Raw genomic sequence first — 113,950 nt, forward strand, 5'->3', positions numbered from 1 at the left:
CGGCCGGCCGCGAGGCGGCCGGCCTCGAGGCTATCGCCACCGAGACCGGCTCCCGGACAGTTGTTTTCGACGTCACCGAGGAAGGCAACGTGCGGGATGCGCTGGACGGGCTGGACCTGTACGGGGTCGTCAACTGCGCCGGCTTCGGCGGCGAGATCGCCACCCCAATGGACACCGACATCTCCGTGTTCGACAAGGTCATCAGCACCAATGCGCGGGGAGCGTTGCTGGTCACCAAGTACACCTCGCGGTCGATGATCCGGCTGGGTCGCGGCGGTTCGATCGTCAACGTCTCCAGCCAGGCGAGCCTGGTCGCGCTGGCCGGGCACATCTCGTACGGCTCGTCGAAAGCGGCGCTGGACAACATCACCCGGGTGTCCGCGCTCGAGCTGGGCCGGTACGACATCCGGGTGAACAGCGTGAACCCGACCGTGGTGATGACCCCGATGTCGGCCTGGTACTGGGGCCGGGAGGACGTCGGCGGGCCGTTCCTGGACGCCATGCCGCTGCACCGGTGGGCCACCGAGGACGAGATCGCCGCCCCCATCGTGTTCCTGCTCGGCGACGGGGCGTCGATGATCTCCGGCGTCAGCCTGCCCATCGACGGCGGCTTCACCTGCCGCTGAACGACCGGCGGGCGGACAGCAGCGCGGACTGATGGAGAGGGGCGCGGTCATGGCGACCATGCGGGACGTGGCCGCCCGGGCCGGGGTCAGCGCCAAGACCGTGTCCCGGGTGTTCAACCAGGATCCGCATGTCAGTGACGCTACCCGGCAACGGGTTTCGGCCGCGCTGGACGAGCTGAACTACGTGCCCAACGCGATCCCGACCACCCTGCGCAACGGGCGGGCCCCGGTGATCGGGGTGGCCGTGCCGGACATCGTCGACCCGTTCTTCGCCCAGCTGGCCCGGGCCGCCGAGCGGCACGCCGCCCGGCGGGGCATGTCGGTGATCATCGCCAGCCTGGGCAGTGCCGAGCGGGAGCCGGAGGTGGTGCAGGCGATGCTCCGGCAGGCGCTGACCGGCCTGATCATCGCCCCGATCGGCGACGACCATGGGTACCTGCGGGCCTGGGTCGACCGGATCCCGGTGATCTTCGCCGACCGGCCACCGGTGGGCCTGACCGCCGACCTGTTCGTCGCCGACGACCAGCGGGGGGCCCACCTGGCCACCACCCACCTGGCCGACCACGGCCACACCCGGATCGCTTTCCTGGGCGACACTCTCGCTCTGTCGACGACCCGGGACCGGCTCGCCGGGTACCGCCGGGCGATCGACGACGCCGGGCTCGCCCTCGACGAGCGGCTGATCGTGCTGGGGGCGACGGACCGGGCCGGCGCGGCCGGCGCGGTCGCCACGCTGTACCGGCTCGACGACCGGCCCACCGCCCTGTTCTGCACCAACGCGCGCGCCGCCGTCGGGCTCGTCCCGGTGTTGCGGTCCCGGGCCATGGCGGTCACCACCTTCGGCGACTTCCCGCTGGCCGACCTGTTGCGCCCCTCGCTGACCGTCATCGACCAGCATCCGGACCGGATGGGCGAGCTGGCCGCGCAACGCATCTCCGATCGCCTGCACCAGCCACGAGGTCGCTGGCCGCGGCGCACCGTCGTGCCGGTGGAACTGGTCGAGCGTGAGTCGTGCCGGGTCACCACCACCCCGGGCGTCCCGGTGCGCTGACCGTGATTCGCAACTCGTGCCGGCGCACCCCGCCGACCGGCACCAGCGGGGCGCCCGCGCCGGGCCGCGACCGGTCCGGGCCGAACAGCGGTGCACTGGCCGGTTCGATGCCCAGCGCCCAACGGCGGCGGGTCGGCAGCGTCCACTGGTAGGCGTACGGCAGGGTGTCCGCCGACCACGCCAGCTCGACCGACGGGCCGTCCGGCGCGGTGACCAGTACGCGGACCAGGCCGTCCGGGTCGACCAGCGGATCGTGGTGGGCGACGACGGACTCGGTGATCTCGTCCGTCGGCCCGGGCATGGTCGACGGGTCGGGCACCGCCGGGCACGGCTCCCGCTCGACCCGACGGGTGCCCGGCCACCGGATCGTGGTGCCGGGGAGCAGAACCGGGGCCCCCAGGTTCAGGTGGTAGAGCAGCGCCGCCGGGAAGGCCCCCGGGCCGTCGTTGGACAGGTCGTCCACCACCCGCAGGACGGCGGCGCCGTCAGAATCGACACTCGACTCGATCACCCGCTCCACCCGCGCGCTCGGCCCGAAAACAGCGGCGTACTCGATGGTTCCGGCCATTCGGGCGAAGGGCACGCCGTCCCGGACGCCGGCGCACCGCTCCAGCAGGCGGCCCGGGCGGTGGTGGTGGCTGCCGTGCAGCCCGGCCCGGCCGGTGGCCGGGCCGATGTTCTCCGGCCCGCAGGTCACCAGCAGGCCCCCGACGAACCGGTCCAACCAGGCATCGCCGGCGGGCACGTCCAGCGCCCGGTGATCGGCCACCGGCGAGACCCAGGACAGCGGCCAGCCGCCGACGGTGACCCGGCCGATGTCGAACCCGCGGTCCGGGAGCACCTCCAAGTCCAGGCCGCCGGCCACCCGGGCCCGGATCGTCCGTCCATCCGGGCCGTCGTGCTCGGTGACGGCGGCGATCGCGTCGGTCCGGGCCAGCAGCCCCTGGGCCAACAGGTCCGCCGCGCCCGGCGGACGGCCCGGCCGCCGCGGCGACCCGGCCCCGGGCCCGGCCGGTGGGAGGACCGGGGGCAGCGGGAGGGGCATCGGCGGGCCGGGCGAGGCGGTCACGATCGTTCACCGGCCGCGGGCGGGCGGGCCTGCAGCAGCCGGCCGGTGCCGTCCACGGTCCGCTCGGTGCACCCGGCGGGGAGCAGGACGGTGCGGCCGGCCGGCAGCGACACCGGGCCGGCGGGGCCCAGCAGCCGTAGGGGCCCGTCGAGCACCACGAGCACGGCGAACCCGTCACCCAGCTCCGTCGGGCCGGCCACGTCGATGCGCTCCAGCCGGAAGTACTCGTCCGCGGCCGCCGGGAGGCCGGCCGCGGTGTCGTCCGCGCGCACGATCAGGGCGTCGATCTGCGCGGCGGTCCGTCCGGCTCGCTCGACCGCCAGCAGGGCCTTGTCGAAGCCGAGACCCAGGTGTCCGTCCACGGTTCCGTCCAGGTCGAAGTCCCGCCACTCGAGCAGGATCGACAGATCCTCGGGCTCCTGGACCTCGGTGAGCAGCACCCCCGAGCCGATCGCGTGCAGCACCCCGGGTGGCACGTAGACCCGATCGCCCGGGGCCACCGGGACCCGGTGCAGCAGGTCGAGCAGTGTCTCGCTGTCCTGTCGATCGACCAGCTCGCGCAGCTCGGTGAACTCGACGTCGCGCCGCAGGCCCAGGTAGACATCGCCGCCGGTCATGATCGACCACGCCTCGGCCTTGCCGTGCGCCGCACCCAGCTCGGCCAGGGCGAACGCGCCGTCCGGATGGGCGTGCACCGGCAGCCGCTGGCCCGCGTCGAGCAGCTTGACCAGCAGCTTGGTGTCGACGCCGAACCGGTTCAGGTGCGCCTGGCCCAGCCAGTAGCGAGGGTCGGCGGCGATCGCCGCGGCCAGGTCGGTGCCGTCCGGCAGCACGGTGCGGCCGGTCGGGTCCTGCCCCCGCACGCAGGTGGTGGAGCCGACCCAGTCCTCCGGGGTGTTCGGCGGCGCCGCCGGGTCGCGGCGGAAGTCCGAGATCCGGCGGCCGCCGCGGTAGAACCGGTCGCGCGGTTGGTTGGCCGGCAGCACGATCGGGCCGGTGAACCGGTCCCGGCCGGCCGGCACCAGGACCGCCGCCGCGGCCGGCACCCGAGCCACCACCTCGACCGGGGTGGCCGGCCGACCGGCCACCGCGGCCGCCGCCGCGCCGACGGCCACCTGCGCCGCCGCCCGCGGGTCGGCCCCGCCGGCCAGTGCCGTCAGCAACCCGGCGGTGCAGGCGTCGCCGGCGCCGTTGGTGGTCACCACCGCGTCAACCACGGCCGGCGCCTGCCAGAGCGCGGCGCCGCCCCAGCGATCGGCCAGCGGACGCAGCACCCGCCCACCCCGCGCGAGCCGGTCGGCGCCGGCCGCCCGCAGCCGCAGCCCACCGGGGCCGGACGACACCGCGGCGACCCCGACCCCCCAGTCGACCAGGCGATCGGCGAGCGCCTCCACCAGCTCCGGCGTGACCGGCTCGGTGATGGCCAGCGCCGAGACCAGGTCGTCGACGCTGGGCGTGATGACGTCGACCAGCGGCAGCAGCCGGCGCAGGATGCCCGCCCAGTCCAGCCGGCCCGCGGGCGAGGCGGGGTCGACCACGGCCAGGTCGACCGACGTGGTCAGCCCGGCCGACCGGGCCCGCCGCAGCAGCGCGACCAGCTGGGCCGCGTCGTCGGCCAGCAGCCCGGGCAGCAGCGACGGGTACCCGACGTGCAGCAGGTCGGCACTCTTGAGATCACCGTCGAGATCGACCGACTCGGAAGTGAAGTCGTCGTTGACCCCGGTGTGGTGCCAGAACGTGCGGTCGGCCCCCGGCGGCTCGAGGACCAGGCTGTAGGAGGTCCCCCGGCCCGGCCGGACGGTCAGCCGGCTGCGCACGCCGGGCAGCTCGGCGACGGCCCGCACGGCGTAGCGGCCGAGTTCGTCGTCCCCGACCAGCGCGCAGGCCAGGACCGGGGCACCCAGCGCACCGAGCGCCCGCGCGGTGTTGGCGACGCAGCCGCCCAGGCCCAGGGACAGCGGGCCGACCTCGATCAACCGGCCGGGGGTGAGGGCGGCCGAGGGGCCAAGAGTGGGCGTGACGTCGACGCAGATGTGCCCGGCGACAGCGATGGAATGCACGGGGTGGTCCTTCCTCGGCGGTGAGGGTGCCGACCGGCACCTGAAACAACGTTGTTCCGGAGTCTAGACAACGTTGTTTCATTCTGGCTACCCTCTTTTCGGACGGCGCCCCACGACCCAGCGGCGCCCTGAACACCAATCTTGGAGACGACAAAGATGTCCCTGTACCGACTCAACCGGCTGTTCAACCCCACCTCCGGGCGCGCGCTGGACGTCGCGGTCGACCACGGGTTCTTCGGCGAGGCGTCGTTCATCAACGGCATCGAAGACATGCCGGCGGTCGTCCGGACCCTCGTCGAGGTCGGCCCGGACGCGGTCCAGCTGACCATCGGCCAGGCCCGCCACCTGCAGTCCGTGCCCGGCAAGGCCAAGCCGTCACTGGTCCTGCGGACCGACGTCGCGAACGTGTACGGCAACCCGCTCGACGAGCACCTGTTCAGCCACCACGTGCCCTTCGCGATCGAGGAGGCCGTGCGGCTGGACGCGGTGGCCGTCTGCGCCAACCTCATGCAGCTGCCCGGCCATCCGGCCATCCGTGACGCGAACATCCGCTCGATCATGGCGCTGCGCGAGCAGGCCACCCGCTACGGCATGCCGCTGATGGTCGAACCCCTGGTCATGCAGGACAACGCCACGGCCGGCGGCGGCTACATGGTCGACGGCGACACCGCCAAGGTGGTCACCCTGGTCCGCCAGGCGGTCGAGCTCGGCGCCGACCTGATCAAGGCCGATCCGACCACCGACATCGCCGACTACCGCAAGGTCATCGCCGTGGCCGGCGGTATCCCGGTCCTGGTCCGCGGCGGCGGGCGGGTCGACGACCGCACCCTGCTCGAGCGCACGGTGGCCGTCCTGGACGCCGGCGCCAGCGGAATCGTCTACGGCCGCAACATCATTCAGCACCCGTCCCCGGCCGGCATCACCGCCGCACTGATGGCCGTGCTGCACGACGGGCTCGGCGTGGACGCCGCCCTCAAGCTGGTCACGGAGTACAGCAAGTGACCCCGCAGACGGTGAACGTCGCCATCGTCGGCGGCGGGCTGATGGGCCGCGAGATCGCCGCGGCGCTGCAGCGCTGGCCGGCGCTGATCGACCACCCGGTGCGGCCCCGGCTGACCGCGGTGTGTGACGTCAACCCGGCCGCGATGACCTGGTTCGACCAGATCGACACCGTCACCACCACGGTGACCGACTACCGCGACCTGCTGGCCGACCCGTCGATCGACGTGCTGTACGTGGCCGTCCGGCACGATCTGCACGAGCAGATCTACACCGACGTGATCAACGCCGGCAAGGACCTGCTGGCCGAGAAGCCCTTCGGCATCGACGGTGCCGCCGCGCAGGCCATCATGGCCGCGATCGGGGCCCACCCGGAGAGCTTCGTCCGCTGCTCCAGCGAGCTGCCGTTCTTCCCGGGCGCGCAGTGGGCGGCCCGGTACGTGCAGTCGGGCGCGCTCGGCCAGATCATCGAGGCGCGCAACGCGTTCCTGCACTCCAGCGACCAGGACGTGCACAAGGGCATCAACTGGAAGCGGCAGATCGCCACCTGCGGCGAGGCCGGGGTGCTCAACGACCTGGGCATGCACACCTGGCACCTGCCGCTGCGGCTGGGTTGGGCCCCGGAGCAGGTCTACGGGGTGCTGCAGAACATCGTGCCCACCCGCCCCGGCCCGGACGGCACCCCCGTGGCCTGCGACACCTGGGACAACGCCACCCTGCACAGCCGGAGCCGGCACGAGGGCCAGGAGTTCCCGCTGACCACCCAGACCAAGCGCATCGACCCAGGCCAGAAGAACACCTGGATCTTCGAGGCGATCGGGCTGGACGGCGGGGTCCGCTTCACCACCAAGAACCCCAAGTCGGTCGAGGTCTTCGGGGTGCGCGACATCCCGGGCATCGGCCGGGAGCAGGTGTGGCACCAGCTCGACGTCGGCAGCCAGTCCGTCTGGCCGACCGTCACCGGCGGCATCTTCGAGACCGGTTTCAGCGACTCGATCCTGCAGATGTGGGCGGCCTTCCTGGCCGAGCGGGCCGGCGAGCTGGGCGAGCGGTTCGGCTGTGTCCGCCCGGATGAGGCCGCACTGACGCACGACATCTTCCGTGCGGCAATGACTTCGCAGCGCGACGGCGTCGCAGCGCAAGTCCGCTCCACCACCCGGACCGGCTGACCGCCGGTCCCCCGACCGACCGGACGGGCGACCCTCGGGGGGTCGCCCGTCCGGTTGTCGCCATCTGCCGCCCCGTCGCCGTCGCGGCCCGCGGGGCCACTCGATCGACCCCGCACCCGGGGTTCGGAACCGGTCGAAGAAATCCGCATGACACCCGTGACATGGACCGCCCCGATGCTCTACAGTTCATCTCAACGACGAGCGCCCGGCCGGCTGCCAAGCCCGCGCCGAACGCCTCGCAAATGCTCTCCCCCAAGTCTTTTCGGTTCGTCAACCGGCAGCGGTCGCTGCCTCGGCGGATCCACCCTCCCGGGCTCCGGCCCTACTACCCAAAGGCGGTGTAGTCATATGAGTCCGGTGCTCCAGGCCCGCGGACTGTCCCGAAGCTTCGGCAACGTGCAGGCCCTGAACGACTGCGACTTCGACATCGAGCCGGGCGAGGTCGTCGCTCTGATCGGCGACAACGGCGCCGGCAAGTCCACCCTGGTCAAGGCGCTGTCGGGCAACCTGGCCCTGGACACCGGCCAGATCGAGTTCGACGGCCGGCCGGTCACCATCACCTCGCAGCAGCACGCCTCCGAGTTGGGCATCGAGGTCGTCTACCAGGATCTGGCCCTGGCCCCCCATCTGGATCCGGCGCAGAACGTCTTCCTCGGCCGGGAGATCCCGGCCAAGGGCGTCCTGGGCACGTTCGGCTTCATGGACAACCGGGCGATGCGGCGCCAGGCCAAGGCCGGCTTCGACGAGCTCGGGGCCACCATCCGCTCCATGATCGCCCCGGTCGGTTCGATGTCCGGCGGTCAGCGTCAGTGCATCGCCATCGCGCGGGCCGTGACCTGGGCGAACAAGGTCGTCTTCCTGGACGAGCCGACCGCCGCGCTCGGCGTGGTGCAGACCAAGAACGTCCTGGACACCATCAAGCGGGTCCGGGACAAGGGCATCGCCGTGGTGTTCATCTCGCACTCGATGCCGCACGTCCTCCAGGTCTCGGACCGGGTGCAGGTGCTGCGGCTGGGCCGGCGCATCGCGACCTTCCGCGCCGACCAGACCCACGTGGAAGAACTCGTCGGCGCCATGACCGGCGCTCTGGACCAGAAGGACGCGGCATGAGCTCCGTCAAGAACTCCCCGACCACCTCAGCGGCCAAGCCGGCCGTCGACCTGGGCGAGGACAACGGACCGCTGCTCGCCCGCATCTTCAAGCTGCAGTCCGTGTGGATCCTGTGCGTGCTGATCGGCATCTGCCTGATCTTCTCGCTGGCCGCCGGCAGCAAGTTCTTCGCCTGGTCCAACATCGCGACCATCACCCAGAACGTCTCCATCTGGGCCGTTCTCGGGGTCGGCATGACGTTCGTCATCATCACCTCGGGCATCGACCTGTCGATCGGGTCCGTCCTGGTCTTCTCCTCGGTCGTCTCGGCCAAGGTGATGGAGGCCATCGGCGGTGACGGCGTCGGCGTGGCCCTGGCCGGCATCGTCGCCGCGGTGCTCAGCGGCGTCGCCTGGGGCGTCATCAACGGTGTGCTGATCGCCAAGTCCAAGATCCCGCCACTGATCGTCACCCTCGGCACGTTGTCCATCGCCCTGGGCCTGGCCCAGATCATCACCGGTGGTCTGGACATCCGCGCGGTGCCCGACTCGCTGTCCGACACCATCGGCTACGGTCGCGTCCTGGGCATCCCGATGCTCACCCTCATCGCGTTGATCGTACTGATCATCGGCGGGATCGCTTTGCACAAGACGCGTTTCGGTCGCTACACCTACGCCGTCGGGTCCAACGAGGAGGCCGCCCGCCGGGTCGGTGTCAAGGTCAGCCGGCACCTGATCAAGGTCTACGGGATGACCGGCATGCTCGCCGGGTTCGCCGGCCTGCTGTCGCTGGCCCAGTACAGCACCACCACCATCGCCGGCCAGTCGCTGACCAACCTGAACGTGATCGCCGCGGTCGTCATCGGCGGCACCTCGATCTTCGGCGGCGAGGGCTCCATCTTCGGCACCGTCGTCGGCCTGTTCATCCCGGCCGTGTTGCTCTCCGGCTTCACCATCCTCGGGGTCACCCCCTACTGGCAGACGGTCGCCGTCGGTACGGTGCTGATTGCCGCCGTCTACGTCGACCAGTCGCGGCGGTCCGCCGCCTCCCGGGGGGCCAAGTCCGCGCGGCGCAAGGCCAAGCCGGCCGCCGCGGAGCCGGCGACAACACCGGCCAGCGCTTAACTCTCCCGTCCTGTCAGTTCGGCCCCTCGTTTCCCGTCAGCTCGCCCCTCCCTGCTCCGCCGTGCCCGCGCCGCGTCGCACGGTCCGTTCCCCCACCCCACGTCCCGGGTCATCCCGCCGTGAAAGGAAAGCAATGAAGCGTTCCAAGGTCCTCACCACCACCGCGGTCGGCGCGTTCGCCGTCATGCTCGCGGTGACCGGGTGCTCGTCGTCCAAGCCCGATTCGAGCGCCGGCGGCTCGCCCGCCTCCGCCGCGGCGGCCACGGCCAGTGCGGTGACCGGCTCGGTGGCCGCCCCCACCAAGGCGGGCAAGGACTACAACGTCGCCTTCATCCAGGGTGTGGCCGGTGACGAGTTCTACATCACCATGCAGTGCGGCATCGAGGCCGAGGCGGCCAAGCTGGGCGTCACCGTGAACACCCAGGGCGGGCAGAAGTTCGACCCGACCCTGCAGACCCCGATCCTGGACTCGGTGGTGGCCAGCAAGCCCGACGCCATCCTCATCGCGCCGACCGACGTCACCGCCATGCAGAAGCCGCTGGCGAACGCCGCCGCCGCCGGCATCAAGGTCGTGCTGGTGGACACCACCACCGAGGATCCGTCGTTCGCGGTCTCCCAGGTCTCCTCGGACAACCAGGGCGGCGGCGCCGCGGCGTTCACGGCCATCAAGGACAAGAACCCCAAGGGTGGCAAGGTTCTGGTCATCTCGACCGACCCGGGCATCTCCACCGTCGACGCCCGCGTGAAGGGCTTCGAGGACGCGGTCGGCCAGGACTCCTCGTTCCAGTACCTGGGCGTGCAGTACTCGCACAACGATCCGGCCACCGCCGCTCAGCTGGTGACCGCCGCCCTGCAGAAGGACCCCGACATCGTCGGCATCTTCGCCACCAACATCTTCTCCGCCGAGGGCTCGTCCACCGGTGTCAAGCAGGCCGGCAAGAGCGACCAGATGACGATCGTCGGCTTCGACGCCGGACCGAACCAGGTCAAGGCGCTCAAGGACGGCACCGTGCAGGCGCTCGTCGCCCAGCAGCCCGCCACCATCGGCACCGACGGCCTGGACCAGGCCATCGCCTCGCTGGACGGCGGCACCGTGACCCCGAAGATCCAGACCGGCTTCACCATCATCACGCCGGAGAACGTCGACTCCTCCAACGCGGTCTACCAGTCCTCCTGCTGATCGGCTCGTCGCAGTCCCACCGCGGTACTTCGCGAACGGCCCCGGCAGCGTCACACTGCCGGGGCCCTGTGCGGTTGCTGTGGGTGCCGGGCGCCCGCGGCGGGGCGCGCGGCCGGGACCGCGACCGGGCGCGTGCGACCGGGCGCGTGCGACCGGGCGCGTGCGACCGGGCGCGTGCGACCGGGCGCGTGCGACCGGGGCGCGCGACCGGGGCGCGCGACCGGCGCACCACCCGCTCAAGTAGACCGGCCCCGCGCCACTCGCACATCGGCCGGAGCGCGTGCGCTCACCTGGGCCGACCGGCCGCGCCACCGGCGCACCACCGGCCCAAGTAGACCGGCCCCGCGCCACTCGCACATCGGCCGGAGCGGGCGCGCTCACCACGGCCGACCCGGGCGCGCGCCACCGGCGCACCACCGGCCCAAGTAGACCGGCCCCGCGCCACTCGCACATCGGCCGGAGCGGGCGCGCTCACCACGGCCGACCCGGGCGCGCGCCACCGGCGCACCACCCGCTCAAGTAGACCGGCCCCGCGCCACTCGCACATCGGCCGGGGCGCGTGCGCTCACCAGGGCCGACCCGGGCGCGCCACCGGCGCACCACCGGCCCAAGTAGACCGGCCCCGCGCCACTCGCACATCGGCCGGGGCCGAGCCGGCCCACCCGGCCACGACCGGCCGGGCCGACGGCAACGCCCCGGGTCGGATCGACCCGGGGCATCGTGAACGGCGGTGCCGGCCGGCGGTGGGCGCGGGCGGACCGGGGGCGCGTCAGCCGGCCGGGACCACCCGAAATGCGTCCCCGCGGCGGACGAGGGTCAACCGGTCCAGCCCGTCCACGACCAGCTCGGCCCCGGTGAGCTCGGCGGCGGGCGAGGTGCCCAGGACTGCGATCACCCGGCAACCGGCCGCTCGGGCCGAGGCGATCCCCGCGGGCGCGTCCTCGAAGACCAGGCAGCGGGCCGGGTCGACCCCCAGGCGCCGGGCGGCCAGCAGATACGGCTCCGGGTGGGGCTTTCCGTGCTCGACGTCGTCGAAGGTGACCATGATGCCGGGCACCGGCAGGCCGACCGCGCCCAGGCGGGCCGTCGCCAGGTCGCGCACACCGGACGTGACGATGGCCCGCCGGTCGTCCGGCACCGACGAGAAGAACTGGTGCGCACCGGGAATCGGATCGATGAACGGGGCGTCGGCGATTTCCAGCTCGCGGATACGGGCCCGGCCGGCGGCCTGCCGATCGGGTCCGACCAGCGTGCCGACCAGGACATCGGACGGCTGACCGTGGTTCTCCTGGATCAGGCGCGGCTCCGCCCCGAACTCGCGGGCCAACCGATCCCAGCAACGAGCCACCGACGCGGTCGAATCGGCCAGGGTGCCGTCCAGGTCGAACAGCAGCGCATCAACCTCGATCCCGCCGGCCGGCGGGCCCGGCGCGACGCCCATCGGCTCGCCCAGTGCCCGCAGGACGCGGAAAACCTGTTGTGCGGTGGTGAGTTCGGCGTCGATGGGGAGATGATCGACGGCCGGCGGAACGGGTTCGGGCGTGGGCGGGCGGTGGTCGTCCCGATCGGCCGCCCGCTGCACCCGCCGGCGCGCGAAGAGTTGGGCGTCACCCCGGATCCAGACCACCACGGGGTCGGTCGGACCGAGGGCGGCCCGCAGCCGGTCCCAGGCGGCGGCGCCGGCCAGTTCGGCGGTGAAGGGCGCGACCAGCACCGCCGCCCCGGCGGTCGCCGTGACCTCAGCGGCGACGGCCGTCAGGGCGGCGTAGCGTGCGTCCCGGATCGCCGGGCCGTGGGCCGGCGAGAGCCAGTGCTCGGCGAGGGCCGAGGCCGGCAGCCCGTCCAGCAACGGATTGGTCAGGGTGTCCAGGTCCAGCAGCGGCAGCCGCAGCTGAGTAGCCAAAGCCTTTGCCAGGGTGCTCTTCCCGCTACCGGCGGGGCCGGCGACGAGGACGCAGCGCGGCGATGGGGGTTGACATTCAGTCGTCACCCGCTCAGGATAGACCCATCGCGACACGCGTGTCATGCTTCCAGACGACATCGGTGTCATCCCCTTGGACGAGAGGCCTGCCCGTGTCAACGCGCACCCCCCTGGTCGCCGGCATGGACCTGGGCAGCACCGGCCTGAAGCTGCTGGTCCGCGACGCCGACGGCACCGAACTCGTCGTCGAGCAGGTCCCCACCCCCTGGCGGTCCGGCGCCGACGGCACCGCCGACATGCCGGCCGATCGACTGCTGGCCGCCGTGCAGGAGTTGCTGATCGCGGCCGCCGCCCGGCTCGCCCCCGTGACCACCGAGCCCGTCGCCGCGATCGCCATCTCCGGCATGGGCGAGAGCGGGATGCTCATCGACGCCCGTGAGCGGGCGGTCGGACCGGCCTTCGCGTGGTTCGACCCGCGGGGCGCCGCGCAGGTCGCCGCCTTTCCCCGCGTCGTGCGTGAGGAATTCGCCGGCCGGACGGGACTGCCGCTGGGCAGCCAGGTCTCGGCGGCCAAGCTGGCGCTGCTGCGGGACGAGGGCCTGGACCTGCGCGGCCTGCGCTGGCTCAACCTGCCGGAGTTCGTGGCGATGTCGCTGGGCGCCCGGCCGGTGGCCGAGTACTCGCTGGCCTCGCGAACCGGTCTGCTGGACCAGGATTCCGGAGCCGCGTGGGACGAGATGCTCGCCCACCTGGGCGTCACCGACAGCCTGCTGCCGTCGCTGGTGGCGGCCGGCACGGACCTGGGCCGCACCGGGGCCTGGTTGCCGGGGCCGTTCGCCGGGGCCGCGATCACCGTGGCGGGCCACGATCATCTCGTGGCCGCCGAGGCGGCCGGACCGATCCCCCTTGGGCGCTACCACGTCTCGATGGGCACCGCCGAGGTCCTGCTGCGGGTCGTCGACGCACCACTGGGCTTCGATGCGCGGACCCGGCTGGCCGGCGGGCTGATCAACGAGGTCCGGCACATCGTGCCCGGACGGCACGTGTTGGTGGCCGGGGTCAAGACCGGGCTGGTGCTCCGCCGGGCGCTGCAGCTGTGCGGGATCCGCGACCGGGCCGGCCGGGACCGGTTGGACGCGCAGGTGATGGCCCTGCCCTACGCCGGTGCTCTGCCGGCCGGCGGGATCGCCGTCAGCGGCGCGCGCAACGACGACGGGGTGCTGCGGGTGACCGTGCGGACCGATGAGGTCAGCCCGGCCGAACTGTTCGGGGCCGTGCTGCGGCACAGCAACGACGAGATCGCCCGGCTCATCGAGGCGATCGACGCGGAACTGCCGCCGGCCGGTTCCGCACTGCTGACCGGCGGCTGGGCCGACATGGCCGCGGTGCAGCGGGCCCGGGCCGAGGTGCTGCCCCGGCTTGCGATGTCCACCCGCTCGCAGGAGACCGCATTCGGCGCCGCGCGGATCGCGGCCACCCTGCTCGACCCCGCCGCGCAGCACACCGCACCGGATCGGACCGAGCCGGATCACACCGCACCGTCGCACACCGCACCGCCGCACACCGCACCGCCGCACACCGCACCGCAGCACACCGCCCCGACCGACCGGCCGGAGCGGGCGCGGGTCGGCTGACCCGTCGCTACCGGCCCGTCCGGCATCCCCCATCGACCCATCCATCACCTCACCGGAGGAACCCCATGAATTCCCTGACCACCCTGGAACGCCGCGGCATGAGCGCGATCTCGACGCCCGGCGGGCACATGTTGATCGTCGCCGCCGACCAGCGCAATGGTATGAAGGCGGCCATGACCGACGCGCCGGGTGGCGCCACGGGCATCAGCACGGCCGAGCTGGCTCACGCCAAGGCCGACCTGGTCACGTACCTGGCCAACAACGCGCCGGCGATCCTGCTCGATCCCGAAGTGGCGCTGCCCGCGATCGTCGACCAGGGCGTACTGGGCCGCAACACCGCGCTCGTCGTCGGCATGGACGCGTCCGGTTTCGAGACCATCGACGGCCTGCGCTACACCCGGTACGTCGACGGGGTCACCCCGCGCCGGGTCCGCGAGCTGGGCGGCGACGTCGCCAAGATGCTGTTCTACACCCGGCCCGACCGGCAGGGTCCGGATTCCCTGGTCGCCGACCAGATCCGCGAACTGGTCAAGGCCTGCGCCGCCGAGGGGCTGCTGCTGATCGTCGAGCTGCTGACCTACCGGCTCGAGGACGAGTCCGACGAGGACTACCGCGCGGCCTTCGGAACCCTGGTCGCCGACGGCGCCAAGCTGGCCGTCGAATGCGGCTCCAAGGTGCTCAAGCTGCAGTACCCGGGCTCGGCGCAGGCGTGCCAGGCCGTGCACGAGGCCGCCGCCGGCGTGCCCTGGGCCGTGCTGTCGGCCGGGGTGGACCACGAGACGTTCATCGACCAGGTTGCCGTGGCGATGGCCAATGGGGCCAGCGGGGCGATGGCCGGCCGGTCACTGTGGAAGGACAGCCTGTCGATCTCCGCCGAGACCCGGCAGGACTACCTGACCAACCGGGCGCTGCCGCGGCTGCGGGAGCTGAACGCCGTGATCGACGCGGCCAACTGACCATCCCGGCTCCCGGTCGACCAGGACCGGGGGCCGGGGTGCCGAGGCGGAGTCGAAGGGCCACTGGCCTGACCGGCCGCCCTGGGGGCCCATCCGCTCGACTCAGCCGTGGGTGGTGGGTCCCGCCTGGCAGGACAGCCGCTCGACCAGGTGCACCGACACGACCGTCCGACGCCGGTAGCGCCGATCGGGCGCGTCGAGCCGGTCGAAGATCCGCTCGGCGGCCAGTCGGCCGAGCCGGTACGGGTCCTGATCGATGACGGTGACCGCGGGGCTGACCACGTCGGCCATCGGGAAGTCGCCGAACCCAACGAGCGCGAACTCCAGCGGTCGCAGCGCCGGCAGCAGATGCATGGTGCAGCGGGCGTTCGACGAGAAGATCGCGGTCGGCGGGTCGGGCAGCCGGCGCAGCACCTCCAGCGCGTCCCGGGCGCCGGCCCGGTCGTCCACGCCCAGCATCACCAGGTCCGGGTCCTCGGGCAGCCCGGCCCGGGCCAGCGCGGCCCGGTAGCCGGCCAACCGGCCGGCCGCGGTGCGCAGCAGCGGGCGCTCACCCAGCAGCGCGATCCGCCGGTGGCCGTGCTTGATCAGGTGGGTCGTCGCAGTGTCCGCCCCGCCCTCGTCGTCCTCGGTGAACGAGTCCGCGGCCAGCTTGGTCGGCTGCCGGTCGACGAAGACCACCGGCAGCCGGACCGACCAGACCGACAGGTACGACTGGTCGGCGGTGATCGGCGCCAGCACCAGTCCGCTGAGTCCCCGCTTGAGCAGGCCCTCGACCATCGGCCGCTCGATCTCGGGATCCGCTCCGAGACTGATCACCAGCGTGAACATCTCGCGCTCGAAGGCCAACCGCTGGATGGACTGGGTGATCGCGGCGAAGAACGGGTCGACGATGTCGGGCACCGCGATCCCGATCACCGGCGCGCGGCCCGCCCGCAGCGTCGACGGCAGGTCGCTGGGAACGTAGTTCATCTCGCGCAGCGCGGCCTGGACCCGCTCCCTGGTGTCCGGCAGGACGTGCGGGTCGTCGTTGAACACCCGGGACACCGTCTTGACGCTGACCCCGGCGCGGGCGGCGACCTCCCGCATCGTGCTCATCGTGTTCGTCCTTCGGCGCGGTGGTCTGTCGGAGCCGGCGCCCGGCCGACCCCGCGGGCCCCCGGAGGGTACCCGCCGGGCCGTGCCAGACCACGAACCCGAGCCAAGGCCCCCTGGCATCCCGACCATCGGGTGCCAGGGACCGGACAACGGCCCGGGAGCACATCGATCTCGATGAACTGCGCGTCGACGGACGGCGCCGGCCCCCGCTCAGTCGCGATCCGCAGCTTGCGAAGAATGCGACGGCCGATGCTGTCGGGCACTTCGGTGCACCTTCTCGAGTGGGTAGCCAGTCAGGATCTCCCCTGCGGCACTCGAGTTCCACTGCATTGATCCGCTGGTCGTGTCGCCGCGCGCGGAATGAATCCCGATGTCCGGCGACGAGGCATCGGTGCTCAGCGACCATTGCGTGGGCACCCGGTCGTACCCCCAGCTACTCGCTGGTGTGCGGCCGCGATGCGGATGCTGACACCAGCGAATGGACGTCACCGTCCCTGCCACGCCGCAAGCCCGATCGCCCACGCGATCGGGCTTGCGGCTTCCTCGTGCCGGTTCCGGCCCAGGTCCTCGAGGCAGCGCCGCCCTGACCCCTTCTGGGGCCAGGGCGGTGCGCGCCGCATGGTGCAATCGGGTGCAGTCCCCGCTCTCGTCAGCTGCAGCCGCTGGTGGAGCCGCAGCCCTCGCAGAGGTAGCAGGCCCCGGACGGCCGCATCTTCGTGCCACAGGTGAAGCAGAGCGGGGCGTCGGCGGACTTGCCGATGACCAGTTCCAGCAGCTCGGTCGATGACCCGGCCCGGCCGGCGTCCCGGCCCGCGGCCGAGGCCGGCGCCGGGGTGCCGCTCTCCACCGCCGGGCGGATGACCGGCGAGGAATCCACGGTCGTCCGCAGGTTCTCCACCAGGTCCTCGTCCGCGTCGGCGGCGGTGGCCGTCGAGACTTCCGAGCTGCCGTAGCTCGACGACACCTGGGCACGGCGCTCCTCCGCGGAGAAGATGCCCAGCTCGGCCCGCGCGTCCAGCGGCAGGTAGTCAAGCGCGATCCGGCGGAACAGGTAGTCCATCACCGAGGTGGCGATCCGCACGTCCGGATCGTCGGTCATGCCGGCCGGCTCGAACCGCAGGTTGGTGAACTTGGCGACGTACGACTCCAGCGGGATGCCGTACTGCAGGCCCACCGACACCGCGATCGAGAACGCATCCATCACGCCGGCCAGGGTCGAACCCTGCTTGCCCAGCTTGATGAACACCTCACCGAGGCCGTCGTCGGGGTACGACCCGGTGGTCAGGTACCCCTCGGCACCGCCCACGGTGAACGAGACCGTCTGCGACGGACGCTTCTTCGGCAGCCGGCGGCGAACGGGCCCGGTGACGACCGGCGCGGCGACCGCATCGGCACCGGCGCCGGCGCCGGCCGAGACGTCGGCCGACTTCTCGCCGTGGTTCTTGTTCGACGCCGACAGCGGCTGGCCGACCTTGCAGTTGTCCCGGTAGATGGCCAGCGCCTTGAGGCCCATCTTCCAGCCCTGCTGGTAGATCTCGGCGACGTCGGCGACCGTGGCGTGCTCGGGCATGTTGACGGTCTTGGAGATCGCCCCGGAGATGAACGGCTGCGTCGCCGCCATCATCCGCACGTGGCCCATCGGAGCGATCGACCGCTCCCCCATCGCGCAGTCGAAGACGCTGTAGTGCTCGCGCCGCAGACCCGGCGCATCCACCACATGACCGTGCTCGGCGATGTACTCGACGATCGCCTCGATCGACTCCTGCTGGTATCCCAGCGCCTTCAGCGCCCGCGGCACCGTCTGGTTGACGATCTGCATGGACCCGCCGCCGACCAGCTTCTTGAACTTGACCAGCGCGAGATCCGGCTCGATGCCGGTGGTGTCGCAGTCCATCATCAGACCGATGGTGCCGGTCGGGGCGAGCACGCTGGCCTGCGCATTGCGGTAGCCGTTGCGCTCACCGGTGGCCACGGTGTCCTGCCAGACGGTGGTGGCCAGCTTCAGGGTGGCGGAGTCGTTCCGGCCGACCGAGCGGATGTAGTCGTTGGCGGCGGCGTGCTTGCGGATGACCCGCTTGTGCGCGTCGGCGTTGCGGGCGTACCCGTCGTACGGTCCGACGACGCCGGCCAGTTCGGCCGAGCGGCGGTAGGCGACTCCGGTCATCAGCGAGGTGATGGCGGCGGCCAGCGACCGACCACCCTCCGAGTCGTACGCGTGCCCGGTGGCCATCAGCAGCGCACCGAGGTTGGCGTAGCCGATGCCCAACTGCCGGAAGGCGCGGGTGGTCTCGGCAATCGGCTGGGTCGGGAAATCGGCGAAGCAGATGGAGATGTCCATCGCGGTGATGACGAACTCGACCGCCCGCGCGAAGGTCGGCGCGTCGAAGGTGCCGTCGGCCGACAGGAACTTCAGCAGGTTCAGCGAGGCCAGGTTGCACGAGGAGTTGTCCAGGTGCATGTACTCGCTGCACGGGTTGGACGCGGTGATCCGACCCGACTCGGGGCTGGTGTGCCAGTCGTTGATCGTGTCGTCATACTGGATGCCGGGATCCGCGCACTCCCAGGCCGCCTGCGTGATCTTGCCGAAAAGCTCACGCGCATCGATGGTCTCGATGACCTCGCCGGTCTGCCGGGCGCGCAACCCGAAGGCCGCACCCTCGTCGGAGGTGGCCTCGACGGCTCGCATGAACTCGTCCGAGACCCGGATGGAGTTGTTCGCGTTCTGGTACTGCACGGAGATGATGTCGTCGCCGCCCAGGTCCATGTCGAACCCGGCGTCGCGCAGCGCGCGGATCTTGTGCTCCTCGCGCGCCTTGGTCTCGACGAACTCGGCAACGTCGGGGTGGTCGACATCCAGCACGACCATCTTCGCGGCCCGCCGGGTGGCGCCGCCGGACTTGATGGTGCCGGCGGACGCGTCGGCGCCGCGCATGAACGAGACCGGGCCGGAGGCGGTACCGCCCGAGGACAGCAGCTCCTTGGAGGAGCGGATGCGGGACAGGTTCAACCCGGCGCCGGAGCCGCCCTTGAAGATCAGCCCCTCCTCGCGGTACCAGTTCAGGATCGAGTCCATCGTGTCGTCGACCGACAGGATGAAACACGCCGAGACCTGCTGCGGGGACTGGGTGCCGACGTTGAACCAGACCGGGGAGTTGAACGCGAACACCTGGTGCAGGAGCATCCAGGTCAGTTCGTGCTCGAAGACCTGGGTGTCCTGCTCGGTGGCGAAGTAACCGTGTTCGACCCCGGCCCGGGTGTAGGTGGACACCACCCGGTCGATGATCTGCCGCAGGCTCGCCTCCCGAACCGGCGCCCCGACCGCGCCGCGGAAGTACTTGCTGGTCACGATGTTCGTCGCGTTGACCGACCAGAAGTCGGGGAACTCCACGCCGCGCTGCTCGAAGTTGACGGTGCCGTCGCGCCAGTTGGTCATCACGACATCACGGCGCTCCCACGTCACCTCGTCGTACGGATGCACCCCGGCGGTGGTGTACAGCCGCTGCATGGTGAGCCCCTGCCCGGCCGCTCCGGTCGTCGCCGCCTTGGTCTTGCGGGCCTTGGCGGATCCGTTGGTGCCGTTCCCGTTGGCGGACCCGGGTACCCCGATGGTCTCGGTCATGCGCTTCCTTCCCCTGAAGCAAATTTCATGGACAAGTCTGGATAGGCACCTGACTCGGGTCAGGCACCTGCGGGTGGGTCGGGTTCAGTTGACGGCGACCGGCGGCGATCGATCGGGCGACTCTCCCCGATCGGCGCTGCGATCGGCCTGCTGATCGGCACCCTGCCGCATGCTGGCGATCTCGGCGGCGAAGTCGTCGGCCGAGGTGAACGAGCGGTACACCGAGGCGAACCGCAGGTAGGCGACCTCGTCCAAGTCGCGCAACGGACCGAGAATCGCCAGCCCGACCTCCTGGCTGGGTACCTCGGCCTGCCCCGACCCCCGCACCGTCTCCTCGACCCGCTGGGCGAGTTGGGCGATCGCGTCCGGGTCGACCGGCCGACCCTGGCAGGCACGGGTGACGCCGGCGATCACCTTGCTCCGACTGAACGGCTCGGTGACCCCGCTGCGCTTGACCACCGACAGCAGGGCGCCCTCCAGCGTGCTGAACCGACGATTGCACTCCGGACACGCGCGGCGGCGGCGGATCGCCTGACCGTCGTCCACCTCGCGGGAGTCGATGACCCGGGAATCGGGGTGGCGACAGAACGGGCAACGCATGGCGATGACCTCCCGATCTGTCCCCCACCGCGACCCAACCTGGGCACCGAGGTTGTGGATGTGGATGGATGTGTGGACGGCTGTGTGGATGACCGACGTCTGTGGATCGTGATGTGCACACCGCGTGGGCAACCGGCTTGTTCTGTGGACAACTACCCGACGGTGGTGGCACAACCTGTTGATATCTTACATCCATGTAAGTACTAGATGTAGGGGTAGACGCTAGATCCGTCACCACGGATGCGCAAGCCGGCCCCGGCGTGTCGGCCGGCCTCATTCCGCTGATCCCCGATCGGAGGACACCGGCACCCGCATGATCTCGCCGACCCGCACCAGATCACCCGAGACCTGGTTGAGGTGGCGGATCTCGTCGATGACCGCCCGGGGGTCACGGTCGGGGGCGGCCTCGGTCGCGATCGACCAGAGTGTGTCGCCGGGACGCACGGTGACGTCGACCGGCTCCACGGCGCCGGCCGACAGGCCGGCGATCAACCGGGCGGCGAACAGGGCCAGGGCGGCGAGCGCGAGCACCGTCAGGGACAGCCGCGCCCACCGGCCGATCCGGTACCCCTCACGTTCGACGGGCTCGACCACCCGACGGGGCGATGTCGCGCCGGGGGACCATCCCGCCGCGGGGCCGACCCCCGAAGCCAGGCCCTGCCGGCGGCGACGACGCCGGGCCAGGTCCCGCTCCCGAGCGATCCGGGCCGCTTGGGTCCGCCGCGGACGCCGCCGGTGCACGTGATCCACCGACCGATCGGCCGGGCCTTCGGCCGGGAGTTCCCCCGGATCGCCGGCGGCATCCCGGCCATCCACCGGGCGGCGGGCCAGCCAACCGGTCGGATCGACCCGGGGCATCCGCCAGGACTCGTCGTCGAGGTCAATTACCCGCGCGATCTGCGTTCTCATGTCACACCTGACCGATCCACCGGGCCCACCGGACCCGATCCGCCTGGCGTTCGAGCCCTCCCGGGTCGAACGGACGTTCTATCGAACATCTGCACGAGTTCTACACCGAGGGTCTGACAGTGGGAAGATCTATCGGCGTGTTGATCGAACGGGTGTTTGAATTGTGACGTCTAAATCCCTAGGCTGGACTCGAACGGATGACCGGCGTAGTTCAGGAGGGTGCAGCAGCATGACCGACGATTCGACCGCAACCCCACCCGAGCCCCCGGAAGCAGCCGGCGACACCGGTGGCTCCGGCGATAACGTCGTCGACTTCCCCGATGCACCGGCCAAGCCGGGCCGGGTGTTGACCATGCGGCAGCACAAGATTCTTCAGGTCATCCGCGACTCCGTGGAGCGACGGGGATACCCGCCCAGCGTGCGCGAGATCGGCGACGCGGCCGGCCTGAAGTCACCGTCGTCGGTCGCCCACCAACTGAAGGTCCTGGAGAAGCGCGGCTTGCTGCGGCGGGACCCGAACCGGCCCCGCGCGGTGGACATCCGGCCATTGGAAGAGGCGATGCCCGACTCCGAGGCGACCAATCCGCTGCCACGCCCCAGTTATGTCCCCGTGGTCGGACGGATCGCCGCGGGCGGCCCGATCCTGGCCGAGCAGGCGATCGAGGACGTGTTCCCGCTCCCGAAGGACCTGGTCGGCGAGGGCACGCTGTTTCTGCTCAAGGTGGTCGGCGATTCGATGATCGACGCCGCTATCACTGACGGTGACTGGGTGGTGGTTCGCCAGCAGCCCGTCGCCGAGAACGGCGACATCGTCGCCGCCATGATCGACGGCGAGGCGACTGTGAAGACGTTCAAGCGTAAGGACGGGCACGTCTGGCTGATGCCGCACAACCCGGCCTATGAGCCCATTCCCGGCGACGACGCCGTGGTGCTGGGCCGGGTCGTCACCCTGCTGCGAAAGGTCTGACCGGGCCGATCAGGGCCGCCGCTCCTCCGGCACACCGTTCACCAGGGGCGGCGGAGGGGTGGCGGCGGCCAGTGGTGGCTGGCCGGTGATCTGAGCCGTCGGGGTCGGCTGCGCCGCCGTCACATCGGTTTCGGCGCTCACCTTCTTTGCTTGTTCATCGTCGTGCATCGCGCTGACCTCGGACTTGAGAATCCGCAGGGAACGGCCGACGCTTCGCGCAGCGTCCGGCAGCCGCTTCGCGCCGAACAGCAGGATGAAAGCCGCAATAATGATCAACCAGTGCCACCACGACAGGCCGCCCATGTTGATGGTCCTCCTTCTGTCTCGCGACGGTGCGTCCGCGCAGGTGCCGCCTGAAGTTCCGATCTCCGGGATGCGGTCGACGTCCTCCATGGTGCTTCGGAGCCGCGCCGCCCCCTGATGGGCGAACCACGGATCTCGGCACCGACGAACGACCACCGGCTCCTCTCAGGCTACCTGTGCCGTTCGCCCCGAGACAGGGTCGGCTCGGGCCGATGCCGTCGATCCTGACGCGTAGGGCCCGGTTCGGGGGATGGGCTACCACCGCCCGCGGCGCCGACCGATGTCGACGCCGCGGGCGCATCGACGGTCAGCTCACCAGGGCGAACGGGGCCAAGGCCCCGGCCAGGTCGGGGTACACCCGGGCCTGCAACAGCGTTCCGTCGGGTGTGTGCTCCGCGCCCAGCACCGTGCCCTCCGCGTGCACCCGGGACACCAGGGCCCCCTCGCTGAACGGCATCAGCACATTCACCGCGACGGCGGGGTCCGGCAGCGCCTCGGCGATCCGGTCCCGGAGCACGTCGATCCCGGCTCCGGTGCGGGCGGAGACGAAAACCGCGCCGGGGAGCGCGTGCCGCAACCGGGTCAGCGTCATCTCGTCGGCCGCGTCGATCTTGTTGACCACGATGATCTCCGGCACGCCCAAGGCATCGATCTCGCCGAGCACTTCCCGCACGGCGGCCACCTGTGCTTCCGGGTTCTCGTCCGACCCGTCCACCACGTGCAGCAGCAGGTCGGCGTCGGCGATCTCCTCCAGGGTCGACCGGAACGATTCGACCAGTTGGTGCGGCAGGTGCCGGACGAAGCCGACCGTGTCGGTCAGCGTGTACACCCGTCCGTCCAGCGTCCGCGACCGTCGGGTCGTGGGATCGAGGGTGGCGAACAACGCGTCCTCGACCAGCACACCGGCGTCGGTGAGCCGGTTGAGTAGCGAGGACTTGCCCGCGTTGGTGTATCCCGCGATCGAGACGGCTGGCACCAGGTTCGCCCGCCGCTGCGACCGCTTGGTGTCCCGCACCCGCCGCATGGCCTTCAGATCGGACCTTAGTTGCGAGATCCGCTTGTGAATCCGCCGGCGGTCGATCTCCAGCTTGGTCTCGCCGGGGCCGCGAGAACCGATTCCGGCGCCGGCGGCGACCCGGCCACCACGCTGCCGGGACAGCGCGCTGCCCCACCCCCGCAACCGGGGAACCAGGTAGTTCAGCTGGGCGAGCTCGACCTGAGCCTTGCCCTCCCGGGACCTGGCGTGCTGGGCGAAGATGTCCAGGATCAGCGCGGTGCGGTCGACGACCTTGACCCGCAGCTTCTCTTCGAGGTTCCGGAGCTGGCTGGGCGTCAGCTCGCCGTCGCAGATGACCGTGTCGGCCCCGGTGACCTCGACGATCTCCTTCAGCTCGGTGACCTTGCCGGAACCCACGTAGGTGGCGCTGTCGGGATGGCTGCGCCGCTGCATGACCGCGTCGAGGACGACCGATCCGGCCGTCTCGGCGAGGCGGGCCAGTTCGGCCATCGACTCTTCGGCGGCGACGGCGGTGGACGCCGCGCCGGCCCAGACGCCGACCAGCACCACCCGCTCCAGCTGGAGTTTGCGGTACTCGACTTCGGTGATGTCGGTGAGCTCGGTGGACAGCCCAGCCACGCGGCGCAGTGCCGCCCGGTCGGCCAGATCACGATCGCCTTGCGTATTCGCGTCCAGATCGGTCTCGATCAGGTTCGGCCATTCGTCGTGGATCGGCGTGCCACCGTCACCGGCGTGGTGAGAGGGCTCTACTCGCACAGTTGCTTCCTTCTTGGTCGTCTGAGTGGTGAGTCGGGTGGGTTCGCCGTTACCACATGTGACCCAGCGTGCCACGAGTGGCCGTCCATTTCCGGTCTTTTTCCCTGGGCGGACGGTCGGGTCAACGGTGGGCGGCCCAGAATCCGGAGTCGACCCGGCCTCGCGCGACGAGGACAGCGGGTCCGGTGAGCGTCGAGCCATCCGTGCCGATATCCACGGTGACCCGGCCGCCGGGCACCCGGACGGCGACCCGGCCGGCGGTGCGCCCCGACGCGGCCAGATGGGCGGCGGCGACGGCGACCGTGCCGGTGCCACACGACCGGGTCTCCCCCACCCCGCGCTCGTGCACCCGCATCGCCACCTCCTCGGAGCCCAGCGCGGAGACGAACTCGACGTTGACCCCGTCCGGGAACACCTCGGGGTCGAAGCCCGGTTGCCGGGTCAGGTCGAGGGCGGCCAGCGCGTCCTCGTCCTCGACGCCGGCGCAGACCAGGTGCGGATTGCCGACATCGACGGCCACCCCGGCGAACTCCCGTCCCCCGACCAGCACCCGGGAACGGACGCCCAGCACCGCGGGGCCCATCTCGATGGCGACGTCGCCGACCTCCCCGAGCCGGGCGAGCCGGGTGCCGCCGCGGGTCCGGAACACGATCGACCCGGGCTCGGCCCAGCCCGCGTCGACGAGATAGCGGGCGAACAGGCGGGCGCCGTTCCCGCACATCTGCGCCATCGAGCCGTCCGCGTTGCGGTAGTCCATGAAGAACCGTTCCGGACCCGGGTCGCGGAGCGGGACGACCCGGATGACACCGTCGGCCCCGATTCCGGCCTTCCGGTCGCACAGGGCCCGGACCCGGCCGGCGGTCAGATCGAGGACGTCGTCCGGGTCCGGGAGGAGCACGAAGTCGTTCTCGGTGCCGTGACCCTTGAGGAACTCGGGGGCCGCCGCGGGACTGGACACCGCTCTAGCCTACGGAGGCGCCAGCCACCGCATCCACTGCGCGATCGAGCAGGTCGGGGCGGGCGGCGTCCAGATCGATCATCCGCGGATCGCGCCGGAACCAGGAACGCTGCCGGCGGACGAACCGTCGGGTGGCCTGCGCGGTCGTCGCCACCGCCTGATCCACGGTCGCCCCACCGTCCAGCACCTGCAAGAACTGCGCGTAACCCAGGGCCCGGGCGGCAGTGACCCCCCGTCGCAGACCCTGGGCGTCGAGTCGACGCACCTCCTCCAGCAGGCCTGCGGCGACCATCCGCCGCACCCGGTGTTCCAGGCGCCGGTCGAGTTCGCCGGTCTCCTGGTCGAGCAGCAACTGCACCGCGCCGTAGACGGGCGCGTCGTACCGGGGCATCGTGGCGCTGAACGGTCGACCCGTGAGCTCGATGACCTCGAGTGCCCGCACGATCTTGCGTCCGTTTGCCGGGCCGATCATGACGGCCGCCTCCGGGTCGGCTCGGGTCAGTCGCTCGGCCATGGCCGCGGCCCCCACCGCCGCGAGTTCGTCCTCGAGACGGGCCCGGACGGCCGGGTCGGTGGCCGGGAACTCGATGGAGTCGACCACGGCGCGGATGTACAGACCCGATCCGCCGACCAGCAGCGGAGTCCGCCCGCGGCCCAGGATCCCTTCGATGGCGGCACGGGCATCCCGCTGGTAGGCGGCGACGGAGGCGGTCTGGGTCACGTCCAGCACGTCGAGCAGGTGGTGGGCGACGCCACGCCGGTCCGCCGGCGGCAGCTTGGCCGTTCCGATGTCCATCCCCCGGTACAGCTGCATCGAGTCGGCGTTGACGATCTCGCCGTCCAACCGCTCGGCCAGGGCCAGGGCCAGTTCCGACTTGCCGGTGCCGGTGGGACCGGCCACCACCACCAGGCGTCGACCGGTCACCGTCCGGCCCAGTGCCAGGACGCGACCACATAGCCGACGCCGTACGGGCTGCCCCGGAACAGCAGGTCGGTGGCCGTCGGCGGGTCACCCTGGGTCAACCGGGCAAGGACGCGCAACGGTTCAACGACGGCCAGTAACGCGCCGGCGACGTCCCGATCGGCGCACGCCCGACCGAGAGCGGTCGGGTCACCGCCGGCGAGGGCGGCGGCCAGCGCGTCGTCGAACGGTCCGGCCCGGTCGTCCCGCCGGCCCGGCGCGTGATCGCCGTGGGTGGCGGCGCCGTCGGCGATCACCAGCACCGCATCCCGCTCCTGGGCGCCGTGCCGGGCCGCGGCGTCGTCGGCCTCCGCCTCGCCGCCGGTCTCGACGACGTCCACCGGCACTGGGACCCCGTCCGGAAACGCTCGGGCCAGCAGGGCCTGACCGACGATCGTGCCCACCGCCAACACCGGCCGGCAGCCGCGCGCGACCAGGTCGCTCCGGCCGACCGGCGGGGCCGCCACCTGGCTGGCGACCTGGCCGGCGGGATACACGATCGAACGCCGTCCGGCCGCGATCAGCACGATGCGATCGGCCCCGGCCAGGCGCCGCACCGCGGCCAGGCACGCGGTGACCAGGGCGGCCGATTCTCGGGCCAACGGCTCGGCCACATCGGGAATGAGAAAGGGTGCGCCCGGGCACACGGCGGCTCCGACGATCACGTCCCGATCACCCCAGCAGGTTAGTCGGCCGAGCTTGCGAGGCCGCCAAAGAGGCAGCGGGACCGCGCGCGGGCAATCTGGCGACACCGGAGCCTGATTGGTCAGCGCGGTCCCAGTCGGCCGAGCTCGCGAGGCCGCCATAGAGGCAATGGGACCGCGCGCGGGCAATCTGGCGACACCGGAGCCTGATTGGTCAGCGCGGTCCCAGTCGGCCGAGCTCGCGAGGCCGCCATAGAGGCAGGAGGACCGGGCGGGCGGAGCCGGAGAGGATGGCCGAGGCACCGCGGCCGACGGCGGACCGGGACCCCCTCTCGCCCGCCCCATGGGCAGCGGGCACACTGGACGTGATGTCGGCCACGCCGACCAACGCAGCTGAAGGGGCGTCCGATGGACGCCCGGGAGCCACCCGGCTCCCATCGAGCGGTAGGAGGGTCCGACCGATGCCCGACGACGTCACGACCACCCCCGACCACGACACTCCCGGCGATCCGGCGGCGCGCACCGCGCCCGGCCTCGCGGGCGACGATGCGGTCGCAACCACGTCCTCTATTCCGGAGCCCCCGGACTCACCCGACATCCCGACGCCAGATCCGGGAGCCCCATCCCCCGCCCCCAAGGTTCCCGACCTGCCCGAGATCCCGGACCTGCCGGACGTGCCGGGCGCTCCCAGCCCGCCGACGACCACGGTGGCGTCCGAGGGGTCGGAGCCGACCGAGGATGCGGTGTTCGCGGGCTCCGACGAGGCGGATCCGGAACCGCCGGGTTCTCCCACGGTCGAGCCCGCGCCGATACCGGCGGTGGCACCCGCCACCCCGCCGGTCGCCATTCCGACCGTCGCCCCCGCGGCACCTCCGGCCCAGATGCCCGCCGTGCCGCCCCACCGCCCGACGACCGACCCGGTCGAAGCCGTCGAGCCGACCGCGGCTGAGGGCCCGTCTTCCGGCGACGCCCCGACGGCCGCCGAAGCACAGTCGCCCGACGAGGCGCATTCGCCCGACCAAGGCCCGCCTTCCGGCGTAACCGCGTCATCCGTCGCGACGGTGCCGCCCGGCGTGACAGCACCGGACGCCGAGACAGTGCCGGGTGCCGAGAAAGTGCCCGGTGCCGAGAAAGTGCCCGAGGCCGAAACAGTGCCCGAGGCCGAAACAGTGCCGCCGGCCGAGACAGCTCCGAACGCCGGGACAGCCGCCGGCGCCGCGCCCGAGGACCCCGCAGCGCCGGTGCAGACCACCGCGCCGGAACGCGGCGAGCAGCCGGCGGCGGCGAGTCCGCGGTCCGGCTCCCGGCCCCGGGACGGGCGGTCGGGTCGGCCTGGCGCGCGGCCGGGCGGTCGCCCCGGCGGCGGTCGACCGAGCCCGGTGCCGGCCACGCCGACCCACGCTCCCCCGCATTCGGCCGTCGTCGAGCCCGTGGTGGAGAACGTCGACCCGCATGAGTGGGGTCGGATCGACGCCGACGGCGTCGTCTACGTCCGCACCGCCGCCGGCGAACGGGCGATCGGCAACTGGCAGGCCGGCGACGCCGAGGCCGGCCTGGTCCACTTCGGACGCAAGTTCGATGACTTCAACACCGAGATCGCGCTGCTGGAGGCGCGGCTGGCGTCCGGAACCGGCGACCCGAAGGCCACCAAGGCCCAGGCGATCGCCCTGCGCGACCAGGTCGAATCGTTGGCCGCGATCGGCGACCTGGACAGCGCCGCGGTTCGGTTGGAGATTGTCATCGGGGTGGCCGACGCGGCTATCGCCGGCGCCTCGACCGCCCGGATCGCCGCTCGCAACGCCGCGATCAAGGCCAAGGAGGACCTGTGCGTTGAGGCGGAGGCCCTGGCCGAGTCGACGCAGTGGAAATCCACCGGTGACCGCCTGAAGTCCATCGTCGAGGAGTGGCGGACGATCCGCGGGATCGACCGCAAGACCGACGATGCCCTGTGGAAGCGCTTCGCGAAGGCGCGGGACACGTTCACCCGTCGCCGCGGTTCGCACTTCGCCGAACTGGACAAGCAGCGAGGTGCGGCGAAAGAGGCCAAGGAAGAACTCATCAAGCGGGCCGAGGCGCTGTCCGAGTCCAACGAATGGGGTGAGACCGCGTCGAAGTACCGGACGCTGATGGACGAATGGAAGGCCACCGGTCGCGCACCCCGGGACGTCGAGGACGCGCTGTGGGGACGATTCCGGGCCGCCCAGGAGAAGTTCTTCTCGCGCCGGAACAAGGTGTTCTCCGAGCGGGACGCCGAATTCTCGGCGAACGCGGCGAAGAAGGAACAGCTCATCGCCGAGGCGGAAAAGATCGATCCGGCGGCCGGCCTGGAGCAGGCCAAGGCCAAGATGCGCGCCATCCATGAGCGGTGGGAGGCCGCCGGGAAGGTGCCCCGGGAACGGATCCGTGAGCTCGATCAGCGACTGAAGACGATCGAGGACCGGCTCAAGGCCGCCGAGGATCGCCACTGGCGGCGCACCGACCCGGAGACCGAGGCCCGGGTGGCGCAGTTCCGAGCACGGGTCGAGTCGTTCCAGGCCCAGGCGGACAAGGCCAGGGCGTCCGGCGACGAACGCAAGGCGAAGCAGGCCGAGGCCCAGGCCAAGCAGTGGGAGGAATGGCTCCGGACGGCTCAGAGCGCAGTCGAGCGGTAGCGAGCCGCCCACCCCCGGACCGCCCACCGACCGACGGCAGCACGCCGTCGGTGGGCGGATGGCCGTGCGCAGCACCGCGAACCGTCGGTGCCCGACCGCGAGATGCCCGGATGTGCGACCGGCTCGTCCACCGGTCGATCGACCGTCTCGGGGTGTGGGAGATCCACATCAGCTGCCAACTTCGCCTGCTGGTGCGGATCTCACCCAGCCGGTCGGCGCGCCTGGCCGTGCCGCACTCGGGCGCGGAGCTGCTCTTCATCACCGGTGCGGACCGCGCGGTCGACACCGTGCCGGGCGGCGCGGCAGGAACGGTCCTGCGATCGGGCCCGACCGAGGGACCGGGTCCGACAGCGCCGGCCGGACCGGATCAGCCGCAGGCGGCGACCGGCTCGGGCCGGCGAGCGGGGGCACCCACCGCGGGCATCCCGAGGCCCACTCCCGGCGTCAGCAGCGCGGTGCCCTCCTCGGAGCGGTCGCCGGCCCGGGTGCGGCGGTGAGTCAGCACTCCATCGTCGGCGACGAGGTGGTGGGGCGCCGCGTGGGTCACCACGGTGGTGATCACGTCACCGGGCCGGATCGACCGGTCGACCCTGCCGCCGTCGCCCGCGGGCTGGGGCGCGAAGTGCACCAGCCGCCCGTCCCGGCCGCGACCGGTGAGCCGGCCGCTCCGGGCGTCCTTCCGGCCCTCCCCCGCCGAGACCAGCACCTCGACCGGCCGGCCTACCAGGGCCTGGTTCTCGGCCAGGGTCGACGCGGTGACGACCTCCGTCAGCCGGGCGAACCGATCGGCCACGACGTCGGGTGGCACCTGATCGGGCAGGGTGGCGGCCGGAGTCCCCGGGCGGGGTGAGTACTGGAACGTGAACGCACCGGCGAACCGGGCGGTCCGCGCGACGTCCAGCGTCTGCTCGAAATCGTCCTCGGTCTCACCCGGGAAGCCGACGATGATGTCGGTGGTGATCGCCGCATCCGGCATCGCGGCCCGCACGTCGGCCAGGATCGCCAGATACCGCGCCGACCGGTACGAGCGGCGCATCGCCTTGAGCACCCGGTCCGATCCCGATTGCAGCGGCATGTGCAGCTGATGGCACACGTTCGGGGTCTGCGCCATCGCGTCGATGACATCCGGGGTGAAGTCCTTGGGGTGCGGCGAGGTGAACCGGACCCGCTCGAGACCCTCGATGCCACCGCAGGCCCGCAGCAGTTTGCCGAACGCCTGCCGGTCGCCGAACTGCACGCCGTAGGAGTTGACGTTCTGTCCCAGCAGGGTGACCTCGAGGACCCCATCGTCGACGAGCATCTGCACCTCGGCCAGCACGTCGCCGGGCCGCCGGTCGGCCTCCCGGCCGCGGAGCGAGGGCACGATGCAGAACGTGCAGGTGTTGTTGCAGCCGACGGAGATCGACACCCACCCGGACGAGTGCGAGTCCCGCTTCGCCGGCAGCGACGACGGGAAGACCTCGAGCGCGTCCAGGATTTCCACCTCGGCCTGGGCGTTGTGCCGGGCCCGTTCCAGCAGGATCGGCAACGAACCGACGTTGTGGGTGCCGAACACCACGTCAACCCACGGGGCCCGCCGCACGATCTCGCCGCGGTCCTTCTGCGCCAGACAGCCGCCGACGGCGATCTGCATGCCCGGGTGCCGGGCCTTGACCGACGCCAGATGGCCGAGGTTGCCGTACAGCTTGTTGTCCGCGTTCTCCCGGACCGCGCAGGTGTTGAACACCACGACGTCGGCCGGGTCACCGTCGCCGGCCGCCCGGTACCCGGCCTGCTCCAGCAGGCCGGACAGTCGCTCGGAGTCGTGCACGTTCATCTGGCAACCGAACGTGCGGACCTGATAGGTCCGTCCCACGTCGGTCGGCTCGGCTACTGCGGCGGTCACGACCTTCAGGGTAGTTGGCGTGGACGGCAACGATGTCCGGCGCCGGCAGGGAACCGGCAGCGCACCGTCACCACAGCCCCCGGTCAGCCGGGACAAAAGTCACCGATTGCGTAAAGGTTCGATGACAGCTGGTCCATGCGGCGCACATGTGACCGCTGTGTGTGACAGTCTCGAACGACATGTGAGCCACACCGCACCGACCGGGGAGGATATGTGGGCGCTGACCCGACACCGACGGGCACGGGACAGTCGATGATCTCGATGCGCGACGTCGAAAAGCATTTCGGGTCGTTGCACGTGCTCAAGAACATTCAGTTGGAGGTCCCCGCCGGCCAGGTGGTGATCGTCATCGGACCGTCCGGGAGCGGCAAGTCGACCCTGTGCCGGACGATCAACCGGCTGGAGTCCATCGATTCCGGCCACATCGAGATCGACGGCACCTCGCTGCCGGAAGAGGGCAAGGCGCTGGCCCAGCTCCGCTCCGATGTCGGCATGGTGTTCCAGTCGTTCAACCTGTTCGCCCACAAGACGATCCTGCAGAACGTCACGCTGGGGCCGATCAAGGTCCGCAAGATGAACAAGGGCAAGGCCGAGGAGCTGGCCCTGTCCCTGCTGCGCCGGGTCGGGGTCGAGACGCAGAAGGACAAACTGCCCGCCCAACTCTCCGGCGGACAGCAGCAGCGGGTCGCGATCGCGCGGGCCCTGGCGATGCAGCCCAAGGTGATGCTGTTCGACGAGCCGACCAGCGCCCTGGACCCGGAGATGGTCAACGAGGTGCTGGACGTGATGACCTCGCTGGCCAAGGAGGGCATGACGATGGTGGTCGTCACCCACGAGATGGGCTTCGCCCGCAAGGCCGGCGACCGGGTGCTGTTCATGGCCGACGGCGAGATCGTCGAGGACGCCAAGCCGGACCAGTTCTTCACCAGTCCCAAGTCCAACCGGGCCAAGGACTTCCTCAGCAAGATCCTCACCCACTGAGCGACCCACCCGGCTCAACCCAGCGGCCCGGGACCGCCCCGGCGCCGAGTATCACCGGAAGGAAGCACCGCATGAAACTCCGCAGAATCGGATCGGCGATCGCTGGCGCAGCCGCGCTGGCCCTCGTCGTCACCGGCTGCAGCAGCGGTTCCACCACGTCGGCGACCAGCGCGGCGGCCAGCGCGGCGGCGTCCGCGACCTCGGCCGCCGGCAGCGCCATGTCGGGGGCCGAGAGTGCGATGTCCTCCGCCGCCGCGGGGGCCAGCAGCGCGGTGGCCGGGGCCACCGGCGACTCGCAGGTCCTGACCAACGCCGGCGAGGGCAAGGTGACCGTCGGCATCAAGTTCGACCAACCCGGGCTGGGACTGAAGAACCCGGACGGCTCGTTCAGCGGTTTCGACGTCGAGGTAGCCAAGTACGTCGCCGGCAAGCTGGGCGTGCCCGAGGGTGGCATCACGTTCGTCGAGTCCAAGTCGGCCGAACGCGAGGGTTTGATCGACCGCGGAGAGGTCGATTACATCGTCGCCACCTACTCGATCACCGATGCCCGCAAGGAGAAGGTCAACTTCGCGGGTCCGTACTTCGTGGCCGCCCAGGACCTGCTGGTCAAGTCGGACAACACCGACATCACCGGACCGGAGGCGATGGCCGGCAAGATCCTCTGCTCGGTGACCGGGTCCACATCGGCCCAGAAGGTCAAGGACAACTACGCCGCGGACGTGGCGCTGCAGGAGTACGGCACGTACACCGAATGCGTCGAGGCGCTCCGCTCGGGGGCGGTGGACGCGGTCACCACCGATAACGTCATCCTGGCCGGCTACGCCGCCCAGTACCCGGGTGAGCTCAAGCTCGTCGGCAAGGGCTTTTCGACCGAGAACTACGGCATCGGTCTGAAGAAGGGCGATACCGCCGGCACGGAGTCGATCAACGCGGCCATCGCCGCGATGATCGCCGACGGGTCGTGGAAGCAGGCACTGGAGGACACCGTCGGTCCGTCGGGATTCACCATCCCGGCCCCACCGACCCCCAGCAGCTGATTCGCGCGACGGCCCCCGGGGATCGACCCGGGGGCCGTCCGAACTGATGTGTGCCGCAGCCCGCCCGACCCCCGAGGGGTGAACGTGGATTTCAGCTTCCTGACCGACCCCCGGTACGACATCCTCGGCGCGTTCTGGATGACGGTGCAACTGACCTTCTGGTCGGCGATCGGGTCGTTCATCCTCGGCGTGATCCTCGCCGCCATGCGGGTCAGCCCGGTGCCGCTGATGCGGTCGTTCGCCGGCGGATTCGTCAACGTCGTCCGCAACATCCCGCTGACCCTGATCATCATCATGATGTCCCAGGTGGTGGCCAACCAGCTCGGCCTGCGGCTGGCCGTCCGCGAGGCCGGCGTCAATCCGCAGGCCTTCCTGAACTCGCAGAACTTCCGCCTGGCGGTCCTGGGCTTCATCATCTACACCTCGACCTTCGTCTGTGAGGCGATCCGGTCGGGCATCAACACCGTGCCGCCCGGGCAGGCCGAGGCCGCCCGCGCCATCGGCCTGAAGTTCACCCAGGTGCTCGGCATCGTGGTGCTGCCCCAGGCGATCCGCGCGGTGATCGCGCCGCTGGGCTCGGTGCTGATCGCCCTGACCAAGAACACCACAGTGGCTTCGGCCATCGGGGTGGCGGAGGCCGCCCTGCTGATGAACACCTTGCTGGAGAATGAGGCGGACAAGTTCACCGCCGTCTTCCTCGTCATCGCCGCAGGGTTCATCGTGTTGACGTTGCCCACCGGCCTGATCTTCGGCGGCCTCGCCAGCAAATACCAGGTGAAGCGATGAGTGAGCGCGCGACCGTCCTCTACGACATCCCCGGCCCGAAGGCGCGGCGACTCAACCTGGTGCTGAGCGTGGTCTTCGGGATCGTGCTGGTCGCCCTGGCCTGGTGGGTCATCAGCGTCCTGATCGACAAGAACCAGCTGACCGCCGAGAAGTGGTCGCCGTTCCTGGAGGTCCAGAACTGGACCACCTACCTGCTCCCGGGCCTGTGGGCGACGCTGGAGGCCGCGGCGCTGAGCGTGGTGATCGCGCTGCCCATCGGCGCGATCTTCGGCATCGCCCGGATGTCCGACCACACCTGGCTGCGCTGGGTGGCCGGCGTGGTCGTGGAGTTCTTCCGGTCCATCCCGGTCATCATCCTGATGCTGTTCGCCTTCCAGCTCTGGTTTGCCGTGCTCGGCACGTCCAGCCCGTTCGCCGCCGTGGTCATCGGCCTGGTCCTGTACAACGGCTCGGTGCTGGCCGAGGTGTTCCGGGCCGGCATCCTGGCCGTACCCAAAGGTCAGTCCGAGGCCGCGTACGCCCTGGGCCTGCGCAAGACCCAGCTGATGACTCTGATCCTGCTGCCGCAGGCGATCACCTCGATGCTGCCGGCGGTGGTCAGCCAGCTGGTGGTCATCGTCAAGGACACCGCCCTCGGCGGCATCCTCGTCGGGTACGTGGAGCTGCGCCGCGCGGCCAATACCTCGGCCAGCAACTACGGCAACCTGCTACCCACCTACGTCGTCGTCGCGATCATCTACATCCTGATCAACCTGGCGCTGGGCGCCTTCTCGCACTGGCTGGAGCGCAAGCTGCGCACCCGCCGCGGTGGCGGCAAGGTGGTGCGGATCGATCCGGCCGCCCAGAGCGACCTGATGGCCGCCCGGCAGCAGATCGAGATCGTGACCGACGCCGGGACCGGCCGGTCGCAGGGCAGCGGGTTCTAAACCGTTCCGGACCACCCAGGACCCGGGCGCGGTAGCCCTGCCCCTATCGGGCAATCTCCGTCGCCCGGGACTCGCGGATCACCGTGACCCGCACCTGACCCGGATAGGTCAACTCTTCCTCGATCTGCTTGGCCACCTCGCGAGCCAGGATGTGCGCCTCGACGTCGTCGACCACGTCGGGCTTGACCATGACCCGCAGTTCGCGACCGGCCTGCATGGCGAACACCTTCTCCACGCCCTTCTTCGCCCCGGCGATCGCCTCGATGCGCTCCAGCCGTTGCACGTAGGACTCCAGGGATTCGCGTCGAGCCCCGGGCCGACCACCCGAACAGGCGTCGGCGGCCTGGGTGAGGACGGCCTCCACCGTGCTGGGTGGCACCTCGTCGTGGTGGGCCTCGATGCAATGCACGACCGCGTCGGACTCGCCGTACTTGCGCGCGAGCTCGGCGCCGATCAGCGCGTGGGAGCCGGGTACCTCATGGGTGAGGGCCTTGCCGATGTCGTGCAGGAAGGCGCCCCGGGTGACCACGGTCGGATCGATGCCCAGCTCGGCGGCCATCGCCCGGGCGATGTGCGCGGTCTCCACCAGATGGCCCAGCACGTTCTGGCCGTAGGACGTCCGGTACTTCAGCCGACCGATCAGGGCGACCAGCTCGGGATGCACGTCGGTGATCCGCACATCCAGCAATGCGTCCTCGGCGGCCCGCTGGCACAGCAGCTCGACCTCGTCGCGGGCGCGCTCGTGCGCCTCCTCGATCCGGTGCGGGTGAATCCGCCCGTCCTCGATCAGCATCTCCAGGGTGATCCGACCGATCTCCCGCCGGACCGGATCGAAGCACGACAGCAGCACCGCTTCGGGGGTGTCATCGATGATGACGTTGACCCCGGTCACCGTTTCGAAGGCGCGGATGTTCCGACCCTCGCGGCCGATGATGCGGCCCTTGACCTCGTCCGCCGGCAGGTGCACGACGGAAACGACGGTCTGGGCGGTCTGATCCGAGGCGACCCGTTGGATCGCCTCGGCGACGATGGCCCGGGCGCGTTGCTTGGCCTGAGTCTGGGCTTCGGACTCGACCCGACGGATCATCATCGCGGCGTCGCGCCGGACCGCCTCCTCCTGGCCGGCCAGCAGCTCGGCGCGGGCGGCCTCGATGGTCAGCCCGGAGACCCGGACGAGCTCGGCGTTGTGCGCGGCGTTCGCCGCCGCCAGTTCGCGTTCCCGCGAGTCGAGCGCGGCGGCCCGGTCGCGAAGCTCGGTCTCCCGGTCGGCCAGCCCGGCCGCCTTGGCCTCCAGCGCCTTCTTCGCGGCGGCGACCTCACTCTCCTCGGCACCGATCCGGCGCCGGTCCGCCACCAGGGCGCGTTGCTCCTCGGACAGTGCATCACTCGCTGCCCTTAAACGCTGCTCGGCTTCCTGCAACTCCCGACGGTCCTGCGCCAATGCGGCGGTGGCCTCGGAGGCGATCCGCCCGCGTTCGTTCTCCAGTCCGGCGCGCAGTTCGGCCGCCTGCGACCGCGCCGCGGCGATCGTCCGCTCCGCTTCCGCCTGCGCGGCCGCCCGCAGCTGCTCGGAGTCCCGCCGGGTTCGATTCGACAGCTCCTCGGCCGCCTCGGCCGCGGTCCGGCGCACCGCATCCGCCGCCTCGGCCGCGGCCTGCGCCTCGTGGCTGAGCAACGCGAAGCGCCCGAGATCGGGCTCGGCCGGCCTGGCGTCGGCGACGCCGCGGCTCACCGCCTCGTCCAGCAGTCGGCGCAGCGCGTCCTCGTCCACCGGCGCCGGAGCCACCGACGGCCTGCGCCGCACGACGACGAGCAGGGCGCCGACCGCGACGAGCACAGCAATGATCAGGACGACGACAAGGGCATCGGACACGTCACGACCTCCCCTCGTCGGAACCGTCGCTCAGAGCACCCGGCGTGGATGCCCGTCGCGATGGACGGCAGGAGGGTCGCCGACAACGCGTACTCGTCGCTGCGCGATGCAGAGCATCGACACATTCGGGTCGACCCGGGCACGTCAACGTGCCGGCCGGGCCGGTTCGGGGTGCGGCCAACTGCACCGCTATCGACCGCGCAGCCGAGGCGTGCGCGTGGTGGTGACTCTCCTGTTATGTCCGAGGTTAGGGAGCGCCGTCCCGGGGGTCAAGCCGACCCGCTCGCCCGGGCACGACCCCGCTGACCCGATCTACCTGGGACCGTGCGGATGCGACCTGACACCGACCGTGATCGGGTGCCCGATCACGGTCGCCGAGCCTCGGCACCGGCTCGACCGACCTCGACGGCAGGCCGGCGACGGAGGCCGGGCGACGGAGGCCGGGCGACGGAGGCCGGCGACGGAGGCCGGCAATGGCGGGCCGGCAATGGCAGGCCGGAATGGCAGCCCGGTGATGGCAGGCCCGTGCCGGCGGGTCCGGCGACCGCTCATGGCGGGCCTATCTCAGGACCAGCCGGCGTCGGTTTCGGCGCCGTACGCGGCCATCGCCTCCTGGACGACCCGGTGGGCGAGGTCGGCCGGGTAACCGCGGCGGGCCAGCAGCCCGAGCAATCTCCGCCGAGCGGTGTCGGCGCCGTGGGCCATCGCCGAGTCGACCCGACGTTCCAGGAATGCCTTTGCGCGTTCGTACTCGGCGTCCCGGTCGACCACGGCGACCGCCGACATCGCGGTCTGCGGGTCGACACCCTTACGCCTGAGCTGATCGCGCAGAGCGTCGGCGCCCAGTGCCCCGTGCCGGTGCCGGCTGGCGACGAACGACTGGGCGTAGGCCTCGTCGTCGATGAGTCCCACCTCGGTGAGCCGGTCGAGCACGCGCTCGGCGACGTCCGGCGGGATCCCCTTGCGGGCCAGTGCTGCGGCCAGCCCGGCCCGGGGCCGTGCCGCGGCAGCGAGCAGTCGCAGGCAGATGGCCCGGGCCACCGCCTCCGGGTCCCCTGGATCGTCCTCGGGATGCCCCGGCGCCGTGGCCCCGGGCGTGGGCGTGCGGCCGCCGGGACCCGGCGCTCTTCGGGTGGCCGATGCGCCTGCGCCGGACCGCGACTCCTCGGAGACCGAACCGACGCTCCCCCGCCGGTCGATCGGAGGGGCCGCCGGCGCCGGGTGGGTGATCCGCTGCATCTGCTCGGTCAGCTGGGCCAGCGTCACCGACCGGTCCGCCGATGGACCGGCCGGTTCGTCGATCGTCATGCCGCCGACGACCGATCAGAAGTCGACCGGTGCGGGCAGGGCCTCGTCCTGGTCGATGCGCGCACCGACCCCGAGCTTCTCCTTGATCCGCTTTTCGATCTCGTCGGCGATGTCGGGGTTGTCCCGCAGGAAGGTCCGCACGTTCTCCTTGCCCTGCCCGAGCTGCTCGCCGTCGTAGGTGTACCAAGCACCGGCCTTGCGGACCAGCCCCTGCTCGACGCCGACGTCGATGAGCGAACCCTCTCGGGAGATGCCGCGGCCGTAGATGATGTCGAACTCGGCCTGCTTGAACGGCGGGGCCATCTTGTTCTTGACCACCTTGACCCGAGTGCGGTTGCCGACCACGTCCGTGCCGTCCTTGAGCGCCTCGATCCGGCGGATGTCCAGCCGCACGGAGGCGTAGAACTTCAGCGCCTTGCCACCGGTGGTCGTTTCGGGCGAACCGAACATCACACCGATCTTCTCCCGCAACTGGTTGATGAAGATCATCGTGGTGTTGGTACTGCTCAACGCGCCGGCGATCTTGCGCAACGCCTGAGACATCAGCCGGGCCTGCAGACCCACGTGGCTGTCACCCATCTCGCCCTCGATCTCCGCGCGTGGCACCAGCGCGGCCACCGAGTCGACCACCACCAGGTCGATGGCCCCCGAGCGGATCAGCATGTCGGCGATCTCCAACGCCTGTTCACCGGTGTCCGGCTGGGACACCAGCAAGGCATCGGTGTCCACGCCCAGCTTCTGCGCGTACTCGGGATCCAGCGCGTGCTCGGCGTCGATGAAGGCGGCAATCCCGCCGTTGGCCTGCACGCTGGCCACCGCGTGCAGGGTCAGCGTCGTCTTGCCGGAGGATTCCGGGCCGTAGATCTCGATCACCCGCCCCCGCGGCAACCCGCCGATGCCCAGCGCCACGTCCAGGGCGATCGATCCGGTCGGGATCACCTCGACGGGTGCGCGGCCCTCGTCGCCCAGCCGCATGATCGAGCCCTTGCCGTACTGCTTCTCGATCTGCGCCAGCGCGATGCCGAGCGCCTTCTCACGATCCGGTGCCGACATAACCCACCCCGTACCTTTCGCTGGTTGTTTCCGTTGGTTGGCTGCTGCTGTCTGCCTGTGGGATCGACGCTAGATGGCCGCTCCGACAGTCACCCCGAACCAGGCCGGAATGTGGATGGGATTCGGGCATGGGGACAACTGTAGACGTACACCTGTTCGAGCCAAAGCTGCGTCACCGCGTGTCGCGGGACACGCCCGGACGATCACCCGGAGGCCGGACCCGCACGGCCGGCGCCGAACAGGCGAGGCAGACCGGGTCAGTCGGGCAAACCGTGCCGCAGGGCTTCGGGGACCTCGAAGTCGTCACAGACGGCGAACCAGACGACCTTGGGATCCTCGCCGGCGTCGACCGCCTGGTCGACCGTCCGGCCCCCGAGCGCGGAGAAGACGTGATCCGCGGCGACCGAGGACGCCCGCGCCGGTCCGAAATGGCCGGCCATCAATCCGCGGAGTTCGGTCAGTCGCACGCCAACACCCTACTGAGGCGACCGGCCGACGACTGTCGGACCCGGAGGGCACACTCGCCGCCATGGATCCCACCGGCCTGTCCAGCCCGCTCGGCCAACTCGTCATCGGCGCCGGCCTGCTCGCCTCGATCGTCGTCGGCATCGTGGCCCTGCGCCGGCGCAGGCGATGACAGGCACTGAAGCACCCCTCGAAGTAACGATACGGAACGGTTGCGTTTCGCAATGACGTGGAGCAGAATCGACTCGGCCCCGGTCAGTGCCGACCCCTGCCACCGCCTATCAGTCCCCACCACGGGCCCGGTCCGGCCCATCCCGCACCAGTCCTGACGTCATCGTCGAAAGTCATCGCCATGTCCGATTCACCTGCCACCGGCCCGGGCGGTTCGCCCACCGGCGCCCACATCAACTCCCCCACCAGCCCCGGCCCGGGGGGCCTGTACCCGCAGCGCTGGAAGGCACTGTCCGTCCTGGTCGTCGGCCTGCTCGTGGTCATCCTGGACAACACCATCCTCAACGTCGCACTCAAGACGATCCAGATCGATCTGAATGCGACGCAGAACGAGTTGGTCTGGGCGATCAACGCCTACTCACTGGCCTTCGCCGCCCTGCTGTTCACCTGGGGCGTGCTCGGTGACCGCTTCGGCCGCAAGCGGATCCTGATGATCGGCCTGGTGCTCTTCGGCGTCGCCTCGGCGTTGTGCGCGTTCGCGGACAGCCCGGGTGAGCTGATCGCCTACCGCGCGCTGATGGGCGTCGGCGGCGCCTCCGTGATGCCGGTGTCGTTGTCGATCGTCACGGTGATCTTCCCGCCGCAGGAGCGAGGCCGGGCGATCGGTATCTGGTCGGCCGCGGTCGGCGGCGCGGTCGCGATCGGTCCGGTGCTGGGCGGCCTGCTGCTCGAGCATCCGAATTGGTTCAGCTGGCTGACCGGCAACGACTGGGGCTCGGTCTTCTTCATCAACGTGCCGATCGTGATCGTCGGCCTGATCGGGATTTTCTTCCTGGTCCCGGAGACGAAGAACCCGCGACCCGGGCGCCTGGACCCGATCGGTCTGCTGCTGTCGGTCTTCGGTCTGTTCACCGTCGTCTACGGCATCCAGAATGCCTCCGAGGTCGGCTGGGGCGCTCCGTCGACCTGGGGTTTCATCGTGCTCGGGATCGTCGTGCTGACCGGGTTCGGGGTCTACGAGTACCGCAGCACCCACCCGTCGATCGACCTGTCGCTGTTCAAGATCCGGTCGTTCTCGGTCCCGTTGACCGGGGTCACCCTGGCCTTCGCCGCGATGCAGGGCACGCTGCTGTTCCTCACGTTCTACTACCAGATCGTCCGCGGCTGGACTCCGCTGCAGGCCGGACTGCTGGTCCTGCCGTTCGCGGTTGGCCAGTTGCTCGGCGCGCCGCGCAGCGCCGGGATGGTCAAGCGTTTCGGCGCGCGCGTCGTCATCCCGGTCGGCCTGGCGTTCGCCGCCACCGGCATGGTCTTCTTCAGCCTGGTCACTCCCGAGACCCCGGTCTGGATGCTGATCGTGCTGGGCGTGGTCTTCGGTTTCGGCCTGGGCAACACCATCGCCCCGTCCACCACCCGGATGACCCTGGCCACGCCGCCGGAACGATCGGGTTCCGGATCGGCAGTGCAGAACACCGTCCGTCAGGTGGGCGCCGTGTTCGGTGTGGCGATCCTGTCGTCGATCGTCACCACCGTCTACAGCAACAACATCACGCCGCTGCTGGAGGGAAAGGGCCTGCCGCCGGAGGCATTCGCGGCGGCCACCGAGTCGATCGGCGGCACCAACGAGGTCGCCGATCGGCTGAGCGCATCCGGCCAGGCGCCGGCGCAGGCCGTCGACCTGCTCCGGCAGGCAGCGACCGACTCGTTCATGCCCGCACTGCATACGGCCACCGCCTTCGCGGTCGGCCTGCTGGTCCTGGCGATGCTGATCGTGGCGATCTGGCTTCCGAGCAAGGCGCAGGCCGCGGCCTGGTCGGGCACCGGCGGAGCCGATCCCGCCGGCCCGACCGGCACTCCGGCCGTCGGTGACAGGTCCGCCGACGGCGACCAGGCCGGTCCGGCGGACGGCACCACCGCAGACCTGGTCCCGGTGCCCGCCCTCGCTCAGCCGAGGCCACAGCACCTGGCCGGTGGACGGCACGCCGCGATCGACGACGACCCCCGGTCGGCGGTCGGCACGGCCCGCGGCGGTCGGCACGCCCGGCCCGACCCGGATGAGATCGGTCCAGATCGGTGACGCTGGCCGTTTCCGGCGCATCGGCCCGGGGCGCCACACGTCCCGGGCCGGGCGCGGGGCCCGCGGTCGGGCCGCCGGCCGCCGACGGCCCGACGGCCGACGCGGACCCGGTGGCCGACGCGGACCCGGTGGCCATCGCGGACGCGGACGCTGACGAAGCGGACCCGACCGCCGACGTGGACCCGGAGGCTGATGAAGCGGACCCGACCGCCGACGTGCCCGGCGAGGCGAACCCGGCGGGCGACCCGGACCCGGCGGCCGACGTCGTCGACCCTAGGTGCATTCCGGCTCGCCGGCCGGGCCGCCCACGCGAGCGACGGACCGATCGGGCCATCACCGACTCGGCCCTGCAGATCTTCGCCGAGGACGGATTCCACGCCCTGACCATCGAGGCCGTGGCCGCCCGCGCCGGCGTCGGCAAGACCACCATCTACCGGCGGTGGCCGGGCAAGAAGGAACTGGTCATCGACGCGTTGGCGACGATCAACGACGAGCTCATGGCGGCCAAGGCACAGTTACCCGTCGCGGCGGCCGACCGGATCCGGGCCGTGCTGCACCATCTGACCACCCGCGACAATGACAGCCTGCTCGGCCGCATTACGCCCCGCATGCTGGCGTACAGCGAGAGCCAGCCCGACCTGTACGCCGAGTACTTCGACCGGGTGATCATGCCCCGACGCCGCTGGCTGCACAGCGTGCTGCAGGAGGGCGTGGACCGCGGCGAACTCCGGGCCGACCTGGACATCGAGGTCGCCGCCCTGGCCCTGATCGGACCGGCCCTGATGCCGGCCCGAGGGCTCAGCCTGGACCCGGATGCCGCGGACCTGGGGGACCGCCTGTTCGACGTGTTGTGGCCCGCACTCCGGGCCGGCGCCGGATCCGCCGTCAGCGGGTGAGTTCGCGCATCCCGGCCGCGAGCGCGTGGAGCTGATCGATCCGCTCGGCCAGTTCCGGTGCTCCCCAGGTCGGCACCGCGGGGGGCGCGGCAGTCTCGGGGGCGACCGGCGCGATCGCCGGCGGCCGGGTCTGCCCCGGGGCACCCTGGGCCAGACTCCTGGTGGCGTGCACGGCTTCGTTGGCTGCGACCACCAGAGCGCCGTACCCGGCCACCCCGTCATCGATCTCCCGGCGCATCGCCGCGATGGTGCCGTCCAACTGGCCGCCGACATCGGCGGCGGCCCGTCGGCGGGCGCGGATCAGCGTGGACGCCTCGGCGGCCCGATCGCGCAGCCGCAGTTCGGTGGCGTCGGCCGCGGCGATCACCTCGTCGCGAACGGACCGCACCGTGCCGTCCTCGATCAGGCCGATCATCCCGACCAGCCGCCGCAGCCCGTCTGAGTAGCCGTCGAGGCGCGTCATCGGCGCCCGCAGCTCGCCGACCACGGCCGTCCGTCGCGGCGAGGGCGGCGGCAGCGCGTTGACCACCCGGTTCCGGTTGCGCAGGTCGCCGGCCGACCGGGATCCCCCGCACGACGCACAGGGTCAGCACCAGCGACAGGAAGACCAACGCCACGATGACCGGAGCGGACAGTCCGCCGACCGCGACCACCCCGGCCCCGCCGGCGACCGTGACCACGGTGCCGGCCGACCAGGCCCGCAGCCGTCGTCGGGCGGCGCGCTGCCGACGCCGCGCCACTTGCGCCGGCTCGCGGCGCGAGCGCACCGCCTCGGCGGCGGTGGCCCCGACCTGGGCGGCCAGGTCGAGGCCCGGTCCGACGACGGCGCCCGCGTTCCACACCTCCATGGCGGTCTTGCGCATGGGAATGGCCGTGATCAGGTCTGCTGGTTGGGCAGCGCCGCCGGCTGCGCGGCCGGCGCGGCCGGGGTGGCGGTCGTCCCGGTGGCGGCATCGATGGATCGGGGCTGCTGGGCCGCCAGCTCGGGATGCATCTGCGCCCGCAGCTGATCGAGCCGGGCCGCGCCGGCCATGTCGAGCGTCGACTTCTGCACCTCGAGCATCCGGCCTTCGACCGAGTCGGAGTGCAGCTCCGCCGCCCCGAGAGCATTCGCGTAACGGCGTTCGATCTTGTCGCGAACCTCGTCCAGCGACGGGGTGTTGCCCGGCGCCTGCAGCGCCGACATCGACTGCAGGGAGGCCGAGACCTGCTCCTGCATCTTGGCTTGCTCCAGCTGGGAGAGCAGCTTCGTGCGCTCGGCCAGCTTGGACTGCAGCTGCATGGCGTTGTTCTCCACCGCCTTCTTCGCCTGCTGCGCCGCCTGGAGGGCCTGATCGTGCATCTTCTTCAGGTCCTCCATCTGCTGTTCGGCGGCCACCAGCTGGGTCGCGAACGCCTGGGCGGTCTGCTCGTACTTGTCGGCCTCCGCCGCGTTGCCCTTTGCCCGCTGCTCGTCCGCCAGGACCAGCGCCTGCCGGGCCGACGACGACATTCGCTCGACGTCACCCATCTGCCGGGTCAGTTTCATCTCCAGCTGCCGCTGGTTCCCGATCACCGCCGCCGCCTGCTGGGACAGCGCGGCGTGCTGGCGCTGGGCGTCCTCGATGGCCTGCTGGATCTGCACCTTGGGATCGGCATATTCGTCGACCTTGGACGAGAACAGCGCCATCAGGTACTTCCACGCCTTGGTGAACGGATTCGCCATGATGATGTCCTCTCGCCAGTTGCACGCTCCCGCGCCCCCGCACGTCCGCGGTGATTCTCATCGTTCCAGGTCGGCCGCCGAGGTTCCACCCGCCGCGATCAACCCGGGGATCATTTCGGGCGGCCCCCGGACCGTGCGGGCACGGAAATAGGGGTTCACCCGGAGTCGTGACCCCGGAAGGGGACCACCCCGGGCCGACCCCACTGGCCAGCTCAGGTCGGGTGCGTCGACCCGTTCGGAGCAGGCCCCGCGGTGGCTCTTGGTTACAGTGGCGGTCCGCGCCCGTCGTCCGGTCAGCGGGGAGCCGACGGCCCCGCCGACGTGTTCGTCGGCGCGCACCCGGCGACCAGGAGGCTTCATGACGTCACGCCACGGATCGGGCACCGGCGGCCGACGGGTCGCTCCGTGGATCATCGTGACCGCTGTCGCCGCCGTAGTGGTCATCGGAGCGGTGACCGCTTTCGTGCTGATCACCCAGGACGACGAGCAGGCGACCTGTTCGAGCCAGGTGGTCCTGCAAGTGGTCGCCGCCCCCGCCGCAGCACCGTCGATCGAGGCGGCCGCGGCGGCATTCGACGCGACCGGCCCGGTGGCGCGGTCGGCCTGCGTCACCACCGATGTGACGACGGTGCCCGGACCGGACGCGGCGACTGCGCTGGCCGGAGGGTGGGTCGGCGAGCCGAGCCAACCCCCCGCAATGTGGTTCCCGGACAGTGCGGCCGACCTGGCGAGTCTGGAGTCGACCAATTCGGCGATGACCGCGGGTCGGAACCCCGCTCCGATGGCCGTCTCGCCGGTCGTGCTGGCCATGAGTTCGGCCAACGCGAACGCGGTCGCCGCGGCGAACCTGCAGTGGCGGGATCTGCCGACCGCGGCCGGGCCCACCGGGTCGATCACTCTTCCCGACGGCAGCAAAATGATCGTGGCGTTGCCGGACCCGACGATGAACCGGGCCACCAGCTACGCCCTGCAGTCCGTCGTCGCCGGGCTCACCGGAGCGCCGGCCGACCCGGCGGCCGTCGCCGCAAACGCGGGTTCGCTGGCCGCGGTCGCCGCCGGCGGACCGGCGGTCCCGCCGACCACCACCTTCGACGCGTTGGACCAACTGGCGGTCGGCGGTGCGGGGTTTGCTGCGGTTCCGGTCGTCGCCGCCGACTTCGCCCAGGTCCAGGGCCAGCATCAGGGATTGGCCACGGTCACCGTTGGCGGCAACGCCGCCGGCGACCAGATCTTCGGCGTGCCCATCACCGCCAGCTGGGTCGATCCGACCATGGACGACGCGGCCAGCACCTTCCTCGCCTACCTGCGCGGATCGTCCGGAACAGCGGCCTTCACCGACCACGGGCTGCAGGTCGGCGCAGGCACCGGCGTCCAGCTCGCCGATGCCGGACCCGCGGTGGCGACCGCCCTGGCCACCGCCATCGGCAGCCCCAGCGGCGCGCCCGCTGCCACGTCCCCGGGTGCCACCGCCGGACCCGACGCGTCGGCCGGCCTGCCGAGCGCGCCGGCGGGTCCCACGCCCTCGGGCTGACGCCATCGGCGGCAACCGGCCCGACGCCGGGCCGCGTGCCTGTCCCGCCCCGCCCCGCCCCAGGTGCCCGCCCCGCCCCGCGCCTCGACTCGCCACATATGCACTTTCTGAATCGATTCTGAACCTGCGTATGTGGCGAGTCGACGGGTCCGAGGGGCGCGGCGCGAGTCGACGGGTCCGAGGGGGCGGCGCGAGTCGACGGGTCCGAGGGGGCGGCGCGAGTCGACGGGTCCGGGGGGGCGCGGCGCGAGTCGACGGGTCCGAGGGGGCGCGGCGCGAGTCGACGGGTCCGGGGGGGCGCGGCGCGAGTCGACGGGTCCGGGGGGGCGCGGCGCGAGTCGACGGGTCCGGGGGGGCGCGGCGCGAGTCGACGGGTCCGGGGGGGGCGCGGCGCGAGTCGACGGGTCCGGGGGGGCGCGGATCCGGGCGACGGACCGACGACCGCTACGCCCTACCCTGCGACCAGCGGCAGCGGCCCGTCGCCCAGGCCGAGCAGCGTTCCGGTCAGCCGTTGTGATCCGACCACGCGCACCCGGCAGGTCGCCGCAGACTCGGGGTCGGCCAGGCCCACCTCGAGCCGCCCGCCGCCGGTGGGGTCGGTCATCGACGTCAGCCGGCCCACCAGGGCCCGGCAACTGTCCAGGGTCGGCGTCGCCCCCGCCAGCAGGGTGCCGAAGACCTGCTCGCCATGGGCCGCGCCGCAGGAAACCCGCCGGTCCGGCCGCTGTCCGGATCGGCAGGAACCGAAGGGTGTCGGAGCGGCGGAATCCGCCATCGACCGCTGGTACGACCCCTGGTATCGCTCCAGGCCGGGCGCCAGGACCGCACAGACGGACCACCCGTCCGGGCCCGGCGCGCTCGGCACGGCCACGAACCGCTGCACGATCGCGGGTGACCACACACCGGCCGCGACCGCGGCGACCTGCCACCGCAGGTGCTCCCGGTAGGTCGCAGCGACGTCGGTGCACCACTGACCGGCCGCGCTCGCCCGGGCGCCGGCATCCGGGCCGGAGAGATCCCGGCGGAAGGCCACCACTTCACCGACGTGCGCGCCGACACAGGTCGAGAAGACCACCGCCCCCTCGTCGACGACGGCCGCGCTGATGCCGAACACCAGGGGCATCAGAGGTGGGGTGGGTCCGTCCAGCGCCGCCACGCAGTCCCCGACACCCGGCACGCCGACGGTCCGGGCGACCACCGCCGACCCGGCGATATGCAGCCCGTTCCACCGGGCGGCCGCGGGCAGCCCCAGGGCGACCAGAAGCACCAGTCCGATGCCGAGCAGGCGGCGGGCCGAGGAGCCCCGGTCGGCGGTCACGACGCGAACGGCAGGGGTCCGTCACGGATGCCGGTGACCAGTCCGATCAGCGGCCGCCGGTCCGCCGACGTCACGAAACAGCCGAGTGTGGAGGGATTTCCACTCCACTGCGCGGCGACCACGCCCATCCGGTCGGCGACGAAGGTCAGCTGCCCGCCGCGGGCCGGGTCGGCGGTCTCCATCACCCGCGCGGCCACCCGCTGGCAGGAGGAAACGACCTCGGCGTCCGGGCTCGACCCGTAGGGTCCGGTCCAGCCCGTCGCCAGGAGCTGCGCGGTGTGCGGCCGCGCGCACTCCGCCGGGCCGGCGAGCTGTCCCGACGGGTCGGAGGTCCAGCACGAGCCGAAGCCCACCGGAAGCGTGCCGATGCCGAACGAGCCGGCCAGGCTGCCCCGGTACGGCTGCCCGCCGGCCGGGGCGATCACGCACGCCGACCAGGCGCGGCCGGCGCGGCGTTCGAGGTCGGTCGGCGCGATCAGGAAGGACTGGTAGGCCAGGGTGGGCCGCCACGACACCGGTTCCACCAGCCAGGGTTCGGCCGCACCGGTGGACCTGGCGTCCAAGGTGAGCCCGGCAAACTGGGCCAGCGGGGAGTAGCAGGGGCCGGCCCGGCGCGATCGCGGCGCGTCGACCAGGGCGGCCTCGTCCGGCCAGTACGCGACCACCTCACCGGCGATCAGGCCCTGGCACGGGCCGAGCAGCACCCGATCCATCGACAGCTGCGGCGGCGCCTGCCCCGAGTTGGTGACGTCGGCCGGCAACCGGGCGACGCAGTCGCCGACCGCCGGCGGGGACGGCAGGGCGATCGGCACCGCCGTGCCGATCGACCTGATTCCGGACAGCACGGGGGCGACCATCACCGCCGCGAGGGCGACGACGACCAGGGCAACACCGACCAGGCGCCGGTCCATCACTCAACCGTAACCTCGCCGTGACAATTCGGCCGTCGAACGGCAGCGGAGCGAGGACAGACGGTCGAACCGATGGTCCACGGGCGGGCCGGGTCAGGTCGGCCCCGGCTCAGGCGTAGGCCTCCGGCGACGGGCACGAACAGACGAGGTTGCGGTCCCCGAAGGCACCGTCGATCCGGCCGACCGGCGGGAAGTACTTGTGCGCCGGCGACACCCCGGCCGGGAAGACCGCCTCGGCGCGGGAGTACGGGTGCTGCCACTCCCCCACGAGTTCCGCCGCGGTGTGCGGGGCCCCGCGCAGCGGGTTGTCGGTCACCGGCCATTCGCCGGCACCGACCCGGTCGATCTCGCCCTTGATGGCGATCATCGCGTCGCAGAACCGGTCGATCTCGGCCAGGTCCTCGCTCTCCGTCGGCTCCACCATCAGCGTGCCGGCCACCGGGAATGACATGGTCGGCGCGTGGAAACCGTAGTCCGCCAGCCTTTTCGCCACGTCGTCGACGGTCACACCGACGCCGGAGGTGATCGGCCGGAGGTCCAGGATGCACTCGTGGGCGACGAATCCGCCGGCGCCGGTGTACAGCACCGGGTAGTGCTCGTCCAGCCGCCGGGCGATGTAGTTGGCCGCGGCCACCGCGGTCAAGGTGGCCCGGCGCAACCCGGCGCCCCCCATCATCCGCACAAAGGCCCAGCTGATCGGCAGGATCGACGCGGACCCGAACGGCGCGGCGGCGATCGCCCCGACACCGGTGGCCGGCCCGGCCGCCGGGGCCAGCGGGTGGTTGGGCAGGTACGGCGCCAGGTGCGCGGCGACCGCGACCGGTCCGACGCCCGGCCCGCCGCCGCCGTGCGGGATGCAGAAGGTCTTGTGCAGGTTCAGGTGCGAGACGTCGCCGCCGAACGCACCCGGCCGGGCCACCCCGACCAGCGCGTTCAGGTTGGCGCCGTCGACGTAGACCTGCCCACCGGCGGCGTGTACCAGGTCCGCGAGCTCGGTGATGGTGTCCTCGTACACGCCGTGCGTGGACGGGTAGGTGACCATGATCGCGGCCAGCTCGGCGGCGTGCTTGTCGATCTTGGCGCGCAGGTCGGCCATATCAATGTCACCAGTTGTCGACGTCCCCACGACGACCACGCGCATGCCGGCCATCACCGCGCTGGCCGCGTTGGTGCCGTGCGCCGACGCCGGGATCAGGCAGACGGTGCGAGCGTCGTCACCGTTGGCCCGGTGGTAGGCGCGGATAGCCAGCAATCCGGCGAGCTCGCCCTGCGACCCGGCATTGGGCTGCAGGGAGACGGCGGCGTACCCGGTGATCTCGCACAGCCACGCCGACAGCTGCTCGATCAGTTCGAGGTAGCCGGCGGCGTCCTGAGCCGGCGCGAACGGGTGGATGCCGGCGAACTCCGGCCAGGTGACCGCCTCCATCTCGGTGGTGGCGTTGAGCTTCATCGTGCAGGAGCCGAGCGGGATCATCGACCGGTCCAGCGCCAGGTCCATGTCCGAGAGCCTGCGCAGGTAGCGGAGCATCGCCGTCTCGCTGCGGTGGGCGTGGAAGACCGGGTGGGTCAGGTAGTCCGTGGTGCGAGTCGCCCAGCCGGGCAGGATTGTGGCCGGCTCCCCCAGGTCCGCCGCGGCGCCGAAGGCGGCGAGCACCGCGGACAGGTGCTCCGGCGTGGTCGACTCCCCCACGCTGATCTGCACCGCATCGTCGCCGTCGGCCCACAGGTTGATGCCCCGCTCGCGCGCCGCGGCCAGCACCGCGGCGGCCCGGCCGGGCACGGCGACCCGGACGGTGTCGAAGAAGTGCTCGTGCTCGACGGTCAGCCCGCCGTCCCGCAGCGCCGCAGCGAGCAGCACGGCGTCGGTGTGGATCCGCCCGGCGATCCGGCGCAACCCGTCCGGCCCGTGGTAGACCGCGTACATCGACGCCATCACGGCGAGCAGGACCTGCGCGGTGCAGATGTTGCTGGTCGCCTTCTCCCGGCGGATGTGCTGCTCCCGGGTCTGCAACGCGAGCCGGAACGCGGTCGTGCCGTGCGAATCGTGCGAGACCCCGACCAACCGGCCGGGCAACTGCCGTTGCACGTCGGCCCGGACGGCGATGAACCCGGCGTGCGGACCGCCGAAGCCCAGCGGCACGCCGAACCGTTGCGCCGAGCCGACGGCGACGTCCGCGCCGATCTCGCCGGGCGGGGTCAGCAGGGTCAGCGCGAGCAGGTCGGTCGCGACGACGACCTTGGCCTCCCGCTCGTGAGCCGACGCGATCAGCTCCCGGTGGTCCCGGATCGCCCCGGACGCGCCGGGGTAGGACAGCAGCAGCCCGAAGAAGTCGCCGACGGGGAGGTCCGGCACGCCATCACTCAGGTCGGCGACGACCACCTCGATGCCGATCGGTTCGGCCCGGGTCCGGATGACGGCGATCGTTTGCGGCAAGGTGTCGGCGTCCACCACGAACCGGTTGGACTTGGACCTGGCGGTGCGCCGGATGAGAGTCATCGCCTCGGCCGCCGCGGTGCCCTCGTCGAGCATCGAGGCGTTGGCGATGTCCAGGCCGGTCAGGTCGGCAACGGCGGTCTGGAAGTTCAGCAGCGCCTCCAGCCGGCCCTGCGAGATCTCCGGCTGGTAGGGCGTATAGGCGGTGTACCAGGCCGGGTTCTCCAGCACGTTGCGCTTGATCACCCCGGGGGTGACCGTGTCGTGGTAGCCCAACCCGATCATCTGCACCATCGGGCGGTTCTTCTCGGCCAGCGCGCGGAGCTCGACCAGGGTCTGCGCCTCCGACGCCGGGGCCGGCAGATCGAGTCCCCGGCCGTCCCGGATGGTCGCCGGCACGGCCGCGGCCTCGAGTGCATCGAGGTCGGCCTGGTCGAGCAGCTCCAGCATCCGCCGCAGGCCGTCGGCGTCCGGACCGATGTGCCGGTCGGCGAACGTCGCGCTGGTCCCGGTCATCGCGCTTGACGGAGGGGTCGAAACAGTGGTCATGAGGGTCACCTTCCCGTAGGGCCGAGAATCCGCCTCCCCCTCAGTCGCCCGGCAAGTGGTACGCCCGGTTCCAGAGGTGTCTCGCCCCGGCGGTTCGGTGGCCTGAGAGATTGGCGGGGAGGCTTGCTCCTTCGGCGGCCCGGCGCGCGCGGTGACCTGGTTCGGTGCGGCCGGACACTCTCCCGCAGGGGGTCGGTGACGGCACCGAGGTTACCAGCGCGGCCGGGCGCCGGCCGGCGGCCACCTGCGGCGGTGGCCCTCCCACCGGTTGTCGCGCGGCGTCGCGACCGGGCGACCGGCCTCAGCAGTTCGCGATGGCGGTCACGGGGCGCAGGTCCGACGTACCACCCGCGCCGCGCCCGTCGAGTTCGCCGAACCCGGTTGTTGCCCGGTAGCTGTCGCTGAAGTACGCCGACGCATAGACGTAGGACACCCCCCAACGACCGTTTCGGCCGGAGGTGGACGTCTCACCGATGTAGGCGCCGGCGCGGGTGACGACGACCTTGCCGCTGACCACCTTGCCGACGTTGCTCGCCGCCACCAGCTGGATGCGCCAGACGGGGCCGTACCCGCCGTATTCGAGGGTCTTGCACGCGACGACGACGCCGTAACCGGGATAGTTGGCCAGCTCCGAGACGGCCGCCTGCGCGGGCGCGGCGGTGGCGACGGACACCGCCGTCAGTGCGAGGACGGTTCCGACGCCGACGAGAGCGCGGCGCACGCGACGATGCCGGGTTCGGGCTTCGTTGCTCATCGTCGGATGGTATCCGCGCCAGTCGCTCGTAGCGGTCCGTCAGGGACGCGCGCGGGCCGGCCGCGGATCGAGCCGGGCCAGCAGCACCCAGGTCAGCGCGGTGAAGGCCGCCGCCAGCAGGACCAGCGCGCCGGCGTCGAACAGCCAGGTCTGGACGGCGTGCTCCCAGGTCGGGTCCGCGGTGCCGCGCACGATCGGGCTGAGGTCGACGGTGGCCGCCGCCATCGAGAACGCCCAGCGGGCCGGCACGAACCACGACAGCTGCTCCAGGACCGGCCGGTCGTCGACCGCGAAGAGGCCGCCGCACAGGACGAGCTGGACCATGATCACCAGAACCAGCAGCGGCATGCCGCGGTCGGCGTTGTCGATGCCCGCGGAGATCGCCAGCCCGAGGATCATCGACGTCACGGTGACGGCCAGCACGGCGAGCCCGACCTCGACGGATCCGGACCCCAGCAGCACCGCCGAGTCGGGGGGCTCACGCCCCAGGGTGGCCAACGCGACGAACAATGCCGACTGCATCGCGGTCACCAGCCCGAGGACGACGATCTTGGACGCCAGATACGGTCCGATACCCAGGCCGATGGCCCGTTCCCGCAGGTAGATGGGACGTTCCTTGATGAGTTCGCGGACCGCGCCGGCGGTGCCCATCAGGCAGCCGCCGATGATCAGCACGAGCAACAGCTGTTGCGGTTGGGGGTCGTCCCCGGCGACCGCGGCGCTCACGGACAGCCCGGCCGAACCGGGAACGGCCCGGGCCAACAGGCTCAGGACCAGCGGCAGCGCGGCCAGGAAGATCGCGTACTGCCGGTCGGCGGCGATCACCGCCAGGTAGCGGCGGCTGAGCACGCCGAACTGACGCCCGGCGCCCTGCTGCCGGTGCGCCATCACCCCCGCCCGGCCGTCGACGCCGGTCATCGACGCACCGGCCACCCGGCGGGCCGGATCCGCCCGCGCACCGTGCTGGCCGGCGGCGGAGCCGGCGAAGCGGGTGGCCCAGAACTCGCCGTCCCGGGCCGGCAGCAGCTGGAACACTTCGGCGAAGTCCGCCTGGCCGAAGTAGTGCAGCGCCTCGTCCGGCGGTCCGTAGTACGCCACCCAGCCGCCCGGCGCGAGCACCAGCACCCGGTCGCACAACGCCAGATTGGCCACGTTGTGGGTGACCACCACGACGGTGCGGCCTTCGTCGGCAAGGTCCCGCAGGGTGTGCATGACCGATCGATCCATCCCGGGATCGAGCCCGGAGGTGGGCTCGTCGAGGAACAGCAACGAGGGCTTGGTCAACAGCTCGAGGGCGACGCTGGTCCGTTTGCGTTGCCCACCGGACAGACTGGAGATCCGCTGGTCGGCGTGCGCGGTCAGGCCGAGTTCGGCCAGCACCTCATCGATCCTGGCGCGGCGATCCGATTCGGCCGTATCGGCCGGGAAGCGCAGCCGCGCGGCGTACTGCAGCGCCTGCCGGACGGTCAGCTGGGTGTGCAGCACGTCGTCCTGCGGCACGACGGCGATGCGGTGCCGCAGCTCGTCGTAGTCCCGGTACAGATCGCGGTCGCCGTAGTGCACGCTGCCCGAGTCGGCCGGCCGCGACCCGGTGAGCGCGCCCAACAACGTCGACTTGCCGGCGCCGCTGGGCCCGATGACCGCGAGCAGGCTGGTCGGCGGCAGCTCGAATCCCACTCCCTGCAGCAGGGTTCGACCCTTGCCGGTCGTCACGGTCAGGCTGTCGGCGGCGAACCCGGGACCGCCCCGGTCCGCCGTCTCGATCAGGGTGTCGCCATCGAGTCGAAGCAACGATCGGCCCACGCCGATCACGTCGGCCGGGGTGATCACGGCCGAGTCGATCCGCCGGCCGTTGACGAAGGTGCCGTTGCCCGAGCCCAGATCGGTCAGCTGCCACTGCGACCCGCGCCGCTCCAGCACGGCATGGTTCCGGGACACCAGCAGGTCGTCGAGGACGACGTCGTTGCCCGGCAGGCGACCCACCGTCACTCGCTTCCGGCCGCGCACCGTGTGCACCTGGGTCGGCCCCGGATCCGACGGCGACGGTCCGGCGTCCGGGACGCCGCCGAGCAGGACCTGGAGCACGGCCCCGTCGTCCGCGCCGCCCAGCCGCAGGACCAAGGGCTGACGAACGTCCAGCCGCTCGATCCGGTGGGGCCCGACGTAGGTGCCGTTGCTGCTGTGGTCGGTGATCACCCAACCGGCCCCGGTCGCCACCAGCACGAGGTGCCGCCGGGACACCTTCGGGTGCGCCAGATCCAGGTGGGCGCCGGGCCCGCGACCGACCACGAACGGCGCCCCGGCCGGCACCGGGACCCGCCGCCCGTCGACCACCAGGAGCAGCCCGGGTGCCGCTCCCGGGGTCAGCACTCGATCGCGGATTCGTCCGGCCCGACGCCCGTGGCCAACACCTTCACGTAGCTCGACGCGGTCGGCCGGGCCGCACACGCGGCGTCGTCTCGGCCGAAGGGCCCGAGATAGACCCCGTAGATGGGGTTCCCGTTCAGATTCGGGGCCAGCGAGCCGCAGGAGGCATCGGTTCGCAGGTAGGACGAACCGGGGAAGGCGGCCAGCATCGAGGCCACCTCCTGCTGGTACGCGCCGGGCGTGGTGGCCGAGTGCACGAACGTCAGGTACTGGCTGGTACAGCCGACGTTGGCGATGGGCGTGGCCAGCCCGAGATCCCCCGACCCGCGCACCGGCTCCGGCAGTGGTTGCGGGGCCGGGGTGAACGGCTGGGCCTGGGTGACGGTCTGCTGCACGGTGCTGGTCACCACCACCGTGCCCGGCGGCGCCGAGGTCGGCGCGGACGAGACGGGCGGCGCCGGCGCCGGAACCGGCGATGGCCCCGATGGCGGGGCCGAGGCTGCGGCCGGTTCCGTCGCCGCCACCGGGCCGGCGGTCTCCCGCCCGCCGGCCGTCGTGACGCCTCCGGTCAGCCGCCAGACCAGGATGCCGGCAACGGCGGCAACCACGATGACCGACGCAGCGGCCACCAGCCAGACGGCCGCGCGGGGGCGCCGGCCGTCTGGGCCACCACCGGCCGGGACGGTGACGGGCGCGCCGAAGGTCGGCGGAGGGGGCGGACCACCCGGGCGTGCGGGCGCGCCCGGCCCGAGCAGGGTCGGCGGGGCAGGTGGACCGCCCCGGCCTGGGGTCGCGCCCGGCCCCAGCAGGGTCGCCGGGGCGGGGGTGCCGGCGCCGGCGTCGGGCGACGGGATGCGCGGGTCGGTTGGCGGATGGGTGATCCCGACGCCCGGCAGGGTCACCCCTACGCCGGGTGCGTGCGCGGCTCCGTGGACCGCCTGTGTGGCGGCGCGAGCCAAGTCCCCGGTGCTCGGATACCGCGCCGCCGGGTCCTTGGCCATCCCGATCGCGATCACCCGGTCCAGTGCGGCCGGCACGTCCGGCCGGACCGCGCCCGCTCGCGGGGCCGGGGAGTCCAGGTGGGCGTGCATGAGCGCGGGCAACCCGTCCACCGGGTAGGGCCGTTGTCCGGTCAGGCTTTCGTAGAGCACGCAGGCCAGCGAATACACGTCGGCCCGGGCGTCGACCTCACCGCGGCCGGTGAACCGCTCGGGCGCCATGTAGTCGAGCGTCCCGATGGTGGCGCCCGTCGCGGTGAGCGCCTGGCCGCTGGTCGACATGCCGAAGACGTGCGCGATCCCGAAGTCGACCAGGTAGACGAAATCGTGCCGGGTCACCAGCAGGTTTGACGGCTTGACGTCCCGATGGACCAGATTGTCGGCGTGCGCCGCGTCCAGTGCCTCGGCCGCCTGGGCGATGAACGACACCGCGCGGGAGACCGGCAGCGGGGCGTCCTGCTCGATCACCTGGCCCAGGTCGCGCCCGCGGACCAGTCGCATGTCCAGGTACAACCGGCCGTCGATGTCCCCGTAGCGATGGATCGGAATGACGTGCGGATCGGACAGGCGGGCCGCGGCGAACGACTCCCGGCGGAACCGCTCGACGAAGCCCTCGTCCTGGATCAGCGCCTTGGGCAGCAGCTTGAGCGCGACCACCCGGTTCTGCTCACGGTCGAACGCCTCGTAGACCACGCCCATGCCACCGCGGCCGAGCAGGCCGCGCAATTCGTACGGACCGAAGCTCGCGTCTTCCATGGGCCGGATCCCCCCGGAGTGTTCAGGCGTCGGAGCACATCGGGACGACCACGACAGTGCGGCACCGCCCCCGGGCATTGATCAACGCTGAGTATACGAAGACGACCATCAGCAATCGGATTCGGCCGGCTTGTTCGCCCGAAAGGGCTACAACCTGGGTGCGTCGATATGCACTCTGAGTCATGGATTGGTGTGGTGATGGTCATTCTCGCCCGACGTCACACGACCAGCGGGTCGTCATCCGTTCGGGAACCACGCCCCGCCGTCAGTGGGCGAGCCGCGCCCGACCGGCCACCCGACGCACCGCCGCCGGCACCCGGATCCGCAGCGACGAACCCTCCGACCGGGCCGCCAACACCGCCGCACCGACCGCGGCGAGCAGGCAGATCAGGCCCGAGACGACCAGGGCGGTCGGCGCCCCCCATTGCTGGGTGATGGCCCCGACGATCGGCGCGCCGATCGGCGTGCCGCCCATGAAGACCAGCATGTACAGGCTCATCACCCGGCCGCGCAGCTCCGGGGAGCTGGACAGCTGGACCGTGGCGTTGCCCAACGTGTTGAAGGTGACGGAGACGAACCCGACCACGACCAGCAGGATCAAGAACGGCCAGAACCACGGGGTCAACCCGAGCACCACCAGGCCCAGGCCGAAGCCGGCCGCCGACGAGAACAGCACCGGCAGGCTCGCCGACGTTCGCCGAGCGGCGAACAAGGCCCCGGTGACGGAACCGGCCGCCATCGCCGTATTCAGCAGGCCGTACAGGTCCGCGCCCGACTGGAAGACGTTCTGGGTGTACGCGGACAGGATGATCGCGAAGTTGTAGCCGAACGTCCCGATGAAGAAGACGAGCACGATGGGCCACAGCAGGATCGGGTTCTGCCGCACGTAGCGCAGCCCCTCCCGGAGCTGGCCGCGGGCCCGGGTTGCGTGCGGCAGCCGTTGCAGCTCGGCGGGTCGCATCATCAGCAGGGCGACCAGCACGGCCACGAAGCTCAGCGCGTTGAACGCGAATGCCCAGCCGATGCCGACGGCGGCGATGAGCACGCCGGCGACCGCGGGCCCGAGCATCCGGGCCAGCTGGAAATTGCCTGAGTTCAGCCCGACGGCGTTGCGGACCAGCTCGGTCGGCACCATCTCGTTGACGAACGTCTGGCGGGTCGGATTGTCCACCACCGTGGCGAGGCCAAGGCCGAACGCGATCACGTAGACCTGCCACACCTCGACTGCCCCGGTCAGGGTGAGAACGGTCAGCAGCACGGCGAGGGCGCCCATCGACGCCTGGGTGATCAGCAGCAGCCGCCGCTTGGGGTAGCGGTCGGCGATCAGCCCGCCCCACAGCCCGAACAGCAGCATCGGCAGGAACTGCAGCGCCGTCGTGATGCCGACCGCCAGCGGCGACTTCGTCAACTCCAGGACGAGCCAGTCCTGGGCGATCCGCTGCATCCAGGTACCGGTGTTCGACACGATCTGGCCGGCGAAGAAGAGCCGGTAGTTGCGCACCCGCAGCGCGGCGAAGGTGCTGGGCCGGGATCGTTCGGTCGGTGTCGCCCCAGTCGGCGTTGTCGTCCCTGTCGGCTCTGCCGTCGGTGCCGGCGGCGGCGGTACGGGTGGGGCGACGGAGCCCGCGGGTCGGGCATTCATCGCCCGGCCGACTTCGTTCGATCGCGCGTCGTCCGGGGCCGGGCGCCGATCAGTCGGCCGGTCGACACCGGCGACCGGGTACGCCTCGTTCGGCGGCCGGACACCGGTGCTCGATCCCCTCCCGGCAGCATTGTTCGGCCCCGGCCCGTCGGTGGTGTCGATCATCCGATCGAGCGCAGCCGCCGTCCCGCCCACCGGCCCGGTCGGACCCGTCGCGGGGCACGACCCGCCGCCACGGCCCGCTCGATGGTCCGGGCGGCGTGGGGCGTTCGACCGACCGGCGTCGTGCCGGCGGATCTGGACGCGTCGGGTCGTCATGGCCGGTCCGCCAGCAGGTCCAGCACGGGCCCGGCCGCCAGCAGCGTCGCGCGCTCGTCCGGGGAGAGCTCACTCATCTGTTGCGCGAGCCACGCGGTCCGCCGTCGACGGGTCTCCAGGACGAATGCCTCCCCCTTGTCGGTGCGGGAGATCAGGCACTGCCGTCGGTCCGTCGGATGCGGGTCGCGGCGCACGAGGTGGCGTTCTTCCAGGCTCTCGATCACCTTGGTCATCGACGGCGGCTTGACGTGCTCGGCCCGCGCCAGCGCGCTGGGGGCCATCGGTCCGCACCGGCCGATCCGGCCGAGCACGGCCAGTTCGGTCGCGGACAGGTCGCCGTCGCCCAATGTCTGGTAGCGCAGCCGACGACCCAGCCGGAGCACGGCGCCGCGCAGGGCGGCCACCGACTCCAGGTCCAGCGGGGGCAGGCCCGGCACAGCCGGGTCCGGCCCCTGCGGCACGGAGTGGTCATCGGTCATGTCATTAGTTTACCTCATTAGTTGCGCGAACGAAAGTGGCGCCCGACCGGGGGACGGCTCATCGAACCTGACCTTGGCCGGGAGCGGGGCGCCACCGGCGCCGCCTGGATGCCGACGGCCCGCAGCGCTCCGCGGGCGCGCAGCACCGGCGGAGCAAGCCGCGCGCTCCTCGTCCGTGGGCGCGCTCTCGGCGCCAGCTCGACCCATACGACCCGGGCTGGCGACCACCACTGGCCCACCACCGGCGTCGGAGAGCCGGCCGTCGGCCATGAAGGGGTGGGTGGGATACCTGACACCGGCGTTGCCGCGGAAACGCAGTCCGGCCGGCCGTCCCGCTGGGTGGCCGCGCCGGATGGAGGCGGTCAGTCAGCCGGCGGTGCGGGCGCGCCGGCGCTCGGACAGCTCGTCGCGCTCGACGGGGACCACCCGATCGCCCTCGACCCGCTCCTGCGGGAACTCGGCCAGCGAGCCGGTGATCTCCTTCATGGTGCCGCCGACGGCGATGCCGAACACACCCTGGCCGCCCTGCAGCAGGTCGACGATCTCCTCGGGCGACGTGCACTCGTAGACGGTCGTGCCGTCGGAGAACAGGGTGACCCCGGCCAGATCCTCGACCCCGCGGGCCCGCAGGTGCTCGACCGCGACCCGGATGTTCTGCAACGAGACCCCGGTGTCCAGCAGCCGCTTGACCACTCGGAGCACCAGGATGTCCTTGAACGAGTACAGGCGCTGACTGCCCGAACCCTGGGCGCCACGCACGGTGGGGACGACCAGGCCCGTCCGCGCCCAGTAGTCGAGCTGCCGGTACGTGATGCCGGTCGCGCTACAGGCCGTCGGCCCGCGGTAACCGACGTGTTCGTCCGGCAGGGACGTGTTCGGGAACAGAGCAGCCTGCTCCTGCTCGACCATCCCGCCACCTCTCCAAGGAAGAACATTCATCGGGACCGCTGTCGCGGCCGGAATCACATGTGCGTGACTTGATGACGGTAGGCCCGTGCCGGGCCGGGGGTCAACGTCCGGGGCTGGCGTGTCCGCCGGCTGCGCCTGGGGTTATCGCTTTGTGACCTCCGCGGCCGAGCGCACGATGCCCGCCAACCACCGAGCAGACCCGCCAACCACCGCGCAAAGGGCGCGCCCGGCAAACCCGGCGGGGTCGGATTGCCCGACGCCGTCCACGGCACCCAGCCGGTCAGGGCTTCTGCTCGCCGCCGAAGTCGTCGGGCGACACGGAATCGAGGAACTCGCGGAACCGTTCGACCTCGTCCTCGGCGTCCCCGACCTCCGCCGCGTCGTCCGAGCCTTCCTCTTCCGGGCTCTCCGGGATGACGATGCCGGCCTCGGCGAGGACCGATTCCTCGACGAACACCGGAATGTCGACCCGCACGGCCAGGGCGATCGCATCGGAGGGCCGGGCCGAGACCGTGGTGCCGTTGTCGAAGGCCAGCTCACCGAAGAAGGTGCCCTCCCGGAAGTCGACCACCCGCACCTGGGTGACCGAGCGACCGAGCGCGGCAATCACGTTCCCGAGCAGGTCATGGGTCAGCGGACGCGGCGGCCGCACCCCCTGCTGATGCATCGCGATGGCGGTGGCCTCGGCGGAACCGATCAGGATCGGCAGGCTGCGCGGACCGTTGACCTCGGTCAGCATCAGAATCGGCTGCTGGGTCGGCATTTCGACCCGGACGCCGACGATCCGCATCTCGATCATCTCGGTGTGCCTTTCTCCGTCACCTCGAAACGCTACACGCCCGACGAGGTTCGCCGCGCAGGCCGTGGCCGGCCGGAAAGCAACGCCGTGGGCGCCCGGAGAAGGGTCATCAACGGCCGAGATCCCGACGCAGTCCGGCCTTGACCAGCTGCGAGTGCAGCCGCAGAACGGTGGCCGCCAACTGCGCGGCTTCGGCCCCCGCCCGTTCCCGGGCATCGGGGTCGCGTTGCCGGGCCTGCGCCGAGACGAGCTGGGTGATCAGGGTGGCCTCCCGGTCCGCCGCCGTCCGGAACGACCGCAGGTGCCGAGGCTCCAGCCCCACGGCCAGCAGCTCGGCCGAGGTCGACGCGACATGCGCGGCGTCCGCGTCGAAGTACCCGCCCGGCCCGGCCGCCAGCAGACCGAACTGCTCCAGTTCGGCCAGCGAGGTCGCGCTCAGGCCCGAATGCACGAGCAGTTCGGCCCGGGTCATCCGAATCTCGGTGCCGGTGGCGAATTCCCGCGGCGTCGGCGCCTCGGCGGCATGCAGGGCCGCCGGCATCCGGGCCTCCGGACGGGCGGGCTCCAGACCCCGATCGATGGCGTCCAGATGGTCCTTGATCACCTTCAGCGGCAGGTACTGGTCGCGCTGGGCGGCCAGCACGTAGCGCAGCCGGCCGACGTCGGCCGGGCTGAACTGCCGGTAGCCGGACGGCGTCCGGTGTGGGGTGACCAGGCCCTCGGACTCCAGGAACCGGATCTTGGAGATGGTGACCTCGGGGAACTCCGGCTTGAGCTGGGCCTCGACGGCGCCGATGGACAGCCGGGTGTTCGTCGGTGGATCGGACTCGGCTAATGACGTCGACATCGTGAACTCACCCGCACCCGTTCGCGATCGGCTGGCCAGACCCGGGCACCACCGGTCGCCCGACGAGCCGCCCCACTGCCCCCAACGCCATCGGCCCGGTCGGTGGACCGGCTTCGCTCATGACCTGGTGTCGCCCTGGGCCTGGTCGCCCGACAGGAACACCAGCCGGAACTTGCCGATCTGAACCTCGTCGCCGTTGGTCAGCGGGGACACCTCGATGGGCTCGCGGTTGACATAGGTGCCGTTCAACGAACCTATATCGGCAACCTCGAATCCCTCGGCCGTCCGGCGGAACTCGGCGTGTCGACGGGACACCGTCACGTCGTCCAGGAAGATGTCGCTCTCCGGATGCCGACCGGCGGTCACCTTGTCGCGGTCGAGCAGGAAGCGTGAGCCGGCGTTCGGTCCGCGCTTGACGACCAGCAGCGCCGTCCCCGACGACAGGCCGTCGACGCCGCCGATGACCTCATCGGCGGAGTCTGGCTCCGTGACCCCGAACAGACCACCGGCGAAGATCGACGTCGAGTCCGACGCCGCCGACGACCCGGCCGCCGCGGACGCGGGCAGAGGTCCGGACCCGCGGTCGCTCTCAGTCACCAGTCACTCCTTCGCTTCACCGTGGCTCATCGGCCCGATCAACGACGTTTCCCGTTCTGTCGACCGTACCGTGCCGTTCCGGCGTGTCGCAGCGCGGGCACCGGTCAGCCCTCCCCGATCAGCTCCGCGTAGGCGCTCCCGTCGAGCATTTCATCCAGCTGGGCGGGATCGGTCAGCTCGATCTCGAGCATCCAGCCGTCGCCGTAGGGGTCGCTGTTGACCAGTTCCGGCGACGAGTCCAAGGCGTCGTTGCGAGCCACCACCGTGCCGCCGAGCGGGGCGAAAATCTCCGACACCGACTTGGTCGACTCCACCTCGCCGATCGCGTCACCCGGTTCGACGGTGGTGCCCGGTTCGGGCATCTGCACGAAAACGATGTCGCCGAGCGAATTCTGTGCGTAGTCGGTGATGCCGACCCGGGCGACGGTGACACCGTCGGTCGCCTCTCCACCGTCCCGGGTTCGCACCCATTCGTGCTCGGAGCTGTACCGCAGGTCCTCAGGGATCACGGTCGGCGGCCTTTCTGCTGATGGGGAGCGGTGTCCGGGTCTTTCTGGGTCACTGAGCGGGGCGAGCGTAGAGCGGTTCCCGGGGCTGCCGCAAGGCGTCGACGGTCACCCGGTCGGACTGCGTCACGTCCATCGTGCCGCCCGCCCGGCGCACGGTGTCCAGGACCCCGCCCGGGATGGCCAGCGCGGCGGCCAGGGTGGGTGGGTCGCCGACGGCGGTGATCGTGTACGGGGCGGTCAGGGCCCGGCCGTCCAGCACGACCGCGCCGCCCGAACCGGTGAACGCCGAGTCCACGCCGATCCGGACCGGACCGACCTGGAACGCTTCGGCTCCGGCGTTCCGCAGCTCCTGGATCGCATCCAGCAGCACCTCCGGCGGCACCCGGCCGTCCGGATCGTTGATCACGATGCTCACCCCGGGCCCGGTCGCCGGGACGGTGCCGGTCAGGATGCCCAGCGCCGCGGACTGCCGCTGGGCCTCGGCCAGGGCCTCCTCGCTGGACTCGCCACTGCGCTGCAGCCGGCCCAGGCTCTCCTGCAGGCCGGCGATCTCGGAGTTCAGGTCGTCCTCCCGCCGTTGCAGCTCGTCCAGGATCTGCACCAGGTCGTCGGGGCGGGCGGCCGCCAGGGTGTCCCCGGCGGCGGTGCGCTGCACCTGCAGCACCACCGCGAAGCCCAGCAGCGCGCACAGCGCCGCGATCAGCACGTGCGCGCCGCCGCCGCTCCACCGGGACTGTGCGGGCGGTTCGGGATCGGGTTCGACCGGGGCGTCGGTCATGCCTTGAAGATGTGCCGGCGGATCGCCGCCGCATTGCCGAAGATTCGGATGCCGAGCACGACGACGACCGCCGTGGACAGCTGGGTACCCACGCCCAGTTGGTCACCAAGGAACACGATGAACCCGGCGACCAGCACGTTCGCCACGAACGACACCACGAAAACCTTGGCGTCGAAGATGTTGTCCAGTTTTGCCCGCAGCCCGCCGAACACCGCGTCGAGCGCGGCCACGACGGCGATCGGCAGGTAGGGAGCCAGCCATTCGGGCACGGTCGGGTGCACGAGCAACCCGACGGCCACTCCGACGATCAGGGCAAGGACCGCGTACACCGTTCACTCCTCGTTGGATCCACCGGGTGGATCCGGTCGTTCGTTTCGCTCGGTGGACCCGACGGATCCGGATCACTCCCCCGCCGGGGCGGATCATCCGGTGGGTTCGGGCGAGGCCGCCGTGGTGGCCGGTTGCGCGTGCAACAGGTCGGGGGCGGTGCCCCCCGGCAGGCTCAACGACTCGACCGCGGACCGGTCGAACTCTATTCCGTACAGCTGGGCGAATGAGGAGAACCGGCCGTACGACGGGGTGCTGATGAATTTCACCTGCATGGCCGATGGATCGCCGATCGCCTCGACGGACAGCGGCCAGAAGACCGGGCGGTTGTCGACCAGGATCGCCCCACCCGCCTGCCGGATCGCGCTGCGCGTATTGAGCCGCACCCCGCCGATGGCGACCGCTTCCGCCCCGGACGCCCACAGGTCGTTGACCAGCAATTGCAGGTCGCGATCCAGGATGACGCTACGGTCCTGACCCTGCGCCGGTCCCTGCCCGGCCGACGGCTGGTCCAGGGTGATCCGCAGCCCGGGCCCCGTCACCGGGGTGAGCTGCCCCTGGTTCTCCAGCGCCGTCACCTCGGCGACCGGGCCGGCCGCGCCCGCCGCCGATTGGCTGGCTCGCAGCTGTTCGGCCAGCTGGGTCGCCGACAGGGCCAGCTGGGACTGCCGCTCCTGCGCCGCCTGGATGTCATCCAGCAGCGCCGCACGGGTGTTCTCCGCCCGCGGCGCGTTGCTGTCCGTCCGCCACGCGGCGATGCCCAGGATGAGGCCGGCGACCAGGCAACCGACCACGAGCAGCACCAGCGTCCGGCGGGACCGGCCGGGTCGGCCCGGTCCGTCCGGCGCCGCGCGCGTGCGGGCGGCCGCCTCTGCGTACCCGGGGTCGAGATGGTCGGTGCCCAGCGATTCGAGCAGTGGGGCGATCGGGTTCCGGGAGGGTTGCTCGGCCATCAGGACCGGTACCTCGGCGCCGGCGGGCAGTGCCGGACGATCCAGGCCACCTGACCCAGGTAGATCGCCCCCGCCCACAGGTACATGACGGTCCCCCAGGCGATGAACGCGTAGGCGATCGGCAGACAGACCTGTCCCAGTACCGTCCCGCTGGTGCTCTGCCCGAGCAGCAGGAACGGAAGGCCGTACAGCAGGCAGAACGTCGCCGCCTTGCCCAGGTAGTGCACCGGCAGCGCGGTGTAGCCGTACCGCCGCAGGATCGGCAGGGTGGCGAAGAGCACCACGTCCCGGCCGATGATCAGGACGGCGACCCACCACGGGATGAAGCCGCGGATGACGAACCCGACGAGGGCGGCCAGGATGTACAACCGGTCCGCGGCCGGATCGAGCAGCTCGCCGAGCCGGCTGTACTGGTCGAGCAGCCGGGCCAGCTTCCCGTCGGCCCAGTCGGTGATCGCGCTGACCGCGAGGACCACCAGCGCCCAACCGTCGCTCTGCACCACGAGCAGCAGGTAGAGGAACAGCGGCACCCCGAGCAGCCGCAGGAACGACAGCAGGTTCGGGATGGTCCAGATCCGGCCCCGGCCGTCGGTCGAGGAGCTGGGGGCCGCAGCGGCGGGATCGCCGGTCACACTGCCTCCCTGCGTCCTGGGGGCCGGACCGGTCGCCCCGCCCGGTCCCGCTGTCCGGAGTCTACGGATGGGCGTCGGCCGACAACCGCAGCACCGCGTAGGCGGAGATGGTCGGCGCGTCGAAGATCCGGCCGTCGCTGACCATCCGGCGGAACTCGGCCTCGGTGACGAACGCCTGCTCCATGTCCGCCTCGGTGATCTCTCGCCGGTGCTCACCGGGCGTCAGGTCGGTGGCATGCCAGATGGCGAAGCCCTGCGAACAGAACCCGGTCGAGCCGTGCAGCCGCTCTCCCAGCCGTCGCCAGGTCGCCGCGGTGTACCCGGTCTCCTCGAGCAGTTCATGGCGGGCGAGATCGGCCGGATCGCCCGTCCTCCCCGGCGCCCAATTGCCCATCGGGAACTCCCAGGACCGGCGGCCAACCGCGTGCCGGAATTGTTCGACCAGATGGAAACCGCCGTTCTCCTCCGGGATGACCAGCGCGTAGTCGTCCCGGTCGACGATGCCGTAGATGCCGGTCGAGCCGTCGGCCAGCACGAGGGTGTCCTCACGCACGCTCATCCAGGGGTTTCGGTAGGCGATCCGGGTGCCCAGGCGGACCGGCGGCTGGATCGATTCGGAGGACATGGGGAGCAGTATCTCCCGGCCGGTCGGCACGGCGGCCGGCCGACCCGCTGGTCGCGCCGCGAGGCCTCCATCACGCACGGCCGAAGGGCACGGGAGGTACGTCGGCGACGCGGGGGCCGACGTGCCTCCGGCGACCTCCTACGCTGAGCCGCGATGACGATCGACCCGCCCTACGCGCACCTCGGCGGCTGGCTGGCCACCGACCTGGTCGCGGTGGCCGATCTGGTCGCGGACCCGTCGGCGCTGGACCGGGGCTGGTGGGTGGTGGTCGGCACCTTCGAGGGCGCGCTGACCGGATACCGCTTCGACCGGGTCGTCCGGACCGAATTGCCGGCGCCGGCCGGCCCGTGGCTCGGGACGGACGGGTCCTGGCGGTCGAGCCTGGACCGGTCGTCGTTCCTGGACGGGGTGGCACGGATCCGCCGGCACATCGAGGCCGGCGATGTTTATCAGGTGAACCTGTGCCGGATGTTGACCGCCGGGTTGCCGGGGCCGGCCGATCCGCTGCCGCTGGCGCACCGGCTGGCCGCCGGCAATCCGGCGCCGCTGCAGGGTGTGCTGCACCTGGGTGCGGAGTGGGTCGTCAGCGCGTCACCTGAGCTGTTCCTGTCCCGCGACGGCGACGTCGTCACTTCGTCACCGATCAAGGGCACCACCCGGCCGGGGGAACCGTTCGCGGACAAGGACTACCCGGAGAACATCATGATCACGGATCTGGTCCGCAACGACCTGGGCCGGATCGCCCGACCCGGTTCGGTGGTGGTCACCGAGCTGTTGGCCCGGCAGGAGCACCCGGGGTTGGCCCACCTGGTGTCGACGGTGACCGCCCGGCTCGCGCCCGGTGCCGGTTGGGCGCAGATCCTGGCCGCGACCTTTCCGCCTGGGTCGGTGACGGGGGCGCCCAAACTTCGCGCCCTCGAGGTGATCGCCGAACTGGAGCCGGAGCCTCGCGGGATCTACTGCGGCGCCTTCGGCTTCGTCGACGGCGAGCGGCAGCAGGCTCGGCTGGCCGTGGCCATCCGCACCTTCTTCGGTGGCCCCGACCGGATCCACTTCGGCACCGGCGCGGGCATCACCTACTCGTCCGACGCTGCGGCCGAGTGGGAGGAGACGGAGCTCAAGGCGGCCCGCCTCGTCGGCCTTGCCCACCCGTCCCCGCCCCCTCCCCCCGCGCGGATCAACTAGGCCGGCGCGGCTGCAATCACCGCGAATGTGACCGGTGTGACGGCTGTCAATTACTTCGTCCGCGCGGCCGTCCACAGGTCATCCGCGCGTCACCCCCGCGGCCACGCCGGGTCCCGCCCGGCCAGGCCCAGCACTCGATCGAGCAACGGAGCGTCCCCGGGCACCGCCACGATGGGCCCGAACAGCCGATTCTGGGCGTCCGGGTCCGGGTCGAAGGACGCGACGAAGCCGTGCACGGCGGTCAACAGGTCCGGTTCGACCTGGAATCCCTGACCCGTCGCGACCGCCAGATCCCAACCATGCAGCACGATCTCGTCGAGCGCGACCAGGCCGCCGACCTCCCCGGGCAGGTCGACGCCACCGGCCCTGGTCATTCCGGTCCACGCCTCCGGCTGCTGCCAGGCCACGGCCAGGGCGGTCAGGTCGGCCGAGATCCGAGTGCGCCAATCCGGTGTCAACCGGGCCGCGTCGGGCTGTGGCGCCGAGTTCGTGAACGCGCCGAGATCCTTCTGCGCAGCCGCGGTGAAGGCCACCGCCAGCCCGCCGATGTGCTCGACCAGGTCGCCCACGGTGTAGTCGGGGCACGGCGTCGGGTCGCCCAATCGGTCGTCCGGGACCTCCTGCACGAGGAGGCCGACGGCGGTGGCGGCGGGCATCAGGTCGAGCTGGGGCATGGCGGGCTCCTGCGGGTCCGAGGCGGGGTCACTCGGGTCGACCGGCCGGCCGCCCCGAATTCATCGGTGAACCGGCCCGGACGCGCGAACGCCCGCGCGGATGAAGTGGTTGACAACCGTCACCCCGGTCACATTCGGGGCTACTTCATCCGCGCGGGCGTAGATGATCCGCGCGGGTCAGGAGGTGCCGACTGGGTCAGCCGCCCAGGACGGTGCCGTCGGCGATGGTGCCGGGCGAGCCGTCGGCAGACACCGAGGCCACGCCGACCGCCCGGACGTCGCGACCGAACGTCCAGTCACCCTTGACGGTGAGCTTTTCGCACTCGACCAGCGAGGGGGCCCCGTGCGGGAACCGGGCGTCGAAGTCGCCGACCAGCTTGTACGGTTTGTCCAAGTCGACCAGCGGGGCCGCGGACCGGGACGGGGCCAGCCGCACCTGCGCGCCGTCGACCAGCTCGTAGGCGTCGGAGCGCAGCACCAGCAGATCGCTGGTCGCCTTGACCGGCAGGAACCGGGACCTCGGAACCTCGATGGCGGCGGCACCCTCGAACACGCCGATCGCCGCCCCCATCGCGGTCTCGATCTGGATCACCTCGGGTGAGGTCGGATCCGCGGGGTCGACGGTCTTGACGTTGCGGATGATCGGCAGGCCGAGCACCCCGTCGTTGGCCTGCATCACCGCGTCCAGCGCGACCAGATCCAGCCACAGGTTGTTGGTGTTGAAGAACTTGTGCCGCTCGATGTCGCCGAATGCGTCCTCGTCCTCCGGACGGGTCTGCGCCGACTCCCGCAGCACCAGCTGGCCATCGGCCGCCCGGCGGGCCAGGTGCCCACCCTTGCGGTCGGCCGCGGTGCGCCGGCAGAACTCGGCCGCGAACGGCGCGCCGGACGCGGCGAACCAGGCGGCCAGCGCCGGATCCGGGCGTGCGCCCAGGTTGTCGGCGTTGGAGACGAACAGGTACCGGTAGCCCTTGGCCAGCAGCGACTGCAACAGGCCGCTGGCGTCGAGCGCGGTGTAGATGTCACCGTGCCCGGGTGGGCACCACTCGAGCGATGGGTCGGCCGGCCAGCTCACCGGGGTCAGGTCGTCCGAGCGCAGCTTGGGCTCGCGGTTCTGCAGGAAGTCCAGCGGCAGGCCGTCGGTCTCCAGGCCGGGATGCGCGGCCAGGGCCGCGAGAGTGTCGTCCGACGTGCGGAAGCTGTCCATGAACACGACCGGCAGGCCAACGCCGTACTCGGCCCGCAAGGCCAGGATCTGCTCGGCGATGATGTCCAGGAAGCTCTTGCCCGGTCGCACCTCGAGGAGCGACTTGGCCCGATCCATCCCCATGGACGTGCCCAGGCCGCCGTTGAGCTTGACCACGGCGGTCGCCGCCATGGCCGCCTTCGCGGCCTCGGGGTCGGTGTTCAGGTCGGCCAGCCGAGGCAGCTCGGCGATCGGCTCCAGGTCCGGCTCCGGCAGCAGGCCGGTCTCGCCCGAGGCCAGAATCTCGTACGAATGGGCAAAAACCGCGATCGCGCGCGGGTGCACGCCGCCCTCGGCCATCAGGACGCGCGCAGATTCCAGTCCGTTACTCACCATGCACAGATCGTATTGCCGCCGAATCTTCGCGGCGCGCGAAGAATAGTGAACGACGACTGACGAACAATGCGCCCGCCGATGTGGGCGGGCGCATTGTCGCAGGTCACAACCGGGGTTGCTCAGGCCAGGGCGGCATCAAGGGTGATTGTTGTCCCAGTCAGCGCCTTGGAGATCGGGCAGCCGGCCTTGGCCGCCTCCGCCGCCTTGACGAACCCGTCGTTGTCCAGGCCGTCGACCTGGCCCCGAACGGTGATCTTGATGCCGGTCAACCGGAACCCGCCGGCCGGATCCGGGCCCAGCGAGACGGCCGCCTCGGTGACCAGGCTGTTGACCGTGCCGCCGGCCTGGGTGAGCTCGTTGGACAGCGCCATCGAGAAGCAGGAGGAGTGCGCGGCCGCGACCAGTTCCTCGGGGCTGGTGACGCCCTCGGCGTCCTCGGCGGCTCGCCGAGGGAAGGAGACGTCGAAGGTGCCGGTGCCGGAACTGGTCAGGGTGACCTGCCCGGAACCGTCCTGCAGCCCGCCGCTCCATTGCGTGCTTGCCACACGAGTAGGCATGAATGACTCCTGTCGAGCTTGTGGCCCGCACCGCGGCGCGGAGCCGTCATGGATGCCGGCGCAGTTCGCTCCGCCCCGGGACTGGCCAGGCTAGCGCAGCGTCGCGGCGGGCCCCCGAACCGGCCCGGACCCCGTCCGATCAGGGCCGGAACGACCGAAATGAACGACCGGCCGGGCCCCCGGGGCTCCACCTCAGGTGAGCTGCCCCATCATCCGCACGACCTGGCGGACGGTCATGTTCGGCAGGTAGGCGCGCGAGATGGCCAGCCCGATCCGCGGCAGCGCCGCCGCCTCCGGGTAGCACAGGTACATCGGCCGGTACTCCGGCTGGAACTTCGCCTTGAACCGCAGCAGGGAGCGGAACCCGTAGACCGGCTCCATGGTGCCGCCGATCACCTGCAGCAGCCGCTGCACGCCGGCCTGCTCGTCGTCGGGGTGGGCCTGCGCCAGCGGCGCCCCGGACAGGCTCAGGAACTGGGCCCCCTGGGCCTGCAGGTCCAGCGCGGCGGTGCCGATGAGGAACTCCATCACACCTTTGACGCCCGCCGCCTCCGTCCCGGTGCGGCGCCGCATGAAGTCCAGCGTCCACCCGATCGGCTCGCCATCGGCGTAGCAGGGCATCCAGCTGGTCACCCCGTGGATGGTGCGTTCGGCGTCCACGGCGATCAGGCAGCGCACTGTTGGATCCTCGAGTTCGTCGAGCCCACCCAGGGTGAAGCCCATCTCGGGCAGCGCCTTGTCCGACACCCACTCCTCGCTGATCGCCTCGATCTGATCCCGGATGGACAGCGGCGCCGTCCGGTAGGTGATCCACTCCGCGGTGATCCCGCTCTTGCCGGCCCGGCTGATGGCCGTGCGGATGTCCTGGAACTTCTTGCCGGTGAAGGCGAGCGAACCCAGCGGCAGCACGGTCTCCTCGGCCACCTGCAGGCTGGGCCAGCCGAAGTCGTCCGTCACCTGCCGGACGGACTCGGTGACGGAGTACAGGCAGACCGTCCAGTGGTGAGCAGCGCAGAAGGCGACGAACTCCTCGATGACCGCGGGCAGCTCGGCCGCGGGCCCGACGGGGTCCCCGGTAGTGACGGCCACACCGCCCTCCACCCGGTAGGCGACGAACGACCGCTCCCCACTGGCGAACCAGTAGCTGTTGCCGTCCCAGGTGGTCAAGTGGGACAGCGACGAGGTGCCGTGGCGCTTCAGGATGCGCTGGGCCCGGGCCCGGTCGGTGCCGGCGGACTCCACCCGCGCGGAGACGAAGCTGCGCAGCAGCCCGACCAGCACGACCGCCCACACGGCCACCGGGATCCAGTCGCCCAGGAACCGGCCCAGGCCGTCGGCGGGCTCGAAGGCCGGCTCGATGATCGAGAGGTACCCGTTGGGCAGCAGCCGGGCCGGAAAATCCACGGTCAGGTCGGCGATGCCGACGGGCGGGTCGAAGTCGTCCGCCACCAGCGACCCGAGGACGACGAACGCCCCCCACAGGCCGGCCACGAGCCCGACGACGGTCAGCCCCAGCCGGCGGTACACGCCGGCCGGTGCCTGGACCGTGAACGAGCGCCGGGTGACGAGCAGCAGCCCGATGATCAGCACCGGCAACAGCACCAGCGGGACCAGCCAGGCGACCCAGCTGGTGCCGTCGTTGATCAAGTCGTTGTCGACGGCCCACTGGTAGTAGTCGACGGCGTAGAACGCGCCGACCGTCAGCAGCAGGGTGTGGAACAGCAAGGTCGCCCACCAGGCGAAACGGCGGCCCCGTCGCAGGCCGGCGGCCAGCACCAGCACGATCAGCGCGGGCACCACCGAGAGCAGGATCTGCGCCAGATCCCGACCGGTCCCGGCGTCGCCGTAGGCGCTGGGGCCGACGTAGAGGTCGGCCAGCGCCGACAGCGGTCCCTCGATCTCGCCGGTCACCGCGATCAGGATCGGGCCGAGGGCGGTCGCCGCGAGGACCACGGCAACCAGCACGCGCGTCTCGTGCCGGCTGGCGTGCACCTGCATCCGGCGGTCGCCGCGATGCAGGAAGACCACCCCGGCCAGCAGGCCGATCAGGGCCGTGCTCAGCCGCAGCACGTCCTGCAGCTGCCCGCCGTAGAGCAGGGCGACCAGGCACACCGTGAACAGGCCGACCCGGAGGCGCCGCCGCCACAGCACGGTGGAGCCGGCGCTGTAGGCCATCAGCAGGCCGGCGACCAGTGGCGTGGCCCCGTCGGCCGCGCCCGAGGCCAGGTAGTCGGCCCATTGCCAGTCGAAGACGGCATCGGCGACGGCCACCGCCCCGAGCCCGACCACGACGCCGAGCACCTGGACCAGCAGGGCGATGCCGGCCATCCGGGCGCTGCCCCACCGCAGCTCGCACAGGACGCCGACCACCAGCAGGGCGATCGTGACGAGCAGGTAGGTGACCAGATCGTCGGCGAAGAAGGCCGAGGTCACCGGCGTCCACCAGGCCCCGTCGGTCAGCGCCGGCAGCCCGACCGCGACCATCTCGTGCAGCTCGTCGGAGGGGCCGTGCAACAGGCTCCCGGTGATAGCGCCGACGATCCAGATCGCCGCGACCAGCAGCACCGTCACCGGGGCGCGCCGGGCCTGGCCGAGCTGGCGCCAGACCACGGCGGCCCAGGACCGCCAGCGGGCACCGCCGGCCGGCGGTGCCGGCACCGTCGCCGGTGACCTCACGTCCACTCCCGTTCCCCACCCGAATCGTCCCTGGAAATCCCGGAGTACCGCACCGATCGACCATCCAACCCGGCCCACCGGGCCCGGCCGAACGGACCGGGTCAGGCCGAGGCCCGGATCACCAGCTCCGGCGGAAAGATCACCCGCTCGGCGACCGGTTCCGCCGCGGCGCCGGCCCGGCCGATGCGCTCGAGCAGGATGGTGCCCGCCGTCCGGGCCATCGCCGCGACCGGATTCACCACGGTGGTCAGCGGCGGATCGGTGACGGCAGCGACCGCGGAATCGTCGTACCCGACCAGGGCGATGTCCGCCGGTACCTGGCGGTGCGCGGCCCGCAGCACCGCGAGCGCACCGGCCGCCATCAGGTCGGAGGCGATGAACACCGCATCCAGGTCGGGATGGGCCGCCAGCAGCCGGCGCATCGCCTCGGCACCGCCCGCCGTGGTGAAGTCGCCGTATTCGACGGCGCCGGCCGGCCGGCCGGCCCTGGCCATCGCGGAGCGCCAGCCGATCAGACGGTCCTCGGCCGCCGTCATGTCCACCGGTCCGGCGACGGTGCCGATGCATCGTCGGCCGCGGCCGACGAGGTGCTCGGTGGCCAGCTCACCGCCCAACCGGTTGTCGGTGTCGACGTAGCTCAGCCGGTCCGGCAGATGCCAGGGCCGACCCAGGGACACGCTCGGCAGCCGGGAGTCCACCAGCGTGCGTTCCAGGTCGTCGGCCTGATGGTGCGAGGCGATGACCGCACCGTCCACGTGTCCGCCCCGCAGGTAGCGGACGGTTCGTTCGGGCGACCCGCCCATCCTGGCCATCAGCAGGACCAACTGCAGGTCGGATTCGGCCAGCGCGAGGGACAGACCCTGGATGGCCGCGCCGAAGAACGGGTCGGCGACGATTCGCTCGTCCGGCTCGGGGATGACCAACGCCACGGCATTGGTGCGCTGGGTGACCAGCGTTCGGGCCGCCTGGTTCGGGGTGAAGCCGAGCTGCAGCACCGCATCCGCGACCGCGGCCCGCGCCTGCGGGCTCACCTTGGCCTCGCCGTTGATCGCCCGGGACGCGGTCGACCTGGACACCCCGGCGACGGCGGCGACGTCCTCCAGGGTCGGCTGACCACGCCGGACAGCGGCATCCGCCATCCCCGGGAGCGAGCCGACCATGGTCGCAGGGTAGTGCGCGCGGATCGGATCCGGTGGGCATTTGCGCCGCGGGCCACGGCCCGTGCCGCCCGGCGCGAGGCTCGTCACGCTCCCTCGGCGCCATCACCCGCGGCCGGATCGGGCACAATGATGCGCGCCGATGACCGCAGCCGGCGGACTGGGCAGCCGGGAGGACACCACCATGTGGACCACGACCTTCATCCTGGCCGGGTGCATCATCGTGCTCGGCGCCCTGGCCATGCTGGGTACCGACAGCTACAAGCGGCCGGTCACCGCCGTCCTGATGTACCTGATCCTGCCGGTCATCGCGGCCGCCGGGTTCGTCACCCTGTCCAGCCTGTCGGGCTGACCGCCGGGGGCCGGGGCCGGCTCACCGTCCGATCCGGCCCATCCACGGATACCGGCCCGGATCACCCCGGCGCGGGCCGGTCCGTCAGCCAGTCGGCGACGATCCGGGCCACCTCGTCATAGCGCCGCGGGTCATGCCCGCCCGGCAGCCACACGGTGGTGACCGGACCCGGGATCGCCGCCAGCTCCCGGTCGAACTCCTCGGGCGTGCCGAACGGGTCGCCCCGCCCCGACACGATCAGCACCGGCACCCGGATCCCGGGAAAGTGCTCCGTCCGCAACCGGTCCGGTTTGCCCGGCGGGTGCAGCGGATAGCTCAGCAACACCAATGCCGCGGCCGGCAGGCCCTGGGCGACCGCGATGGAGCACATCCGCCCGCCGTACGACCGGCCACCGAACGCCAACCGGTCCGGCGCGATCCCGGCCCGGGCGGCCAGCGCGGCCGCCTGGTCGGCCAGATGCGCGACGGCGACCTCGGGTTTGTCCGGCATCCGGGAACCGCGCAGGCGGTACGGGAAGTCGACCCGTTCGCACGGCAACGGGGCGAGCGCCCGCTCGACCGCCACCAGCGTGCGCTGGTTCCGGTCGGCACCGGCGCCGGGGGTGAGCAGCAGGGCGCCGACCCGTCCGGAGGCGATATTCATTCGCCACGCCTACCACGGGAAGACAGCGATGACGGCACGGGGCTAGTGTCACCGACATCACTCTCGCTTCGCCGACCGGGAGACTCGATGACCGATTCCGCGCTCCAGTCCCTGCAACGCTCCATCGACGAACTGGCGTCCGCGGTCGCCGTCCTGTCCCATGCGCACGGCAAAATCCCGATCGTGGCGCGGCTGTGCAACGACCTCGAGCGGCTCAAGTTGGACGCCACCGACGCGCAGACGCTGCGCACCCCGGCCATGGTCACCCCCGGGAGCCCCGGCGCCGCGCCGACGATGTTCACAGTCAGTGACGAGCCCTACGATCAGTCCATGTGGGGTGACGACGCCGATCAAGAGGGTGTGGGCGGCTATCACGGGAAGAGCCGTTGAGCGGGGTCAACACCCCGGGCCGGGCCCGGATCGCGGCCCGCACGCTGCGGAAGGACAACTGGCGGCGGGCACCGCTGATCACATTCCTCGGGCTGAGCCTGTTCGTCATCTACGGCACCGTCCGCGCGTTCTGGGCCGTCAACTACTACGCCTCGCCCTACCTGTCGCCGTTCTACTCGCCCTGCATCACCACCAAGTGCGTGCCCGACGCCAGCGACTTCGGCCAGCCGATCTCCTGGTGGCCGCTGTCCCCGGCGCTGCTGATCCTGATCTTCCCGCTGGGCTTCCGGCTCACCTGTTACTACTACCGCAAGGCCTACTACCGGTCGTTCTGGCTGTCACCGCCGGCCTGCGCGGTCGCCGAACCGCACCAGCGGTACACCGGCGAGACCCAATTCCCGCTGATCATGCAGAACGTGCATCGCTACTTCTGGTACGTGGCGATGATCTTCGGCGTGATCCTGACCTACGACGCCATCCTGGGGTTCCGCAACCCGGCCGGCGAGTGGGGTCACATGGGCCTGGGCACGGTGATCCTGCTGATCAACGCCGGCCTGATCTGGGCCTACACGCTGTCCTGCCATTCGTGCCGGCACATCATGGGCGGGAAACTGCGGCACTTCTCCAAGCACCCGATCCGGTACAAGGCCTGGCAGCAGATCTCCAAGCTCAACGCCAAGCACATGCAACTGGCCTGGGCCTCGCTGATCTGGCTGGCCGTCACCGACCTCTACATCCTCGGGCTCGCCAGCGGCACCATCAGCGACCTGCGCTTCTTCTGAGCCCGTGCCGCATCACCCCGACCGATCCTTGTCATTGCTGCCAGGAGGCACCGTTTCGTGACCGACCTCGAGGAACACCGCTACGACGTGGTCATCGTCGGAGCCGGTGGGGCCGGCCTGCGCGCCGCGATCGCCGCCCGGGAAGCCGGCCTGCGCACGGCGATCGTCTGCAAATCGCTGTTCGGCAAGGCGCACACCGTGATGGCCGAGGGCGGCATCGCGGCGTCCATGGGCAACGCGAACTCGAACGACAACTGGCAGGTGCACTTCCGGGACACGATGCGCGGGGGGAAGTTCCTCAATCACCCGCGGATGGCCGAGCTGCACGCCAAGGAGGCCCCCGAGCGGGTCTGGGAACTCGAGACGTACGGCGCCCTGTTCGACCGCACGCCGGACGGCCGGATCAGTCAGCGCAACTTCGGCGGCCACGAATACCCCCGGCTGGCGCATGTGGGTGACCGCACCGGGCTGGAACTGATCCGCACGCTGCAGCAGAAGATCGTCTCGCTCCGGCAGGCCGAGGACGCCGCCGCGGTCGCCGCCGGCCACGAACCCACGGCCGACGAGGACGCCGGCCTGCGGGTCTTCGCCGAGGTGACGATCACCGAACTTCTGCAGGACGAGAAGGGCGCGATCGCAGGCGCTTTCGGCTACCGGCGGGAATCGGGCACGTTCGTGGTGTTCCGCGCGCCGGCGGTCATCCTGGCGACCGGCGGCATCGGCAAGTCGTTCAAGGTGACGAGCAATTCCTGGGAATACACCGGCGACGGCAACGCGCTCGCGCTGCGGGCCGGCTCGACGCTGGTCAACATGGAATTCATCCAGTTCCACCCCACCGGAATGGTCTGGCCGCCGTCGGTGAAGGGCATTCTGGTCACCGAATCGGTGCGCGGTGACGGTGGTGTGCTGCGCAATTCCGAGGGCAAGCGGTTCATGTTCGACTACGTGCCCGACGTGTTCCGGTCGAAATATGCCGAGACGGAGGAAGAAGCGGACGGCTGGTACAAGGACCCGGAGAACAATCGCCGCCCACCCGAACTGCTGCCCCGCGACGAGGTGGCCCGGGCGATCAACTCCGAGGTCAAGGCCGGCCGCAACACCCCGCACGGCGGCGTGTTCCTGGACGTGTCGACCCGGCTGCCGGCCGAGGAGATCAAGCGCCGGCTGCCGTCCATGCACCACCAGTTCTCCGAACTGGCCGACGTCGACATCACCAAGGAGCCGATGGAGGTCGGCCCGACCTGCCACTACGTGATGGGCGGCATCCAGGTCGACCCGGACACCGCGGCGGCCGCCCGGGTACCCGGGTTGTTCGCGTGCGGCGAGGTGGCCGGCGGCATGCACGGTTCCAACCGGCTCGGCGGCAACTCACTGTCCGACCTGCTGGTCTTCGGCCGGCGGGCCGGGCTGGGCGCCGCGGCCTACGTCGAGTCGCTCGGCGGCGCCTACCCGGAGGCGATCCCCGGGTCGGTGCCGGCGGCGGCAAAGACCGCGCTGGCCCCGTTCGACCGGGAGGACGGCGAGAACCCGTACACCCTGCACCGGGAACTGCAGCAGACGATGAACGACCTGGTCGGGATCATCCGGAAAGAATCTGAAATCGAACGAGCGATCCAGTCGCTCGAGCAGATGAAGCCCCGGGTGGCCGCGGTCAGCGTCGAAGGACATCGGCAGTTCAACCCGGGGTGGCATCTGGCCCTGGACCTGGTGAACATGCTGCAGGTCAGCGAGTGCGTCGCCAAGGCGGCCCTGCTCCGGCAGGAGAGCCGGGGCGGGCACACCCGGGACGACTACCCGGCGATGAGCGCGGAATGGCGCCGGCGGCTGCTGATCTGCTCGCTGCAGCCCGACGGATCGATTGACGTGGCCCAGGAGCCGATCACCCCGATCCGACCCGACCTGCTGGAGCTGTTCGAGGTGAGCGAGCTGGAGAAGTACCTGACCGCCGAAGAATTGACCACCGAAGAATTGACCACAGGGGAACCACCCGCCGAGAACGCTGGAGCCCGGGAGGCCGACGATGGGGCGTGACGCGCATTTCCGGGTCTGGCGGGGTGACGCGTCCGGCGGGGACCTGCAGGATTACACCGTCGAGGTGAACGAGGGCGAGGTCGTCCTGGACATCATCCACCGGTTGCAGGCGACCCAGGCCGGAGACCTGGCGGTGCGGTGGAACTGCAAGGCCGGCAAGTGCGGCTCGTGCAGCGCCGAGATCAACGGACGTCCGAGACTGCTCTGCATGACCCGGATGTCGACCTTCCAGCCGGACGAGACGATCACCGTGACGCCGATGCGGGCGTTCCCGGTGATCCGCGATCTGGTCACCGACGTGTCGTTCAATTACCGCAAGGCCCGGCAGATCCCGGCGTTCGAGCCGCCGCCGGACCTGGCCCCGGGCGACTACCGGATGCAGCAGGTGGACGTCGAGCGGTCCCAGGAATTCCGCAAGTGCATCGAATGCTTCCTGTGCCAGAACGTGTGCCACGTGACGCGCGACCACGAGGACAACAAGACGGCGTTCGCCGGTCCGCGCTTCCTGATCCGCGCGGCCGAATTGGACATGCACCCGCTCGACGCGCGCACCGACCGGGCCGAGTTCGCCCGGGAGCACCAGGGCATCGGGCTGTGCAACATCACCAAGTGCTGCACCGAGGTCTGCCCGGAACACATCAAGATCACCGACAACGGCATCATCCCGATGAAGGAACGTGTCGCCGACCGCAAGTACGACCCGCTGGTCTGGCTGGGCAGCAAGCTGTTCCGGCGCAACCGCGACTGACGCCATGGAGGTGTCCGCTCGCTCGCGGACATGTCACCCGGCGTCATTGCGCGGCCAGGACACCGAGGGCGATCAGGACGACCAGCACGGCGAGCACGGTCAGCAGCACCTTCAGCTCGCCACCGGTCGACGGGTTCGGCGGGTTCGCCGGGTTCGGCGGGTTCGGCGTACTCGCCGGTCGTTTCCCGGCCGGGATCCAGGTATTCGCACCGATCGGCCGGGTTGCGCCGGCCTCGGCCGGCCGCTTCCGAGCGCCGGCGTGACCGGCCGGGCCGGCCGGAGAGCCGGCCGGCCGCGCCGGCCAGGTATTCAGCGTCCGTGACGCACCGGCGAAGCCCGCGCGAGGCGGCCGATCGGCCGGGGAGAGCGAGCCCGGGGCGGGTCTGGGTGGCCACACATTGACCCGGGCGCCGCGGGATCCGGTCGCCCCGATCGCCTGGTCCAGCGAGCCATGCCGATCGGGCGGGCCGGTCACCCAGTCGAGCGTGGTCCGGGCGAGCGAGGCCACGTCGCGGTCCGCACTGGCCAACAGCGCGACCCAGACCGGCCGGGTCGGATCGAGCAGGTCGGCACGGTCGAACAGCAGGCCGTCGTCGACCCGGTGGTGCGTCCACAAGCCGGGGTCGACGGCCAGCGCGATTAGCGAGAGGTAGGTCAGGGTGTTCGGGAAGGCGTCGATGGCCGGCCCGGGGGGCAGTTCGGATCGGCGCGGATGCGTGAATGCCGGGTGGCCGGTCTCCCGCGCCGGCGCGGTCGATCCGGGGTACCAAACGCTGTCGTAGTCCACCAGTCGAAGCCGGGTCTGCCCGCCGCCCAGGTCACTGACCATCGTGTTCCCGGCATGCACGTCACCGTGCCCCAACCGGGCCTGGGCCAACGCTCGGCAACCCGCCTGCCACTGGGCTGCCAGCCCGGCGATCGCGGTCGCCGATCGTCCGGCCAGAGTGCCCGACAAGTAGTTGTCCAGACTCGTTCCCGGCACCCAATCCATCGTCAGGATCGGAAAGTGGTCGGCCCCCAGGCGGAGCCCGTTCTCCTGCCAGGTCGCCGAGACCAGGAAGTCCAGCGAGCAGGTGGCCAGGAATCGGCTCAGGCCCAGGTACCGCGCACCGGCCTCGTCGTCCGCCTGCCGGGAGAGGCGGACGGCCACCGGGCCTCCGGCGCCCCGATTGGCGCGGATCACGGTGGCCCGGCCTCCGCTCCACGCCTGGATGCCGCCACGCCGCCGGTCCGGTTCGAAAGTCGCGGTCCGCAGGGCGGGGTCGGTGAAGTGCCGGTCCGGATGTTGGGCACACGCCTGGAACATCGCGCCGTCCGGCCAGGTCGTGGTCGCCATCGTCGATCTCCCTACACGAGCGCCCGGAAAAGGGTCATGTCGTCGTTCTTGGCCTGGCCCCGGGCACGCAGATCCGCGCACAACGCCTCGAATCCGGTATGGCCGATCCGGCGCAGCAGCCGCCATACACCGTCGTCCGTCCGGTTCCGGACCAGCCACTCGGCCAAGGCGTCCGTCGCGACGAAGATGGCGTCGCCCGGCGTGACCCGGGTGCGGAACCGACGGACAGCTTGCCGCAGACCGCGGTCCTCGGCCCGCACCTGACTGGGCACCAGCGCCGGAGCCGAGCCGAAATCACCGGCCGCCATCGCCGGGAACACCTCGACGCGGTCCGCACCGCAGTGGAACAGGCAGGTGTCGCCGACCGCGACCGCGTCGACCGTGTCGCCGACCAGTCGTCCGGCGAGCAAGGTGGCGTGCGCCCCTCGCACGGCCGAAGCGGCCCGCACCCACCCCGGGGCGCGGGAGGGCGGGAACTCGGGCGCCGCCGGATCGAACCCGGCCCGCACCTGTCGGACCCAGTCCACCAGGCCGGCACCGTCGTCGTAGATCCCGGCCGGCCGGTCGGTCAGCACAGCACGGGCGAGAGCGTAGGCCCAGGAGCGGGAGTCGCTTCCCGTGGAGGCGCCGTCGGTCACCGCGAACCATCCCGACCCCGGGCTGTAGGCGGCGCCGTCCTCCCAGTCGGACCGTGCCGTCCCCTCCTTGGCGGTCCAGTAGGCGACCATGTTGCGCGTCATGCCATCGACCTGGTCATCGGTCGAGCACCGAGACCTGGGTCCCGACATTGAGGAATTCGGTGAGCTTGGTCGGATCGGCGTTGAAGACGAATCCCCGCGCCCCGGCCTGTACCGGAATGCCCAAACCCGAGGCGGCGTTCATCATGTACGGCGTCAGCCGGCTGGACATGTCGAAAAGGCACCGGGCGTAGCGGCTGTGCAGGCCGGCGGCCGAGTTCGGATACTCGATGGGTTCGCCCCGGTCGGCCGACAGGTTGATGTTGAACAACAGCAGCGTGCCTTCGTCCGTCGAGATGCCTCGCAGTTGCTCGGCGATCGGCCGAGGGTCTCCGTCGGTCGACTCGCCGTCGCTGAAGTTGAGCACGATCGGCGGGAACGACTGCTGATGCCCGTTCGCCCAGTCGACCAGGAACGACCCGGCCAGGTCGATCGCCGCGGTCATCTGGGTCGGGCCGTTGGCGACCGGATCCACCCACACCGGTCGATCGAGGCTCAGGTCGCTGCCGGGCAGGGTCTCGGTGGCCATCCGCAGCGGGTAGTCGGCGATCGTGCTGATCGGCACAAGCTGTTGGTCCTTCAGGCTGCCGCCCCAGGCGGGTCGGGCCCCGGCCGCGTAGCCGATGAAGGCCAGGTCGTAATAGTCGCGGATCTCCTCGCCCCGCTGGCACTGCAGGACGAGATTGCGAACCAGGTCGTTGACGGCCCGGGCCACCGCAGCCGCCTTGCTGGATCGGGTGCCGGCGCACGAGTCTTGCATCGACGTCGACTGATCCAGCAGGAAGACGATGCATCCGGGGTGGTGGCGATCGATCGGCTGGTCGTACATCACGTGCTCCTCATTGTGGACGTGGGTTCTCTCGGGACAGCCAACTTCGGACGATCACGTCGGGGTGGGACATGCCGTCGCCGACGGGCCAGGCGAAACAACAGACTTCGCATCCTGCGTCGACCGATCCGTCAGTTCGGCCCGGGGCGACCGCGAAGGACCCGCACCGGGGGCACTGCATCTCATCCGGGCGGGCCGACGGATACTGGTCGCCGGCGAACTGAGCACCGTCGACCTGAGCACCGTCGGACTGAGCACCGTCGAACTGAGCACCCGTCCGGGACGGTGGCACGATCACCGGCCGCGGTACCGAACGATCCGCCCGGGTGCCGGTCACCGGTCCCCCGGTCGAACGACTCGATGCATTGGTGCGGGTGAACGGCATGACGGCCGGTCCCCGCCGACCCGGGTCGATGACGCGGGAAACATAGTCAGACGACGGCCGACCCACCCGCACGGTCACCATCGCCAGCACCGCCGCCGAGAAGACTCCGATCGCCGTGCTGACCAGGAGTGCGACCATCGGTTCCGGAAGTCCGCGCCGGCCCAGGACGTACAACGGCGAGATGGCCAGCCAGGCCGCGCTCAACTGGGGTGGCACGCCTCGCGCGAATGCTCGCACTCCGGGACGGGTCGGGACGCGGTGGAACCGCGCGGGACGGTGCCCAGGGAACGTGTGCGTTTGCCGATCGACGAACGGGACCGGGGATCGATCCGTGGTCATGGCGACGCTCCGGCCGTCCGCGTGACCGATGAGCCGCATTCCGCGGGGATCCCGGCTCCCGTGACCTCCGTCGGTTCCGCGCTTGAGGTCACCAGGCCCGACGTCACCAGGCCGGACGTCACCAGGCCCGACGTCGGCACACCGGACGTCGGCTCGCCGGGTGCGCTCCGGCCCGTCGGACCGGAGGCGCCCTGGTCGCGTGGCCACCACGGGTTCCACTCCGGGCTCGTCGTCGGATCGTGCGACGCCGGACCGGAGCCCGCGGACGTCGTCGAACGCGCGACTGTCGCCGTCACACCTCGGCAGTCGATCTCCGCGGCCGGCTCGACGGCACCGACGAGCAGGACAAGGGCCACGGAGACCATCCCCGTCGCCATGGCGGCGAACAGCCCCGCCGACTTCATCGCTGCTGCTCGATTCCGATGTGCGCCGATGGCACCGATTGCGCAATGGTCGGGCGCTCCCAGGCGACGAACGAGGCGAGCAGCAAAGCCAGAGCGAGAAGCATGATCGCCAGTGCGACCAGCAGGCGCATCGTGGCGGTCCGGTTGCTTGCATCATCGGCCGAGGTGACCGGCGCCGTCCGCGGTGAAAGTGCAGACCACTCCACCCGCTCGACCCGCTCGAACCGGTCCGTCGTCGGGTTGGGCGACCGCCACGCCTGCTGCGTCTGTGCCCCCCTCACCGACGGGGATGACCCGGCGGAATCGGCCCGGGCGACCGGCCGCCACACGTTGTGCCCCGGCGAACCCGCTGCCCCGGTCATCGGCGCGCCTGCCGCCCCGGCGCGGACCGACTCGGGTCCGGGTGACCGAAGCCGTTGAGCCACCAGTGGTTCGGCGCTTCCGTCGGGGCGCCGGACGTGGCCGGTGGGTCCGACGGCCAGCCGTTGGGTTTGGTCCCGTGCTCCTGATACCAAAGGCGCGCAGACCTCGACGGCGACTCGGTCGGCCGGGGCGGGGTCGGCAGCAGGGGCGAGCCGGGCCAGATCTGGGCGGGTCCGGCATCACCCCCGCCTGACTCGGGTTCGACCGGTCCCGGCGCCGAGCCGGCGCGCTGCGGCGACGCCGGTTCTACGCCCGGCACTCCGGTCGGCACCGTCCGCTCGGACCGCCGATTCTGGGTCGCGTGCGCGAGCGCGGCGATTGCGCCCAACGCCGAAGCAACCGCGCCCACCACGCCACACACTTGGATGAGATTGTTCCAATCCACGTTCGGCTACCTCCGGCCGACAAGTCGGGACCAACGAAGATCGGATCAGGGCGGGCAGCGATCAGATACCCATCAACCGGACAAATGCGAAAATTCATCCAGACGCTCGACCCCGGTCGCCGATCGGCCCTCGTGAGGTGCAGGGGGACGAGCATCCGGCACCGCTCCGGCCACCGCAGAAGTCAGGTGCGCCCGGGAACGGCCGTTGACGGGGTGTCGACTATCGGCCCGTGCCGGTGACTCGACTCCAGAGCCCCCGTTTGCGCCCCGACGCAGCGTCCGCCGGCTCGGCCGATTGCCCCCGAGTGGAGGGCGCACCGCGCTGCAGGTCCTGTTCGGTCGGCTCCGGCACCTCGACCTTGTCGTCGAGTACGACCCCGATGAGCCGGCCGTTCTCCACCACCGGGGTGCCGACCGCGGCCGCGGCAACGTCGGCCTTGCCGACCGGCGTGCGCGGAGATCGGCCGGCGAGGTCGAGCACCTCGCCGAGCGGGGTCGCCGACAACTGATTCGTCAGCGCCGTTTGCAGTTCGGTCATCGTCATCACGTGATAGTCGGGACCGGATGTGCCGTCGGCCACCACGACGACCGGCAGCTTGCCGGTGCGTGCGGTCAACAGCCGCAGCCGTGTCGGCCCGACCGTGTCGGACGCCGGAACGGCGATCACCGATTCAACCCGCACCACCCGAACCTACAAGAGCAGGCCGCCGCCGGCAGGACCATCCGGGGCTCGCCGCCGCCCGACCCCGACCGCGGAACATCCGCCGGCCTCAGCCGCGCCGGAGATCCGCAGCCCTTCGGGTCGGGTGACCGGGCGACATCGTCGTCGCGGCGCTCTCAGCCCTCGATCTCGACCGCGACGGCGGTCCCGGCCTCGACCTCGGTCCGTTCCGACGGCCGCTGGTACACGATGGTGCCGGTGGGTCCCTTGTCCGTGTCCACGGTGGTCACCGCACCGAGGTCCAGTTCCTTGTCCTTCAACACTGCGCTCGCCTGGGCGATCGTCAGGCCGGTGACGTTCGGCACCGATACCTTGGCCGGCGGCGGCGGCGTCGTGATCACCACCAGGGTCAGCCACAGCGCCACGACCAGCGCCAGGGCAAGGCCGCCGAGGCCGATATAGGCCCACCGTCGGCGCTGCGCAGCCTCCCGGGCCGGGTCGATCAACTCGACCTCGTCCAGCACCGGCAGGGTGAGTCCGGGGGCCATCAGCGGCGAGCTCAGACCCGGAACCGGTTTGGCCGGCGGGACGGTGGTGCGCGGCTTGGCCGCCGCGCGGGACCGCGCCGGGCTCGGCGCCGGCGCGCCGGTTCGCTCCGGCGCCTGGAGCTGCTGCCGGGCCTGGGCCGGCCGGCCGGCACCGGCCCGCTCGAGGTCGGCCCGCATCTTCTCGGCCGTCTCGTAACGGTTGGCCGGGTTCTTGCTCAGCGCCTTCAGCACGATCGCGTCGACATCCGGAGGGATCGACCGGTTGTACTCGCTGGGGGCGCGCGGCGCTTCACGTTGGTGTGCCTCCGCGATGCTGTCGGGAGTCACCCCGATGAACGGCGCCCGACCGCAGAGCATTTCGAACAGCACACAGCCGATCGTGTACTGGTCGCTGCGCTTGTCCGGCAGTCCGCCCCGGATCTGCTCCGGCGAGAGGTACTGCATGGCCTTGGCGCCAGGCGTCTCGGGCGTGCGTTGCCCGATATCGATCACCTTGACCTGGTCGCCCCCGGCCTGCGGATCGACCAGGACGTTGGCCGGAGTGATGTGGCACGGCAACAAGTTCCGCCGGTGGGCGTGGTCGAGCGCGGCGCACAGTTCCGCAGCGATCCGCAGGGCGCGACGCCAGGGCAGCGGCCCCTGCCGGTCGAGCAGGGTGCGCAGCGAATCGCCCTCGACGTACTCCATGACGACCCACGGCACGCTGCCGGCATCGGTCAGGGTGTCGCCGGTGTCGTAGACGGCCACGAACGCCGGATGGTTCAGCGCGGCGGCATGATGGGCGAACGACCGGAAGCGGCTGTGCACGGCCGGCTCCTGAGTCAGGTCGGAGCGCAGCACCTTGATCGCCACGTCCCGGTCCATCAGCAGGTCGCGGCCACGCCGGACGACCGAGATCTCGTCCTGACCGATCACGTCGGCCGCTTGATACCGGTTCGCGTACCGATACCCGACCATTGGTCCTCCCCTGCACGCCCAGGCCTTCCCGGATGATTCGAGGTCTACCAGGCCGACCAGGCAGAACCCGGCAGGACGTGCCCGACGACCGGAAAACGTTACGAACCGGCCGGCGCATGTGGCCTAGCATGGGCCCGATGACCTGGGCCGAGGACGTCATCTGGTGGCACGTGTACCCCCTCGGCTTCGGTGGTGCGCCGATCCGGGAGTCCCCGACCCCCGGCCACCGGCTTCGCCGGCTGCTCGGCTGGCTCGACGACGCCGTCGACCTGGGCTGCACCGGCCTGCTGTTGGGTCCGGTGTTCGCCGCCGAGACGCACGGCTATGACAGCATCGACCAGTTCCGCATCGATCCCCGGCTGGGTGCCGACGGCGACTTCGACGACCTGGTCACGGCCTGCCGCGAACGCGGGCTGCGGATCGTGCTGGACGGGGTGTTCAGCCATGTGGGCCGCGGCCACCCGCTCGTCGAGCAGGCCCTGCGCGAGGGACCGGACAGCGACGCGGCCCGGTCGCTCGACATCGACTGGGGCCACCCGGACGGTCCGCGGCCGCGGGTGTTCGAGGGGCACGACTCCCTGGTCCGGCTCGATCACGCCGCGGACGCCGCCGCGGACTACGTCGTCGACGTCATGACGACCTGGCTGCAACGCGGCATCGACGGGTGGCGGCTGGACGCGGCCTACTCGGTGCCCACCGACTTCTGGGCCCGGGTGCTGCCGCGGGTTCGTGGGAACCACCCGCAGGCATGGATCCTCGGGGAGGTGCTGCACGGCGACTACGCCGCGATCGCGGCCGCCTCCGGTCTCGACTCGGTCACCCAGTACGAGCTGTGGAAGGCGATCTGGTCGTCCATCAAGGATCGCAACTTCTTCGAGCTGGACTGGTCCCTGCAACGGCACAACGATTTCCTGCAGCATGTGCGGCCCAACACGTTCGTCGGCAATCACGACGTCAGCCGGATCGCCAGCGAGGTCGGTCCGGAACTGGTGCCGATCGCCGTGGTGATCCTGCTGACCGTCGGCGGGATCCCGTCGATCTACTACGGCGACGAGCGCGGTTTCACCGGGGTCAAGGAGCACCGGTTCGGCGGCGACGACGCCGTGCGGCCGGCCTACCCGGACTCCCCCGCCGACCTGCCGCGCACCGACATCTGGCAGGTCCACGCCGATCTCATCCACCTGCGCCGCGCCCACCCATGGCTGGGCGCGGCGACGACCCGGCCGCTGGAGCTGACGAACACCACGTACGTCTACCGGGCCACCCACGGGGAACGGCACCTGGACGTCGAGTTGGATCTGGACGCCGGCCGGGCGGTGATCCGCGGCGCGGATGGCGGCGTGCTCTGGCGCTACCGCTGACGCCCGGCCGCACCCGGCTCCTCGCCCTACTCGGCGATGTCGGTGCGGCCCGCCCGCCAGCGGATCACCAGCACCACGTCCGCCGGCGCGTCGCCCAGCGCCTGATAGGCATGCCGGCGATCGCTCACCCAACTGGTGGACGTACCCGTCGCCAACACCTGCTCGGCGCCCACGACACCGGCCGCGACCCGCCCGCCGACCACGAGCAGGTGCTCGACGACCGCCGGCCCGTGCGCATCCGACTCGTGCCGGCTCCCGGCGTCCAGCCGGATCGCGTAGACCTCGACGGTGACGCCGTCGACGTCCGCCACGTCGAGCAGCCGGGTCGCGATACCCGGGCCACCGACCTGGGCCCCGACCTGTTCGGCCAGCAACCAGGACATCGGCCGGCCGAGCGAGTTGGCCAGGGCGTAGAGCGTGCTCAGCGTCGGGTTCCGGGTGCCGTTCTCGATCTCCGACAGGGACCCCTTGCCGATCCCGGCGACGTCGGCGAGGTGGCCCAGCGACCAGCCGCGGACCGCCCGCGCGGCCCGCAGTCGCTCACCGATCAGCTGCGGAAGGTCGGGAGCGTTCATGCCACCTCCGCGCGGCGTCGGTCGAGCGCGCGGGGTTGTCGACACCGCCGGGTACCGATCGTAGCCACTGTTCCGTCAACAGAACCATCGGTGTTAGCGTTCTGTTTATGGAACGAGGATGGGGGCAGCCGGTCGGGATCGGCCTGGTGACCGCGCTGGTGGGCTTCACCAGCTCGTTCGCCGTGGTCCTGGCCGGCCTCCGCGCGGTCGGCGCCAGCACCGAGCAGGCGGCGTCGGGACTGGCGACGCTGTGCGTCCTGCAGGGCGCCGGCACCCTGTGGCTGAGCCTGCGGCACCGCCGGCCGCTGACCCTGGCCTGGTCGACGCCCGGCGCCGCCTTGCTGGTCACCGCCGCCGGCCTGCACCTCGACTGGTCGGCGGCCGTCGGCGCCTTCGTCGTGTGCGGCATCCTGCTGGCCGTCACCGGCCTGTGGCCGTGGCTGGGCCGGACGGTCGCCGCGATCCCCGCACCGCTGGCCCAGGCGATGCTTGCCGGGGTGCTGTTGACCCTGTGCGTGCAGCCGGTCGTGGCACTGACCCGGACCCCGCTGCTGGTGGCCCCGGTGGTGCTGCTCTGGCTGGTGCTGCAACGCTTCGCGCCGCGCTGGTCGGCCCCAGCCGCGTTCGCCCTCGCCCTCGTCCTGGTGATCGGGGTGGTGACGGTCGACGGGGCGGGCGCGTCGGTCCAGGCGCCGACCCTGTCGTTCACCGCGCCGACGTTCTCCTGGGCGGCCGTCGTCGGCCTGGCCCTGCCGTTGTACGTGGTCACCATGGCCGCGCAGAACGTGCCGGGCGTCGCCGTGCTGGCCGCGGCCGGCTACCGCGTGCCGTGGCGGCAGACCCTGCTGCTGACCGGGGCCGGCACGGTCGCCGGGGCCGGTGCGGGGGCGCACGCGGTCAACCTGGCCGCGATCACCGCCGCCCTGCCCGCATCGGCCGAGGCCGGTCCGGACCCGGAGCGCCGGTGGATCGCGGCGGCGACGGCCGGCGTCGCCTACCTGGCCCTGGCCCCGGCGGCCGCCACGCTCACCGCACTGATGGCGCAGGCGCCGCCCGGCGTCATCGAGTCGGTGGCCGGGCTGGCCCTGGTCGGCACCCTCGCCGCCAGCCTGACCGCGGCCACCGCCGACCCGGCGGAACGGATGCCCGCCGTCGCCGCGTTCCTGGTCGCGGCGGGTGGGATCACCGTCCTCGGGATCGGGGCGGCGTTCTGGGCGTTGCTGGCCGGGTTGCTGCTGCGGCTGGTGCTGCGGCCTCGCCGCCGGCTCGCGGCGCCGGTCTGACCGCGGTCACGGTCGGTCCGGGTACGTTGCCGCGTGGCCGGCCGGACGGTCCGTCCGCCCACCGGGGACGCACCCGGTGGAGTGCCGGACCGAAGCCGCGCCGTCAGCCGGCGAACGCGGTCCGGGCCACCCGCCGGGCGTCGGCCGACAGGGCGTGGCCGTGGTCATCGAGGAAGGCCGTCAACCGGGCCGGATCGATCCGGCCGACCTCCCGCAGGGCGGTGCCGAGCGCGGTCTGCACGAACTTCTCCGGGTCGCCGGCCAGTTGCATGCAGATCGCCAGCGGGTCCTCGAGGTCGCCGGCCCGGATGATCAAGAAAGTGGCGACCACCGCAGTGCGGCGGTGCCACCGGTCGGGTGAGGCGGCCAGTCGCCGCAACGGGTCGCGCGGCTTGTCGAGCAGATACAGACCGAGCACCCGGGGTGCGGACCGGTCGATCAGGTCCCAGATGTCCATCCGGTCGATCCGGCGCATCCAGAGTTCGTAGAGTTCGCGCCGGCCCGCGTCGTCGATGCGCCGGGCGCGGGCCTTGAAGTCCAGAACGGCGACCGCGACCATCCGCGCCTCGTACTCGTCCCGGTCGAGCAGCCGCTCGACCTCGCCCAGCGGCAGCGCCGTGTGCGCCTTGGCGATGTCGAAGACCGCGCCCATCCGGACTCCGATCACCGGCACGGCCGGATCGGGCAGCCGGCGCCGGATGCGGTCCCGTTCGGCCGTATCGGCGTGCGCGCGCAGCGCGGCCAGCACCGCGACGGCATCGGGCTCGGCGGCCTCGCGCTCGGACACCGCGCCAGCATGCCGGTCCGGTGAGTGGGCAGCCACCCGTGGACGTCGGGACACCCGACCGCCCATAGGGTGCGCGCATGGCGGTGGACGGCTACCTGGCGACCCTGTTCTCCCTCGACGGGCGGACGGCGATCGTCACCGGGGGCAGTTCGGGGATCGGGCGGGCGATCGCCGCCGCCCTGGCCGGGGCCGGCGCGCGGGTCATCCTGCTGGCCCGGACCGAGTCCGCGCTGCGAGCCGCCGCCGATGACATGACGGCGTCGGCCGGCGAGGTCGCCTGGGTGGCCGGTGACCTGGCCACCCGGGACGGCGCGCGGGCCGCCGCCGAGGCCGCCACCGGGCCGTTCGGCGAGCCCGACATCGTCGTGAACTCGGCCGGGATCAACCTGCGCCCACCGATGGGTGACCTCGACGACGACACCTGGGATCACACGATGGCGGTCAACCTGACCGCGCCGTTCGTGCTCGGTCAGCGGTTCGGCCCGGGCATGGCCGATCGAGGCTTCGGCCGGTTCATCCACATCAGCTCGCAGCAGGCCCACCGCGCGTTTGTCGACAGCGGCGCCTACGGGGTGTCCAAGGGCGGCCTGGAATCGTTGGCCCGGTCGCAGGCCGAGGCCTGGTCCGCGTCCGGGGTGACCAGCAACGTGCTGGTGCCGGGCTTCGTCCTGACGCCGCTCAACGCCCGGCTGTCCACGGACCCGGATCGGGTCCGCGCCCTGGCCGAACGCACGATGGTCGGCCGCAACGGTCGGCCTGACGACTTCGCCGGGGCGGCGGTGTTCCTGGCCGGCCGGTCGGCGGGCTACGTCACCGGGCAGTCGATCTTCGTCGACGGCGGCTTCTCCGTGCATTGACCCGGGACACGGCCGGCCGCGACCCGTCCGATCCGGACGATGCCGGCCCCGGGCCCGGCAGGCGATGCTGGCCGCAGCCCGCGTTCGAGAGGACTCGCCATGTGCCTGTTCGTCATCCTGCTGTTCTTCGGTCCGCGTGCGGCGATCGCGCTGTGGTGGTTGTTCGAGCCGCTGCGCTGGGACGCGACGTTCTCCAGCTTCTGGCTGCCGTTCCTGGGCTTCCTCCTCGCCCCGTGGACCACGCTGATGTACGTGCTGGTGGCGCCGGGCGGGGTGACCGGGTTCGACTGGGTGTGGATCGGCCTGGCGATCGTCATCGACGTGGCCAGCTATAGCTCCGGCGGGGTGTACGGACGCCGCCGGCAAAGCGTCGCATCCTGATCGGTCCGCCCGGCTCACGACCGGGCTGTCGGTGGGTCACGACATGATGGGGCCATGACCGGATCCACCGCGCTCGTCCCCGCCGCCGATGTGCTCGCGCGCGTCATCACCACGGTCGCCGGGCCCGATGCGCGACCCCGGGCCGACCAGATCCACGCGGTCGAGGAACTGGTCGAGCACCACCGCCGGGTGCTGGTCGTGCAGGCGACCGGGTGGGGCAAGTCGGCGGTCTACTGGGGGGCGACGGCGGCCCTGCGCGGGCGGGGTGCCGGGCCGACCCTGGTGGTCTCGCCGCTGCTGGCGCTGATGCGCGATCAGATCTCCGCCGCGCAGCGGGCCGGGCTCAAGGCGGCGACCATCAACTCGACCAACATCGACGCGTGGGCCGCCGTGCTGGACGAGCTCCGCGCGGACCGGCTCGACCTGCTGCTGGTCTCGCCGGAACGGCTGGCGAATCCCCGCTTCGCGGCCGAGCTGCCGGACCTGCTGGCCCGCTGCGGGCTGCTCGTCATCGACGAGGCCCACTGCGTCTCCGACTGGGGCTTCGATTTCCGGCCCGACTACCAGCGGCTGACCCGGATCCTGCTGCGCCTGTCCCCCGACACTCCCGTCCTGGCGACCACCGCGACCGCCAACGAGCGGGTGACCGCGGACGTCGCCGCCCAGCTCGGCGACGACACGGTGACGCTGCGCGGATCGCTGGCCCGGGCATCGTTGCGGCTGTCCGTGGTGCCCGGGCTGAGCACGTTGGAGGGTTACGCCTGGGTGGCCGACGCGCTGGCCGCCCTCCCCGGCTCCGGGATCGTGTACGTGCTGACGGTGGCCGAGACCGAACGGCTCTCGGCCTTCCTGCGCGAGCGCGAGCACGACGTCGCGGCCTATTCCGGGCAGACCGAGAACCGCGAGGAGCTCGAGGACCGGTTGCGGCGCAACGAGATCAAGGCCCTGGTGGCCACCTCCGCGCTCGGCATGGGCTACGACAAACCGGATCTGGCGTTCTGCCTGCACCTGGGGTCGCCGTCGTCGCCGGTCGCCTACTACCAGCAGGTCGGCCGGGCCGGCCGGGCCCTCGACGATGCCTCCGCCGTGCTGGTTCCGGCCGCATCGGACGAACGGATCTGGGAGTACTTCGCCACCGCCGGCATCCCCACCGACGACCTGGTGCGCAAGGTGCTCGGTGCGCTGGAAGACGGTGGTGGATCGCCGCAGAGCCTGCCGGCGCTCGAGACGGCGACCGGCATCCGGCGGGGCCGGCTGGAGACGCTGCTGAAGATCCTGGCCGTCGACGACGTCGTCGTCCGGGACGGTTCCGGCTGGCGCGAGGGCGAGCGGCCGTGGGTCTACGACGAGGCGAAATGGTCGGCGCTGCGCCGGGTCCGGTCGGCCGAGGCCGATCTCATGCGGCGGTACGCGCACGGCGAAGGGTGCCTGATGCAGTTCCTGCAGCTGGCCCTGGACGACCCCGACCCGCAGCCCTGCGGTCGGTGTTCGGTCTGCACCGGCACCCTGCCCGCACCGGGCGGCACCCCCGACCCGGACACCGTGGCCGCGGCCCAGCGGTTCTTCCGCGGCCAGGACGTGATCGTCGAGCCGCGCAAGCTGTGGCCCAGCGGGACACCCGGCCGCAAGGGTCGGATCGCCGGGCTGCAGCCGGGCCGCGCGCTGGCCTTCGCCGACGACCCGGCCTGGGCCGAGGTGCTGGCCACGCTGTGGCGGGCCGACGCACCGGCGCCGCCGGAGGTGCTGGACGGGATGGTCGAGGCACTGCGCCGGTGGTCCCGCTCCTGGCGGCGGCCGTCCGCGGTGGTGGCGATGCCGTCCCGGCGGTACCCGCAACTGGTCGGCTCGGTCGCCGACCACCTCGCGCGGATCGGCCGGCTGCCGCTCGTCGACGCGCTGGAGGTGACCGGCCCACCGCCGTCGGCGGAGGTGTCGTCCGGGGTGCGCGTCCGGGAGCTGCTGGCCCGCACGGCGTTACGGCCGGGCATCGCGTTGGACGGGCCGGTGCTGCTCGTCGACGATGTCATCCGGACCCGGTGGACCGTCACCGTCGCGTCGGCCCTGCTGGTCGAGGCCGGCGCGACGGCGGTGCTGCCCCTGGCGGTGCATCAGCTGCCGTGACCGAGCAACCTTTCTATACCCACGGTGGTACCTTTCTAGATATGGCGCTCAGCATCAAGAACCCCGAAGCGGAGCAACTGGTTCGCCGGCTCACTGCCCAGACCGGGGAGACGACCACCCGGGCGATCATCGTTGCCCTCCGGGAGCGGCTCGACCGCCTGGAGCGACTGCCCTCGGACGCCCGCGCCGCGCGAGCCGCGCGCCTGCACCGCATCTCGAGCGATGCCGCGGGTCGCTGGGTCGAACGGTATCGAAGCACCTCGCACGGCGACCTGCTGTATGACGAGATCGGGCTACCTCATTGATCATCGATACATCGGCGATCGTCGCGATCCTGCTCGGTGAGCCCGAGGCGGCAGACTTCATCGACGCGCTCCTGGACGCTCCGACAGCAAGGATGTCGGCCGCTACCTATGTCGAAGCGGCGGTCGTTGTCGACGCCAATCGCGATCCGGTCCTCAGCGCCCGATTCGACGAGCTGGCGGCCGAGATCGAGGTCGTGCCGATGACCGGGGACCACGCGAATACCGCACGGCAGGCCTATCGCGACTACGGCCGCCCCACCGGACACCCGGCTCGACTCAATCTCGGGGATTGCTTCGCGTACGCGTTGGCGCGGACCTCCGGCGAACCGCTCTTGTTCAAAGGGAACGACTTCGTCCATACGGACCTCCTTCCTGCCCGCTGAGAAGGCGACCGTCCCGACTGTCACTCATGACTGGCCCGCCCCTTGACCTTGACGCAGCGTCAAGGTCTTCACTGGTGACATGCAGATCGGCGAACTCGCGGACCTGGTGGGCGTGTCGACCCGGACCATCCGGCACTACCACCACGTCGGCGTGCTCCCGGAGCCCGCACGGGCGGGCAACGGGTACCGGGAGTACGGCCTGGCGGACGCCGTGCTGCTGGTCCGGGCCCGGCGGCTGACCGATCTCGGGCTGTCGCTGTCCGAGGTCGGTGACGTCCTGTCGGGCGACCGGAACCGCGAGTTGGACGAGATTCTCGCGGAGATCGAGGCCGATCTGACGCAGCGGGAGACCGACCTCCGCTCCCAACGGGAACGAGTGGGAGCGCTGCGCGCCCGGCTCGCCGGGGCCGGGTCGGTGCCGGACGCCATCGCCGAACCCGGGCTGGTGTCGTACCTGGCTGCGGTGCGGTCGGCCGGCGCGGCGGGGCCCGCGGTGGACCGCGACGGCGAGCTACTGTCGTTGATCGGCGGCGGCGACGCGGCCGAGCTCGGTGCACTGCTCGGCGCGGCCGGCGACGACCCCGCCGCCGCCGCGAAGGCCGCCGAGATCTACTGCCGGTTCGACGCTCTCGCCGCCGATCCGGCGCCATCACCGGCCGTCGTCGACGCCCTGGTCACCGACCTCCTGGGGTCCGTCCCACCGGAACTCGCGGCCCGGGCGCGCGGTCAGCTCGGCTCGGTCGGCGAGGCCCAGCTCGCGTTGATGGTCGACGGTCTGAGCGCCGGTCAGCGCCAGGTGGTCGAGGCACTCATGCGCCGGCTCGACGGATCACCGGACGCCGGCTGATGGGCCGGTGGGTGCTCGTGGCCGTCGCGCCGGCCGAGCTGGTCCTGATCGCGCTGCTGGCGGCCGGCGTCGAGGTGCCGGCCGGGGTGCGGGCAACGCTCGGTCTGCTGATGATCGCCGTGCTGCTCGTCGAGGCGGGGCGCTGGAGTCGGGGCTACCGGCGGGGGCGCCGTCGCGGGCTCGGACGCCGGGCCGCGGCGACGGTCGCCGCCGCTGAGCTGGTCCCGCCACCGGTGACCACCGCCCTGCGGTGGGAGGCCCGCGTCTGGACCGGCCTGGTCCGCGGGCTCGGCCGCCGCCCCGACATCCCACCGGGGGCGGCGGCGTTCACCCATCACCGGGCGATGCGCGCGGTCCGCTGGACGTTCGTCGGGGTGCTGGTGGTCGAGGTCGCGGCCGTGCACCTGCTGGTGCCGGCCGGCGCCCTCCGGGTGACGCTGCTGCTCGTCGGCCTGTACAGCCTGGTCTGGGTAGTCGGGTACGTGCTGGGCGCCGGGCCGGTCCGGCCGCACCTGGTCACCGCCGACCGGGTCGTGCTGCGCTGCGGACTGACCACCCGCATCGAGGTGCCGCTCGCCGCGCTGGCCGACGCCCGGCCGGTCCGCCGTTCCCGGGACCGGACGGCCAGCCGGCAGCTCGCCGGCCGCACCCTCCATCTGGTCGACAACGGCGGCACCTCCTTGGATCTCGACCTGCGGTCGGCCGTCACCGTCCCGCTGCCCCGCGGCCGCTCCGCCGAGGTCGACGCGCTGCGGGTGTGGGTGGACGACGCGCAGGCGATGGCGCGGCAGGTGCGCGCCGCCGCCGGGATCGGCCCGGGCGCGCCGGCCGAGCTGCCGCCGGGGCGATGAGCCGACCGGCGGCCGGCGTCAGACCTGATGGGCCAGCAGCTCGGTCAGCGCGGAGTCGACCTCGTCCAGGTACGTCTGCTCGAAGCCGAACAGCCCGAAGTGCCCGGCGATGCTGTGCAGCATGCGGACCTCCGCGCCCGGTGTCAGCGCCGCCTCGGGCTCGCAGTCCTGCGGCGGGAAGAACATGTCCTGCTCGATCGGCATGACGAAGACCTTCGCCGTGATGCGGCCCAGGGCCGCCGCGAGGTCGCCACCGGTGAGCCGGGCGACGTCGCCGCGCTGCCATTTCCAGCCCATGGTCAGCAGGGCGTTCGGGTCCATCAGCCCGAACAGCAGCCGGGTGAAATTCTGCTGGAAGTCCTCGAAGGTCTCCCAGCCCAGGCCCTCCACCACCGGGGCGATGGTCTTCCAGTAGCCCGACTTCCAGAAGTCGGTGGTCAGGCCCATGATCGCCCAGATATCGGCGTGCCGCCGCAGGCCGTCCGCGACGTCGGTGTGCGCGGCGTAGTCGCCCCCGGCCCACCCGGGGTCGCTGGTCAGCGCGTCCATCAGCGTCCGGACGAAGAGGACGTCGTGCGGTGTGATCTGCGCCGTCCCGGCGATCGGCGCCGCGCGCAGCACCTTGTCGGGGAAGCGCACCGCCCACTCCCATGTCTGCTGGGCTCCCATCGACCCACCGACGACCAGCGCCAGCCGCTCGATGCCCCACACCTGGCGGAGCAGGATCTCCTGGGCGCGGACGTCGTCGCCGATCCGCACGTGCGGGAACCTCGACATGGCGATCTCGGGATCGTCGGTCGTGTGCGGTGACGTCGACAGCCCGTTGCCGATCTGGTTGACGACGACGATGAAGTACCTGGTCGGATCCAGGGCACGGCCCGGCCCGATGTAGACCTGCCACCAGGTGGCGTGGGTGCCGGAGAACCAGGTCGGGATGAGGATGACGTTGTCCTTGGCCTCGTTGAGCTCGCCGTAGGTCGCGACCGCGAGCTCCAGGTCGGGGATGACCCCGCCCTCCGCCAGCTCGAAGCGCCCGATCGAGACCAACTCGTACGGCCCCTGCTGTTCGGCGGAGTAGAACGGGTTGTCCAGCGGCATGGAGTGCTCCTTGATCGCGTCGGTGCGGACATGCACCGTAGGGTCTGGGCGCACCGATCGGAACCGCCGTTCTCACGGACTGAGGTCGCCGATCGACGAGCCACGCGCGAACCTGGTGACCGGACGCCGTCTCACCAGTCGCGACGGCCCATCCGGGCCAGCAACACCACCTGCCGGGACGCCCCGGCGGGCGGCTCCAGGCCGGGCTTGCAGATGCCGTCCATGTACATCGCCTCGCCCCACGACTCGATACTTTCCGCGGTCCGGTCCAATTCCACCTCCGAGAGCGTGGTGTCACCGCCCACCGCGGCGGCGATGTCCCAGCGGTGCACGACCATGTCGGGTACGTAGAACTGGACGAGGGTCTGCCCGACGGTCGTCGGACCGAACCAGCCGTCGTAGCCGGTGTCCGGTACCTCCGGCCGGGCCAGCAGCTCGCCGACGGCGGACGTGTGGGCGCGCCACGCGGCGGCCGGGTCGGCATCGACGTCGGGCGCGGCACCGGGATCGAACCCGCGACCGGTCAGGAAGTCCCGCTGGGTGTCGATCAGGTGCCGCACGACGTCCCGGGCGGCCCACCCCTCGCACGGGCTCGGCCGGGTCCACGCCATGCCGGGCACGGCGTCGAGCACGGCGGTCAGCGGCCGGTTCGCGTCCGCGTAGCGTGCGGATGTCTCGTTGCGGGTGCTGGTGTCCATGACGTCGAAGGTAGGTCGGCCGGCCGGTGAGCGATTGATGAAACCCGACCGGATCGAACGCGCCCATCTGCGCGATCCCCGGGATCTGTCGCACACCATGCACCGATACCCCGCGCCGACCGAACTGGCCGGCCTGGCCCAGCGCTTCTGGATCCCGGTCTGGTCCGTCGAACCCGGCCGGGAGGCGACCCAGCGGGTCCTGCAGTACCCGTGCGGGCTGGTCGTCATCACGGCTGAGTACGCGCGCTTCTACGGGGTCGTCGCCGGGCTGTCGTCCACCACGTTGACCGGGGACGGCTGGGCCGTCGGCGTCATGCTCGAACCGGCCGGCGGATTCCTGGTCGCCGGCCGGTCGATGGCCGACTTCCGGGACCGGCACGTCGATCTGGCCGAGATCATCGGCGCCGCGGCCGACCTGGTCGACGCGGTCCGAGCGGCGATGCAGCGGCCACTACTGCACGCTGCGCACACCCGGGCGATGCAGGTGATGACCGCCGCGCTCGGGCGTTTCGCCCCGGTCGACGACGAGGGCCGCCTGATCAACGACGTGGTCGCCTTCGTCGAGGGCAGTCCCCAGGTGGTGCGAGTGGCGCAGGTCTGCGAGCGGTTCGACCTGTCCGAACGGTCGCTGCAGCGGCTGACCCGGCGCCGGGTCGGGCTGTCGCCCAAGTGGCTCATCCAGCGGCGCCGGTTGCAGGAGGCGTCGGTGCGCCTGCGGGACGACCCCGGGTCGCTGGCCGACGTCGCCGCCGACCTCGGATATGCCGACCAGCCGCATTTCACCCGCGACTTCCGTGCGGTCACCGGGATGACGCCGGGCGAGTTCGCCGCCCGCTACTCCTGAGCCACCGTTGGTGCGGTGGCCGACGCTGCGTCGACGCGCTGCTGTCCCACGACGGGGTGCTGGCCGGACGGCTGGCCGCCGCGGGAGCGGGGCCCACCACCACCCTGCTCGGCGTCACCCGGCTTGGCGGTCCCGGGCCAGCTGGTCGAACTGGACGGCATCGCCGTGACCTGACCGGGCCGGCTGGGTGATGGGCCCGGCCCGGGCTACCGGGTCGGGCTGCCGGCCGCCCGTTCGATGCTGGCCACGTCCCGGACCGCGCCCCGATCGGCCGAGGTGACCATCGCCGCGTAGGCCCGCAGCGCCGTGGTGACCGACCGATCGCGGGTGACCGGCCGGTAGCCTCCGGCCGCCTCGAGCCGGGCCCGGCGCGCGTCGAGTTCGGCCTCGTCGACGTCGAGCACCAGGGACCGCGCCGGGATGTCGATGGCGATGCGGTCGCCGTCGCGGACCAGCGCGATGAGGCCGCCGGCCGCCGCCTCCGGCGAGACGTGCCCGATCGACAGCCCCGAGGTGCCGCCGGAGAACCGGCCGTCGGTGACCAGCGCGCACACCTTGCCCAGGCCACGGCCCTTGAGAAACGAGGTCGGATACAGCATCTCCTGCATGCCCGGGCCGCCCCGCGGCCCCTCGTAGCGGATCACCAGGACGTCCCCGGCCCGCACCCGACCGCCGAGAATCGCCGCGACCGCATCCTCCTGGGACTCGCAGACGACGGCGGGCCCGGCGAACGTGTGGATGGACGGGTCGACGCCGGCGGTCTTGACGACGGCGCCGTCCACCGCCAGGTTGCCGCGCAGCACGGCGAGCCCACCGTCGGCCGAGTAGGCGTGGGCGGCGTCGCGGACGCAGCCGTGGGCGGCGTCGAGATCCAGCGTGGCCCAGCGCTGGGACTGCGAGAACGCCGTCGACGAGCGGGTTCCGCCGGGCGCCGCGTGCCACAGGTCGCGCGCGGCGGTGGACGCGGAGCCGCCCCGCACGTCCCAGTCCGCCAGCCAGGCGTCCAGGCTGTCCGCATGCACGGCGTGGACGTCCTTGGCCAGCAGGCCGGCCCGGGCGAGCTCGCCCAGGATCGCGGGAATGCCACCGGCCCGGTGCACGTCCTCGACGTAGTAGGTCCGTTCCGGTGCGGTGTTCGGGGCGACCTTGACCAGGCAGGGCACCCGCCGGGAGACCGCGTCGATGTCGTCCAGGCCGAAGTCCAGTTCGGCCTCGTGCGCGGCCGCGAGCAGGTGCAGGATCGTGTTGGTCGAGCCGCCCATCGCGATGTCCAGCGCCATCGCGTTGCCGAAGGCGTCCCGGCTGGCGACCGCCCGGGGCAGCACCCCGGCCTCGTCATCGTCGTAGAAGCGGTGGGCCAGCCGCACGATCAGCTCCCCGGATTGCTCGTACAGCGCGCGCCGCGCGGTGTGGGTGGCCAGCACCGACCCGTTGCCCGGCAGCGCCAGCCCGATCGCCTCGACCAGGCAGTTCATCGAGTTGGCGGTGAACATGCCCGAGCAGGAGCCGCACGTGGGGCAGGCCGCCTCCTCGATGCGGGCCAGGTCGGCGTCCGAGACGGCGTCGTTGGCCGCCTCGGTGATGGCGTCGATCAGATCGAGGGTGCGCACCCGGCCGTCGACCAGCGTGGCCCGGCCCGACTCCATCGGGCCGCCCGAGACGAACACGGTCGGGATGTTCAGCCGCAGCGCGGCCATCAGCATGCCGGGGGTGATCTTGTCGCAGTTGGAGATGCAGACGAGCGCATCGGCCCGGTGCGCGTTGACCATGTACTCGACCGAGTCGGCGATCAGGTCGCGGGAGGGCAGCGAGTAGAGCATCCCGGCGTGGCCCATCGCGATGCCGTCGTCGACGGCGATCGTGTTGAACTCCCGCGGGATGCCGCCGGCCCGCGAGATCGCCTCGCCGACAATGCGTCCGACCGGCTGCAGGTGGGTGTGCCCGGGGACGAACTCGGTGAAGCTGTTGGCCACGGCGATGATCGGCTTGCCGAAGTCCTCGCGCGCCACGCCGGCGGCCCGGAGCAGGGCGCGGGCGCCGGCCATGTTGCGGCCGTGGGTCACGGTTCGGGAGCGCAAGGGGGTGGGCATACGGCCAGCGTGCCGGCGGTCCGTCGGGCCCGGAAGACGGCATCAACACTAGTAGTGGCGGTACTAGTGTTCAGCCATGGATGACGACCTCGGTCGGCCCGGCTCGGCGTCGACCGTCGAGCAGCGCCGCGAGCTCGGCGGCTTCCTGCGCGCCCGCCGTGAGCGGCTCGACCGGGCGGCGTTCGGTCTGCCGCCCGCCGGTCGCGGGCGCACGGTCGGCCTGCGCCGCGAGGAGGTCTCGTTCCTGTCCGGGGTCAGCGTGACCTGGTACACCTGGCTCGAGCAGGGCCGCGACATCCACCCCTCGCGTCAGGTGCTGGACGCGGTCGCCCGCTGCCTGCGGCTGTCCGAGCCGGAACACGGCTACGTGCTCGGTCTGCTCGGGCTGGCCCCGAGCCGGCCCCGAGTGGTCGGCGACACCGCGGCGGCGCCGGCCCACCTGCAGCGATTCCTCGATGCCCTCGGCGAGCACCCGGCCTACGCGCTGGCCCCGGACTGGCGGCTGGTCGCCTGGAACGCGGCGTACGAGCTGCTCTATCCACGCATCGCCACCACCGATCCGGCCGACCGCAACCTGCTCTGGCTGGTCTTCACCGACCCCGGCGTGCGGGCCCTGCTCGACGACTGGCAGATCACCAGCCGACGCTTCCTGGCGGAATTCCGCACCGAGGCCGGTGCCCGGCTCGGCGACCCCCAGGTGCGGGCCGTCGTCGCCCGGCTGCGGGCGGCGAGCCCGGAGTTCGAGGACGGGTGGGAGCGACATGACGTGCAGGGCTTCGTGTCGCGCGAACGGGTCTTCCACCACCCCACCGACGGCCGGTTGGTCTACGAGCACCACCAACTGCGACCATCGGACCGACCCGACCTGCAAGTGGTGGTGTACACCCGGGTCGAGTGATCGCTCGACCCATCGCGCGGCGGCCGGACCCGGCCACCCCGATTGCCCGGCCCCCCGATCAGTCGAAACCATCGGCGACCGATATGCCCGACATGCACCGTCGATGCGCAGGCTTGTGTGGGTGCGGGGCCGATCAGCCGCAACCTACGGTGACCGATATGTTCGTCTCGCGCCGTTTCGTCCGGTCGGGCCGACGGGTTCGCTGATCAAAGTCCCGAAATGACGCCCAATTTGTCCGTGTTGATGGGACTTCGATCAGCGCAGCCGGCCGGCGGCCGCGAGGCCCGAGCCGCACATGGTTCCAGGCTGAGGGGACACCCGCTGCGGGGCCGGCCCGCGGTTCAACTCGGCACAACGCGCCCGAGATGTCGGACTTGCTGCCGAGTTACTAGCCCGACGCAGATTCCGTCCCGCATACGGTTTCAACCTTGCGGCGGTACCCGCGCCGGGCGGCTGGTCGACGAGATCGACGTCAAGACCTATCTCATCCTGGCCGGCGGCGGAATCCCTTTGGTGGTAGGCGCTTTCCGTCCGGCGCGTTTCGCGTCCGTCGGGCCGGCCGGTCCGGCCCGGACATCGCCGAATTCGTCGACGACCGAGTCAGTCGCCGGTCGACCCGCGAGACGCCCGACCGGCCGGTCCGGGCGGGTCGGTGAGCGCCCGGACGGCCGGGGCGGCGAGGTCGAGCAGCTCCTCGGGCGGGCACGCGCGCAGCGCGTCGAGCTCGACGATCTCCCGGGCGATCGTGACTCCGAGGTTGATCGCGAGCAGCAGCGCCGCCCGAGTGTCGGCCTGGTCGCCGGTGAGCCGATCGGCCAGGCGGCGGGATTCGTCCTCCAGCGCGGCGCGCGCCCGGACGGTGGCGTCGGGATGGGTGAGCATGGACCGCAGTCCGGCCAGCGTCCGGTCGTTCATCCCGCCCAGCTTGACGGCCAGGGACGCCAGCACGAGTGCGGTCGGGTCGGCGCCGCCGGGCATCTCCGGGTCGCTGTCGGTCGGCAGCCGGACGGCGGCGGCAAACAGGTCGCGTTTGGATCCGAAGTAGTGCATGACCAGGGCCGGGTCGACCTGGGCGTCGGCGGCGACCCCGCGGATGGTCGTGCGGTCGTAGCCGTCGGCAGCGAAACGACGCCCGGCCGCCTCGGCGATCCGCGCGCGGGTCCGTTCGCGTTGCTCGTCCCGCGACGTCCGTGGCGCGCTCATCGATTGATTCTACAAACGTTGACCGAGTTTCATCTTCGTTCTACGGTCGTTGAATGACGGATGCGCACGAACCGCGGGAGCTGCTCGCCCGCTACCACCAGGCCATGATCGACTTCGACGCGGACGCGCTGGCCGAGCTCTACGCCCCGGACTGCGTGCACGAGTTCGGGTTCCTCACGCCAGGCCACGCCCCCTCCTACCGCAGCCGGGAGGAGGTCCGGACCGCCTACCGCGCCGCCTGGCGATCGCCCGGTGTCCGCCTGCTCGAGATCCACAATCTCGCCGTGCACGAGACCGCCGATCCCGCCGTCGTCGTCGCGGAATGGGCGGCCACCGGCCGACTCCCGGACCGGGGCGAGATCGGCCTGAACGGGGTGCTGGTCCTGCGCGCCCAGGGTGGACAGCTCACCCATGTCCGCGACTACATGGACGTCCTGGGCCTGGCCCACCGCACCGGCCGCCTCCCCTCACTCGCCGCGGCGCTCGCCGAGTCCGAAGCGCGATGATCGGCCCCGAGCGCCCCGTCACACCGGGGGCGGGTCCGGGCGTGTCCGTGCATCCGCCGGCGTCAGGAAGGCTCGGGGGGCGGTGCCGAGCTCCCGGCGGAAGGCCGCCACGTACGCGGACGGCGTGCTGTAGCCGGCGTCCATCGCCGCACGGGTGACCGATGCGCCCGCGGCAAGCTGTTCGATCGAGCCGAGGATGCGGGCTCGCCGACGCCACACTCCGAGCGAGAGTCCGGTCTCGGCACTGAAGAGGCGCTCCAGCGTCCGGGGTCCGGCGCCGGCGTGCCGGGCCAGGGTCGCGGTCGTGGCGACCGGGTCGCGGAGCGCGGCCTCGGCGAACGCCACGGCTCGCCGCTCGGTCGGGAGGGGCAGCCAGAGATCGGCGGACGGCATGGCCCGCACCTGATCGATGACCACGGTGATCAGCGCCGCATGGTGGTCGTCATCGGCGCGCAGCGGGCACACCCGCACGACGTGCCGCACCAACTCGCCGGCGAATCGGCCGACCTGCAGCACCCGGGCCGGCCCGTCGAGCACGTCGAACTTGTCCGACACGTACAGCGTGCGAACCGACACGGCCGAGCGGTTGGTCACCGTGACCGGCTGCCCACCGGGGAGCCACAGCGCCCGATGCGGCGGGAGCGTCCAGCTGCCCGACGCGGTGCTGACCCTCATCGAGCCCGACCCGGCGTGGACGAGTTGGTTCCATGCCGGTCCGGTGGGCAGAGCGGCCCGGCCCGGCGGATGGGTGACCGCGTAGCCCCGGACATCCGGCTCCGGGTCGCGTCGCATGCTCGACACCATAGGGCGCAATCGAGGATGTACGACAGGGTGGGCGAGCGACACCGTTGCGTCCGGGACCGAACCTCGCCCCGTCGTGGCCGGCGACGCGATCCGGTTGGGGCCCGGCGCTGTTCGGCCGCGGCGATTGCGGCCGACCGGCACGAGTCGTGTGCCGATGGGGTGCCGGTGCCCTGGCTGGTGCGGTCCTCGGCCCGCCGGCGTCGGGTTCGTCGCGGGAGGTGCCCCGCCCTCAGCGATTCCAGGTGTGCCGGTTCTCCTCCCAGGTCGGCGCGGGTCCGTGCAGACTCGAGGTGGCGCCGTGACGCAGCCCCGGCAGGAGCAGGTCGAGGTAGCGGAGCCGGAGCTCCTCGTCGCGTTCGAAGCTGCCGACGTTCACCGCGCGCAGCATCTGGAACACCTGCATCAAATCGAGCGAGGTGATGTCGGGGCGCACCGCTTCCCGGCGCTGCGCCTCCGCCAGGAGCGCGGACATGGCCTCGCTCAGATCAAGACCGGCCCGATTGAGCTCGTCGCCCGGATCGAAGGTGCCCGCGAAGGCCGTCATCGATCCCGCTCCGCAGCCGAGCGCGGCGGCGATGAAGTCGACGAACGTCGGCCACGGCGCGGACGGCAGCCGTGACAGGTGCGCTCGGGCCTCGGCCGTGATCCGGGTCATCGCGTGCAACGCCAATGTCCGGACCAGTTCGTCCCGGCTGTCGAATCGCCGGTACAGCGACGCGACCCCGACCCCCGCCTCGGCGGCGATCGCCGTGATCGGCGCATGTGGATCGGCGATCAACACGCGCAGCGCCGCGCTGATGATGCGCTCGTCGTTGGCCGTGGCCTCGGCCTGCCGCCCGCGCGGCGGCGCGGACGCTTCCGAATCGGACATGCTCCGATCATAGGGAATTCGGAACGGAATGGTTCGTTCCGTTTCATGCTACGGTCGACGCAACCGGCGATTCTCGAGGGAGCCGTGCCGAAGGGGGACCACCATGCGAGGCACCGTCACCTCCGCGGACGGCACCGAGATCGTCTTCGACCGGGTCGGTCAGGGTCCGGCCGTCATCGTCGTCGGTGGCGCGCTGATGAATCGCTCGAGCCCGCGGGAGACGGTGCAGCTGCTGGCCGAGCGATACACCGTGCACAGCTACGACCGGCGCGGCCGGGGTGAGAGCGGCGACGTGCTCCCGTACTCCCCCGAGCGCGAGATCGACGACCTCGTCGCTCTTCTCGACGAGGCCGGCCCGTCCCGAGTGTTCGGCATGTCATCGGGTGGCTTCCTTGCGCTGGGCATCGCCGCGCACGATTCGCGGGTCGTGAAGGCCGCCGTGTACGAACCGCCCTACCTGACCGGGGACGGACCCTTGGCCGCAGCGGACTACCGGGCCCGGCTCGATGAAGCGGTGGCGACGGGCCACCCCGATCGGGCGGTCGAGCTCTTCCTCCGGCAGGTGAGCGGGGGCCGATTCGACGATTCGATCAGGTCCGCGCCGTGGTGGCCCGGGATGGTCGCGATGGGACCGTCGCTCCGTTACGACGCGGCCCTCACCGGCGACGGATCCGTTCCGGTCGACACGCTGTCCCGGATCAGTGCGCCGGTGCTGGCCATGTACGGCGGAGCAAGCGACGAATGGGCCGAGCGGTCCGTCCGAGCCGTGGCCGCCGCTGTCCCCGAGGGCGCCGCGCGCCGCTTCGACGGGCAGAACCACCAGGTGGACCAGGGCGTGCTGGCCCGGGCGCTCGCCGAGTTCTTCGACGACTGAATCGCGGTCCGGCGGGCGGGCGGCCGGCCCGCATGGTTGAGCGGGTGGCCCCCGAGGTGCCGCTCCGGGCCGTGTCGCATTCTCGACATCATCAGTCGGAATCAAGGAAGCACGACACCATCTGCGAGTGACACCGTTGCGCCCATGACCGAGCACACGTCACCGAACCTCGCCCACTTCGCGATCAACGCCGACGACGTCGAGGCCAGCCGCGCCTTCTACGAAGACGCGTTCGGCTGGCGCTTTGCGGCGTGGGGACCGCCCGGCTTCTACCGGATCCACACCGGCGACGACACCCACCCCGGCGTCGAGGGAGCACTGCAACAGCGACGAGAGCTGGCCCCGGGCAGCCGGATCACCGGGCTGGAGTGCACCTTTGCCGTCCCCGACGTCGACGCCTTCGCCCAGCGAGCCCGCGCAGCCGGCGGCACGGTGCTGATGCCCCGATTCACCATCGCCGGGGTCGGACATCTCGTGTTCGTCGCCGACCCGTCGGGGAACCCCGTCGGCGCCATGCAGTACGACGCGGACGCGGAATGACGACGCGCACCTCGAGCCGTGACCGAGCACCGACCGCGGCGACAGGGGTAGGGCGCATCGTTCAGCGGGCCCTTGACGGCCTGCGGGTCGGGCAGGATGTGCCCGACCTCGGCCCCGAGCTGCGTCGGCAAGCCTGTCCGGGCCGGCGCGCCCGCCCGGGCCCACCGGATCATTTCATCGACGCGACGCTCGACGACCGCAGGCCCGCGAGCAGCACGTCGAGGTAGACGTCCCGGTCGCGACCGGCGTTCAGCCGCACCGCGTGCTCGATCCCGCAGACCAGGCGCTGCACCCCGGCCAGAGTGAGTTCGCGGCGCACGGCGCCCGCCGCGTGCGCCCGGGCGAACACCCGCTCGGCCGCTTCGAGTACCTCGGCGCGCAGCCCGGCAAGCTCGGGAATCGCCAACTCGTCGGCGAGGAGCACGGTCTGTAAACCCGCGTCGGCGAGCTGCAGATCGAGCGCGCCACGCAGCAGCCGGTCGAACGCCCGGCCCGGATCCGGTTCGGCCGCCGCTTCCCGGGCGATGTCCCGCAACCGCTCGACCGCCCCCTGCGCCAGCGCGGCGGTCAGCGCCCCCACGGTCGGGAAGTGCCGGTAGACCGTGCCGACGCCGACGCCGGCGCGTTGGGCGACCTCGTTGAGCCGCAATTCCGACAGCTCGCACTCGCGGGCGGCGTCCAGGATGCGCGCGCGACTACGCGCGGCGTCCGATCGGAGAGCGGCCATCGCCCGATCATAGCGAAACGGATGAGTCATCCGTTTCCCGTGCTAGCTTGAAGCGGATAGATCATCCGTTTAGGAGGCACACGATGAACTGGGATCCGAGCGTCGTCCCCGACCAGACCGGCCGGACGCATGTCGTCACCGGTGGAAGTGCCGGCATCGGCTACTTCGCCGCCGAGCAGCTCGCCGCCGCCGGCGCACACGTGGTGCTGGCCGCCCGCTCACCCGAACGGCTCGAGGCGGCCGCCCGCTCGATTCGCGAGCGCTCGCCCGAGGCTTCCGTGGCGACGCTCGTCGTCGACCTCGCCTCACTCGACTCCGTCGGCCGGGCGGCGCAGCGGCTCGTCGCCCTCGATCGACTCGACGGCGTGTTGCTCAACGGCGGAGCGATGAAGGGGTGGACCACTCGGACCGTCGACGGCGTTCCGCTCGTGCTGGCCACCCATGTGGTGGCCAACGCCGCGTTGATCGCACATCTGCTGCCGACGCTGGTCGGAAGCGGCACTGCGGACCGGCCCCGCCGAATCGTGCACACCTCCAGCGGTTTCGCCGACCGCGCCCGACTCGACGCGCGCGATCCCCTGCGCGCCCCGCGGCTCGGCGTCGTCGCGTACTCGCGGGCGAAGGCCGTCACTGAAGTGCTCGCCTTCGAACTCGACCGGCGGCTGCGCGAGCAGGCTCTGCCCGTGCTGTCGCTGGTCAGCCGCCCCGGCGTGGGCGTCGACGCGAAGACGCCCGAACGACCCGGGGTGCACGATGCGTCCACACCGCGCCGCCGCAACCCCTACACCCCCTGGGCCCAGGGCAAGGATGCCGCCGCATGGTCGGCGGTCCGCGCTCTCACCGACCCGGCCGCACGCGGCGGCGAACTGTATGCGCCCGCGAACGGCATCGCCGGTCCGCCCGTGCGTATCGAGCCGCCCGCGCACACTGTGCACCCGGATTCGGAACTCGCCGCGCTCGTCTGGTCCCGCACCGTTGAACTTGCTGGCGTCGGACCTCTCGACTTCACCAAGAACTGCGCCATGCCCGCTACCTGACCGCGCGAAGCACGAGCCCTCGACAGCGCCAATGAGCGGATCGACTGGGTACCGAGAACACCACCAGCGCTGTCGGGGCACGGCAAGGGTGACACCCGGAGCAGACGGCTATCGGAGGAGCACGGCGATCTGGCGTCTGATCTCGGCGATCAGGTCGTCGACGGTGCGCGCCGCGTTCACCGTGGGAGCCAGGCAGGCCAGCATGATCGCCGAGACGATGCGGGCCAGTGTCGTGGCGTCCCCGGAGCGGAAGCGCCCGTCACGCTGCAGCACCTCGGCGATCGCGTTCTCGGTCTGGGCGTTCATCGCCAGCGCCTCGCGATGATGGGGCTCCGCGGGATCGCCGAAGACCATCTCACGCAAGTAGGTTCGCCCGTTGTCGACCCGCACCCGGTTGCAGGCCACGATCGGCCCGATGATTGCCACGACGGCGTCGAGCACGTCGGGAGCGGCGTCGGCCGCTGCAGTGCCCCGAGCGAGAGCGTCCGCGTAGTCGGAATTCTGAACAAGCATCAGCAGCTCGCCCTTGGTCCGGGCATAGAGAAACAGGGTGCCTGAGCCGATGTCGGCGCGGTCGGCGATCTCCTGCGTGGTGACGTCGTCGATTCCGCGTTCGGTGAACAGTTCGCGCGCGGCGACGGTGATCCGGTCGAGCTTGTCCTGCTTGTTCCGTTCTCGCCGTCCGACGGCCCGCGGGCTGCTCGTCGACATGAGGGTCACCTCCCGAAGACCTCGCTGACCGTGCCGGTTGCGAGCCTAGTCAACGGCTGGTTGCTCAACGGCCCAGGAACTCGACCGCGACCGGGGCGAACCGTTCGTGGTATTGGAAGATCGCACCGTGCCCGGAATCCGGGTAGATGATCAACTCGGAGTTCGGGATCCGGCGATGCAGGTCGTCGGACAGGACGGAGGGAACCATTCGATCGTGATCGCCGTTGGCGATCAGGGTGGGTGCGATGACCTTCGTCAGGTCATCGGGCGCGCCGCGTCCCCACCGCTTGATGGCCGTGAGTTGCTGTTGGAATGCCCTGAGTGTGATGGGGGCATCGCGGTCGACGGTTCGCTCCTGCAGTCGTTTCACGAACGCCTTGCCGGCCTCCTTGCCGCCGGCATCGCGATTGAAGAACAGGAATTCCTTGGGGTCCGACCTGGTCAGCGTCGCTCGCATCACGTCCCGGTAGGTGACGCCGGCGACCTTGTCCATGTCCTTGCCGCCCTTGGGGCCGGTTCCCGTCAGAACGAGCTTGCGGACCAGGTCCGGGCGCTTGACGACCAGCGACTGCGCGACCATGCCACCGAGCGAGAACGAGACGATGTCGATGGTGTCGAATCCAAGAGCCCCGATGAAGGCCAGGGCGTCGTCGGCCATCTGCTCGATGGTGTCCGGAACCGAGCCGGTGGACGAGCCCACGCCCCGGTTGTCGAACGCGATGACATGCCGGTGCTGCGCGACCGGGTCGATGATCCGCGGATCCCAGTTGTCCAGGGTCCCGGCCAGGTGCACGAAGAAGACGACGGGAACGCCCCCCTTCGGTCCCAGTTCACGGTAGGCGTAGGAGATGTCACCCACGTCGATGCTGAACTGCGGCGCCCGGGCGTAGGACGTGATCACTGGTTCGTTACCGATGCCTTCACTCATGGGGTCTCCTGGCGGTGGATGGGAAGGGACTGGGTTGGGGCGGCGCTCAGCCGCTCGCCGGTCCGTGGGCGACGGCCTTGCCTCGGGTTCCGGACGTCCCGAGCGAGGCCAGAGCCTGCGGGATCTCGTCGAATCGATGAACCTGCCCGACGACCGGGCGCAGCGCCCCGGCATCGACCAGGTTCGCAATCTCCCGCAGTTGGTCGCCGCTGGCGCGCATGAACAGGAACTCGTACTGCACACCCAGGGTGCGGGCGGCCCGGCGAACCTTGCGGCTCATCAGGGTCAGCGCCACCCGCAACAGGGGATTGAGCCCCATCTCGCGGGCAAAGGCAGGATCGGGCGGGCCGGCGATCCCGATCGCCCGGCCACCCGGTTTGAGGATCCGGAGCGACTTCTCCAGATTCGTTCCGCCCAGACTGTCCAGGACCAGGTCGTAGCCGCTCAGCAGCTGCTCGAAGTCCTGATCGCGGTAGTCGATGACGACATCGGCACCGAGTCCCCGGACGAAGTCGGCGTTGGCCCCACTGGCCGTCGTCGCCACGGTGGCGCCGAGGTGCTTGGCCAGCTGGATCGCGATCGATCCCACCCCTCCGGCACCGGCATGAATCAGCACCTTGTCCCCCGCCTGCACCCGGCCGCGCTCGACCAGCGCCTGCCAGGCGGTCAACGACACCAGCGGCAGCGAGGCCGCCTCCAGCATCGTGACCGACGCCGGCTTGATGGCCAGATCAGCCTCGGCGACGGCGATTCGCTCGGCGAAGGTGCCGATCCGGTCCTTGTCCGGTCGGGCGAACACCTCATCCCCCGGCCGGAACCGGCGTACCTGGCCGCCGACTCGAAGGACGGTCCCGGCCAGATCGTTACCCATGATCGCCGGCAACGAGTACGGCAGCACCTGCTTGAACTCCCCCAGGCGGATCTTCTCGTCGAGCTGGTTCAACCCGACGGCATCGACCCGCACCAGCACGTCGTGCTCACCCACGACAGGCTCCGGTACGTCCGCCTCATGCAGCGGCTCCCGATACTTGGTGACGACGAACGCTCTCATGTGTGGGGCTCCTCGAACGGCGACTGACTCGATTCCATCGAACCGACTGCCCTCAATATTGAGGCCACTCAGTTTCTGAGTCAAGGCGCCCCAGGTGTGCGGGTGGTCACCATGGCCGCCCGCGGGAGCACGGAATATCAACCCGGACACGCCGGCCGGTCGGTCGCCCTTCGATGACCTGACCCGGATCGCGGCGGACCGGGCGGTGATGGCGCGATCGAGCGCACCGCCTCGGCGGGTCGGTAGCAGCACAGCCAACGTGTTCCCGGGCGCGCCCGGGTCACCGATCCGATCACTGGGAAGGCCCCGTCGCTCCGCATCATCGATGGTCGATGCCAGAACGAAAAACGGCTCCCCACCTGTGGTTCAGATGAGGAGCCATCACGCCGGGATGACAGGATCTGAACCTGCGACCCCTTGGCCCCAGGTGATGGGCAGATCCACATCGACTGTAGTGCAACGTATTTGACAAGTCCTGGGGAGTGTGCCGAGTGCGGCATGAGTATCAGGGGGATGGCGCTTGGTCACTGCCATGGTCATTGTCTGACCGCAAGCCTGCGAGATCTCTCATGGCCCACAATTGCAGACTTCGGTGCCCTTCCTTCAACGCGAGCATGCCGGCGGACAGCGAGTTTCAGGGCCTATACACCCCGCCCCCCTGGTAGGGACGTTCGGCTCTTCCGGCGTCGGTGCCTTGTCCCCTATGTTGGGTAGTCAGGAGGGCGGCTTGTCCGCTTCCGACCGACTGGCCACCCTGCTGCACGCGGTAGGCCGCCATGGTCGCCATCTCCGCCGCCACTCCGATTTGTGGTGCAGCGGAGTCCCCCACGTGGCCGCCCTACCCCTTGAAGGGAAGGTGGTTGAGATGCCAGTCGCCAACCGGGCACGGGAAGGGTTCCTCCATGGCCGGGAACCGGCGGAGTCCTCGCGGGTGAACGCGGTGGTCGCGGGTGTGCTGTTGATTGTCGCAACCGTGGCGAGCCTGATCAGCGGACGGTTCCTTGCCCCGGTGACCGACTCCAGTTCTCTCGGTGACGCCGCGGCGCAGCAGGGCCAGGTAGCGACGGGTGTGCTGCTCGTTTTCATCGCCGCGCTCGCGGCGCCGGGCATCGCGGTCGCGCTTTACCCGGTGTTGCGGAGGTTCGGTGAGGGCCTGTCGCTGGGGGCTGTCGCCTTCCGGGTGATGGAAGGGGTGTTCTACGCCCTCGGCGTGATGGTGTTGTTGTCGTTGTCGACGCTGAGCGGCGCCTTCGTCGACGCCGGATCGCCTCCTGACCAGCACTTCACAACTTTGAGCCAGACGATGCTGGCCCAGTATCACTGGCTGGTCGATGTGGGACTGCTGTTCGCCTTCAGTCTCGGGGGCCTTCTCTACTACTTGGTGTTCTACCGCAGCAGGCTCATTCCGAGATGGCTGTCGGCGTGGGGCATCGGCGGAGTGATGCTGTTGATGATCGCCGCCGTGCTGCTCATCTTCGGCGTCATCACTCCCCTGTCGCCCGGCCAAATCGTTCTTGCCGCTCCCATCGGCGTGCAGGAGATGGTGCTGGCGGTATGGCTGATCGTGAAGGGATTCGACCGGTCGGTGCTGGCTCGCCAGTGATCACAGTCTCGCCTCGAGAAGGAGCAGTGCAGCGATGATCCGCAATGGCGTGGACACGTCACCCTCGGTCGGTGGCACGACGGTCGCTGCTTCGCCGACAGGGCGGCTGGACACGGGACTGGCCCTGACGACCAGCATCGTCGGTCTGGTAGCCCTGGTCACCGGTTTCACCACACCCCCGCGGTCCGGACCGTTCTGCCGTACCGACTGTCTCAGTTATCCATACACCGATGCTGCGGCCTTCGTGACCCGCGACTACTGGTGGCTCTACCCGCAGTCGGTGCTCGTTCTGCTCGTGCTGGTCCTGCTGGTACGCATACATGCGGTTGGCCCGCGGACTGCGCAACAGTTCAGCGGGATCGCCGTGGCCCTGGGCTCGGTTGCCGTCGCGGTCCTGCTGATCGACTACGCGATCCAGGTGGCGGTGCTGCAACCTAGCCTGACGCTGGGAGAAACCGCAGGGCTGTCATCGATCTCGCAGTACAATCCGCATGGGGTGTTCATCGCTCTGGAAAACCTCGGATATCTGATCCTCGGGCTCGCCATGCTGACTATCGCCGCGGTGTTCAGTCGCCCGTCGCGACTCGAACGCGGCCTGCGGTGGCTGTTCCTCGTCGGTGGGGCGCTCACCGTCGCGGCACTGCCAGCCCTTGCCATCACGTACGGAGCCGATTTGGAGTACCGCTACGAGGTCGCGGCGATCGCAGTCTTCTGGATCACCGCCATCGTCGGTGGTGTGCTGCTGGTCCGGTGGTTCGGCAGCCCGGTGAAGGCCCCGCCGAGGGCCGCGGTCCCCGCTCGCGAACAGGCAGGACCGCTACCGCCGCGGTGACCAGGAAGGACAGCACCATGACACATATCCGCGGTGAGGTTCTGATCCGCCGGCCGGTCGAGGAGGTCTTCGACTTCGTCGCGGACCAGCGGAACGAGCCAACGTACAACCCCGACATGGTGTTTTCGGAGAGAGTCTCCACGGGACCTATCGGGGTCGGTAGCCGGTTCCGGGCTGCCGTCGGGTCGGGACGTCGACCGGTTGAAATGCGGATCGAGTACACGGCATTCGACCGTCCACACCTGATCGCCTCGACCACCACGATGGCGGCGGCCGAGTTCAGCGGAACCCTGACTTTCAAGTCGACTCCAGCCGGCACCGTGCTCCGCTGGTCGTGGCAGGTGCGGCCCAAAGGCGCTCTGCGGCTCATGGGGCCGGTGTTCGGCCCTATCGGCTCCCGACGCGAACAACGAACGTGGGCTCGGCTTCGAGACCACCTCGAGGCCGCGGCGAAACCGCCCCTGCGTCCTGGTCCGGTGCCGACCCGATTTCGACGCGCGGCAACGTCACACCCGCCGGCCGCATAGTCGGCGGCCGGCGCCCGCTTGTTCAGTCGCGGGCACCGGCGATCACTGCAACACGCATCAAAGAACCTCATACGAGCGAACAGAAGGCATCGCCTGAACCACTCCGGGTTTGGCCGAAGACTCCACCGCATGGGAAGGATGGAGTCATGGGGAGAAGTTCGGGGAGCTACCCGAAGGAGATGTGCGAGCGGGCGGTGCGGCTCGTTCAGGAAGTCCGAGCGGAGCCCACGTCCGAGTGGGCTGCGATGGAATCGGTCGCTGAAAACTTGGGATCGGGTCTACGCAGACCATTCACAACTGGGTGAGAAAAGCAGATGCGAGCCGGCCAGCGTGCTCACCCGCTCCGCCTCCCGGATGTGACGGGCGCCCGCCTCCCCGTCGCCGCGCAACCGTCGACAGGTCAACGAGCAGTCCGGCTTCGGCCCGTCCGTACTTGATTGCCTGCGCCGACACCCGGCAGCTGACCGACGCCGCGAGGGCCGTCAACGCCTTCCTGAGCGCGTCCGGGTCGCAAACCGGTCATTCGGGCGGTCCGACGCTGCGCGTCATCGACAGTCGCCGTTAGTGCGGAAAAAGCTCCCCACCTGGGGTCACAGGTGAGGAGCTCCGACGTCGGGATGACAGGATTTGAACCTGCGACCCCTTGACCCCCAGTCAAGTGCGCTACCAAGCTGCGCCACATCCCGGTCACTACCCGGGCTGCCCCGGGCGTTGAAGACAATACCGCACCGGCCCGCGGCGTCCGACCGCTCTTCGAGCGACGACCGGCCGGACGCCGACTTCTCGGCGGCTCACACGGCGGGCGGCGCCGCCAGCAGGTCGTCGGTGGCGCCGGCCCCGGCCGGCCCGTCCCAGCGCAGGCTGACTGCACCGGAACCGAGGTCGACCTCAGCACTCGCCCACGCGCTCGGCACGGCGGCGCCGCGGCGGGTCAGGGTGAGCACGGAGCCGTCCAGGGTGGCCTCGACGTCGCCGTCGAAGGCGGGCAGCGCGTTGCGCCAGGCGCACAGGGCGAGCA

The 113,950-nt window shown here is 71.3% G+C and carries 104 protein-coding genes, 1 tRNA gene and 1 riboswitch (2 of these 106 only partly in view); of the genes, 42 read left to right on the forward strand and 63 right to left on the reverse strand.

The genetic code is table 11. The features are described 5' to 3' along the window. Both ACILSK_RS07380 and ACILSK_RS07385 read left to right on the forward strand, forming a co-directional pair. Positions 1–626: the 3' portion of an SDR family oxidoreductase gene (locus tag ACILSK_RS07380; protein ID WP_395726501.1), read on the forward strand. The gene continues 103 nt to the left of window position 1, outside the view; only the last 626 of its 729 coding nucleotides appear in the window; its start codon lies beyond the left edge, outside the window; its stop codon occupies positions 624–626. A gap of 49 nt (positions 627–675) precedes the next feature. Beyond that, a complete protein-coding gene (locus tag ACILSK_RS07385; protein WP_395726502.1) occupies positions 676–1,677 on the forward strand; it encodes a LacI family DNA-binding transcriptional regulator in 1,002 nt (333 codons plus the stop codon). On the opposite strand, the gene ACILSK_RS07390 is transcribed toward ACILSK_RS07385, so the two are convergent. Further along, entirely contained in the window at positions 1,646–2,746 is a 1,101-nt protein-coding gene (locus ACILSK_RS07390) for a DUF4432 family protein (RefSeq protein WP_395726503.1), read from the reverse strand. The genes ACILSK_RS07385 and ACILSK_RS07390 overlap by 32 nt on opposite strands. Continuing rightward, entirely contained in the window at positions 2,743–4,806 is a 2,064-nt protein-coding gene (locus ACILSK_RS07395; protein WP_395726504.1) for a PfkB family carbohydrate kinase, read from the reverse strand. The genes ACILSK_RS07390 and ACILSK_RS07395 overlap by 4 nt, the downstream gene beginning before the upstream one ends. 156 nt (positions 4,807–4,962) lie before the next feature. Between ACILSK_RS07395 and ACILSK_RS07400 the strand changes: the two genes are divergently transcribed. The 5 genes from ACILSK_RS07400 (at position 4,963) to ACILSK_RS07420 (ending at position 10,367) form a co-directional block, all read left to right on the forward strand. Next, positions 4,963–5,808 carry a class I fructose-bisphosphate aldolase gene (locus ACILSK_RS07400; RefSeq protein ID WP_395726505.1) on the forward strand — a complete coding sequence of 282 codons (846 nt, stop codon included), beginning with the start codon at positions 4,963–4,965 and terminating at the stop codon, positions 5,806–5,808. Further along, the gene (locus tag ACILSK_RS07405; protein ID WP_395726506.1) at positions 5,805–6,974 is read left to right on the forward strand and encodes a Gfo/Idh/MocA family protein; all 1,170 of its coding nucleotides are present in this window, start codon (positions 5,805–5,807) and stop codon (positions 6,972–6,974) included. The genes ACILSK_RS07400 and ACILSK_RS07405 overlap by 4 nt, the downstream gene beginning before the upstream one ends. Positions 6,975–7,322: 348 nt before the next feature. Next, positions 7,323–8,084: an ATP-binding cassette domain-containing protein gene (locus ACILSK_RS07410; RefSeq protein ID WP_395726507.1), complete on the forward strand. Its 762-nt coding sequence runs from the start codon at positions 7,323–7,325 to the stop codon at positions 8,082–8,084. Further along, on the forward strand, positions 8,081–9,187 hold the full coding sequence (locus ACILSK_RS07415; RefSeq protein WP_395726508.1) for an ABC transporter permease: 1,107 nt from the start codon (positions 8,081–8,083) through the stop codon (positions 9,185–9,187). The genes ACILSK_RS07410 and ACILSK_RS07415 overlap by 4 nt, the downstream gene beginning before the upstream one ends. A 133-nt stretch (positions 9,188–9,320) precedes the next feature. Continuing rightward, positions 9,321–10,367, forward strand: coding sequence for an ABC transporter substrate-binding protein (locus tag ACILSK_RS07420; RefSeq protein ID WP_395726509.1), 1,047 nt, complete (start codon positions 9,321–9,323; stop codon positions 10,365–10,367). A 769-nt stretch (positions 10,368–11,136) separates the two neighbouring features. Here the strand turns inward: ACILSK_RS07420 and ACILSK_RS07425 are convergent. Beyond that, the gene (locus ACILSK_RS07425) at positions 11,137–12,417 is read right to left on the reverse strand and encodes an HAD-IA family hydrolase (protein ID WP_395726510.1); all 1,281 of its coding nucleotides are present in this window, start codon (positions 12,415–12,417) and stop codon (positions 11,137–11,139) included. 23 nt (positions 12,418–12,440) lie between these two features. Between ACILSK_RS07425 and ACILSK_RS07430 the strand changes: the two genes are divergently transcribed. Together ACILSK_RS07430 and ACILSK_RS07435 are read left to right on the forward strand one after the other, a co-directional pair. Beyond that, a complete protein-coding gene (locus ACILSK_RS07430; protein ID WP_395726511.1) occupies positions 12,441–13,922 on the forward strand; it encodes an L-fuculokinase in 1,482 nt (493 codons plus the stop codon). Positions 13,923–13,987: 65 nt separating this feature from the next. Then, entirely contained in the window at positions 13,988–14,878 is an 891-nt protein-coding gene (locus ACILSK_RS07435; RefSeq protein ID WP_395726512.1) for a tagatose-bisphosphate aldolase, read from the forward strand. Between the two features lie 102 nt (positions 14,879–14,980). Here the strand turns inward: ACILSK_RS07435 and ACILSK_RS07440 are convergent, their stop codons facing one another. The 4 genes from ACILSK_RS07440 to ACILSK_RS07455 all read right to left on the reverse strand — a co-directional run bounded on the left by ACILSK_RS07440 (position 14,981) and on the right by ACILSK_RS07455 (position 21,104). After that, positions 14,981–15,976 (reverse strand): LacI family DNA-binding transcriptional regulator, encoded by a 996-nt coding sequence (locus tag ACILSK_RS07440; RefSeq protein WP_395726513.1) that lies wholly within the window; start codon positions 15,974–15,976, stop codon positions 14,981–14,983. A 649-nt stretch (positions 15,977–16,625) separates the two neighbouring features. Then, positions 16,626–19,595 (reverse strand): vitamin B12-dependent ribonucleotide reductase, encoded by a 2,970-nt coding sequence (locus ACILSK_RS07445; protein ID WP_395726514.1) that lies wholly within the window; start codon positions 19,593–19,595, stop codon positions 16,626–16,628. Positions 19,596–19,679: 84 nt separating this feature from the next. Further along, positions 19,680–20,195, reverse strand: a complete 516-nt coding sequence (gene nrdR, locus ACILSK_RS07450) for a transcriptional regulator NrdR (RefSeq protein WP_395726515.1) — start codon at positions 20,193–20,195, stop codon at positions 19,680–19,682. A gap of 273 nt (positions 20,196–20,468) precedes the next feature. Continuing rightward, the gene (locus tag ACILSK_RS07455; protein WP_395726516.1) at positions 20,469–21,104 is read right to left on the reverse strand and encodes a LysM peptidoglycan-binding domain-containing protein; all 636 of its coding nucleotides are present in this window, start codon (positions 21,102–21,104) and stop codon (positions 20,469–20,471) included. A gap of 229 nt (positions 21,105–21,333) precedes the next feature. On the opposite strand from ACILSK_RS07455, the gene lexA reads away from it, so the two are divergent. Beyond that, complete coding sequence (gene lexA / locus ACILSK_RS07460; RefSeq protein WP_395726517.1) at positions 21,334–22,071, forward strand: transcriptional repressor LexA; 738 nt, start codon at positions 21,334–21,336, stop codon at positions 22,069–22,071. 9 nt (positions 22,072–22,080) lie between these two features. On the opposite strand, the gene tatA is transcribed toward lexA, so the two are convergent. The 5 genes from tatA to ACILSK_RS07485 all read right to left on the reverse strand — a co-directional run bounded on the left by tatA (position 22,081) and on the right by ACILSK_RS07485 (position 26,732). Continuing rightward, a complete protein-coding gene (gene tatA, locus ACILSK_RS07465; protein WP_395726675.1) occupies positions 22,081–22,374 on the reverse strand; it encodes a Sec-independent protein translocase subunit TatA in 294 nt (97 codons plus the stop codon). A gap of 307 nt (positions 22,375–22,681) precedes the next feature. After that, positions 22,682–24,103 carry a GTPase HflX gene (gene hflX, locus ACILSK_RS07470; RefSeq protein WP_395726676.1) on the reverse strand — a complete coding sequence of 474 codons (1,422 nt, stop codon included), beginning with the start codon at positions 24,101–24,103 and terminating at the stop codon, positions 22,682–22,684. Positions 24,104–24,269: 166 nt separating this feature from the next. Then, positions 24,270–25,106, reverse strand: a complete 837-nt coding sequence (gene dapF / locus ACILSK_RS07475; protein WP_395726518.1) for a diaminopimelate epimerase — start codon at positions 25,104–25,106, stop codon at positions 24,270–24,272. Positions 25,107–25,110: 4 nt separating this feature from the next. Further along, the gene (gene miaA, locus ACILSK_RS07480; protein WP_395726519.1) at positions 25,111–26,031 is read right to left on the reverse strand and encodes a tRNA (adenosine(37)-N6)-dimethylallyltransferase MiaA; all 921 of its coding nucleotides are present in this window, start codon (positions 26,029–26,031) and stop codon (positions 25,111–25,113) included. Continuing rightward, positions 26,028–26,732 (reverse strand): hypothetical protein, encoded by a 705-nt coding sequence (locus ACILSK_RS07485; RefSeq protein WP_395726520.1) that lies wholly within the window; start codon positions 26,730–26,732, stop codon positions 26,028–26,030. The genes miaA and ACILSK_RS07485 overlap by 4 nt, the downstream gene beginning before the upstream one ends. 1,358 nt (positions 26,733–28,090) lie before the next feature. On the opposite strand from ACILSK_RS07485, the gene ACILSK_RS07490 reads away from it, so the two are divergent. Beyond that, positions 28,091–29,362, forward strand: a complete 1,272-nt coding sequence (locus ACILSK_RS07490) for a DUF349 domain-containing protein (protein ID WP_395726521.1) — start codon at positions 28,091–28,093, stop codon at positions 29,360–29,362. Between the two features lie 367 nt (positions 29,363–29,729). Here the strand turns inward: ACILSK_RS07490 and miaB are convergent, their stop codons facing one another. Then, positions 29,730–31,256, reverse strand: a complete 1,527-nt coding sequence (gene miaB, locus ACILSK_RS07495; protein WP_395726677.1) for a tRNA (N6-isopentenyl adenosine(37)-C2)-methylthiotransferase MiaB — start codon at positions 31,254–31,256, stop codon at positions 29,730–29,732. Between the two features lie 243 nt (positions 31,257–31,499). Here miaB and ACILSK_RS07500 point away from each other — a divergent pair, with 243 nt between their 5' ends. The 4 genes from ACILSK_RS07500 (at position 31,500) to ACILSK_RS07515 (ending at position 34,977) form a co-directional block, all read left to right on the forward strand. Further along, complete coding sequence (locus tag ACILSK_RS07500) at positions 31,500–32,228, forward strand: amino acid ABC transporter ATP-binding protein (RefSeq protein ID WP_395726522.1); 729 nt, start codon at positions 31,500–31,502, stop codon at positions 32,226–32,228. A gap of 218 nt (positions 32,229–32,446) precedes the next feature. After that, on the forward strand, positions 32,447–33,265 hold the full coding sequence (locus ACILSK_RS07505) for a glutamate ABC transporter substrate-binding protein (RefSeq protein WP_395726678.1): 819 nt from the start codon (positions 32,447–32,449) through the stop codon (positions 33,263–33,265). A 78-nt stretch (positions 33,266–33,343) separates the two neighbouring features. Then, positions 33,344–34,051, forward strand: coding sequence for an amino acid ABC transporter permease (locus ACILSK_RS07510; protein ID WP_395726523.1), 708 nt, complete (start codon positions 33,344–33,346; stop codon positions 34,049–34,051). Continuing rightward, positions 34,048–34,977 carry an amino acid ABC transporter permease gene (locus ACILSK_RS07515; RefSeq protein WP_395726524.1) on the forward strand — a complete coding sequence of 310 codons (930 nt, stop codon included), beginning with the start codon at positions 34,048–34,050 and terminating at the stop codon, positions 34,975–34,977. The genes ACILSK_RS07510 and ACILSK_RS07515 overlap by 4 nt, the downstream gene beginning before the upstream one ends. A gap of 43 nt (positions 34,978–35,020) precedes the next feature. Here the strand turns inward: ACILSK_RS07515 and rny are convergent, their stop codons facing one another. The 4 genes from rny to ACILSK_RS07535 form a co-directional block, all read right to left on the reverse strand. Next, positions 35,021–36,850: a ribonuclease Y gene (gene rny / locus ACILSK_RS07520; protein ID WP_407077047.1), complete on the reverse strand. Its 1,830-nt coding sequence runs from the start codon at positions 36,848–36,850 to the stop codon at positions 35,021–35,023. Positions 36,851–37,414: 564 nt separating this feature from the next. After that, on the reverse strand, positions 37,415–38,158 hold the full coding sequence (locus tag ACILSK_RS07525; RefSeq protein ID WP_395726525.1) for a regulatory protein RecX: 744 nt from the start codon (positions 38,156–38,158) through the stop codon (positions 37,415–37,417). A gap of 15 nt (positions 38,159–38,173) precedes the next feature. Continuing rightward, on the reverse strand, positions 38,174–39,211 hold the full coding sequence (recA, locus tag ACILSK_RS07530) for a recombinase RecA (RefSeq protein WP_395726526.1): 1,038 nt from the start codon (positions 39,209–39,211) through the stop codon (positions 38,174–38,176). Positions 39,212–39,468: 257 nt separating this feature from the next. After that, positions 39,469–39,678 carry a DUF3046 domain-containing protein gene (locus ACILSK_RS07535; RefSeq protein WP_395726527.1) on the reverse strand — a complete coding sequence of 70 codons (210 nt, stop codon included), beginning with the start codon at positions 39,676–39,678 and terminating at the stop codon, positions 39,469–39,471. A 350-nt stretch (positions 39,679–40,028) separates the two neighbouring features. Between ACILSK_RS07535 and ACILSK_RS07540 the strand changes: the two genes are divergently transcribed. Further along, complete coding sequence (locus tag ACILSK_RS07540) at positions 40,029–41,924, forward strand: MFS transporter (RefSeq protein ID WP_395726528.1); 1,896 nt, start codon at positions 40,029–40,031, stop codon at positions 41,922–41,924. Further along, on the forward strand, positions 41,921–42,820 hold the full coding sequence (locus tag ACILSK_RS07545) for a TetR/AcrR family transcriptional regulator (protein WP_395726529.1): 900 nt from the start codon (positions 41,921–41,923) through the stop codon (positions 42,818–42,820). The genes ACILSK_RS07540 and ACILSK_RS07545 overlap by 4 nt, the downstream gene beginning before the upstream one ends. Here ACILSK_RS07545 and ACILSK_RS07550 read toward each other — a convergent pair. Then, positions 42,810–43,349 (reverse strand): hypothetical protein, encoded by a 540-nt coding sequence (locus ACILSK_RS07550; protein ID WP_395726530.1) that lies wholly within the window; start codon positions 43,347–43,349, stop codon positions 42,810–42,812. The two genes, ACILSK_RS07545 and ACILSK_RS07550, sit on opposite strands and share 11 nt — an antisense overlap. Positions 43,350–43,697: 348 nt before the next feature. After that, complete coding sequence (locus tag ACILSK_RS07555; protein WP_395726531.1) at positions 43,698–44,525, reverse strand: PspA/IM30 family protein; 828 nt, start codon at positions 44,523–44,525, stop codon at positions 43,698–43,700. A 358-nt stretch (positions 44,526–44,883) separates the two neighbouring features. On the opposite strand from ACILSK_RS07555, the gene ACILSK_RS07560 reads away from it, so the two are divergent. Then, a complete protein-coding gene (locus ACILSK_RS07560) occupies positions 44,884–46,056 on the forward strand; it encodes a hypothetical protein (RefSeq protein WP_395726532.1) in 1,173 nt (390 codons plus the stop codon). A gap of 451 nt (positions 46,057–46,507) precedes the next feature. On the opposite strand, the gene ACILSK_RS07565 is transcribed toward ACILSK_RS07560, so the two are convergent. The 18 genes from ACILSK_RS07565 to ACILSK_RS07650 all read right to left on the reverse strand — a co-directional run bounded on the left by ACILSK_RS07565 (position 46,508) and on the right by ACILSK_RS07650 (position 65,558). Continuing rightward, positions 46,508–47,374 (reverse strand): hypothetical protein, encoded by an 867-nt coding sequence (locus ACILSK_RS07565; RefSeq protein WP_395726533.1) that lies wholly within the window; start codon positions 47,372–47,374, stop codon positions 46,508–46,510. Beyond that, positions 47,371–48,285 (reverse strand): hypothetical protein, encoded by a 915-nt coding sequence (locus ACILSK_RS07570; RefSeq protein ID WP_395726534.1) that lies wholly within the window; start codon positions 48,283–48,285, stop codon positions 47,371–47,373. Before ACILSK_RS07570 ends, ACILSK_RS07565 begins: the two co-directional genes overlap by 4 nt. 109 nt (positions 48,286–48,394) lie before the next feature. After that, positions 48,395–51,268, reverse strand: a complete 2,874-nt coding sequence (gene gcvP / locus ACILSK_RS07575) for an aminomethyl-transferring glycine dehydrogenase (protein WP_395726535.1) — start codon at positions 51,266–51,268, stop codon at positions 48,395–48,397. An 80-nt stretch (positions 51,269–51,348) separates the two neighbouring features. Further along, positions 51,349–51,463, reverse strand: a riboswitch (glycine riboswitch). A 106-nt stretch (positions 51,464–51,569) separates the two neighbouring features. Further along, on the reverse strand, positions 51,570–52,022 hold the full coding sequence (locus ACILSK_RS07580) for a hypothetical protein (RefSeq protein WP_395726536.1): 453 nt from the start codon (positions 52,020–52,022) through the stop codon (positions 51,570–51,572). Between the two features lie 39 nt (positions 52,023–52,061). Continuing rightward, positions 52,062–54,392 carry an FHA domain-containing protein gene (locus ACILSK_RS07585; RefSeq protein ID WP_395726537.1) on the reverse strand — a complete coding sequence of 777 codons (2,331 nt, stop codon included), beginning with the start codon at positions 54,390–54,392 and terminating at the stop codon, positions 52,062–52,064. Continuing rightward, positions 54,386–56,143: a protein kinase domain-containing protein gene (locus tag ACILSK_RS07590; protein WP_395726538.1), complete on the reverse strand. Its 1,758-nt coding sequence runs from the start codon at positions 56,141–56,143 to the stop codon at positions 54,386–54,388. The genes ACILSK_RS07585 and ACILSK_RS07590 overlap by 7 nt, the downstream gene beginning before the upstream one ends. Positions 56,144–56,408: 265 nt before the next feature. Next, a complete protein-coding gene (locus ACILSK_RS07595) occupies positions 56,409–57,644 on the reverse strand; it encodes an MFS transporter (protein WP_395726539.1) in 1,236 nt (411 codons plus the stop codon). 455 nt (positions 57,645–58,099) lie between these two features. After that, positions 58,100–58,582, reverse strand: coding sequence for a MarR family winged helix-turn-helix transcriptional regulator (locus tag ACILSK_RS07600; RefSeq protein ID WP_395726540.1), 483 nt, complete (start codon positions 58,580–58,582; stop codon positions 58,100–58,102). A 366-nt stretch (positions 58,583–58,948) separates the two neighbouring features. Then, a complete protein-coding gene (locus ACILSK_RS07605; RefSeq protein ID WP_395726541.1) occupies positions 58,949–59,491 on the reverse strand; it encodes a MerR family transcriptional regulator in 543 nt (180 codons plus the stop codon). Positions 59,492–59,771: 280 nt separating this feature from the next. Next, on the reverse strand, positions 59,772–60,290 hold the full coding sequence (locus ACILSK_RS07610; RefSeq protein WP_395726542.1) for a bifunctional nuclease family protein: 519 nt from the start codon (positions 60,288–60,290) through the stop codon (positions 59,772–59,774). Between the two features lie 109 nt (positions 60,291–60,399). Continuing rightward, on the reverse strand, positions 60,400–61,137 hold the full coding sequence (locus ACILSK_RS07615; RefSeq protein WP_395726543.1) for a MerR family transcriptional regulator: 738 nt from the start codon (positions 61,135–61,137) through the stop codon (positions 60,400–60,402). A gap of 117 nt (positions 61,138–61,254) precedes the next feature. Continuing rightward, the gene (locus tag ACILSK_RS07620) at positions 61,255–61,737 is read right to left on the reverse strand and encodes an FHA domain-containing protein (RefSeq protein ID WP_395726680.1); all 483 of its coding nucleotides are present in this window, start codon (positions 61,735–61,737) and stop codon (positions 61,255–61,257) included. Between the two features lie 101 nt (positions 61,738–61,838). After that, the gene (gene gcvH / locus ACILSK_RS07625; RefSeq protein WP_395726544.1) at positions 61,839–62,243 is read right to left on the reverse strand and encodes a glycine cleavage system protein GcvH; all 405 of its coding nucleotides are present in this window, start codon (positions 62,241–62,243) and stop codon (positions 61,839–61,841) included. 49 nt (positions 62,244–62,292) lie between these two features. After that, positions 62,293–63,021: a DUF881 domain-containing protein gene (locus ACILSK_RS07630; protein ID WP_395726545.1), complete on the reverse strand. Its 729-nt coding sequence runs from the start codon at positions 63,019–63,021 to the stop codon at positions 62,293–62,295. Further along, positions 63,018–63,350, reverse strand: coding sequence for a small basic family protein (locus ACILSK_RS07635; RefSeq protein ID WP_395726546.1), 333 nt, complete (start codon positions 63,348–63,350; stop codon positions 63,018–63,020). Before ACILSK_RS07635 ends, ACILSK_RS07630 begins: the two co-directional genes overlap by 4 nt. A gap of 93 nt (positions 63,351–63,443) precedes the next feature. Beyond that, positions 63,444–64,301, reverse strand: coding sequence for a DUF881 domain-containing protein (locus ACILSK_RS07640; RefSeq protein ID WP_395726547.1), 858 nt, complete (start codon positions 64,299–64,301; stop codon positions 63,444–63,446). Then, positions 64,301–64,933 carry a CDP-alcohol phosphatidyltransferase family protein gene (locus ACILSK_RS07645; protein ID WP_395726548.1) on the reverse strand — a complete coding sequence of 211 codons (633 nt, stop codon included), beginning with the start codon at positions 64,931–64,933 and terminating at the stop codon, positions 64,301–64,303. The genes ACILSK_RS07640 and ACILSK_RS07645 overlap by 1 nt, the downstream gene beginning before the upstream one ends. Positions 64,934–64,994: 61 nt before the next feature. After that, complete coding sequence (locus tag ACILSK_RS07650; protein ID WP_395726549.1) at positions 64,995–65,558, reverse strand: NUDIX domain-containing protein; 564 nt, start codon at positions 65,556–65,558, stop codon at positions 64,995–64,997. A gap of 153 nt (positions 65,559–65,711) precedes the next feature. On the opposite strand from ACILSK_RS07650, the gene ACILSK_RS07655 reads away from it, so the two are divergent. After that, entirely contained in the window at positions 65,712–66,743 is a 1,032-nt protein-coding gene (locus tag ACILSK_RS07655; protein WP_395726550.1) for a chorismate-binding protein, read from the forward strand. 89 nt (positions 66,744–66,832) lie between these two features. Here the strand turns inward: ACILSK_RS07655 and ACILSK_RS07660 are convergent, their stop codons facing one another. The 5 genes from ACILSK_RS07660 to ACILSK_RS07680 form a co-directional block, all read right to left on the reverse strand. Further along, on the reverse strand, positions 66,833–67,417 hold the full coding sequence (locus ACILSK_RS07660) for a TIGR03086 family metal-binding protein (protein ID WP_395726551.1): 585 nt from the start codon (positions 67,415–67,417) through the stop codon (positions 66,833–66,835). A gap of 196 nt (positions 67,418–67,613) precedes the next feature. Continuing rightward, the gene (locus ACILSK_RS07665) at positions 67,614–68,999 is read right to left on the reverse strand and encodes a UTP--glucose-1-phosphate uridylyltransferase (RefSeq protein ID WP_395726552.1); all 1,386 of its coding nucleotides are present in this window, start codon (positions 68,997–68,999) and stop codon (positions 67,614–67,616) included. A gap of 119 nt (positions 69,000–69,118) precedes the next feature. Further along, the gene (locus tag ACILSK_RS07670; protein ID WP_395726553.1) at positions 69,119–69,556 is read right to left on the reverse strand and encodes an OsmC family peroxiredoxin; all 438 of its coding nucleotides are present in this window, start codon (positions 69,554–69,556) and stop codon (positions 69,119–69,121) included. A gap of 192 nt (positions 69,557–69,748) precedes the next feature. Further along, the gene (locus ACILSK_RS07675; protein WP_395726554.1) at positions 69,749–72,232 is read right to left on the reverse strand and encodes a bifunctional lysylphosphatidylglycerol flippase/synthetase MprF; all 2,484 of its coding nucleotides are present in this window, start codon (positions 72,230–72,232) and stop codon (positions 69,749–69,751) included. 101 nt (positions 72,233–72,333) lie between these two features. Next, positions 72,334–73,392 carry a LacI family DNA-binding transcriptional regulator gene (locus ACILSK_RS07680; RefSeq protein ID WP_395726555.1) on the reverse strand — a complete coding sequence of 353 codons (1,059 nt, stop codon included), beginning with the start codon at positions 73,390–73,392 and terminating at the stop codon, positions 72,334–72,336. A gap of 139 nt (positions 73,393–73,531) precedes the next feature. Here ACILSK_RS07680 and ACILSK_RS07685 point away from each other — a divergent pair, with 139 nt between their 5' ends. Beyond that, positions 73,532–73,741: a hypothetical protein gene (locus tag ACILSK_RS07685; protein WP_395726556.1), complete on the forward strand. Its 210-nt coding sequence runs from the start codon at positions 73,532–73,534 to the stop codon at positions 73,739–73,741. A 61-nt stretch (positions 73,742–73,802) separates the two neighbouring features. Here the strand turns inward: ACILSK_RS07685 and ACILSK_RS07690 are convergent, their stop codons facing one another. Next, a complete protein-coding gene (locus tag ACILSK_RS07690) occupies positions 73,803–74,384 on the reverse strand; it encodes an alpha/beta family hydrolase (RefSeq protein WP_395726557.1) in 582 nt (193 codons plus the stop codon). A gap of 87 nt (positions 74,385–74,471) precedes the next feature. Here ACILSK_RS07690 and ACILSK_RS07695 point away from each other — a divergent pair, with 87 nt between their 5' ends. From ACILSK_RS07695 to ACILSK_RS07710, 4 genes are read left to right on the forward strand one after another with little or no spacing between them, the layout of a single operon-like run. Continuing rightward, the gene (locus ACILSK_RS07695; protein WP_395726558.1) at positions 74,472–74,774 is read left to right on the forward strand and encodes a hypothetical protein; all 303 of its coding nucleotides are present in this window, start codon (positions 74,472–74,474) and stop codon (positions 74,772–74,774) included. Beyond that, positions 74,771–75,556: a hypothetical protein gene (locus ACILSK_RS07700; protein ID WP_395726559.1), complete on the forward strand. Its 786-nt coding sequence runs from the start codon at positions 74,771–74,773 to the stop codon at positions 75,554–75,556. Before ACILSK_RS07695 ends, ACILSK_RS07700 begins: the two co-directional genes overlap by 4 nt. A gap of 57 nt (positions 75,557–75,613) precedes the next feature. Further along, complete coding sequence (locus tag ACILSK_RS07705; RefSeq protein ID WP_395726560.1) at positions 75,614–77,587, forward strand: fumarate reductase/succinate dehydrogenase flavoprotein subunit; 1,974 nt, start codon at positions 75,614–75,616, stop codon at positions 77,585–77,587. Next, positions 77,577–78,335 carry a succinate dehydrogenase/fumarate reductase iron-sulfur subunit gene (locus tag ACILSK_RS07710; RefSeq protein ID WP_395726561.1) on the forward strand — a complete coding sequence of 253 codons (759 nt, stop codon included), beginning with the start codon at positions 77,577–77,579 and terminating at the stop codon, positions 78,333–78,335. Before ACILSK_RS07705 ends, ACILSK_RS07710 begins: the two co-directional genes overlap by 11 nt. Before the next feature lie 43 nt (positions 78,336–78,378). Here ACILSK_RS07710 and ACILSK_RS07715 read toward each other — a convergent pair whose 3' ends face one another. From ACILSK_RS07715 to ACILSK_RS07740, 6 genes are all read right to left on the reverse strand, one after another. Beyond that, entirely contained in the window at positions 78,379–79,671 is a 1,293-nt protein-coding gene (locus tag ACILSK_RS07715) for a hypothetical protein (protein WP_395726562.1), read from the reverse strand. Between the two features lie 11 nt (positions 79,672–79,682). Continuing rightward, positions 79,683–80,411 (reverse strand): hypothetical protein, encoded by a 729-nt coding sequence (locus ACILSK_RS07720; protein WP_395726563.1) that lies wholly within the window; start codon positions 80,409–80,411, stop codon positions 79,683–79,685. A gap of 13 nt (positions 80,412–80,424) precedes the next feature. Then, positions 80,425–81,237: a VWA domain-containing protein gene (locus tag ACILSK_RS07725; protein ID WP_395726564.1), complete on the reverse strand. Its 813-nt coding sequence runs from the start codon at positions 81,235–81,237 to the stop codon at positions 80,425–80,427. A 1,124-nt stretch (positions 81,238–82,361) separates the two neighbouring features. Then, entirely contained in the window at positions 82,362–82,496 is a 135-nt protein-coding gene (locus tag ACILSK_RS07730; protein WP_395726565.1) for a hypothetical protein, read from the reverse strand. A gap of 897 nt (positions 82,497–83,393) precedes the next feature. Continuing rightward, a complete protein-coding gene (locus tag ACILSK_RS07735) occupies positions 83,394–83,855 on the reverse strand; it encodes a hypothetical protein (protein WP_395726566.1) in 462 nt (153 codons plus the stop codon). Positions 83,856–84,010: 155 nt separating this feature from the next. Then, positions 84,011–85,339: a protein kinase domain-containing protein gene (locus ACILSK_RS07740; protein ID WP_395726567.1), complete on the reverse strand. Its 1,329-nt coding sequence runs from the start codon at positions 85,337–85,339 to the stop codon at positions 84,011–84,013. 137 nt (positions 85,340–85,476) lie between these two features. Between ACILSK_RS07740 and ACILSK_RS07745 the strand changes: the two genes are divergently transcribed. Then, positions 85,477–86,700, forward strand: coding sequence for an alpha-amylase family protein (locus tag ACILSK_RS07745; protein ID WP_395726568.1), 1,224 nt, complete (start codon positions 85,477–85,479; stop codon positions 86,698–86,700). 26 nt (positions 86,701–86,726) lie between these two features. Here ACILSK_RS07745 and ACILSK_RS07750 read toward each other — a convergent pair whose 3' ends face one another. Then, positions 86,727–87,275 (reverse strand): helix-turn-helix domain-containing protein, encoded by a 549-nt coding sequence (locus tag ACILSK_RS07750; RefSeq protein WP_395726569.1) that lies wholly within the window; start codon positions 87,273–87,275, stop codon positions 86,727–86,729. 107 nt (positions 87,276–87,382) lie between these two features. Here ACILSK_RS07750 and ACILSK_RS07755 point away from each other — a divergent pair, with 107 nt between their 5' ends. Further along, the gene (locus ACILSK_RS07755) at positions 87,383–88,558 is read left to right on the forward strand and encodes a benzoate/H(+) symporter BenE family transporter (protein WP_395726570.1); all 1,176 of its coding nucleotides are present in this window, start codon (positions 87,383–87,385) and stop codon (positions 88,556–88,558) included. 103 nt (positions 88,559–88,661) lie between these two features. Here the strand turns inward: ACILSK_RS07755 and ACILSK_RS07760 are convergent, their stop codons facing one another. Beyond that, positions 88,662–89,345, reverse strand: coding sequence for a DNA alkylation repair protein (locus ACILSK_RS07760; protein ID WP_395726571.1), 684 nt, complete (start codon positions 89,343–89,345; stop codon positions 88,662–88,664). 77 nt (positions 89,346–89,422) lie between these two features. On the opposite strand from ACILSK_RS07760, the gene ACILSK_RS07765 reads away from it, so the two are divergent. From ACILSK_RS07765 to ACILSK_RS07795, 7 genes are all read left to right on the forward strand, one after another. After that, a complete protein-coding gene (locus ACILSK_RS07765) occupies positions 89,423–90,202 on the forward strand; it encodes an SDR family NAD(P)-dependent oxidoreductase (protein ID WP_395726572.1) in 780 nt (259 codons plus the stop codon). 99 nt (positions 90,203–90,301) lie between these two features. After that, positions 90,302–90,583, forward strand: coding sequence for a hypothetical protein (locus ACILSK_RS07770; protein ID WP_395726573.1), 282 nt, complete (start codon positions 90,302–90,304; stop codon positions 90,581–90,583). Between the two features lie 54 nt (positions 90,584–90,637). Then, positions 90,638–92,704, forward strand: a complete 2,067-nt coding sequence (locus ACILSK_RS07775) for a DEAD/DEAH box helicase (RefSeq protein ID WP_395726574.1) — start codon at positions 90,638–90,640, stop codon at positions 92,702–92,704. A 41-nt stretch (positions 92,705–92,745) separates the two neighbouring features. After that, a complete protein-coding gene (locus tag ACILSK_RS07780) occupies positions 92,746–93,009 on the forward strand; it encodes a type II toxin-antitoxin system VapB family antitoxin (RefSeq protein ID WP_395726575.1) in 264 nt (87 codons plus the stop codon). Further along, positions 93,006–93,392 (forward strand): type II toxin-antitoxin system VapC family toxin, encoded by a 387-nt coding sequence (locus ACILSK_RS07785; protein WP_395726576.1) that lies wholly within the window; start codon positions 93,006–93,008, stop codon positions 93,390–93,392. Before ACILSK_RS07780 ends, ACILSK_RS07785 begins: the two co-directional genes overlap by 4 nt. Before the next feature lie 79 nt (positions 93,393–93,471). Continuing rightward, entirely contained in the window at positions 93,472–94,239 is a 768-nt protein-coding gene (locus ACILSK_RS07790; protein WP_395726577.1) for a MerR family transcriptional regulator, read from the forward strand. Then, entirely contained in the window at positions 94,239–95,090 is an 852-nt protein-coding gene (locus ACILSK_RS07795; RefSeq protein WP_395726578.1) for a hypothetical protein, read from the forward strand. The genes ACILSK_RS07790 and ACILSK_RS07795 overlap by 1 nt, the downstream gene beginning before the upstream one ends. Positions 95,091–95,108: 18 nt before the next feature. On the opposite strand, the gene ACILSK_RS07800 is transcribed toward ACILSK_RS07795, so the two are convergent. Continuing rightward, positions 95,109–96,188, reverse strand: a complete 1,080-nt coding sequence (locus tag ACILSK_RS07800) for an alpha/beta fold hydrolase (protein ID WP_395726681.1) — start codon at positions 96,186–96,188, stop codon at positions 95,109–95,111. Positions 96,189–96,319: 131 nt separating this feature from the next. Further along, positions 96,320–96,886, reverse strand: coding sequence for a maleylpyruvate isomerase family mycothiol-dependent enzyme (locus ACILSK_RS07805; protein WP_395726579.1), 567 nt, complete (start codon positions 96,884–96,886; stop codon positions 96,320–96,322). A 37-nt stretch (positions 96,887–96,923) separates the two neighbouring features. Between ACILSK_RS07805 and ACILSK_RS07810 the strand changes: the two genes are divergently transcribed. After that, on the forward strand, positions 96,924–97,730 hold the full coding sequence (locus ACILSK_RS07810; RefSeq protein WP_395726580.1) for a helix-turn-helix domain-containing protein: 807 nt from the start codon (positions 96,924–96,926) through the stop codon (positions 97,728–97,730). 206 nt (positions 97,731–97,936) lie between these two features. On the opposite strand, the gene ilvD is transcribed toward ACILSK_RS07810, so the two are convergent. Then, positions 97,937–99,820, reverse strand: a complete 1,884-nt coding sequence (ilvD, locus tag ACILSK_RS07815) for a dihydroxy-acid dehydratase (RefSeq protein WP_395726581.1) — start codon at positions 99,818–99,820, stop codon at positions 97,937–97,939. Positions 99,821–99,896: 76 nt separating this feature from the next. Here ilvD and ACILSK_RS07820 point away from each other — a divergent pair, with 76 nt between their 5' ends. After that, positions 99,897–100,718, forward strand: a complete 822-nt coding sequence (locus ACILSK_RS07820) for a helix-turn-helix transcriptional regulator (RefSeq protein ID WP_395726582.1) — start codon at positions 99,897–99,899, stop codon at positions 100,716–100,718. A gap of 600 nt (positions 100,719–101,318) precedes the next feature. On the opposite strand, the gene ACILSK_RS07825 is transcribed toward ACILSK_RS07820, so the two are convergent. Beyond that, positions 101,319–101,921, reverse strand: coding sequence for a TetR family transcriptional regulator (locus ACILSK_RS07825; protein WP_395726583.1), 603 nt, complete (start codon positions 101,919–101,921; stop codon positions 101,319–101,321). Positions 101,922–101,974: 53 nt separating this feature from the next. On the opposite strand from ACILSK_RS07825, the gene ACILSK_RS07830 reads away from it, so the two are divergent. Then, complete coding sequence (locus ACILSK_RS07830; protein ID WP_395726584.1) at positions 101,975–102,427, forward strand: nuclear transport factor 2 family protein; 453 nt, start codon at positions 101,975–101,977, stop codon at positions 102,425–102,427. A gap of 18 nt (positions 102,428–102,445) precedes the next feature. On the opposite strand, the gene ACILSK_RS07835 is transcribed toward ACILSK_RS07830, so the two are convergent. Both ACILSK_RS07835 and ACILSK_RS07840 read right to left on the reverse strand, forming a co-directional pair. Then, entirely contained in the window at positions 102,446–103,219 is a 774-nt protein-coding gene (locus tag ACILSK_RS07835; RefSeq protein WP_395726585.1) for an AraC family transcriptional regulator, read from the reverse strand. A gap of 241 nt (positions 103,220–103,460) precedes the next feature. Then, positions 103,461–104,102 (reverse strand): TetR/AcrR family transcriptional regulator, encoded by a 642-nt coding sequence (locus tag ACILSK_RS07840; protein ID WP_395726586.1) that lies wholly within the window; start codon positions 104,100–104,102, stop codon positions 103,461–103,463. Positions 104,103–104,205: 103 nt separating this feature from the next. Between ACILSK_RS07840 and ACILSK_RS07845 the strand changes: the two genes are divergently transcribed. Both ACILSK_RS07845 and ACILSK_RS07850 read left to right on the forward strand, forming a co-directional pair. Continuing rightward, positions 104,206–104,976, forward strand: coding sequence for an alpha/beta fold hydrolase (locus tag ACILSK_RS07845; protein ID WP_395726587.1), 771 nt, complete (start codon positions 104,206–104,208; stop codon positions 104,974–104,976). Between the two features lie 144 nt (positions 104,977–105,120). Next, on the forward strand, positions 105,121–105,516 hold the full coding sequence (locus ACILSK_RS07850) for a VOC family protein (protein WP_395726588.1): 396 nt from the start codon (positions 105,121–105,123) through the stop codon (positions 105,514–105,516). Between the two features lie 169 nt (positions 105,517–105,685). Here the strand turns inward: ACILSK_RS07850 and ACILSK_RS07855 are convergent, their stop codons facing one another. Further along, complete coding sequence (locus ACILSK_RS07855; RefSeq protein WP_395726589.1) at positions 105,686–106,243, reverse strand: TetR/AcrR family transcriptional regulator; 558 nt, start codon at positions 106,241–106,243, stop codon at positions 105,686–105,688. Positions 106,244–106,326: 83 nt separating this feature from the next. Between ACILSK_RS07855 and ACILSK_RS07860 the strand changes: the two genes are divergently transcribed. Beyond that, positions 106,327–107,280 (forward strand): SDR family NAD(P)-dependent oxidoreductase, encoded by a 954-nt coding sequence (locus ACILSK_RS07860; protein WP_395726590.1) that lies wholly within the window; start codon positions 106,327–106,329, stop codon positions 107,278–107,280. A 108-nt stretch (positions 107,281–107,388) separates the two neighbouring features. Here the strand turns inward: ACILSK_RS07860 and ACILSK_RS07865 are convergent, their stop codons facing one another. The 3 genes from ACILSK_RS07865 to ACILSK_RS07875 all read right to left on the reverse strand — a co-directional run bounded on the left by ACILSK_RS07865 (position 107,389) and on the right by ACILSK_RS07875 (position 109,970). Beyond that, a complete protein-coding gene (locus ACILSK_RS07865) occupies positions 107,389–107,991 on the reverse strand; it encodes a TetR/AcrR family transcriptional regulator (protein ID WP_395726591.1) in 603 nt (200 codons plus the stop codon). A gap of 64 nt (positions 107,992–108,055) precedes the next feature. Beyond that, complete coding sequence (locus tag ACILSK_RS07870) at positions 108,056–108,919, reverse strand: alpha/beta fold hydrolase (RefSeq protein WP_395726592.1); 864 nt, start codon at positions 108,917–108,919, stop codon at positions 108,056–108,058. A 46-nt stretch (positions 108,920–108,965) separates the two neighbouring features. Then, positions 108,966–109,970 (reverse strand): NADP-dependent oxidoreductase, encoded by a 1,005-nt coding sequence (locus ACILSK_RS07875; protein WP_395726593.1) that lies wholly within the window; start codon positions 109,968–109,970, stop codon positions 108,966–108,968. Positions 109,971–110,835: 865 nt separating this feature from the next. Between ACILSK_RS07875 and ACILSK_RS07880 the strand changes: the two genes are divergently transcribed. The 3 genes from ACILSK_RS07880 to ACILSK_RS07890 are packed head-to-tail and all read left to right on the forward strand — an operon-like array spanning position 110,836 to position 112,932. Next, a complete protein-coding gene (locus ACILSK_RS07880) occupies positions 110,836–111,573 on the forward strand; it encodes a DUF4386 domain-containing protein (protein ID WP_395726594.1) in 738 nt (245 codons plus the stop codon). A 34-nt stretch (positions 111,574–111,607) separates the two neighbouring features. Beyond that, positions 111,608–112,405 carry a hypothetical protein gene (locus ACILSK_RS07885; RefSeq protein ID WP_395726595.1) on the forward strand — a complete coding sequence of 266 codons (798 nt, stop codon included), beginning with the start codon at positions 111,608–111,610 and terminating at the stop codon, positions 112,403–112,405. A gap of 17 nt (positions 112,406–112,422) precedes the next feature. Then, positions 112,423–112,932: an SRPBCC family protein gene (locus ACILSK_RS07890; protein WP_395726596.1), complete on the forward strand. Its 510-nt coding sequence runs from the start codon at positions 112,423–112,425 to the stop codon at positions 112,930–112,932. Positions 112,933–113,544: 612 nt separating this feature from the next. Here ACILSK_RS07890 and ACILSK_RS07895 read toward each other — a convergent pair. Together ACILSK_RS07895 and gtfA are read right to left on the reverse strand one after the other, a co-directional pair. After that, a tRNA-Pro gene (locus ACILSK_RS07895) sits at positions 113,545–113,618 on the reverse strand. Positions 113,619–113,723: 105 nt separating this feature from the next. After that, on the reverse strand, positions 113,724–113,950 hold the 3' portion of the coding sequence (gene gtfA / locus ACILSK_RS07900) for a sucrose phosphorylase (RefSeq protein ID WP_395726682.1). 1,276 nt of this gene lie beyond the right edge of the window; the window shows 227 of its 1,503 coding nt (coding positions 1,277–1,503); its start codon lies off the right edge, out of view — the gene reads right to left on this strand; it ends in the stop codon at positions 113,724–113,726.

This window comes from Nakamurella sp., assembly GCF_044224575.1.
Taxonomy (GTDB): domain Bacteria; phylum Actinomycetota; class Actinomycetes; order Mycobacteriales; family Nakamurellaceae; genus Nakamurella.

Excerpts from the sequence above, each read along its gene's own strand:
- ACILSK_RS07880 (WP_395726594.1), top strand. The coding sequence starts at position 110,836 with ATGCCAGTCGCCAACCGGGCACGGGAAGGGTTCCTCCATGGCCGGGAA.
- ACILSK_RS07525 (WP_395726525.1), bottom strand. The coding sequence starts at position 38,158 with ATGACGATCGACGAACCGGCCGGTCCATCGGCGGACCGGTCGGTGACG.
- ACILSK_RS07385 (WP_395726502.1), top strand. The coding sequence starts at position 676 with ATGGCGACCATGCGGGACGTGGCCGCCCGGGCCGGGGTCAGCGCCAAG.
- ACILSK_RS07660 (WP_395726551.1), bottom strand. The coding sequence starts at position 67,417 with ATGCCCCAGCTCGACCTGATGCCCGCCGCCACCGCCGTCGGCCTCCTC.
- gcvP (WP_395726535.1), bottom strand. The coding sequence starts at position 51,268 with ATGACCACTGTTTCGACCCCTCCGTCAAGCGCGATGACCGGGACCAGC.
- ACILSK_RS07505 (WP_395726678.1), top strand. The coding sequence starts at position 32,447 with ATGTCGGGGGCCGAGAGTGCGATGTCCTCCGCCGCCGCGGGGGCCAGC.
- ACILSK_RS07805 (WP_395726579.1), bottom strand. The coding sequence starts at position 96,886 with ATGGACACCAGCACCCGCAACGAGACATCCGCACGCTACGCGGACGCG.
- ACILSK_RS07840 (WP_395726586.1), bottom strand. The coding sequence starts at position 104,102 with ATGTCCGATTCGGAAGCGTCCGCGCCGCCGCGCGGGCGGCAGGCCGAG.
- ACILSK_RS07555 (WP_395726531.1), bottom strand. The coding sequence starts at position 44,525 with ATGGCGAATCCGTTCACCAAGGCGTGGAAGTACCTGATGGCGCTGTTC.
- ACILSK_RS07540 (WP_395726528.1), top strand. The coding sequence starts at position 40,029 with ATGTCCGATTCACCTGCCACCGGCCCGGGCGGTTCGCCCACCGGCGCC.
- ACILSK_RS07860 (WP_395726590.1), top strand. The coding sequence starts at position 106,327 with ATGAACTGGGATCCGAGCGTCGTCCCCGACCAGACCGGCCGGACGCAT.
- ACILSK_RS07830 (WP_395726584.1), top strand. The coding sequence starts at position 101,975 with ATGACGGATGCGCACGAACCGCGGGAGCTGCTCGCCCGCTACCACCAG.
- ACILSK_RS07615 (WP_395726543.1), bottom strand. The coding sequence starts at position 61,137 with ATGTCGACGTCATTAGCCGAGTCCGATCCACCGACGAACACCCGGCTG.
- ACILSK_RS07610 (WP_395726542.1), bottom strand. The coding sequence starts at position 60,290 with ATGATCGAGATGCGGATCGTCGGCGTCCGGGTCGAAATGCCGACCCAG.
- ACILSK_RS07410 (WP_395726507.1), top strand. The coding sequence starts at position 7,323 with ATGAGTCCGGTGCTCCAGGCCCGCGGACTGTCCCGAAGCTTCGGCAAC.
- ACILSK_RS07655 (WP_395726550.1), top strand. The coding sequence starts at position 65,712 with ATGACGATCGACCCGCCCTACGCGCACCTCGGCGGCTGGCTGGCCACC.
- ACILSK_RS07515 (WP_395726524.1), top strand. The coding sequence starts at position 34,048 with ATGAGTGAGCGCGCGACCGTCCTCTACGACATCCCCGGCCCGAAGGCG.
- ACILSK_RS07440 (WP_395726513.1), bottom strand. The coding sequence starts at position 15,976 with ATGAGCACGATGCGGGAGGTCGCCGCCCGCGCCGGGGTCAGCGTCAAG.
- ACILSK_RS07425 (WP_395726510.1), bottom strand. The coding sequence starts at position 12,417 with ATGACACCGATGTCGTCTGGAAGCATGACACGCGTGTCGCGATGGGTC.
- ACILSK_RS07725 (WP_395726564.1), bottom strand. The coding sequence starts at position 81,237 with ATGTACGACCAGCCGATCGATCGCCACCACCCCGGATGCATCGTCTTC.
- ACILSK_RS07865 (WP_395726591.1), bottom strand. The coding sequence starts at position 107,991 with ATGTCGACGAGCAGCCCGCGGGCCGTCGGACGGCGAGAACGGAACAAG.
- ACILSK_RS07665 (WP_395726552.1), bottom strand. The coding sequence starts at position 68,999 with ATGGTGAGTAACGGACTGGAATCTGCGCGCGTCCTGATGGCCGAGGGC.
- ACILSK_RS07745 (WP_395726568.1), top strand. The coding sequence starts at position 85,477 with ATGACCTGGGCCGAGGACGTCATCTGGTGGCACGTGTACCCCCTCGGC.
- ACILSK_RS07775 (WP_395726574.1), top strand. The coding sequence starts at position 90,638 with ATGACCGGATCCACCGCGCTCGTCCCCGCCGCCGATGTGCTCGCGCGC.
- ACILSK_RS07765 (WP_395726572.1), top strand. The coding sequence starts at position 89,423 with ATGGCGGTGGACGGCTACCTGGCGACCCTGTTCTCCCTCGACGGGCGG.
- ACILSK_RS07680 (WP_395726555.1), bottom strand. The coding sequence starts at position 73,392 with ATGGTCGGCTCGCTCCCGGGGATGGCGGATGCCGCTGTCCGGCGTGGT.
- ACILSK_RS07890 (WP_395726596.1), top strand. The coding sequence starts at position 112,423 with ATGACACATATCCGCGGTGAGGTTCTGATCCGCCGGCCGGTCGAGGAG.
- ACILSK_RS07455 (WP_395726516.1), bottom strand. The coding sequence starts at position 21,104 with ATGAGAACGCAGATCGCGCGGGTAATTGACCTCGACGACGAGTCCTGG.
- ACILSK_RS07740 (WP_395726567.1), bottom strand. The coding sequence starts at position 85,339 with ATGGTCGGGTATCGGTACGCGAACCGGTATCAAGCGGCCGACGTGATC.
- ACILSK_RS07855 (WP_395726589.1), bottom strand. The coding sequence starts at position 106,243 with ATGGCCGCTCTCCGATCGGACGCCGCGCGTAGTCGCGCGCGCATCCTG.
- ACILSK_RS07720 (WP_395726563.1), bottom strand. The coding sequence starts at position 80,411 with ATGACGCGCAACATGGTCGCCTACTGGACCGCCAAGGAGGGGACGGCA.
- ACILSK_RS07850 (WP_395726588.1), top strand. The coding sequence starts at position 105,121 with ATGACCGAGCACACGTCACCGAACCTCGCCCACTTCGCGATCAACGCC.
- ACILSK_RS07435 (WP_395726512.1), top strand. The coding sequence starts at position 13,988 with ATGAATTCCCTGACCACCCTGGAACGCCGCGGCATGAGCGCGATCTCG.
- ACILSK_RS07870 (WP_395726592.1), bottom strand. The coding sequence starts at position 108,919 with ATGAGTGAAGGCATCGGTAACGAACCAGTGATCACGTCCTACGCCCGG.
- ACILSK_RS07400 (WP_395726505.1), top strand. The coding sequence starts at position 4,963 with ATGTCCCTGTACCGACTCAACCGGCTGTTCAACCCCACCTCCGGGCGC.
- lexA (WP_395726517.1), top strand. The coding sequence starts at position 21,334 with ATGACCGACGATTCGACCGCAACCCCACCCGAGCCCCCGGAAGCAGCC.
- ACILSK_RS07630 (WP_395726545.1), bottom strand. The coding sequence starts at position 63,021 with ATGACCGACGCCCCGGTCGAACCCGATCCCGAACCGCCCGCACAGTCC.
- ACILSK_RS07885 (WP_395726595.1), top strand. The coding sequence starts at position 111,608 with ATGATCCGCAATGGCGTGGACACGTCACCCTCGGTCGGTGGCACGACG.
- ACILSK_RS07810 (WP_395726580.1), top strand. The coding sequence starts at position 96,924 with ATGAAACCCGACCGGATCGAACGCGCCCATCTGCGCGATCCCCGGGAT.
- ACILSK_RS07570 (WP_395726534.1), bottom strand. The coding sequence starts at position 48,285 with ATGGACCGGCGCCTGGTCGGTGTTGCCCTGGTCGTCGTCGCCCTCGCG.
- ACILSK_RS07715 (WP_395726562.1), bottom strand. The coding sequence starts at position 79,671 with ATGGCGACCACGACCTGGCCGGACGGCGCGATGTTCCAGGCGTGTGCC.
- ilvD (WP_395726581.1), bottom strand. The coding sequence starts at position 99,820 with ATGCCCACCCCCTTGCGCTCCCGAACCGTGACCCACGGCCGCAACATG.
- ACILSK_RS07685 (WP_395726556.1), top strand. The coding sequence starts at position 73,532 with ATGACCGCAGCCGGCGGACTGGGCAGCCGGGAGGACACCACCATGTGG.
- tatA (WP_395726675.1), bottom strand. The coding sequence starts at position 22,374 with ATGGGCGGCCTGTCGTGGTGGCACTGGTTGATCATTATTGCGGCTTTC.
- ACILSK_RS07560 (WP_395726532.1), top strand. The coding sequence starts at position 44,884 with ATGACGTCACGCCACGGATCGGGCACCGGCGGCCGACGGGTCGCTCCG.
- ACILSK_RS07640 (WP_395726547.1), bottom strand. The coding sequence starts at position 64,301 with ATGGCCGAGCAACCCTCCCGGAACCCGATCGCCCCACTGCTCGAATCG.
- ACILSK_RS07600 (WP_395726540.1), bottom strand. The coding sequence starts at position 58,582 with ATGACCGATGACCACTCCGTGCCGCAGGGGCCGGACCCGGCTGTGCCG.
- ACILSK_RS07415 (WP_395726508.1), top strand. The coding sequence starts at position 8,081 with ATGAGCTCCGTCAAGAACTCCCCGACCACCTCAGCGGCCAAGCCGGCC.
- recA (WP_395726526.1), bottom strand. The coding sequence starts at position 39,211 with ATGTCGGCACCGGATCGTGAGAAGGCGCTCGGCATCGCGCTGGCGCAG.
- ACILSK_RS07790 (WP_395726577.1), top strand. The coding sequence starts at position 93,472 with ATGCAGATCGGCGAACTCGCGGACCTGGTGGGCGTGTCGACCCGGACC.
- ACILSK_RS07650 (WP_395726549.1), bottom strand. The coding sequence starts at position 65,558 with ATGTCCTCCGAATCGATCCAGCCGCCGGTCCGCCTGGGCACCCGGATC.
- ACILSK_RS07500 (WP_395726522.1), top strand. The coding sequence starts at position 31,500 with ATGATCTCGATGCGCGACGTCGAAAAGCATTTCGGGTCGTTGCACGTG.
- ACILSK_RS07730 (WP_395726565.1), bottom strand. The coding sequence starts at position 82,496 with ATGCGCCTGCTGGTCGCACTGGCGATCATGCTTCTCGCTCTGGCTTTG.
- ACILSK_RS07825 (WP_395726583.1), bottom strand. The coding sequence starts at position 101,921 with ATGAGCGCGCCACGGACGTCGCGGGACGAGCAACGCGAACGGACCCGC.
- ACILSK_RS07695 (WP_395726558.1), top strand. The coding sequence starts at position 74,472 with ATGACCGATTCCGCGCTCCAGTCCCTGCAACGCTCCATCGACGAACTG.
- ACILSK_RS07845 (WP_395726587.1), top strand. The coding sequence starts at position 104,206 with ATGCGAGGCACCGTCACCTCCGCGGACGGCACCGAGATCGTCTTCGAC.
- nrdR (WP_395726515.1), bottom strand. The coding sequence starts at position 20,195 with ATGCGTTGCCCGTTCTGTCGCCACCCCGATTCCCGGGTCATCGACTCC.
- ACILSK_RS07770 (WP_395726573.1), top strand. The coding sequence starts at position 90,302 with ATGTGCCTGTTCGTCATCCTGCTGTTCTTCGGTCCGCGTGCGGCGATC.
- ACILSK_RS07755 (WP_395726570.1), top strand. The coding sequence starts at position 87,383 with ATGGAACGAGGATGGGGGCAGCCGGTCGGGATCGGCCTGGTGACCGCG.
- ACILSK_RS07590 (WP_395726538.1), bottom strand. The coding sequence starts at position 56,143 with ATGGAAGACGCGAGCTTCGGTCCGTACGAATTGCGCGGCCTGCTCGGC.
- ACILSK_RS07605 (WP_395726541.1), bottom strand. The coding sequence starts at position 59,491 with ATGGTCGAGCAGGAGCAGGCTGCTCTGTTCCCGAACACGTCCCTGCCG.
- ACILSK_RS07835 (WP_395726585.1), bottom strand. The coding sequence starts at position 103,219 with ATGCGACGCGACCCGGAGCCGGATGTCCGGGGCTACGCGGTCACCCAT.
- ACILSK_RS07580 (WP_395726536.1), bottom strand. The coding sequence starts at position 52,022 with ATGAGCAACGAAGCCCGAACCCGGCATCGTCGCGTGCGCCGCGCTCTC.
- ACILSK_RS07780 (WP_395726575.1), top strand. The coding sequence starts at position 92,746 with ATGGCGCTCAGCATCAAGAACCCCGAAGCGGAGCAACTGGTTCGCCGG.
- ACILSK_RS07710 (WP_395726561.1), top strand. The coding sequence starts at position 77,577 with ATGGGGCGTGACGCGCATTTCCGGGTCTGGCGGGGTGACGCGTCCGGC.
- ACILSK_RS07420 (WP_395726509.1), top strand. The coding sequence starts at position 9,321 with ATGAAGCGTTCCAAGGTCCTCACCACCACCGCGGTCGGCGCGTTCGCC.
- ACILSK_RS07795 (WP_395726578.1), top strand. The coding sequence starts at position 94,239 with ATGGGCCGGTGGGTGCTCGTGGCCGTCGCGCCGGCCGAGCTGGTCCTG.
- ACILSK_RS07800 (WP_395726681.1), bottom strand. The coding sequence starts at position 96,188 with ATGCCGCTGGACAACCCGTTCTACTCCGCCGAACAGCAGGGGCCGTAC.
- ACILSK_RS07750 (WP_395726569.1), bottom strand. The coding sequence starts at position 87,275 with ATGAACGCTCCCGACCTTCCGCAGCTGATCGGTGAGCGACTGCGGGCC.
- ACILSK_RS07445 (WP_395726514.1), bottom strand. The coding sequence starts at position 19,595 with ATGACCGAGACCATCGGGGTACCCGGGTCCGCCAACGGGAACGGCACC.
- ACILSK_RS07690 (WP_395726557.1), bottom strand. The coding sequence starts at position 74,384 with ATGAATATCGCCTCCGGACGGGTCGGCGCCCTGCTGCTCACCCCCGGC.
- ACILSK_RS07820 (WP_395726582.1), top strand. The coding sequence starts at position 99,897 with ATGGATGACGACCTCGGTCGGCCCGGCTCGGCGTCGACCGTCGAGCAG.
- ACILSK_RS07875 (WP_395726593.1), bottom strand. The coding sequence starts at position 109,970 with ATGAGAGCGTTCGTCGTCACCAAGTATCGGGAGCCGCTGCATGAGGCG.
- ACILSK_RS07670 (WP_395726553.1), bottom strand. The coding sequence starts at position 69,556 with ATGCCTACTCGTGTGGCAAGCACGCAATGGAGCGGCGGGCTGCAGGAC.